119 protein-coding genes and 1 tRNA gene (1 of these 120 running past the window's edge) are annotated in these 115,343 nt (G+C 43.7%); 54 read left to right on the forward strand and 66 right to left on the reverse strand.

From position 1 onward, the window contains the following. Positions 1-33 precede the first annotated feature (33 nt). From ACMXYT_RS12010 to ACMXYT_RS12020, 3 genes are read left to right on the forward strand one after another with little or no spacing between them, the layout of a single operon-like run. The gene (locus ACMXYT_RS12010; protein WP_415911484.1) at positions 34-1,443 is read left to right on the forward strand and encodes a sensor histidine kinase; all 1,410 of its coding nucleotides are present in this window, start codon (positions 34-36) and stop codon (positions 1,441-1,443) included. Then, the gene (locus ACMXYT_RS12015; RefSeq protein WP_415898869.1) at positions 1,436-1,927 is read left to right on the forward strand and encodes a hypothetical protein; all 492 of its coding nucleotides are present in this window, start codon (positions 1,436-1,438) and stop codon (positions 1,925-1,927) included. The genes ACMXYT_RS12010 and ACMXYT_RS12015 overlap by 8 nt, the downstream gene beginning before the upstream one ends. Further along, positions 1,924-3,243, forward strand: coding sequence for a sigma 54-interacting transcriptional regulator (locus ACMXYT_RS12020; RefSeq protein ID WP_415898870.1), 1,320 nt, complete (start codon positions 1,924-1,926; stop codon positions 3,241-3,243). Before ACMXYT_RS12015 ends, ACMXYT_RS12020 begins: the two co-directional genes overlap by 4 nt. Positions 3,244-3,273: 30 nt before the next feature. On the opposite strand, the gene ACMXYT_RS12025 is transcribed toward ACMXYT_RS12020, so the two are convergent. Beyond that, positions 3,274-3,924, reverse strand: a complete 651-nt coding sequence (locus ACMXYT_RS12025) for a class I SAM-dependent methyltransferase (RefSeq protein WP_415898871.1) — start codon at positions 3,922-3,924, stop codon at positions 3,274-3,276. A gap of 249 nt (positions 3,925-4,173) precedes the next feature. Here ACMXYT_RS12025 and ACMXYT_RS12030 point away from each other — a divergent pair, with 249 nt between their 5' ends. Then, positions 4,174-4,953: a substrate-binding periplasmic protein gene (locus ACMXYT_RS12030; RefSeq protein WP_415898872.1), complete on the forward strand. Its 780-nt coding sequence runs from the start codon at positions 4,174-4,176 to the stop codon at positions 4,951-4,953. Between the two features lie 101 nt (positions 4,954-5,054). Here ACMXYT_RS12030 and ACMXYT_RS12035 read toward each other — a convergent pair whose 3' ends face one another. From ACMXYT_RS12035 to ACMXYT_RS12065, 7 genes are all read right to left on the reverse strand, one after another. Further along, the gene (locus ACMXYT_RS12035) at positions 5,055-5,591 is read right to left on the reverse strand and encodes a DUF3833 domain-containing protein (protein ID WP_415911485.1); all 537 of its coding nucleotides are present in this window, start codon (positions 5,589-5,591) and stop codon (positions 5,055-5,057) included. A 126-nt stretch (positions 5,592-5,717) separates the two neighbouring features. Then, on the reverse strand, positions 5,718-6,122 hold the full coding sequence (locus ACMXYT_RS12040; RefSeq protein WP_415898874.1) for a GNAT family N-acetyltransferase: 405 nt from the start codon (positions 6,120-6,122) through the stop codon (positions 5,718-5,720). Positions 6,123-6,204: 82 nt separating this feature from the next. Continuing rightward, on the reverse strand, positions 6,205-7,005 hold the full coding sequence (locus ACMXYT_RS12045; protein WP_415898875.1) for a replication protein P: 801 nt from the start codon (positions 7,003-7,005) through the stop codon (positions 6,205-6,207). After that, positions 6,923-7,960 (reverse strand): DnaT-like ssDNA-binding domain-containing protein, encoded by a 1,038-nt coding sequence (locus tag ACMXYT_RS12050; protein WP_415898876.1) that lies wholly within the window; start codon positions 7,958-7,960, stop codon positions 6,923-6,925. Before ACMXYT_RS12050 ends, ACMXYT_RS12045 begins: the two co-directional genes overlap by 83 nt. A gap of 102 nt (positions 7,961-8,062) precedes the next feature. Then, the gene (locus ACMXYT_RS12055) at positions 8,063-8,470 is read right to left on the reverse strand and encodes a CBS domain-containing protein (protein ID WP_415881960.1); all 408 of its coding nucleotides are present in this window, start codon (positions 8,468-8,470) and stop codon (positions 8,063-8,065) included. Between the two features lie 257 nt (positions 8,471-8,727). Beyond that, positions 8,728-9,582: a formyltetrahydrofolate deformylase gene (gene purU, locus ACMXYT_RS12060; protein WP_415898877.1), complete on the reverse strand. Its 855-nt coding sequence runs from the start codon at positions 9,580-9,582 to the stop codon at positions 8,728-8,730. 110 nt (positions 9,583-9,692) lie between these two features. Then, a complete protein-coding gene (locus tag ACMXYT_RS12065) occupies positions 9,693-10,031 on the reverse strand; it encodes a 4a-hydroxytetrahydrobiopterin dehydratase (RefSeq protein WP_415898878.1) in 339 nt (112 codons plus the stop codon). Positions 10,032-10,141: 110 nt separating this feature from the next. Here ACMXYT_RS12065 and ACMXYT_RS12070 point away from each other — a divergent pair, with 110 nt between their 5' ends. The 4 genes from ACMXYT_RS12070 (at position 10,142) to ACMXYT_RS12085 (ending at position 16,096) form a co-directional block, all read left to right on the forward strand. Then, the gene (locus tag ACMXYT_RS12070; protein WP_415898879.1) at positions 10,142-11,662 is read left to right on the forward strand and encodes a thymidine phosphorylase family protein; all 1,521 of its coding nucleotides are present in this window, start codon (positions 10,142-10,144) and stop codon (positions 11,660-11,662) included. Position 11,663: 1 nt separating this feature from the next. Then, positions 11,664-12,542, forward strand: coding sequence for a ribose-phosphate pyrophosphokinase (locus tag ACMXYT_RS12075; protein ID WP_415911486.1), 879 nt, complete (start codon positions 11,664-11,666; stop codon positions 12,540-12,542). A 2-nt stretch (positions 12,543-12,544) separates the two neighbouring features. After that, complete coding sequence (locus ACMXYT_RS12080) at positions 12,545-13,120, forward strand: alpha-ketoglutarate-dependent dioxygenase AlkB family protein (protein WP_415898881.1); 576 nt, start codon at positions 12,545-12,547, stop codon at positions 13,118-13,120. A gap of 324 nt (positions 13,121-13,444) precedes the next feature. Further along, complete coding sequence (locus ACMXYT_RS12085; protein WP_415911487.1) at positions 13,445-16,096, forward strand: EAL domain-containing protein; 2,652 nt, start codon at positions 13,445-13,447, stop codon at positions 16,094-16,096. Here the strand turns inward: ACMXYT_RS12085 and ACMXYT_RS12090 are convergent. After that, entirely contained in the window at positions 16,093-16,539 is a 447-nt protein-coding gene (locus tag ACMXYT_RS12090) for a flavodoxin (RefSeq protein ID WP_415898883.1), read from the reverse strand. The genes ACMXYT_RS12085 and ACMXYT_RS12090 overlap by 4 nt on opposite strands. 150 nt (positions 16,540-16,689) lie before the next feature. Here ACMXYT_RS12090 and ACMXYT_RS12095 point away from each other — a divergent pair, with 150 nt between their 5' ends. Continuing rightward, the gene (locus ACMXYT_RS12095) at positions 16,690-17,010 is read left to right on the forward strand and encodes a hypothetical protein (protein ID WP_415881968.1); all 321 of its coding nucleotides are present in this window, start codon (positions 16,690-16,692) and stop codon (positions 17,008-17,010) included. Between the two features lie 90 nt (positions 17,011-17,100). Here the strand turns inward: ACMXYT_RS12095 and ACMXYT_RS12100 are convergent, their stop codons facing one another. The 9 genes from ACMXYT_RS12100 to ACMXYT_RS12140 all read right to left on the reverse strand — a co-directional run bounded on the left by ACMXYT_RS12100 (position 17,101) and on the right by ACMXYT_RS12140 (position 26,011). After that, positions 17,101-17,481, reverse strand: coding sequence for a c-type cytochrome (locus tag ACMXYT_RS12100; protein WP_415898884.1), 381 nt, complete (start codon positions 17,479-17,481; stop codon positions 17,101-17,103). 241 nt (positions 17,482-17,722) lie between these two features. Next, the gene (locus ACMXYT_RS12105) at positions 17,723-19,228 is read right to left on the reverse strand and encodes a fumarate hydratase (protein ID WP_007022383.1); all 1,506 of its coding nucleotides are present in this window, start codon (positions 19,226-19,228) and stop codon (positions 17,723-17,725) included. Between the two features lie 236 nt (positions 19,229-19,464). After that, positions 19,465-20,313: a prenyltransferase gene (locus ACMXYT_RS12110; RefSeq protein ID WP_415911488.1), complete on the reverse strand. Its 849-nt coding sequence runs from the start codon at positions 20,311-20,313 to the stop codon at positions 19,465-19,467. Positions 20,314-20,318: 5 nt separating this feature from the next. Next, on the reverse strand, positions 20,319-21,677 hold the full coding sequence (gene yegQ / locus ACMXYT_RS12115; protein ID WP_415898886.1) for a tRNA 5-hydroxyuridine modification protein YegQ: 1,359 nt from the start codon (positions 21,675-21,677) through the stop codon (positions 20,319-20,321). Positions 21,678-21,728: 51 nt separating this feature from the next. Further along, positions 21,729-22,289, reverse strand: coding sequence for an RNA 2',3'-cyclic phosphodiesterase (thpR, locus tag ACMXYT_RS12120; RefSeq protein ID WP_415898887.1), 561 nt, complete (start codon positions 22,287-22,289; stop codon positions 21,729-21,731). A gap of 104 nt (positions 22,290-22,393) precedes the next feature. Next, positions 22,394-23,254, reverse strand: a complete 861-nt coding sequence (locus tag ACMXYT_RS12125) for a hypothetical protein (protein ID WP_415898888.1) — start codon at positions 23,252-23,254, stop codon at positions 22,394-22,396. 107 nt (positions 23,255-23,361) lie between these two features. Beyond that, positions 23,362-25,005: a chaperonin GroEL gene (gene groL, locus ACMXYT_RS12130; protein WP_415898889.1), complete on the reverse strand. Its 1,644-nt coding sequence runs from the start codon at positions 25,003-25,005 to the stop codon at positions 23,362-23,364. A 64-nt stretch (positions 25,006-25,069) separates the two neighbouring features. After that, entirely contained in the window at positions 25,070-25,357 is a 288-nt protein-coding gene (locus ACMXYT_RS12135) for a co-chaperone GroES (RefSeq protein ID WP_415881976.1), read from the reverse strand. 150 nt (positions 25,358-25,507) lie between these two features. Then, the gene (locus ACMXYT_RS12140; RefSeq protein WP_415881977.1) at positions 25,508-26,011 is read right to left on the reverse strand and encodes an FxsA family protein; all 504 of its coding nucleotides are present in this window, start codon (positions 26,009-26,011) and stop codon (positions 25,508-25,510) included. 449 nt (positions 26,012-26,460) lie between these two features. Between ACMXYT_RS12140 and ACMXYT_RS12145 the strand changes: the two genes are divergently transcribed. Next, positions 26,461-27,228, forward strand: coding sequence for an SDR family oxidoreductase (locus ACMXYT_RS12145; RefSeq protein ID WP_415881978.1), 768 nt, complete (start codon positions 26,461-26,463; stop codon positions 27,226-27,228). Positions 27,229-27,302: 74 nt separating this feature from the next. Here ACMXYT_RS12145 and ACMXYT_RS12150 read toward each other — a convergent pair whose 3' ends face one another. Further along, complete coding sequence (locus ACMXYT_RS12150; protein WP_415898890.1) at positions 27,303-29,225, reverse strand: PhoX family protein; 1,923 nt, start codon at positions 29,223-29,225, stop codon at positions 27,303-27,305. Positions 29,226-29,581: 356 nt separating this feature from the next. Between ACMXYT_RS12150 and ACMXYT_RS12155 the strand changes: the two genes are divergently transcribed. From ACMXYT_RS12155 to ACMXYT_RS12170, 4 genes are all read left to right on the forward strand, one after another. After that, positions 29,582-30,238 carry a DUF2057 family protein gene (locus ACMXYT_RS12155; protein ID WP_415898891.1) on the forward strand — a complete coding sequence of 219 codons (657 nt, stop codon included), beginning with the start codon at positions 29,582-29,584 and terminating at the stop codon, positions 30,236-30,238. A gap of 48 nt (positions 30,239-30,286) precedes the next feature. Then, a complete protein-coding gene (locus tag ACMXYT_RS12160; RefSeq protein WP_415898892.1) occupies positions 30,287-31,243 on the forward strand; it encodes a porin in 957 nt (318 codons plus the stop codon). Positions 31,244-31,384: 141 nt separating this feature from the next. Continuing rightward, the gene (locus ACMXYT_RS12165) at positions 31,385-32,752 is read left to right on the forward strand and encodes an AmpG family muropeptide MFS transporter (RefSeq protein WP_415898893.1); all 1,368 of its coding nucleotides are present in this window, start codon (positions 31,385-31,387) and stop codon (positions 32,750-32,752) included. A 75-nt stretch (positions 32,753-32,827) separates the two neighbouring features. Beyond that, complete coding sequence (locus tag ACMXYT_RS12170) at positions 32,828-33,040, forward strand: hypothetical protein (RefSeq protein WP_415881983.1); 213 nt, start codon at positions 32,828-32,830, stop codon at positions 33,038-33,040. A gap of 50 nt (positions 33,041-33,090) precedes the next feature. Here ACMXYT_RS12170 and ACMXYT_RS12175 read toward each other — a convergent pair whose 3' ends face one another. After that, positions 33,091-33,573, reverse strand: a complete 483-nt coding sequence (locus ACMXYT_RS12175) for a YajQ family cyclic di-GMP-binding protein (RefSeq protein WP_415881985.1) — start codon at positions 33,571-33,573, stop codon at positions 33,091-33,093. 108 nt (positions 33,574-33,681) lie between these two features. On the opposite strand from ACMXYT_RS12175, the gene ACMXYT_RS12180 reads away from it, so the two are divergent. From ACMXYT_RS12180 to ACMXYT_RS12190, 3 genes are read left to right on the forward strand one after another with little or no spacing between them, the layout of a single operon-like run. Further along, a complete protein-coding gene (locus ACMXYT_RS12180) occupies positions 33,682-34,581 on the forward strand; it encodes a 2-dehydropantoate 2-reductase (RefSeq protein ID WP_415911489.1) in 900 nt (299 codons plus the stop codon). Positions 34,582-34,610: 29 nt separating this feature from the next. After that, positions 34,611-35,177, forward strand: coding sequence for a cob(I)yrinic acid a,c-diamide adenosyltransferase (locus ACMXYT_RS12185; RefSeq protein ID WP_415911490.1), 567 nt, complete (start codon positions 34,611-34,613; stop codon positions 35,175-35,177). Between the two features lie 28 nt (positions 35,178-35,205). After that, the gene (locus tag ACMXYT_RS12190; protein WP_415898896.1) at positions 35,206-35,529 is read left to right on the forward strand and encodes a hypothetical protein; all 324 of its coding nucleotides are present in this window, start codon (positions 35,206-35,208) and stop codon (positions 35,527-35,529) included. Here ACMXYT_RS12190 and ACMXYT_RS12195 read toward each other — a convergent pair whose 3' ends face one another. The 4 genes from ACMXYT_RS12195 to cobU are packed head-to-tail and all read right to left on the reverse strand — an operon-like array spanning position 35,530 to position 39,304. Beyond that, positions 35,530-37,089 carry an HDOD domain-containing protein gene (locus ACMXYT_RS12195; protein ID WP_415898897.1) on the reverse strand — a complete coding sequence of 520 codons (1,560 nt, stop codon included), beginning with the start codon at positions 37,087-37,089 and terminating at the stop codon, positions 35,530-35,532. Positions 37,090-37,097: 8 nt separating this feature from the next. Next, positions 37,098-37,712, reverse strand: coding sequence for a histidine phosphatase family protein (locus tag ACMXYT_RS12200; RefSeq protein ID WP_415898898.1), 615 nt, complete (start codon positions 37,710-37,712; stop codon positions 37,098-37,100). A gap of 21 nt (positions 37,713-37,733) precedes the next feature. After that, positions 37,734-38,789, reverse strand: coding sequence for a nicotinate-nucleotide--dimethylbenzimidazole phosphoribosyltransferase (gene cobT / locus ACMXYT_RS12205; RefSeq protein ID WP_415898899.1), 1,056 nt, complete (start codon positions 38,787-38,789; stop codon positions 37,734-37,736). Next, a complete protein-coding gene (gene cobU / locus ACMXYT_RS12210; RefSeq protein ID WP_415898900.1) occupies positions 38,786-39,304 on the reverse strand; it encodes a bifunctional adenosylcobinamide kinase/adenosylcobinamide-phosphate guanylyltransferase in 519 nt (172 codons plus the stop codon). Before cobU ends, cobT begins: the two co-directional genes overlap by 4 nt. A gap of 137 nt (positions 39,305-39,441) precedes the next feature. Between cobU and ACMXYT_RS12215 the strand changes: the two genes are divergently transcribed. Beyond that, positions 39,442-40,620: an NnrS family protein gene (locus ACMXYT_RS12215; protein ID WP_415911491.1), complete on the forward strand. Its 1,179-nt coding sequence runs from the start codon at positions 39,442-39,444 to the stop codon at positions 40,618-40,620. A gap of 79 nt (positions 40,621-40,699) precedes the next feature. Here the strand turns inward: ACMXYT_RS12215 and ACMXYT_RS12220 are convergent, their stop codons facing one another. Then, on the reverse strand, positions 40,700-41,683 hold the full coding sequence (locus ACMXYT_RS12220; RefSeq protein ID WP_415898902.1) for an MDR family oxidoreductase: 984 nt from the start codon (positions 41,681-41,683) through the stop codon (positions 40,700-40,702). Positions 41,684-41,819: 136 nt separating this feature from the next. Here ACMXYT_RS12220 and ACMXYT_RS12225 point away from each other — a divergent pair, with 136 nt between their 5' ends. Both ACMXYT_RS12225 and ACMXYT_RS12230 read left to right on the forward strand, forming a co-directional pair. After that, entirely contained in the window at positions 41,820-42,575 is a 756-nt protein-coding gene (locus ACMXYT_RS12225; RefSeq protein ID WP_415881995.1) for a FadR/GntR family transcriptional regulator, read from the forward strand. Between the two features lie 204 nt (positions 42,576-42,779). Further along, positions 42,780-43,331: a YhcB family protein gene (locus ACMXYT_RS12230; RefSeq protein WP_415911492.1), complete on the forward strand. Its 552-nt coding sequence runs from the start codon at positions 42,780-42,782 to the stop codon at positions 43,329-43,331. Here the strand turns inward: ACMXYT_RS12230 and ACMXYT_RS12235 are convergent. After that, entirely contained in the window at positions 43,328-44,089 is a 762-nt protein-coding gene (locus ACMXYT_RS12235) for a Nif3-like dinuclear metal center hexameric protein (protein WP_415898904.1), read from the reverse strand. The genes ACMXYT_RS12230 and ACMXYT_RS12235 overlap by 4 nt on opposite strands. 77 nt (positions 44,090-44,166) lie before the next feature. Between ACMXYT_RS12235 and ACMXYT_RS12240 the strand changes: the two genes are divergently transcribed. Next, positions 44,167-45,312: a S1C family serine protease gene (locus tag ACMXYT_RS12240; RefSeq protein ID WP_415898905.1), complete on the forward strand. Its 1,146-nt coding sequence runs from the start codon at positions 44,167-44,169 to the stop codon at positions 45,310-45,312. 93 nt (positions 45,313-45,405) lie between these two features. On the opposite strand, the gene hisD is transcribed toward ACMXYT_RS12240, so the two are convergent. The 9 genes from hisD to ACMXYT_RS12285 all read right to left on the reverse strand — a co-directional run bounded on the left by hisD (position 45,406) and on the right by ACMXYT_RS12285 (position 52,007). Continuing rightward, positions 45,406-46,713, reverse strand: a complete 1,308-nt coding sequence (gene hisD, locus ACMXYT_RS12245; protein WP_415898906.1) for a histidinol dehydrogenase — start codon at positions 46,711-46,713, stop codon at positions 45,406-45,408. Between the two features lie 2 nt (positions 46,714-46,715). Beyond that, positions 46,716-47,363: an ATP phosphoribosyltransferase gene (gene hisG, locus ACMXYT_RS12250; protein ID WP_415898907.1), complete on the reverse strand. Its 648-nt coding sequence runs from the start codon at positions 47,361-47,363 to the stop codon at positions 46,716-46,718. An 18-nt stretch (positions 47,364-47,381) separates the two neighbouring features. Continuing rightward, positions 47,382-48,644 (reverse strand): UDP-N-acetylglucosamine 1-carboxyvinyltransferase, encoded by a 1,263-nt coding sequence (murA, locus tag ACMXYT_RS12255; protein WP_415882001.1) that lies wholly within the window; start codon positions 48,642-48,644, stop codon positions 47,382-47,384. A gap of 21 nt (positions 48,645-48,665) precedes the next feature. Further along, positions 48,666-48,908 (reverse strand): BolA family protein, encoded by a 243-nt coding sequence (locus ACMXYT_RS12260; RefSeq protein WP_415882002.1) that lies wholly within the window; start codon positions 48,906-48,908, stop codon positions 48,666-48,668. 113 nt (positions 48,909-49,021) lie between these two features. Beyond that, positions 49,022-49,312 carry an STAS domain-containing protein gene (locus ACMXYT_RS12265; RefSeq protein WP_415898908.1) on the reverse strand — a complete coding sequence of 97 codons (291 nt, stop codon included), beginning with the start codon at positions 49,310-49,312 and terminating at the stop codon, positions 49,022-49,024. Beyond that, positions 49,312-49,953: an MlaC/ttg2D family ABC transporter substrate-binding protein gene (locus tag ACMXYT_RS12270; protein ID WP_415898909.1), complete on the reverse strand. Its 642-nt coding sequence runs from the start codon at positions 49,951-49,953 to the stop codon at positions 49,312-49,314. The genes ACMXYT_RS12265 and ACMXYT_RS12270 overlap by 1 nt, the downstream gene beginning before the upstream one ends. A gap of 2 nt (positions 49,954-49,955) precedes the next feature. Next, entirely contained in the window at positions 49,956-50,414 is a 459-nt protein-coding gene (mlaD, locus tag ACMXYT_RS12275) for an outer membrane lipid asymmetry maintenance protein MlaD (RefSeq protein ID WP_415898910.1), read from the reverse strand. Position 50,415: 1 nt separating this feature from the next. Continuing rightward, positions 50,416-51,195, reverse strand: coding sequence for a lipid asymmetry maintenance ABC transporter permease subunit MlaE (gene mlaE, locus ACMXYT_RS12280; protein ID WP_415882006.1), 780 nt, complete (start codon positions 51,193-51,195; stop codon positions 50,416-50,418). Next, a complete protein-coding gene (locus ACMXYT_RS12285; protein ID WP_415898911.1) occupies positions 51,192-52,007 on the reverse strand; it encodes an ATP-binding cassette domain-containing protein in 816 nt (271 codons plus the stop codon). Before ACMXYT_RS12285 ends, mlaE begins: the two co-directional genes overlap by 4 nt. Positions 52,008-52,216: 209 nt before the next feature. On the opposite strand from ACMXYT_RS12285, the gene ACMXYT_RS12290 reads away from it, so the two are divergent. The 13 genes from ACMXYT_RS12290 (at position 52,217) to yjgA (ending at position 62,037) form a co-directional block, all read left to right on the forward strand. Continuing rightward, positions 52,217-53,173: a calcium/sodium antiporter gene (locus ACMXYT_RS12290; protein WP_415898912.1), complete on the forward strand. Its 957-nt coding sequence runs from the start codon at positions 52,217-52,219 to the stop codon at positions 53,171-53,173. A gap of 19 nt (positions 53,174-53,192) precedes the next feature. After that, the gene (locus ACMXYT_RS12295) at positions 53,193-54,164 is read left to right on the forward strand and encodes a KpsF/GutQ family sugar-phosphate isomerase (RefSeq protein WP_415911493.1); all 972 of its coding nucleotides are present in this window, start codon (positions 53,193-53,195) and stop codon (positions 54,162-54,164) included. Further along, a complete protein-coding gene (locus tag ACMXYT_RS12300) occupies positions 54,164-54,682 on the forward strand; it encodes a KdsC family phosphatase (protein WP_415898914.1) in 519 nt (172 codons plus the stop codon). Before ACMXYT_RS12295 ends, ACMXYT_RS12300 begins: the two co-directional genes overlap by 1 nt. 12 nt (positions 54,683-54,694) lie before the next feature. Next, positions 54,695-55,267: an LPS export ABC transporter periplasmic protein LptC gene (gene lptC / locus ACMXYT_RS12305; protein WP_415898915.1), complete on the forward strand. Its 573-nt coding sequence runs from the start codon at positions 54,695-54,697 to the stop codon at positions 55,265-55,267. After that, a complete protein-coding gene (gene lptA / locus ACMXYT_RS12310) occupies positions 55,257-55,769 on the forward strand; it encodes a lipopolysaccharide transport periplasmic protein LptA (RefSeq protein WP_415911494.1) in 513 nt (170 codons plus the stop codon). Before lptC ends, lptA begins: the two co-directional genes overlap by 11 nt. Before the next feature lie 11 nt (positions 55,770-55,780). Beyond that, positions 55,781-56,506, forward strand: a complete 726-nt coding sequence (lptB, locus tag ACMXYT_RS12315; protein ID WP_415898917.1) for an LPS export ABC transporter ATP-binding protein — start codon at positions 55,781-55,783, stop codon at positions 56,504-56,506. A 54-nt stretch (positions 56,507-56,560) separates the two neighbouring features. Next, on the forward strand, positions 56,561-58,075 hold the full coding sequence (locus ACMXYT_RS12320; protein ID WP_415911495.1) for an RNA polymerase factor sigma-54: 1,515 nt from the start codon (positions 56,561-56,563) through the stop codon (positions 58,073-58,075). Between the two features lie 58 nt (positions 58,076-58,133). Then, positions 58,134-58,424 carry a ribosome hibernation-promoting factor, HPF/YfiA family gene (gene hpf / locus ACMXYT_RS12325; RefSeq protein ID WP_415882015.1) on the forward strand — a complete coding sequence of 97 codons (291 nt, stop codon included), beginning with the start codon at positions 58,134-58,136 and terminating at the stop codon, positions 58,422-58,424. Between the two features lie 16 nt (positions 58,425-58,440). Continuing rightward, a complete protein-coding gene (gene ptsN / locus ACMXYT_RS12330; protein ID WP_415905888.1) occupies positions 58,441-58,899 on the forward strand; it encodes a PTS IIA-like nitrogen regulatory protein PtsN in 459 nt (152 codons plus the stop codon). A gap of 8 nt (positions 58,900-58,907) precedes the next feature. Next, entirely contained in the window at positions 58,908-59,765 is an 858-nt protein-coding gene (gene rapZ / locus ACMXYT_RS12335) for an RNase adapter RapZ (protein ID WP_415898919.1), read from the forward strand. A gap of 5 nt (positions 59,766-59,770) precedes the next feature. Beyond that, positions 59,771-60,040 (forward strand): HPr family phosphocarrier protein, encoded by a 270-nt coding sequence (locus ACMXYT_RS12340; protein WP_415898920.1) that lies wholly within the window; start codon positions 59,771-59,773, stop codon positions 60,038-60,040. 114 nt (positions 60,041-60,154) lie between these two features. Continuing rightward, positions 60,155-61,504: a magnesium transporter gene (gene mgtE, locus ACMXYT_RS12345; RefSeq protein WP_415898921.1), complete on the forward strand. Its 1,350-nt coding sequence runs from the start codon at positions 60,155-60,157 to the stop codon at positions 61,502-61,504. Between the two features lie 8 nt (positions 61,505-61,512). Continuing rightward, complete coding sequence (gene yjgA / locus ACMXYT_RS12350) at positions 61,513-62,037, forward strand: ribosome biogenesis factor YjgA (RefSeq protein ID WP_415898922.1); 525 nt, start codon at positions 61,513-61,515, stop codon at positions 62,035-62,037. Here the strand turns inward: yjgA and ACMXYT_RS12355 are convergent. The 7 genes from ACMXYT_RS12355 to ACMXYT_RS12385 form a co-directional block, all read right to left on the reverse strand. After that, positions 62,034-62,864 carry a carbon-nitrogen hydrolase family protein gene (locus ACMXYT_RS12355; protein WP_415898923.1) on the reverse strand — a complete coding sequence of 277 codons (831 nt, stop codon included), beginning with the start codon at positions 62,862-62,864 and terminating at the stop codon, positions 62,034-62,036. The genes yjgA and ACMXYT_RS12355 overlap by 4 nt on opposite strands. Continuing rightward, the gene (locus ACMXYT_RS12360; RefSeq protein ID WP_415898924.1) at positions 62,857-66,723 is read right to left on the reverse strand and encodes a YhdP family protein; all 3,867 of its coding nucleotides are present in this window, start codon (positions 66,721-66,723) and stop codon (positions 62,857-62,859) included. The genes ACMXYT_RS12355 and ACMXYT_RS12360 overlap by 8 nt, the downstream gene beginning before the upstream one ends. An 18-nt stretch (positions 66,724-66,741) precedes the next feature. Beyond that, complete coding sequence (gene rng / locus ACMXYT_RS12365; protein WP_415898925.1) at positions 66,742-68,208, reverse strand: ribonuclease G; 1,467 nt, start codon at positions 68,206-68,208, stop codon at positions 66,742-66,744. A 9-nt stretch (positions 68,209-68,217) separates the two neighbouring features. Further along, a complete protein-coding gene (locus ACMXYT_RS12370) occupies positions 68,218-68,802 on the reverse strand; it encodes a Maf family protein (RefSeq protein ID WP_415898926.1) in 585 nt (194 codons plus the stop codon). 14 nt (positions 68,803-68,816) lie between these two features. Then, positions 68,817-69,314, reverse strand: a complete 498-nt coding sequence (gene mreD / locus ACMXYT_RS12375; RefSeq protein WP_415896745.1) for a rod shape-determining protein MreD — start codon at positions 69,312-69,314, stop codon at positions 68,817-68,819. Beyond that, on the reverse strand, positions 69,311-70,117 hold the full coding sequence (gene mreC, locus ACMXYT_RS12380; RefSeq protein WP_415898927.1) for a rod shape-determining protein MreC: 807 nt from the start codon (positions 70,115-70,117) through the stop codon (positions 69,311-69,313). Before mreC ends, mreD begins: the two co-directional genes overlap by 4 nt. Positions 70,118-70,265: 148 nt before the next feature. Then, entirely contained in the window at positions 70,266-71,303 is a 1,038-nt protein-coding gene (locus tag ACMXYT_RS12385; RefSeq protein ID WP_007022323.1) for a rod shape-determining protein, read from the reverse strand. A 223-nt stretch (positions 71,304-71,526) separates the two neighbouring features. On the opposite strand from ACMXYT_RS12385, the gene gatC reads away from it, so the two are divergent. From gatC to gatB, 3 genes are read left to right on the forward strand one after another with little or no spacing between them, the layout of a single operon-like run. Then, positions 71,527-71,814 (forward strand): Asp-tRNA(Asn)/Glu-tRNA(Gln) amidotransferase subunit GatC, encoded by a 288-nt coding sequence (gene gatC, locus ACMXYT_RS12390; RefSeq protein ID WP_415885458.1) that lies wholly within the window; start codon positions 71,527-71,529, stop codon positions 71,812-71,814. A 40-nt stretch (positions 71,815-71,854) separates the two neighbouring features. Continuing rightward, positions 71,855-73,306: an Asp-tRNA(Asn)/Glu-tRNA(Gln) amidotransferase subunit GatA gene (gene gatA / locus ACMXYT_RS12395; RefSeq protein WP_415898928.1), complete on the forward strand. Its 1,452-nt coding sequence runs from the start codon at positions 71,855-71,857 to the stop codon at positions 73,304-73,306. Positions 73,307-73,320: 14 nt separating this feature from the next. Then, complete coding sequence (gatB, locus tag ACMXYT_RS12400; protein WP_415898929.1) at positions 73,321-74,775, forward strand: Asp-tRNA(Asn)/Glu-tRNA(Gln) amidotransferase subunit GatB; 1,455 nt, start codon at positions 73,321-73,323, stop codon at positions 74,773-74,775. Positions 74,776-74,907: 132 nt separating this feature from the next. On the opposite strand, the gene ACMXYT_RS12405 is transcribed toward gatB, so the two are convergent. Further along, positions 74,908-75,540: a TorF family putative porin gene (locus tag ACMXYT_RS12405; protein WP_415885461.1), complete on the reverse strand. Its 633-nt coding sequence runs from the start codon at positions 75,538-75,540 to the stop codon at positions 74,908-74,910. Positions 75,541-75,864: 324 nt separating this feature from the next. On the opposite strand from ACMXYT_RS12405, the gene ACMXYT_RS12410 reads away from it, so the two are divergent. From ACMXYT_RS12410 to ACMXYT_RS12420, 3 genes are all read left to right on the forward strand, one after another. Next, positions 75,865-76,326, forward strand: a complete 462-nt coding sequence (locus tag ACMXYT_RS12410; protein ID WP_415898930.1) for a GNAT family N-acetyltransferase — start codon at positions 75,865-75,867, stop codon at positions 76,324-76,326. Between the two features lie 374 nt (positions 76,327-76,700). After that, the gene (locus ACMXYT_RS12415) at positions 76,701-77,750 is read left to right on the forward strand and encodes a Glu/Leu/Phe/Val family dehydrogenase (protein WP_415898931.1); all 1,050 of its coding nucleotides are present in this window, start codon (positions 76,701-76,703) and stop codon (positions 77,748-77,750) included. A 171-nt stretch (positions 77,751-77,921) separates the two neighbouring features. Beyond that, entirely contained in the window at positions 77,922-78,155 is a 234-nt protein-coding gene (locus ACMXYT_RS12420; protein WP_415898932.1) for a DUF2789 family protein, read from the forward strand. Positions 78,156-78,194: 39 nt separating this feature from the next. Here the strand turns inward: ACMXYT_RS12420 and ACMXYT_RS12425 are convergent, their stop codons facing one another. The 4 genes from ACMXYT_RS12425 to ACMXYT_RS12440 all read right to left on the reverse strand — a co-directional run bounded on the left by ACMXYT_RS12425 (position 78,195) and on the right by ACMXYT_RS12440 (position 81,014). Next, the gene (locus ACMXYT_RS12425) at positions 78,195-79,079 is read right to left on the reverse strand and encodes a LysR family transcriptional regulator (protein ID WP_415911496.1); all 885 of its coding nucleotides are present in this window, start codon (positions 79,077-79,079) and stop codon (positions 78,195-78,197) included. 101 nt (positions 79,080-79,180) lie between these two features. Continuing rightward, positions 79,181-79,528, reverse strand: coding sequence for a hypothetical protein (locus tag ACMXYT_RS12430; protein ID WP_415898933.1), 348 nt, complete (start codon positions 79,526-79,528; stop codon positions 79,181-79,183). Positions 79,529-79,634: 106 nt separating this feature from the next. Continuing rightward, positions 79,635-80,075 (reverse strand): phosphate-starvation-inducible PsiE family protein, encoded by a 441-nt coding sequence (locus ACMXYT_RS12435; RefSeq protein WP_415898934.1) that lies wholly within the window; start codon positions 80,073-80,075, stop codon positions 79,635-79,637. Positions 80,076-80,093: 18 nt separating this feature from the next. Next, a complete protein-coding gene (locus ACMXYT_RS12440; protein WP_415898935.1) occupies positions 80,094-81,014 on the reverse strand; it encodes a universal stress protein in 921 nt (306 codons plus the stop codon). A 147-nt stretch (positions 81,015-81,161) separates the two neighbouring features. Between ACMXYT_RS12440 and ACMXYT_RS12445 the strand changes: the two genes are divergently transcribed. The 4 genes from ACMXYT_RS12445 to folM all read left to right on the forward strand — a co-directional run bounded on the left by ACMXYT_RS12445 (position 81,162) and on the right by folM (position 83,540). Continuing rightward, a complete protein-coding gene (locus ACMXYT_RS12445; RefSeq protein WP_415898936.1) occupies positions 81,162-81,770 on the forward strand; it encodes a MarC family protein in 609 nt (202 codons plus the stop codon). A 72-nt stretch (positions 81,771-81,842) separates the two neighbouring features. Next, on the forward strand, positions 81,843-82,481 hold the full coding sequence (folE, locus tag ACMXYT_RS12450; protein WP_415898937.1) for a GTP cyclohydrolase I FolE: 639 nt from the start codon (positions 81,843-81,845) through the stop codon (positions 82,479-82,481). 13 nt (positions 82,482-82,494) lie between these two features. Next, the gene (locus tag ACMXYT_RS12455; RefSeq protein ID WP_415898938.1) at positions 82,495-82,812 is read left to right on the forward strand and encodes a DUF6482 family protein; all 318 of its coding nucleotides are present in this window, start codon (positions 82,495-82,497) and stop codon (positions 82,810-82,812) included. Positions 82,813-82,829: 17 nt separating this feature from the next. Beyond that, positions 82,830-83,540, forward strand: a complete 711-nt coding sequence (folM, locus tag ACMXYT_RS12460) for a dihydromonapterin reductase (RefSeq protein ID WP_415898939.1) — start codon at positions 82,830-82,832, stop codon at positions 83,538-83,540. 11 nt (positions 83,541-83,551) lie between these two features. Here folM and ACMXYT_RS12465 read toward each other — a convergent pair whose 3' ends face one another. Then, complete coding sequence (locus tag ACMXYT_RS12465) at positions 83,552-84,379, reverse strand: SDR family NAD(P)-dependent oxidoreductase (RefSeq protein ID WP_415898940.1); 828 nt, start codon at positions 84,377-84,379, stop codon at positions 83,552-83,554. Position 84,380: 1 nt separating this feature from the next. On the opposite strand from ACMXYT_RS12465, the gene ACMXYT_RS12470 reads away from it, so the two are divergent. Continuing rightward, a complete protein-coding gene (locus ACMXYT_RS12470) occupies positions 84,381-84,773 on the forward strand; it encodes a thiol-disulfide oxidoreductase DCC family protein (protein ID WP_415911497.1) in 393 nt (130 codons plus the stop codon). Here ACMXYT_RS12470 and ACMXYT_RS12475 read toward each other — a convergent pair. The 6 genes from ACMXYT_RS12475 to ACMXYT_RS12500 form a co-directional block, all read right to left on the reverse strand. Continuing rightward, positions 84,753-86,081 carry an ABC1 kinase family protein gene (locus ACMXYT_RS12475; RefSeq protein WP_415898942.1) on the reverse strand — a complete coding sequence of 443 codons (1,329 nt, stop codon included), beginning with the start codon at positions 86,079-86,081 and terminating at the stop codon, positions 84,753-84,755. The genes ACMXYT_RS12470 and ACMXYT_RS12475 overlap by 21 nt on opposite strands. After that, the gene (locus tag ACMXYT_RS12480) at positions 86,074-86,664 is read right to left on the reverse strand and encodes a glutathione peroxidase (RefSeq protein WP_415898943.1); all 591 of its coding nucleotides are present in this window, start codon (positions 86,662-86,664) and stop codon (positions 86,074-86,076) included. Before ACMXYT_RS12480 ends, ACMXYT_RS12475 begins: the two co-directional genes overlap by 8 nt. Positions 86,665-86,871: 207 nt before the next feature. After that, positions 86,872-86,948: transfer RNA gene (locus tag ACMXYT_RS12485), tRNA-Met, on the reverse strand. 84 nt (positions 86,949-87,032) lie between these two features. Beyond that, the gene (locus ACMXYT_RS12490) at positions 87,033-87,419 is read right to left on the reverse strand and encodes a PilZ domain-containing protein (protein ID WP_415898944.1); all 387 of its coding nucleotides are present in this window, start codon (positions 87,417-87,419) and stop codon (positions 87,033-87,035) included. Further along, entirely contained in the window at positions 87,416-88,213 is a 798-nt protein-coding gene (locus ACMXYT_RS12495; RefSeq protein WP_415898945.1) for a flagellar motor protein MotB, read from the reverse strand. The genes ACMXYT_RS12490 and ACMXYT_RS12495 overlap by 4 nt, the downstream gene beginning before the upstream one ends. Positions 88,214-88,226: 13 nt before the next feature. Beyond that, positions 88,227-88,997 (reverse strand): motility protein A, encoded by a 771-nt coding sequence (locus ACMXYT_RS12500; RefSeq protein WP_415885474.1) that lies wholly within the window; start codon positions 88,995-88,997, stop codon positions 88,227-88,229. A 93-nt stretch (positions 88,998-89,090) separates the two neighbouring features. Between ACMXYT_RS12500 and ACMXYT_RS12505 the strand changes: the two genes are divergently transcribed. Next, positions 89,091-89,978, forward strand: a complete 888-nt coding sequence (locus ACMXYT_RS12505) for a DUF72 domain-containing protein (RefSeq protein ID WP_415911498.1) — start codon at positions 89,091-89,093, stop codon at positions 89,976-89,978. A gap of 57 nt (positions 89,979-90,035) precedes the next feature. On the opposite strand, the gene ACMXYT_RS12510 is transcribed toward ACMXYT_RS12505, so the two are convergent. Together ACMXYT_RS12510 and ACMXYT_RS12515 are read right to left on the reverse strand one after the other, a co-directional pair. After that, positions 90,036-90,641, reverse strand: coding sequence for a DUF924 family protein (locus ACMXYT_RS12510; protein ID WP_415911499.1), 606 nt, complete (start codon positions 90,639-90,641; stop codon positions 90,036-90,038). Positions 90,642-90,696: 55 nt separating this feature from the next. Next, a complete protein-coding gene (locus ACMXYT_RS12515; RefSeq protein ID WP_415911500.1) occupies positions 90,697-91,452 on the reverse strand; it encodes an EAL domain-containing protein in 756 nt (251 codons plus the stop codon). A 230-nt stretch (positions 91,453-91,682) separates the two neighbouring features. On the opposite strand from ACMXYT_RS12515, the gene ACMXYT_RS12520 reads away from it, so the two are divergent. The 3 genes from ACMXYT_RS12520 to ACMXYT_RS12530 are packed head-to-tail and all read left to right on the forward strand — an operon-like array spanning position 91,683 to position 93,883. Further along, complete coding sequence (locus ACMXYT_RS12520; RefSeq protein ID WP_415911501.1) at positions 91,683-92,498, forward strand: hypothetical protein; 816 nt, start codon at positions 91,683-91,685, stop codon at positions 92,496-92,498. Positions 92,499-92,507: 9 nt separating this feature from the next. After that, complete coding sequence (locus ACMXYT_RS12525) at positions 92,508-93,125, forward strand: glutathione S-transferase family protein (RefSeq protein WP_415882047.1); 618 nt, start codon at positions 92,508-92,510, stop codon at positions 93,123-93,125. After that, complete coding sequence (locus ACMXYT_RS12530) at positions 93,122-93,883, forward strand: glycerophosphoryl diester phosphodiesterase (protein WP_415911502.1); 762 nt, start codon at positions 93,122-93,124, stop codon at positions 93,881-93,883. The genes ACMXYT_RS12525 and ACMXYT_RS12530 overlap by 4 nt, the downstream gene beginning before the upstream one ends. Here ACMXYT_RS12530 and ACMXYT_RS12535 read toward each other — a convergent pair. Genes ACMXYT_RS12535 through ACMXYT_RS12545 form a run of 3 tightly spaced genes read right to left on the reverse strand, consistent with a single transcriptional unit; the run spans position 93,880 to position 96,324 of the window. Continuing rightward, a complete protein-coding gene (locus tag ACMXYT_RS12535; protein ID WP_415911503.1) occupies positions 93,880-94,734 on the reverse strand; it encodes a pirin family protein in 855 nt (284 codons plus the stop codon). The two genes, ACMXYT_RS12530 and ACMXYT_RS12535, sit on opposite strands and share 4 nt — an antisense overlap. Further along, positions 94,731-95,711, reverse strand: coding sequence for a glutathione S-transferase family protein (locus tag ACMXYT_RS12540; protein WP_415911504.1), 981 nt, complete (start codon positions 95,709-95,711; stop codon positions 94,731-94,733). Before ACMXYT_RS12540 ends, ACMXYT_RS12535 begins: the two co-directional genes overlap by 4 nt. Positions 95,712-95,727: 16 nt before the next feature. Continuing rightward, positions 95,728-96,324 carry an FMN-dependent NADH-azoreductase gene (locus tag ACMXYT_RS12545; RefSeq protein ID WP_415911505.1) on the reverse strand — a complete coding sequence of 199 codons (597 nt, stop codon included), beginning with the start codon at positions 96,322-96,324 and terminating at the stop codon, positions 95,728-95,730. A gap of 134 nt (positions 96,325-96,458) precedes the next feature. Here ACMXYT_RS12545 and ACMXYT_RS12550 point away from each other — a divergent pair, with 134 nt between their 5' ends. Further along, positions 96,459-97,340 (forward strand): LysR family transcriptional regulator, encoded by an 882-nt coding sequence (locus tag ACMXYT_RS12550; RefSeq protein ID WP_415911506.1) that lies wholly within the window; start codon positions 96,459-96,461, stop codon positions 97,338-97,340. A 31-nt stretch (positions 97,341-97,371) separates the two neighbouring features. Here the strand turns inward: ACMXYT_RS12550 and ACMXYT_RS12555 are convergent, their stop codons facing one another. Beyond that, positions 97,372-98,304, reverse strand: coding sequence for a GGDEF domain-containing protein (locus tag ACMXYT_RS12555; RefSeq protein ID WP_415898956.1), 933 nt, complete (start codon positions 98,302-98,304; stop codon positions 97,372-97,374). Between the two features lie 211 nt (positions 98,305-98,515). Between ACMXYT_RS12555 and ACMXYT_RS12560 the strand changes: the two genes are divergently transcribed. Continuing rightward, the gene (locus tag ACMXYT_RS12560) at positions 98,516-100,537 is read left to right on the forward strand and encodes a diguanylate cyclase domain-containing protein (RefSeq protein ID WP_415911507.1); all 2,022 of its coding nucleotides are present in this window, start codon (positions 98,516-98,518) and stop codon (positions 100,535-100,537) included. Between the two features lie 245 nt (positions 100,538-100,782). Further along, complete coding sequence (locus tag ACMXYT_RS12565) at positions 100,783-101,085, forward strand: STAS domain-containing protein (protein ID WP_415898958.1); 303 nt, start codon at positions 100,783-100,785, stop codon at positions 101,083-101,085. Positions 101,086-101,180: 95 nt separating this feature from the next. Here ACMXYT_RS12565 and ACMXYT_RS12570 read toward each other — a convergent pair whose 3' ends face one another. The 6 genes from ACMXYT_RS12570 to ACMXYT_RS12595 all read right to left on the reverse strand — a co-directional run bounded on the left by ACMXYT_RS12570 (position 101,181) and on the right by ACMXYT_RS12595 (position 111,201). Next, on the reverse strand, positions 101,181-104,294 hold the full coding sequence (locus tag ACMXYT_RS12570; protein WP_415911508.1) for an efflux RND transporter permease subunit: 3,114 nt from the start codon (positions 104,292-104,294) through the stop codon (positions 101,181-101,183). Continuing rightward, positions 104,291-105,772 carry an efflux RND transporter periplasmic adaptor subunit gene (locus tag ACMXYT_RS12575; RefSeq protein ID WP_415898960.1) on the reverse strand — a complete coding sequence of 494 codons (1,482 nt, stop codon included), beginning with the start codon at positions 105,770-105,772 and terminating at the stop codon, positions 104,291-104,293. The genes ACMXYT_RS12570 and ACMXYT_RS12575 overlap by 4 nt, the downstream gene beginning before the upstream one ends. Next, a complete protein-coding gene (locus ACMXYT_RS12580) occupies positions 105,765-107,069 on the reverse strand; it encodes a TolC family protein (RefSeq protein WP_415898961.1) in 1,305 nt (434 codons plus the stop codon). The genes ACMXYT_RS12575 and ACMXYT_RS12580 overlap by 8 nt, the downstream gene beginning before the upstream one ends. A 71-nt stretch (positions 107,070-107,140) precedes the next feature. Then, positions 107,141-107,623 carry a hypothetical protein gene (locus tag ACMXYT_RS12585; protein WP_415888976.1) on the reverse strand — a complete coding sequence of 161 codons (483 nt, stop codon included), beginning with the start codon at positions 107,621-107,623 and terminating at the stop codon, positions 107,141-107,143. 82 nt (positions 107,624-107,705) lie between these two features. Then, positions 107,706-110,168, reverse strand: coding sequence for a putative bifunctional diguanylate cyclase/phosphodiesterase (locus ACMXYT_RS12590; RefSeq protein ID WP_415898962.1), 2,463 nt, complete (start codon positions 110,166-110,168; stop codon positions 107,706-107,708). Between the two features lie 202 nt (positions 110,169-110,370). Beyond that, on the reverse strand, positions 110,371-111,201 hold the full coding sequence (locus tag ACMXYT_RS12595) for a hypothetical protein (protein WP_415898963.1): 831 nt from the start codon (positions 111,199-111,201) through the stop codon (positions 110,371-110,373). 194 nt (positions 111,202-111,395) lie between these two features. Here ACMXYT_RS12595 and ACMXYT_RS12600 point away from each other — a divergent pair, with 194 nt between their 5' ends. Beyond that, positions 111,396-113,039 carry a FecR domain-containing protein gene (locus ACMXYT_RS12600; protein ID WP_415911509.1) on the forward strand — a complete coding sequence of 548 codons (1,644 nt, stop codon included), beginning with the start codon at positions 111,396-111,398 and terminating at the stop codon, positions 113,037-113,039. After that, positions 113,036-115,343, forward strand: partial view of an EAL domain-containing protein gene (locus ACMXYT_RS12605; RefSeq protein WP_415911510.1) — the 5' portion only. Its footprint extends 161 nt past the window's final position; the window shows 2,308 of its 2,469 coding nt (coding positions 1-2,308); it begins with the start codon at positions 113,036-113,038; its stop codon lies off the right edge, out of view. Before ACMXYT_RS12600 ends, ACMXYT_RS12605 begins: the two co-directional genes overlap by 4 nt.

Consider the following 115,343-nt stretch of genomic DNA (forward strand, 5'->3'; position numbering starts at 1 on the left):
ATACTCATACACTTGTTTAACTATGATTGTTTAATGGCCAAATCGACTCGCCAACCTTGGCGACTCAGCTCATTGAAGCAGCTGGTACTTCTATCCTTTTTGGTTGTCGTAACACCTTTCGGCATCCTCATTTTTTACGCTACTGATGCTCTTGTAGAACAGTCGGCGCAAGGCCGTGTGCTCGCGCAACAAGCTTTAGAGGTTACGCGTAGAGGCCAACAACTCGAACGATTAGCCGAAGATATTACCCGTTCGGCAAGGCAATACCAGATTCTAGCTAAGCCTGAAATTCAAGAACGTTTTAATCAGTATTTGTCGGAATACAGACAAGCGCTGGTCATCCATAGCTTCCTGCTGAATGAACAGAATAAAGCTAACGAGATCACTGAATTACTCGAAGGTATCGAACGCGCTCACCCTATTGAGGCTAATTCACTACTCAGCCTCACCCGTGTGGTAAATGAACAGATCGACTTAGTCTTAGATCAACGCTTACAAGCGCTTAATGAAACCGCGCAAACAACACAGACTAAATTAAGTACCTTAGCGATTATTCTTCTCGGCTTAGAAGCCCTGTTAATCCTATTTTTCAGTTTTAAAATTATCCGCCCAGTTAACCGGATAGCCGCGCGTTTACAAGCATTAGGAACCGGCGAAGAATATTTCGGTGCCAAAGTCGGCGGACCGGATGAGTTAGTTGAGTTAGATAGGCAGCTTGATTGGCTAACAGAACAGTTAGCTGAAGTAGAGAACGAGAAACAACGTTTTTTACGCCATATGTCTCACGAATTAAAAACCCCGTTGACCACGCTGCGTGAAGGATCTGATCTTCTAGCAGAACAGGTTATTGGCGATCTTAATACCAGCCAGCTTGAAGTGGCTAATCTGCTGCAGACAAACTCACGTCAATTACAGTCTTTGATTGAGCAACTCTTGGACTACAGCCGATTAAATCAGAATGAACCGGTTAACTTCCATCAAGTACATATACTGCCGGTTATTAACGAAGCGATTGAGCCTTTTAAGCTATTGCTCGAACAAAAGAAGATGCTGGTGCAGCTGCCACAAGAAGATATCGAATGGTTTACTGACCGGGCAATGCTTATCCGTATTATCGGCAACCTGATATCAAACGCGGCCCTCTATGGAAGCTCCAGTGGCCGCTTACTGGTTAGCACCAACGTACAAGCAGACTATCTAGTTATAGAAGTGGGTAACGACGGCCCAATCATTCCAGATGAAGATATTCCACACCTATTTACACCGTTCTACCAAGGCCAAAATCGACGCATTGGACCTGTTAAAGGCTCCGGTATCGGATTGAGTATTGTTAGAGATGCCGCTGACTCATTAGGTGCCCACGTCACTTTACATCGCAATCAGGATAGCTTTGTCAGCTTCCGCGTCAGCCTGCCAGTTAAAGAGCTTAATACCCATGATTAAATACGCTCCACTCATCTTGTTACTGTTTCTACAAGGGTGTGAATTTGTACCGACAAAGTCACCTATGCCTGAACCAGAAGTAACAGAGAAACCAATCTGTCGTATCAACGAAACACGACTTGATCAGTTACAAGGCATTGAAAGCCGCTTTCTACAAAAGCCTGATCAGCGCAGCAACATCATGCAGCGAGCTATTCGCAGTAAAGACAGCGCCCTATTAGCTCTACTTCTATCAACACCGCTTTCTTCAACAGAGCAATTACAGCAAGCCAAACGTAATTTTTCTAAAATTGTGCTCTACCCTCACTCATCCTGCCCTGGGGATCGTTACTTAGATATTCGTAACCAGTTCGCAACCGCGTTGCTATGGATGCGAGCGGAGCAAGATAATTTGTTAGAAGAGAATCGAAACCTGCAGGTTAAAATCGATGCGCTCACCCAGATTGAAACCGATCTAAACAATGAGCGTGAGGTACAGGAATGACCCCTCACGTTTTATTGGTAGATGATGATGCATCTCTACTAAAACTACTTTCAATGCGCTTAGAAGCCAGCGGATTTAAAATCAGTTGTGCGGAGAGCGCTGAACAAGCTCTCGAGATCCTCGATGATCAGATCGACCTGGTCATCACTGACCTTCGTATGGAAGGTATGGACGGCCTTGCCCTTTTCCAACAACTGCAACAACGCTATCCGCAGCTGCCAGTCATCATCATTACGGCTCATGGCTCAATCCCAGAAGCAGTAACGGCAACTCAACAAGGCGTTTTTGGCTTTCTCACCAAACCTATCGACAGAGACCAGCTGTTAGAAACAATTAATGCAGCCCTTGCGGGTACAAGTCGATCCGATAGTACATGGCGCAAAAACATTATCTGTCGCAGCCCGATTATGGAGAGCTTACTTCAAGAAGCAGAACAGATCGCAGGCTCCGATGTCAGTGTGCTCGTTACAGGCCCAAGCGGAAGTGGTAAAGAACTATTAGCCAACGCGATCCATCAAGCAAGCCCACGCCATAAAAAACCGTTTATTGCGATTAACTGTGGTGCGCTACCAGAGCAACTTTTGGAGTCCGAACTGTTCGGTCACGCCAAAGGCGCATTCACTGGAGCTGTCAGCAAGCACGAAGGTCTTTTCCAAGCAGCCAACGGCGGAACTTTGTTTCTGGATGAGATTGGCGATATGCCGCTATCCCTTCAAGTTAAGCTCTTGCGCGTTCTACAGGAAAGACAAATTCGACCTGTGGGTTCTACCGACACTATTCCTGTTGATGTACGCGTAATCTCTGCCACTCACCGCGACCTGGAAGTAGCGATGCAAGAGCAACAGTTCCGTGAGGATCTGTTCTACCGTCTTAACGTGGTGAATCTTCACTTACCTCCGCTTGCAGAACGACCTGAAGATATTCCACCTCTGGCACGCCACTTTGTTGAGCAAGCAGCAGCGAAGCATAACCCCAAGGTTAAGAATATCTCCTCAGATGCACTTCAGGTTTTAGCCCAATCGGCGTGGCCGGGTAATGTCCGCCAATTAGAGAATGTGATCGAGAAGGTAACGGCATTAAGCACAACACCGGTCATCTCTGATAGCGCCATTAATCGAGCCTTGGTCAATCAGGATCAGGTTATCCAGAACTTTAACGACGCTCGTGCTGATTTTGAAAAGCGCTATCTCAGAAAGGTATTACAGATTACCGAAGGCAATGTTTCTCAAGCAGCAAAAATAGCGGGAAGAAATCGTACCGACCTATACAAGCTCTTAAAAAAGCATGGTTTAGAAGCTGCCGATTACAAAGCCTAATTAGACAAAGAATGCTCTTTGATTTGGTAATTAAAGGGCATTCTTTCGCGCGATAATAAACACTTCCATACCCTTATGGCCGTAATGCCATTGGCTCTCAATGCTAAAGCCAGCGGCTTTAATCTCATCGGCCAATTCATCTTCCGTGATCACGAATAGATCAGGCATTAATCCGAAGCACTTACCCACTGGTACAACCAATTTAAGAAAGCGCATATAAGAACCGCCCAAACAACCGGTACTACTCACAAAAACGCCACCGGGTTTTAAGATTCTAGCGACTTCAGCTATCACCGCTTGCCAGTTGGGAATCAAATGAATCACATTTAAGCCCAAAACCGCATCAACGCTTTCAGTCTCAGCATTGAAATCATTCAATGTCCCTAGATGAAAATCGACATTCCCTACACCTGCTTCTTGCGCTCTTTCTCGCCCAATTTCCAACATATTTTCGGAGATATCTATGGCATCAATATGACCAACAAATGGCGCATGATGGATAGCAGTCGTACCTGTACCGCAGCCAAACTCAACCACACGCATATCAGAAGAAAAGTAACTTTGCGTTTCCTTTAATTTCTTTTGATACATCGCTTCATTGGGAACTGCTTTTTGCGAATACTTTGCAGCAACGCCATCCCAAAACTTGTCCGACTCTATTTTATTCACAGGCTTGTTCATCTATCCCTTTCCTTTGGGCTATTTTAAAAAGCGGCCTTAAAATAACGTAGATGCCTGACCATGTAAAAGTCAGTAATTTCTGGTTTAACCCTCAAAGGTTTGATTGCGCCGAAGAAGTCCTCCAATTCCTACAAACCTAAAAATTCTCAACTATATTTTATTACTGAATCCACATAGAGGCAGTTAGCGACTTAATTCAGTTTCGGCCTTTATCTGATCAGTAGTCATATCGAATAGATAGGTGTGTATATGCGAGTTAAAACGTGTTTATTAATCTGCACATTAAGCCTTCCGGCCTTAGCACAAGATGATGTGAACATGGACGCAATTGAGGGTGAGCAATTCGATTCCGATTCAGTACATCTACTCACAATGCCTTACCCGCCTTACACGGAAGTTATTGACGGTAAGATTACCGGAACATCAGTAGAAAATATCCGTTGTGCTTTTGAAGCGATGCCCGAAAAGGTTGCAATACACGCAAGGCCTTTCAATCGAGCAAAACTGCTTACAAAACAAGGTAAAGCTGACGGTTTCTTTTCAGCATCCCATAAAAAAAGTCGTGATAGTTATGCAACACATTCAGGTGCCATAGAAACCCAGAACTGGACGTTCTTCCAACTGAAGGATTCCCCTTTTGACCCTGAATCTGAAGAGTTTAAACAGAAAGCTGTAACCACCAGCTTTTTGGGATCAAACATGCACAGCTGGCTGCAGAGCAATGGTTATAAAGTTACCGGAAACCCGCCGACGAACAGTGAACAACTGCTCTCCATGCTTATACATAAACGGATAGATGCGTTTTTGATGAATGAGCAAGCGATGGATCATGCGATGACTGACAAACAGAGAGCGATGACTAAAAGGAAAGTAATTCACAGCCACAATTTAGGTGTCTATTTTGGCCATCATTTTCTAAGACACAACCCGGGCTTTTTAGAACGATTTAATAGTGCTTTAGCTGTGTGTACAGAAGGGAAATTTACTCACCGTTCAGAAGAAATTTCACCTGCGTACCTTAAAAAGTAGAACTGTATTCGTAACTGAATTATTGCAATAAAGTCGATAAGTATCGGGGCAAGCATTATTTAATCGCCCCGATCTTTTCAACGAAAAAAAACAAAACACGACTATTTTTTCACAATCGTTAACAACACCTGCCCAACCGAAATACCAAATTTCTTCATCTTTGACTCGTTCACAATCACGGAAGGTGAAACCAGATACATCTTATCATCGATAGTCAGATCGATAGTGCCATCTTTATAAGGTGCTCTAAGAACATATTGCATAAACAATGCATTGCCACTGACCAGAGCATTTGCTGGCCCAACCACATCATTAGCCGCAGCAATGTATTTTCCCGAACCATCAGGTGTCAGCGTCCAAACCCGGCGTTGTTTTTCACCATCATCAAAAACAAAATCTTCTTCTAATACTCCAACACCCTCACGCCAATAAGCTTTGATGTCGGCATTGAAATGACGAATCACTTTTCCTGACCAATCCTTTACTACACCATGGGCAGTAAGATCACCATCAAAAAACTCCTCTAAAACTAACTCAGGATCCTTATCCTTGTACGCCTCAATATTGATAGAGGAACACCCCGTTAAAAATAGAGGGCCAATAAGAAATAAGCGGAAAAGAAAGTTTTGAACAGTCAACTTGATACTCCATATACATAAGCGATTACTAGTTATGTATACGGGTAAGCTGTTTTTTGGATTGTTGAGTAGGACTATAAATCGTCCAAGAAGACTGACGATTTATTCAGATTAAGATGAATTCTTTTAAACTTTCGTGCTCATCAACTTTTCACTACTGCTAAATCCTAGGCGGGTATACAAACTATGGGCATCATCAGTTACAAGAAACTTAAATTTATCTTTCCAACGCGGATCGTTAACCATAATTTCAGTTAACCATTTCCCCAGCCCCTGACTTCGGTATTGCTCATCAATAATGACATCAGCCAGATAAGCGACTGAAGCGAAGTCGGTGACCACTCTGGCAAAGCCAATCTGTTTTTCACCTTTAAAGAGTGAAAAACAAACACTGTTCTCTATCGATGTTTGTATTACATCAATAGCTCTCTCATTTGCCCAGTAAGATTGTTTTAGCAGGGCTTGAACGCTTTCGAGCTGAACCTTTTCCCGTTCATCGTAGATCTGAAAACCACCTTTTTCATACTTCATAAGAAACCCCATTTAAAAATCATAAAAAAACAGCCATGAAGGCTGTTTTGATAAGTTACTCTCTTAGACGTTCAACTCACGCTTACTGATAATCATCCGGTAGCGTAATACCCATCGCATTGGCTTCAACCTGGGCTTGTTGCTGAAAGCGCTTACGCACCATCGTACCTTTAGGTTTAGTCAGGTAGAACAGCCATTTGCTCGCGATTTCAGGTTTCAGGTTATGCTCTTCACCCCAGCTTTGGATAAATGCGAACAACGTGTTATCGCTTTTATCAGGTAAGGCTACTGCAACAGGTAGATCGAGTTGCTCTCCTGCTCGTACTCTCCGACTGATTACATCATAGTTGTAGCGAAAGTCTGGAAAAACATCGACTTCATCTTCAGTACGTAAACGAAACCACCCCGTTGCTTTACCGGCATGGTAGATCGCAGGGTGGGTCCATTTATGCGTAGAAGCTTTATCAGCATTAAGACAGGCTTCTTCGTAAGCGTGCTTAGTTGCAGGCAAACCATGATCCCCAGTTTGAGTGCGCAGTACATCTAAAAATTCAGAGATCGTCGGCATCCACGCGCTATGCTCTTTGCAATAATCAATTGCAGCCACCAGCTCGTGTTCGGTATAGCCACCAAGACTAAGCGCCCATTCGCGTTTTGCGATACGGATTTCGTCTTGGGTCTCAAAACAGCTCTTAAATTTATGGCCATAGATCGCCATAAAACGCGCAAAGATCATATTTACCAGTGTTTTGACTTCGACTGTTAGCTCTCGCTGAGCAGTTTTTGTTCCCTGCTCTTGGTTACCAGTCGGTGTCCTTGATGTCCATGATTGCTGCGGTAACCCTTTGTCGTTTTTCGCGAGTATCTCTGCGGGGGTTTTCATGGCTGAAACCTTTGCCTTGTTGTTCGTTATTTATACGTTGTTGACGTCCATCCCTAGTTTGCTTGTTAATCCACTCCCTTTTTACCCAAGCTAGGAATTTCTGATCCCAGTTGGTTTCTTTACGGTCTTTATCTAACCAGTAAAGCACAAATTCATCCAAACATGTTTGTGCAAATTGTGGCGATATATTATGCCGCGGAAGCAACGCATAAAAATTGTCGGACGGTTGCCAATTCAGCTCCATTCCTTGAAGCTGTTTTTTACGCTGCTCTTGTTTATTAAAGCACACTTGTAACTCATCAGAGCGGCCGTTATTAACCTGCTGTGCTTTTCTCGCCCAACCTATGCTGCCACCAAAGGTCGGAGCAGGACCAGGGTTAGGGATATTCTGTGGCTGCACTGCTGGCGCTTGATCAGGATAGTACGGCGTATCCTTCATCTCTGGATACTGATCCTGTGGATAGCCTGCATGTTCAGGTTGAGTTTGTGGGTGATTTTGCTGGTTATAATTAGATTGTGCATACCTCGGTTCTAGTTGCTCAACCTCGACAGGCAGTACTTCAACCTGTGTCGGAATCGTTTCCATAACCGGTAACCGGCTTACAATCTCAACATCACCTTCAGGCACTTCATCAAACGATGCTTCAGAGACTTGCTCTTCAACAACAAAACGGATTCTTACACGGCCATCATTAGCGAATGCGGCATCAATGATGTTTGCACTGACTAATTCGCTGGTTAATTGAGCCAATCGCTCTTCGTCCCAAAACTCACCTAACGCAAGCCATTGTTCACGAGAAAATATAAGTTCTGGCGCTTGGTCTGTATCCGTTACATTTTGGAGACGTTCTACCCTTTGATGATAGAGCGTCAACAATACAGCCGCTTCAACACCTACCTCCTTGACTAAGGATGGGTATAGCAAGATAGGTGTTTCAGAAAAAACATAACTCATGAATATGTAATCTTACCTAAACAGATTTGGCATTTCGTTAACCGAATACCATAAACAAAAAAGCCGCAGTGATGAGCCGCGGCTTGTGACCATCAAACGTGATTAGCCATCCTGTGCAAAACGTTCTACTGCGCGTAGAACATCTCGACGACTAATCTGGCCGATCAGTTTACCATCTTTTACTACCGGTAAACGACGGCGTTTGTTATTAATAAATTCTTCCGCCACTTTTATGATGTCGGCATCATGATTAATGGTGTAAACCTCTTCCGACATGTAAGTACCAACAAGACCACCCATCTCTTCTTCGTGGTAGGTTAAAGTCAGGATCGCTTTTAGACAGTCAACTTCTGACATTAAGCCAATGAGTTTGCCATTTTTATCGACTACAGGCGCGCCTGTGATTCGGTATTCGAGTAGCTGATTTATCGCATCAAAAAGATCGGTTTCAGGGGTAAAGGTGATTAAGTCTTCACACATGTAATCCTGAGCTTTTACGGATCTTAGCATTACCATTCCTCCATGGCCGGCAGCTTTAACAGGTCTGGAAACATCGACCTGCCAAACCACCCAAACAAGGTAAACCGGTAGAATTTTCAACCGGGCTACCTCTATGTGTACACCTAACAGTGACAACTCGCAAGCGATCAGATCAAGGTTAAGCCCGACAAGAATAAGTTAATGCTCAACGGGCTAATTCCTTGTAGGGAGAAGAGCCAACTTATGGCCCCTAAGCAGCTTTTGTGATTTTTGCTCAATTAAAATAATTAATTGAAAACAACCGTTTTATTACCCTGCACTAAGATCTTATCTTCCAAGTGCCAACGCAAACCACGGGAAAGAACTGTCTTTTCTACATCACGTCCTAAACGCACCATATCTTCTGGCAGATCGCGGTGGCTGATGCGTACTACATCCTGATCAATGATCGGACCTGCATCTAGCTCTTCAGTCACATAGTGACAGGTTGCACCAATCAGTTTTACACCACGCTCATGGGCTTGATGGTATGGCTTAGCACCGGCAAAAGACGGTAAGAAGCTGTGGTGGATATTAATGATGCGATGAGCATATTCAGCACAGATGTCCGACGGTAAGATCTGCATGTAACGCGCAAGCACGACCGTTTCCGCAGAGTGTTCGCGGATTAAACGGCTCACTTCCTCAAAGTGAGGCTGTTTATTCTCTTTATCCACAGGCACATGATAGAAAGGAATATTATGCCATTCGACCATGCTGCGTAGATCGTCGTGGTTGGAGATGACACAAGGGATCTCACAGTCTAATTCACCTTCATGATAACGATAGAGTAAATCAGCAAGACAATGTGCTTCTCGGCTTGCCATCAAAATCACACGCTTAGGGGTAGCGGAGTCAGTGATATCCCAATCCATATTGAAGGATTGCGCTATCGGTGCAAAAGCAGACTTTAACTCTTCGAGGGAGAAAGGTAGCGTTGTCGCACTAATCTCTACACGCATAAAGAACCAGCCGGTTGTACTATCAGAATGTTGGTTAGCGTCAGAGATCGAGCCACCATGGCTAGAGATAAAGTTACTTACCATCGCCACAATGCCCACTCTATCGGGACACGCCAAAACCAGCCTGAATCTACGTTCCATTTACGTAAAGCTCCGCAAGAAAAAGTGAAGCTTCATTCTAACAGTAGTTATTTCTCTGGTGGAATTATCTAATTAAGTAATCTTGCCCTAAAACAATAAATTTTTATCTCTCAGTTAAATAACTGATCAGAAGCAGCTGCGCAGCGGAAATCATTTCGGTGTAAACCTGATATAGCATGGGTATACCAGGTGAGATGGACTCGCCCCCAGGCCGTTAATATATCTGGGTGGTGATCTCGAGCTTCTGCTAACTCCCCTACCTTGTTTGTAAACGCTAAGGCCTCGACAAAATTTTTGAATTTAAAATTACGTTGCAGCGTAGGAACACCGTCCATGTGAACAACGTCCCAATCTTGCAGCGACTTCAGTAACATCGCTATTTCTGACTCATTTAAAGCTTGGCTATCTTTATGGCAGCTTTCACAAGCTTCTGTGGCTAAATCCATCATGTCATGTCACCTCATCCAGTTGCTATTACATAGTTCTATATCAACAAGGTTTTCCATCCGCTTAATCACTCATATACTGTAATTGATACAGGGAAAAGGGAATATCAAAGATGTCAGAACCTATGGCCCCTTTAAGCGCTTGTCGACTTGGGTTAGATACACATCAAGAACCCACGATTTACCTTCGTCAGGATAGTCCAGTTTGCCGCTCTGAGGGTTTTTCTGCCCTCTCTCGGGTGATGGTTCGGACGGAACGAAAACACCTGATCGCTACCCTCAATATGGTAACAAGCAACCTTTTAATGCCCGGTGAGATCGGCTTTTCCGAATCTGCTTGGAAAAGAATGGAGCTGAGAGAGGGGAATTCTGTTTGGTTATCTCACCCTAAACCCGTGCAATCCCTCTCCTATCTGCGCGCTAAAGTATTTGGTAGCGAACTCAGCCAAGAACAACTGCGTGAAATCATCGATGATATTGTCGCAGGGCGCTATGCCGATGTGCACCTAGCTGCGTTTATTACGGCCTGTGGATCAGACAAACTAAGTATCCGAGAGATCACCGATCTAACCCGCGCAATGGTCGATTCTGGCAGCCAAATCGAATGGGGCTTGCCACAAGTTGTGGATAAACATTGTGTGGGCGGGTTACCCGGCAATCGTACAACCCCCATTATTGTTTCAATTCTAGCAGCTGCTGGATTGACTATGCCTAAAACATCTTCACGGGCCATTACCTCTCCTGCCGGGACTGCCGATACCATGGAGACTTTAACTAATGTCAGCTTGAGCTTAGAGCAGATGCGTTCTGTAGTTGAACAAGAAGGTGGCTGCCTAGCTTGGGGAGGATCAGTGCGACTCTCCCCTTCTGATGATCTACTAATCCAAGTAGAGCGTGCTTTAGATATCGACAGTGAAGGCCAACTGATTGCATCAGTGCTCTCAAAAAAAATAGCCGCGGGTGCTACTCACGTTGTGATTGATATTCCGGTCGGCGAAACCGCAAAAGTAAGAAGCCAAGAGTCTGCACAAGCACTTGCAGATAGCTTTAAAGCAGTAGCTAGTACTCTAGGGCTGACTGTGCATACGCTACTGACCGATGGATCTCAACCTATAGGTAGAGGCATAGGGCCTGCACTTGAAGCACGGGATATTTTATTGGTACTGCAAAATCAAAAAGATATGCCCACAGACTTACGGCAGCGTGCCGCAGAAGTTGCAGGCGCCATGTTAGATCTGATCAATGATTTGCCAGAGGGCGAAGGCTATACACAAGCCCTTAGGATTTTGGAGTCTGGGGCGGCTTGGGAGAAGTTTCAGGCGATCTGTAAAGCTCAGGGGGGTCTTAAAACACCACCAATTGCGCCCTACCGTTATGAATTAATTGCCCAGACAACAGGCATCGTTGATCAAATTAATAATCGTAAGCTCGCTAAAGTGGCCAAATTAGCCGGTGCTCCAGCCGACTTAGCAGCAGGAGTAGATATGCATTGTAAGCTAGGTGATAAAATCGATCTTAATCAACCTCTGCTAACCATCCATGCGGAAAGCTCGGGTGAGCTAAGTTACGCCGTCGATTATTTAGAAGATCATTCGGATATTGTCCACATTATTGCTGGTAAGGAGTCGTCATAAAATGCTGCCAATTCTATTCAATTTAGAAAGTGACCACGACCTTGCACAAGCCCTTGCGATTGAGGTCAATGCAGAAGTCGGAAAGTTGGATCTTCGAAATTTCCCTGACGGCGAAAGCTATCTACGCGTATTAAGCGAGTGCCAACATCGTTCCGTTATTGTGCTTTGTAACTTGCATCATCCCGATGACAAAATTCTCAAACTCATTTTTCTAACCCATACACTGAAATCCCTAGGAGCTGCTCGCATCGGGTTAGTAACTCCTTACCTCGCTTATATGCGCCAAGATAAAGCCTTTCATCCGGGGGAAGCAGTGTCATCACGTCCTTTTGCCCAACTTCTCTCAGAACATTTCGACTGGCTAGTCACACTGGATCCCCATCTACACCGATACAACTCCCTAGATGAGATCTACAGTTTAAAAAGCTCCGTAGTTCATGCAGCCCCCATGATTGCCGAGTGGATAAATCAACATATTGCAAAGCCTCTACTTATTGGCCCTGATAGTGAAAGCGAACAATGGGTGAGCGAAGTTGCACATTTAGCCGAAGCACCTTTCCAAGTATTAGAGAAAGTACGTCATGGGGATTACTCTGTCGAAGTGTCAGCGCCTGAAATCGAACATTGGAAAGATCATACCCCCGTGCTGGTAGATGATATTATTTCGAGCGGTAAAACCATGTTAGAAACCCTTACCCACCTGCATCAGCTTGGGTTAAAGTCCCCCACTTGTATCGGAGTGCATGGACTGTTTTCTGATGAAGACTTTAATGCACTCGCTATAAAAGCCAATATCGTTACCTGCAACAGTGTGCCTCACAAAAGTAATGATATTGATATTAGTCATACGTTAAGCGAAGCCGTGCTGAAGTGGATCTAAATGTGAAAAACTATGTTGCCGATGATCTGGACTGCTGGCTTGATCCTACATTTATAAATCCAGACGAAGCCGAGTATTTTTACACCTCATTATACGAAGAGGTATCTTGGCAACAAGACAAGATCCGAATGTTTGGTAAATGGGTTTCTATTCCGCGCTTACAAGCCTTTATGGCTGATTCTGGCATAACCTATACCTATTCCGGTTTAACCTTAGCCGATAACCCTTGGCATCCTGTTGTTGCGGAGATAAAGAAGCGTGTCGAAGAATACACAGATACCTCTTTCAACGCCGTGCTCATAAACCTGTATCGCGACGGTAATGATAGTATGGGCTGGCATAGGGATAATGAACCAGAATTAGGTGACAACCCGAAGATAGCCAGTGTCTCGCTAGGCAGTAGTCGACGTTTCCTATTAAAATCGACAACCGATCAACGCCATGAACTTAACTTACCCTCCGGCTCACTATTATGGATGGGAGATCAAGTACAAAAGCACTGGCAACACAGCATCCCAAAAACCAGAAAAGTAATACCACCTCGCATAAACCTCACCTTCCGTGACATGAAAATTTAATATAAATCAAAAGATTAGCAGTAGAACATTCTGGTATAACTAATATATTCACTAATATTCTATATAAAGACTAACTCATTTAACTACAGTAAGTTATACTGCCGCGCACTTGAGTAGAGCCGGGCAAATTACCTGATTTTTATATGGATTTGCCTCAGTAATAAAAATAAGTTAGCTGGACGAAACTTAAGAACTACTTTTTGATAAGTTTCTATTCCATTGTCATCGCAGTCGGGTGAGGCTGTTCTGCATAAAAATGACAAGAAATCGTACTATTCAGCTCGTGCAGTTAACAAAAAATATAAGAATAATTAAGACATACAAATGCACACCGATGCACCCGAAAAAGACACTGTAAACCAGGGTCAAACTAGCGCAGAAGAGCTAAATACTATTCTGCATTTGCAGAACCAAGTTCTTGAAGAGATCGTTTTAGACGCACAACCCGACTCCATCTTTACGTCGGTTTGTCAGTTTATTGAAAACTGCGTCGCGGATAGTATCGCTTCTATAATGCTACTGAATAGCAGTAATCGACACCTGTCCGTTGTCTGCGCCCCCAGTATTCCTAAAGCATCGCTCGCACTTCTAAATGGTCTAGTACCGAGCCCAGAGGCAGGATCTTGCGGCACTGCTGTGTATACGGGTAACCCTGTTTATGTTTCTGATATAGAACAGGCCGACTGCTGGGAAAGTTTCCGGGATGTTGGCAAAGAATTAGGAATCAAAGCCTGTTGGTCCTATCCAATTCGTATCGATTCTGAACATGTTGCAGGCAGTATTGCAATCTCTAGCCCCAAAACCAGAACACCAACTGCATTCCATCATCAACTTTTAGAAGCAGCTGCCAATATAATTGGTATTGTCCTAAAGAGACAGAAAGCCCAACAGTTCCTAGAACATTCCGAGAACCTTTTACAAAACATCACCAATGCAATGCCGGGTGTTGTTTACCAATATCGATTAACGCCCGATCTCAAGCAGGAATTTATCTATATAGGCCAAGGGATAGAACAAATTTCAGGCGTCTCTGCAGAAGAAGCAACAGAAGACTTTCGCCAATTCTGGAAACAGGTACACCCAGAAGATCAACCAAGCCTGTGGGCAAGTATTATTCATACGAGTCAGCACAAGCTACCTTGGTCACATGAGTTTCGTGTATTCCACCGAAATGGTGATCTACGTTGGATTCGCGGCTCATCTTTACCGGATACTTCCAATAAACTCGACCCTTCGCTTTGGAACGGGGTTTTACTCGATATAACCCCAGAGAAAGCATCTATCGAACAGTTACGCTTAGCGGGTATCGCCTTTTCGAGCACCAATGAAGGGATCATGATTGCCGATTGCAATAATAAGATTATTGATGTCAATCGCGCCTATTCTGATCTCAGCGGTTACAGTCGTGAAGAGTTGATTGGTAAAAGCCCCTCTCTGCTTAAATCACCAAGACATGATAAAGATTTCTTCCAAAACATGTGGGCAGCGCTTGCTGAAGAGGGTCACTGGCAAGGTGAAATATGGAACCGCCGCAAAAATGGTGAGGTAGCGCCTCATTGGGTGAGCATTAATGCCGTTCACGATCCAGAGACGCATAAACTCACTCACTTTGTAAGTGTGAATGCTGATATTAGTAATATCAAAGCCTCTGAAGAAAAGCTCTCTCATCTAGCACACCACGATCCGCTAACGAATCTACCTAACCGCTTGTTGTTTGGCGCTCGACTAGAACATGCCCTGACCCACAGGGAATCTAACGAAAAGATTGCCATGCTTCAGTTAGATCTAGACCGCTTTAAGCACATTAATGACAGCTTAGGTCATAAATATGGTGATCAACTGCTGTTGCAAGTAACAGAGCGTTTAAATAAAACATTAAGTACTCGTGATACCCTTGCACGGATAGGCGGAGATGAATTCGCCATATTACTTGAAGAGTTAGAACACGCAGCTGATGCAGCAACTATTGCCGATGCAATCGTCGAAGCAATGGAACAGCCTTTCCAATTAGATGGTAAAGACTATTTCACCACAGCAAGTATAGGTGTCGCGCTCTCCCCTGATCATGGTGATGATTCAGATACGGTCACTAAAAATGCTGATATCGCACTGAATCAAGCTAAAGATTCAGGTCGTAATAACTACGCATTCTTCCAGCCAGAACTATCGGAAACTGTTGAAGAGTGGATTAGGTTAGAGCCTGAATTGCGAAAAGCTGTGGCAGACAAACAATTTGTACTTTTTTACCAGCCGCAGATGGATGCGACCGGAGAAAAAGTCATTGGTGCTGAAGTACTTATCCGTTGGGAACACCCTGAGATGGGGCTTATTCCTCCTGGACAGTTCCTATCCATTGCCGAAGAAATTGGCTTACTAACAAAGATGGGTAACTGGGTTTTAGAAGAAGCCTGTGCACAACTTTCTCGCTGGAGAAAAGCTGGACTGAATAACTTCCGTTTAGCAGTCAATCTGGCAAGTGACCAGATCACCAAACAAGATCTTCCATCAGAAGTTCAAACGCTGCTGTACAAATACGAAATACCGGCAGATATGTTAGAGCTGGAAATACTAGAGACCTTTCTACTTGAACATGAAAAGGAAGCAACGGCGACTTTCCAAGCGTTGAGGCAACAAGGTGTTCATCTCGCTTTGGATGACTTCGGAACAGGCTACTCTTCGCTACGTTACCTAAAGCAACTGCCCATAACTAAAGTCAAAATTGATCAATCCTTGGTGAGGGATATCCCAAGTGATCCGGACGATGAAGCCATTGCCAAAGCAGTAATTCTACTGGGTCATACCCTAGATCTGAAAGTCTGTGCAGAGGGTGTTGAAACACCTGCTCAACGGGCCTTTTTGGAACAAGAGGGCTGCGATCAGCTCCAAGGCTTCTTATTCAGCAAACCGATCCGACAGGAACAGTTTACTGAATTATTACTCGCCCAAGAGCGGATTCAAGAAGTCGAATACAGTTAAAGCCCTTTAACCCACTCTATTAACCATGGTTCTGCTTCTTCAAGTGGAGCCATGGTTTCACAAGCATCAATCACTAAGTTATCCCCAATTTTTTGTGCCTGCAGCTGCTGCATTAAACTATCCATCAAATAGCCAGCTTCAGCAAAGGTATCGTAGGAACTGTCACCTAAAGCGATTACCCCGTATTTAACCGTCGGCATCTGCGGTAATTGATCTTGTAACTGGTCATAGAAAGACAGTAGGTTATGCGGAATTTCACCCTGCCCTGTTGTTGAGGTACAGATTAAAATCACTTCTGTTTCCGGTATGACAACCTGAGCAATTTCCGGCTTACGTAATAGTTCTACTGAGTGTTGCAGCTCAGTTAACTTTTGTGAGCACATCTCCGCGACATCAAGCGCATTACCGTATACCGAACCTACTACAACCTTAATTACTGCCATTTATAAACCTGCTTTGCATACTGATTGATGCAATAAAATCATTTTGATGTGGAAAGATAATTATATTCGCCATTCTCACCGATTTTCTGGCAATAACCAAGCAGGCTCCTACACTGAAAGAGTAGATCTGTTTATCGGAGGGGATAAGCTATGGGTAACGAAAGTCTTTCTAAACTACTTGATGAATGGGAAGGACGCGCGCGCAAAGTTAACGGTCGCAAGGAAGAGCAGCTTTCCATCTATAAGAGCGATTCGGTCAAGCTCGAAGCCTTAGCCAGCATGTATAAACTTTCCAAGGACGATGTTGTCGCCACCTTAATACATGAGGCGTTAAATGAGTTAGAAGCTAAAATGCCCTACATTCAAGGAAGTAAGGTGATCAGAATTGAAGATGGCGAAGAGATATATGAGGACGCAGGCCCTATGCCTCGCTACCTAGCAGAGCAGAAGAAAGTGCTTGAGGCGTCTTAGCAGCAAAGCCGCCTTACCAACAAAAAATGCCGCAAGGAGTGGTGGCTTGCGGCATTCTCGATTAACTGTAGCAGGTATTAAAACAACTAATTAAAGCGTTTTAAGGTAAGCGATCAGGTAATCCTGCTCAGCTTTATCTGTAATCTCAACGTGACGCATACGAGTGCCTGGTACGAATTGATCGTTACCCGCTACCCACTTACGCAAGTTTTCTTCGTCCCAAGTAATATCTGAGTTACGTAGAGCATCAGAGTAAGCAAAGCGCGGAAGTGCTGCTGCTTTACGGCCAAAAACACCGATCAAACTAGGACCGAAAGCATTTTTGCTTGTATCTAGAGAGTGACAAGATGTGCACTTGTTAAAAATTTCTTTACCCGCAGCCTGCATCATCGCTTCGTCATCAGCGATAGCAACAGAAGATAGAGATACAGAAAGGCTCACAGCAAGTGCAGAAATCATTTTAGTTTTCATAATTCATTTTCCCCTAAATGAATACTTCTTTTACAAACACTCTACTCCTGCTGCAGCGCACAAAAATTGATCTTGCTCAGTTTTTTCTTCGCATATTTATAAAACAGATAGAACATACGAACACAGATCAACAAAACTTAATATAGTGAAATCTTATTTAGCAAAAAGCAGTTTATTCCCAATATTTCAGACACAAAAAACGCAGCCGTAGCTGCGTTTTTATCACTATGCTAAATGCTGATTAAGCTTGTTTAGCAATAATCTCTTTCCACTTAGCTGGGCCTGTAGTGTGAACAGACTCACCAGAGGTATCTACAGCAACAGTTACAGGCATATCCTTAACTTCAAACTCGTAGATCGCTTCCATGCCCATTTCTGGGAATGCAAGCACCTCTGCGTTAGTGATCGCTTTAGATACTAGGTAAGCAGCACCACCCACAGCCATTAGGTAAACAGCTTCGTTGTCTTTAATTGCGTCAATTGCAACAGGACCACGCTCAGACTTACCAATCATGCCCAGAAGGCCTGTGCTTTCGATAACCTGACGAGTGAATTTATCCATACGTGTAGACGTTGTTGGGCCAGCAGGGCCTACAACTTCATCACGAACTGGATCAACTGGGCCTACGTAGTAGATAAAGCGACCTTTAAGATCAACTGGTAGCTCTTCGCCATTGTTTAGCATCTCTACCATTTTCTTGTGCGCTGCATCACGACCTGTCAACATTTTACCGTTCAACAGAATCGTTTCGCCTACTTTCCACTCTTTAACTGCTTCTGGAGTGATCTCATCAAGATTTACACGACGTGTGTTGGAACCCACTTCGAAAGTAACATCTGGCCAATCATCCAAGCTTGGTGGTGTAAGAACCGCTGGGCCACTACCGTTCAATGTAAAGTGAGTGTGGCGAGTCGCTGCACAGTTAGGGATCATGCAAACAGGCAGTGAAGCTGCGTGTGTTGGGTAATCCTTGATTTTGATATCAAGAACAGTGGTCAAACCACCTAGACCCTGAGCACCTATACCTAGTTCGTTAACTGCATCCATGATTTCTAGGCGTAGTTCTTCAACACGGTTCTGTGGACCACGCTCACGTAGCTCGTGAATATCGATTGGATCCATTAGGGATTCTTTCGCCATTACAGCCGCTTTCTCAGCAGTACCACCAATACCTATACCTAGCATGCCAGGTGGACACCAGCCCGCACCCATTGTTGGTACTGTTTTAACAATCCAATCAACGATGCTGTCAGATGGGTTAAGCATAACCATCTTAGATTTGTTTTCAGAACCGCCGCCTTTCGCTGCAACGTGAACTTCTACTTCGTCACCATCAACAATTTCGTAATGAATTACAGCTGGCGTATTATCTTTAGTGTTCTGGCGCTTACCTGCTGGGTCAGCAAGAATAGAAGCACGTAGAACGTTATCAGGATGCATGTATGCACGACGAACACCTTCGTTCACCATGTCAGTTACATTCATTTCAGCATCCCAAGTTACGTTCATGCCTACTTTCAGGAATACAGTAACGATACCTGTGTCCTGACATAGAGGTCGCTTACCTTCAGCACACATACGGGAGTTGATAAGGATCTGCGCCATTGCGTCTTTAGCCGCTGGGTTTTCTTCCTTCAGGTAGGCTTCGTGTACGCCTTGAACAAAATCAAGCGGATGGTAGTAAGAGATAAACTGCAATGCATCAGCAACGCTGCTGATGAAATCGTCTTGGCGGATTACGCTCATTCGGAGACTCCAGTAAAGCTTCTTGTCATAAAGGATCAGGGAGTTAAAACTCAACCATGCTTAGTGCAAACACGCCTGACTCATACCCATTTACTCTCTCTTAAAGGAGAGTTTTTTACTGGAAAGGGAGTATACACCAAAAGTACCGCAATAAGGTGTCGGGCATTGGTAGTACTCACACAATCTTTTTTACTACTTAATGTAGAAACGAGGTATGAGAGCGTATTTATTTGATCTCAAATAAGAAGCGCAGAGCAGTAACAAATGCCAAAGATCAAAAAGGAGCGCCCAGTCGCTTTAGTTATTGGCTGGCGTGACTCTGGATCTAAAGCTAATAGCTTTAATGGTTTGATCACAAAGGGGATGGATAAAAATATCACCAACGCGAAAGGTACAGATCCGTTGATACTCAAAGCCAAGCAACCTAGATATATACAGGTCAGTAGAGCTTTATAAAGTTGAGAGGCTCGAGCATAGCCAATCTTCACCGTTAACGTTTTGATCCCCGCCGCTGTATCTTCTTCGAAATCACGCAGTTCATTACTCAGCAGAAGTAGCGATACAAACAGAGACACAGGGATAGAGATCAAAAAGACCGAATGCGATAGCTCTTTGGCCAGCACATAGTAAGCACCGCTTACCATCAGAACACCCATCAACCAAAACACCAAAAACACCGCTAAACCGCGACGCTTGTAGTTTATCGGCTCAAGCGTATATCCAAGCGCGCCAATGATTCCAATTACTGAGATCAGCAGAAGCAACATCCCAGATACAGCAATGAGGTAACAACCAATGACGGCAGCAAAGAAAATACAGCCTAAACCCAGATTAAAATTAAAACGGATCTGCTGTTGTGAAGCTGAAGAGAGTTGAAGATTGGGCTGGGAAAGGTCGGCGTAGTCATTAATTAGATTAACCCCAGCTTGCAAAAGCAAACCCGCCACTAGGATTAAGCTCGCGAGAAAAGGATCGCCAAAGCCTTCGCGATAGGCACTCAAAATACCTGTTAGACAAACAATCAAAGCAACGCTGAATGAAAACGGCCTCAACGCATGCCTAAACAGGTACTTCTCGGCGATCATCTCATCTACTTCTGACTACTGTACTCAGGTGCGTTTGGTAGATCACGCATCAACAACGCGTATTCTGGATCGGCATTCAGATTCATAGGAATCTTCATAACATGTCCAGAGCCTGGCGCAACATCAGCAGACTTTCCTTTCTTATCGATCATCTCATCAAGTTTAAACTTGTGATTACCTTGAGGCGTCATTAGCTCAAGTGTATCGCCTTTAAGGAAGCGGTTTCGTACATCAATCTCAAGCATGCCATCTGCATAACCAAGCACTTCACCCACAAACTGCTGGTGTACGCCTACAGAGTTACCTGTTTCGTAGTTCTGATACTCATCATGAACATGACGACGGTAGAAGCCTTCTGTGTAACCACGGCTTGCTAGGTTTTCTAGCTCATCCATCAAACTCATGTCAAATGGGCGACCTGCGACTGCATCATCGATCGCTTTACGATAAGTCTGAGCAGTACGTGCCACATAGTAGTGGGACTTAGTACGACCTTCGATCTTCAAAGAATCTACGCCCATTTCAGCAAGACGGTGTACGTGCTGAATTGCTCGAAGATCTTTAGAGTTCATGATGTATGTACCATGCTCATCTTCGAAAGCAGGCATATATTCACCCGGGCGCGTCTCTTCCTGAAGCAGGAAGATCTGATCCGTTGGTTTACCTTCACCCAATGCTGGGTTTACTTCTTCCGCTTTTGGATCAAACTGCTCCACGGGCACTACGTCACCCGATTCATCGACTTTCGCTTCGTGAGCATCGTATTTCCAACGGCAACTATTGGTACAAGTGCCTTGGTTTGGATCACGTTTGTTGATGTAGCCAGATAGCAGGCAACGACCCGAATAAGCGATACAAAGCGCACCGTGAACAAAAACTTCTATCTCCATCTCTGGGCAACGCTGTTTGATCTCTTCTACTTCATCCAGGGACAACTCACGAGATAGGATTACACGCTCAACACCCATGGAGTGCCAGAACTTAACCGCAGCCCAGTTCATGGTATTTGCCTGAACAGACAGGTGAATCGGCACATCAGGGAAATGCTCTTTCACTAAGTAGATCAAGCCTGGATCAGACATAATCAATGCATCCGGCCCCATCGCAATCACTGGGCGCAAGTCATCGATGTATGTTTTTAGCTTACTGTTATGAGGCAGAATGTTACTTGCTAGGAAGAACTTCTTGCCCAACTGGTGAGCCAGATCGATCCCTTCTGCTAGGTTATCCATATTAAAGTCATTGTTACGCACACGTAGACTGTAACGAGGCTGACCGGCATAAACAGCATCTGCACCGTAAGCAAATGCATATTTCATATTTTTCAAAGTCCCTGCAGGGGACAATAATTCTGGATTTAGCATAGTTATGAAGGGACTAGTTAATAAGGTATGAATTAAAAGTTAAAAGATCTGTTAAGCCAGATCTTTTAAAGGAATCTCAAACAGCGGCGTGTAGATAGAGCCATCTTCACCCGGCTTACTTTGAAATAGCACCACCGAATCAGCCAAACTGTACATATCCAGCGCAGGCCACTCTTTTGGTGCTTTAAACGTATTTTTTCCTGGCAAACGGCCTAAGGTCACATGAGGTTTAAAATCATCTTCCTCATAGTTAAGGCCAGCCTCAGTTGCCACATTGATCATCAACTCATGCAGCACCTGCAATTCCTCATGCAGATCAGGTAAAGCAGCAACTAAAGCTAACTTTTTGTTAACTTTGTAATATTCCGCTTTGTTAATATGTACCTGAAAAGAGCTAAAGTCAGCCAATTTTTCGCGGGCACACTTTTCCAACTCTTCAACCTGATTAAGATTGATATCACCTAAGAAACACAAGGTAAGATGATAGCGATCGGAATCCACCCAATTGATTTCTGTTTTGCGGTCAAACTCGCATAATGTATCAGCGTGATCAGCCAACCAACGTACAACAGAATCAGGTAGCGTCAGTGCAAAAAAAGCACGGATGTTCATAGAGGCTTACTATATCCCTATTTTTTTGAGGAATAGCGTATTCTGCCTTCAAGATGACCTGTTGGCAAACCCTGAAAGCAGAATCTCAAATCATTTATGCCGCTCTAACGTTGTTCAAGCAGCAATTGCATATTGTTTAGCTTCTGACGCACCTGCAAGAGATCCTGATTTAACTGACGACGCGTACCGTCAAAGGCACGAATAGCCTGCTCGTTCACTTTCACTTTACGTTCTAGATCAGCATTGCTTTTGCCTTCTAACTTAGCAAGACGATCAGTTAAAGTACGCTGCGCTTTCAAAAGATCTTCCATCTGTTCTTTTGCCAGCTCATTTGTGGTGCGCATCTCAGATTCAACACGCGAAGTAAGTTTAGTCAGTTTAGCCACTTCTGCATTCACAGTTTTCTTTAAACCAGAAACACTCGCCAATTCTTTTTTCTGCTGAGCAATCTGAGATTTTAGAGACTTAACCGTTTTTTCTTGCGCCTGAAGGGTTTTCTTTAAAGCTGCGAGTTCTTTTGCATGCTTCTCAATCAGTGGCTTATTCTTTTTGTGGGCAATATCCCACAACTTAGCAATTTCAGAATCTAACTGTTTGTCTTTCTGCTTTAAAACAGACTCTAACGAGGACACATTGCCTTGAAGCTGCTCACCAGACTCAGCTGCACCCTGCTCTGCTTCTTTCAACAAAGCTTCTAATTGAACAATCTGATCCTGTGCTTTTTCAAACGTTGCCTGTTGAGATTGATACATTTCAAAACCAAAGTAGCCAAGCACAGACACCGCAACGACTAAAATAACCATCACGATGGATTGAACCACACCACCTGATGAGGCTGGCGCTGACGCAGGGGCTGGTGCATCACCAGATCGAGGTCGCATAGCTGAAGACGTTGAGCGGTTTTCACCAGCAGGATCGGCAGGCCCAAAATTCGGTACTTCAATATTATCGTCGTCGCGGTTCATGGCTATCCATATACTAACTAAATTGAAATTCCCGCTATTTTACGCGGAAAAAAAAAGCCCCGCAAAAATGCAGGGCTCTTTAAAGCTTAAATAAGCGAGGGGGATGATTACATCATGCCGCCCATACCGCCCATGCCGCCCATGCCGCCCATATCAGGCATGCCTGCACCACCTTCAGAAGGCTTATCAGCAACCATTGCTTCAGTTGTGATCATAAGACCTGCAACAGATGCAGCCGCTTGTAGTGCTGAACGAGTAACTTTAGCTGGGTCTAGGATACCCATCTCGATCATGTCGCCGTATTCGCCGTTTGCAGCGTTGAAACCGAAGTTACCTTCGCCTTCACGTACTTTAGATACGATTACAGAACCTTCTTCACCCGCGTTACCAACGATCTGACGTAGAGGCGCTTCCATAGCGCGGAATGCCAGCTCAACACCTACAGACTGGTCATGGTTGTCACCTTTCAGTTCACCAACAGACGCTAGTGCACGGATAAGTGCAACACCACCACCAGGTACTACACCTTCTTCTACTGCAGCACGAGTTGCGTGAAGTGCGTCTTCTACACGAGCTTTCTTCTCTTTCATTTCTACTTCAGTTGCTGCACCAACTTTGATTACAGCAACACCGCCTGCAAGCTTAGCTACACGCTCTTGCAGCTTTTCACGGTCGTAGTCAGAAGATGTCTCTTCCATCTGCGCACGGATCTGGTTAACACGTGCTTCAATGTTGTCAGCAGCACCGATACCGTCAACGATTGTTGTGTTTTCTTTAGTGATAGAAACGCGCTTAGCTTGACCCAGCTGTTCAAGTGTCGCTTCTTCTAGCGTTAGACCTACTTCTTCAGAGATCACAGTACCGCCAGTAAGGATAGCGATATCTTCTAGCATCGCTTTACGACGATCACCGAAACCAGGCGCTTTAACTGCAGCAACTTTAACGATACCACGCATGTTGTTAACTACTAGCGTTGCTAGCGCTTCGCCTTCTACATCTTCAGCGATGATTAGAAGAGGACGAGATGCTTTAGCTACGTGCTCAAGAATTGGTAGTAGTTCGCGGATGTTTGTAATTTTCTTATCAGCAAGCAGGATGAATGGCTGCTCAACTTCAGCAGACATATTGTCTTGGTTGTTGATGAAGTAAGGAGATAGGTAACCACGGTCAAACTGCATACCTTCAACTACGTCTAGTTCGTTCTCAAGTGCAGAACCTTCTTCTACAGTAATAACGCCTTCTTTACCTACTTTAGCCATCGCTTCAGCGATGATCTCACCAACCTGAGTATCAGCGTTAGCAGAGATAGTACCAACCTGTGCAATTGCTTTATTGTCCGCACATGGAACAGCCATATCCTGAATCTGAGCAACAACAGCTGCTGCTGCTTTGTCGATACCGCGCTTCAGATCCATAGGGTTCATGCCTGCAGCAACAGACTTAAGACCTTCGTTAACGATTGCTTGTGCCAGTACAGTTGCAGTCGTAGTACCATCACCTGCAACATCGTTTGCTTGAGACGCTACTTCTTTAACCATCTGTGCGCCCATGTTTTCGAACTTGTCTTCAAGCTCGATCTCTTTAGCTACAGATACACCGTCTTTTGTTACAGTTGGAGCACCGAAGGCTTTGTCCAGTACAACGTTACGACCTTTAGGGCCCAAAGTAGTTTTAACTGCATCAGCTAGGATGTTTACACCGTCTAGCATGCGTTGACGAGCATCGTTACCAAATAGTACGTCTTTAGCCATTTTCTAAAATCCTGTAATCAAATTCTTTAAACAATTAGGTAAAGCGAAAAGTTCAACCAGAAGATTAGTCTTCCAATACACCGTAAATTTCGCCTTCGCTAAGAATTAGTAGCTCTTCACCGTCAACTTTCACAGTGTTAGCGTAGCCACCAAACAATACTGTATCCCCAACCTGAACAGTCAGCGCTTGACGCTCACCATTTTCCAGAAGACGACCTTCACCCACAGCAATAACTTTACCTTGGTTTGGTTTTTCCTGTGCAGAACCCGGCAGTACGATGCCGCTTGCAGTTGTAGCTTCTTCTTCGTTACGACGAACAACTACACGGTCGTGAAGTGGACGAATTTTCATCTGTTCTTTCTCCTGATCTTTATCTGACCAAAATAAACATATTTGTTTGGAATCGGGACAAACAAACTTAAGTTGTTTACCCCTTTGAAATTCTAGGTTGGGGCATAAAAAATGAATTCAACACTACCCAACAACTTTTTTGCCTAGAAATTAATCCTTGCGCTCAAACTCACCGTCAATCACATCATTTGAACGAATATTACGGTCTTGTTGCTCATGAGTTTGATGCGTCTGCGATTGATGTTGGAAAGGGTCATTCGCATAGAATTGAGCTGAACTTTGATGTTGCTGCTGCATAGCTATCACACTAAAGCGGCTAAACAATGCTTTCGCAAACGCTTTACGAGTAAATGGCAGTAAACAGCTAAAACCAATCACGTCTGTGACAAAGCCTGGAGTAACTAAAAGAGCACCACCGACAGCAAGCACGATACCTTCTACCATCTCTTGGCCTGGAATCTCACCATTCTGGGCACGCTGCTGCGCTCGTGCCAATGTAGATAAGCCTTGGTAGCGCAACATATTTACGCCTATAAATGCAGACAACAGCACTAAACCAACTGTGTTCCACGCCCCAATTGCTTCACCTACATTGATAAGTACTGTGATTTCAATAATGGGGATGATGATGAACAGCAGAAAAAGAAACTTCATTTATTGCCTCAAAAATAATCGATCGCTCTATAAGAATAGGAGTCATTATAGAGCTTCTAAACAGGTCCTACCTGCCTAAATTTAAACTGGTATTGATCCAGATTTTTTTACTAAACATACCCTTTTCTTTTTATGGTCAGACCAAAAAATTTCAACCCTAAACCACCATTTCCAGTCTAAATTTCACGTTTTAAGTGCTAAAAAATCGTCTAAAAAAAAAACAATACCAAAGTACCTATACTTTTTGCACTGCGAAATTATCATTTAAAAACATACAGTTAGCATCTGCAAAAAATCAAAAAAATACCGGTCATGAGTATATTAAACTTATTGATAAATGAATCTATGGAGCAACAAGTAGACTTTTTTGCGAAAGCGGGATAAGTTTAAATTCTGCACAATGACGCAACGCACAAAAAAGAGTCAAACCGAAGTAAGGTAATCCTAAAATGGAACTCAAAGATAAAGTAATTGTTGTAACTGGTGGTGGCCGTGGTCTTGGTCGTTCAATGGCACTTGAACTAGCTGAACAGGGCGCAAAACTTGCTCTAGCTGACCTAAGCCAAGAAGATCTAGATACGACTGTTGGCCTTTGCATGGAAAAAGGCGTCGAAGCACGCGCTTACATCTGCAACGTAGCTAAAGAAGACGAAGTAGAAAAACTATTCAATGACGTTGTAGCTGATTTCGGCACGCTACACGGTCTAGTTAACAATGCTGGTATCACTCGCGACGGTCTATTCATGAAAGTTGATCGCGAAACTGGCAAAGTTGTTAAGAAGATGTCTATGGACCAGTGGAACCTGGTTATGGATGTTAACCTAACTGGTACTTTCCTATGTGCTCGTGAAGCTGCTGCTCACATGATCGACCTAGGCGTTCCTGGTTGCATCGTAAACATCTCTTCTATCTCTCGTTCAGGTAACATGGGCCAGACTAACTACACAGCAACTAAAGCTGGCGTAGAAGCAATGGCAGTTACTTGGTCTAAAGAGCTAGCTCGCTACGGCATCCGTGCTGCTTCCATCGCTCCAGGTTACATCGGTACTGAGATGGTTATGAGCATGAAACCAGAAGCTCTGGATAAAATTGCTGCAGGCATCCCAGCTAAGCGTCTTGGTAAGCCAGAAGAAATTGCTAAGACTGTTACGTTCATTCTTGAGAATGACTACGTTAGCGGTCGTTGCTTCGAAGTTGACGGCGGCCTACGCGTTTAATCTTCCAAGCTCCATAAAAAAACCGGCTTTCGCCGGTTTTTTTGTGCCTGTTAATTGCTTTTAGATTACTGCTCTTAAGCCCCAATCACTCCGCCATCGTCGCGTGTTATCACTACAATGGTTGAACGCGGCTTACTGTCGCCACCAGCAGGGAAATGCGAAGGCTTACCGTTCTCTCCTGGGTGCTGAATCCCTACGAACATGGTTTTCTGATCTGGAGAGAACGTTAATCCTGTCACTTCACAGGCAACAGGCCCCGTTAAGAAACGATGAATTTCGCCCGTTTCTGGATCTGCACACAACATCTGGTTGTTACCCATACCAGCAAAATCATCGGCATTAGAGTATTTACCATCGGTCATGACCCATAGACGGCCACCTTTGTCGAAACCTAACCCATCCGGGCTATTGAACATATTTTCGGTGCTAATGTTACTACTACCTGCTAACAGCCCTTCTTGATGAATGCTTGGATTGCCCGCGATCAGGAACAGATCCCAACTGAATTCAGTAGCCGTATGGTCACCATCAATTGGTGTCCAACGTACGATCTGTCCGTACTTATTCTCCGCTCGTGGATTTGGCCCACCAACAGGCTGGCCCTCTTTCTTGCCACGATGCTTATTATTCGTCAGTGTGCAGCAAGCACTTGATTTATTAGGGTGCACGGCAACCCATTCAGGTCGATCCATGGTCGTTCCACCCACTTGCGTTGCTGCTAAACGTGTGTGGATAAGTACTTCTGCTTGGCTGTTAAACCCATTCTCTGGTGTTAATCCATTCTTACCGAAAGTGAGTTCCAGCCATTCGCCTTTGCCTTTTAGTTCGTCGTGATCAGCACTGAACTTAGCTACATATAGGGTACCATCAACTAGAAGATCACGATTTCTACTCTGATCATTGGCATCATATTTACCTTTTGATACAAATTTATACAGATGCTCACCGCGCTCATCATCTCCCAGATAGACCACAACATGACCTGAGTCATCAACCATGAGAGCTGCATTCTCATGTTTAAAGCGACCAAGCGCTGTACGCTTAAGCGGCTTAGACTCAGGATCCATCGGATCGATCTCTACCACCCAACCATGACGATTCGGCTCATTTGGGTTTTTAGCCAGATCAAAACGCTGATCAAACTTACTCCACCGATAACGCTTATCTTCCGCCTTTAAACCATAGCGTTGTTGTTCAGCCGGGATGCTATGGGCTTTATCCTCAGTACCAAAATACTTATGGAAGTTTTCTTCACAAGTTAGATATGTGCCCCAAGGCGTTTCACCATTGGCACAGTTATTAAAGGTACCTAATACTTCACGACCCGTTGGATCGGCAGATGTTTTAAGCAGATCATGCCCTGCCGCTGGCCCTGTCAACTGCATTGGGGTATTTGCAGTAATCCTACGATTCAATTTACCACTACGATCAACGATCCAGCCCTTAGCGGTTTGTTGAATTTCAAAAACAGACACGCCGTGTGCATTTTGTGCTTTCAACACATCATCGGCGGTCATCATGTCGCCCTTGTGGTCATACAGAAGATCAGTGTTGGTGTATTCGTTGTTAACAGCTAGTACTGCACGATCGCTAGATAAAGGAAACAATGACATGCCATCGGTATTATCACCAAACTGCAGTGCCTGAGCAGACGCCGGCGCTCGTCCTGTTGGATCAAATTCTGGTGCACCCTCAAAGATAGGGTCCCCCCAAGAGATAAGGTTACTCACCTTATAGCCCTTTGGCACAACCACTGTATCTGCTGTGCTACTGGCAATAGGCTCAAACCCGATAAGCTTACTCTTAACTTTTGTTCGGATTGCTGCCTGTACAGACTGTGCAATAGGTGACATACCGATAAAAGTACCTAAGCCTAGCGCGCCAGCCCCAGCCAAAAAGCTACGACGGCTAACCGCTTTATCTGCTAGCTGAGTAAACTCTGAATCTTGTTCCTGATTTAAATTACTGCATAGATCATGTGAATTGTTATAGCTCATAGTGATTCCACTAAAAAAAATCAAAGTGCATCTTTCCGTATAGCCCTACGCTTGGGCACCAGAAATCAAAGCTAGTCCTAGTTAATGACATATCAATTAACATTAAATGAAGTTATTGCTAAGAAAAATTAATTCAACAACACCTATAAAGAGAAACAGGTTAACTTCAGGGTAAAAACAAAGCAATCGATCAAAAATAAACCACACATTAAAAAGGCGTTTCAAAACAGCAACATCTACGTAACAAAAACTTAAAGAAAATAATTACCAGCACAATAAAAAAGAAACATTTCTGAAATAAAACCTACCTATTATTGCGCCGCAACAACGAATTAATTTTTTTCAAGGCAATAATTTTGAAAGTTTTAAAATCCATTTTATTACCAACTTTAACTGCAGTTTCATTAATTGCTACAAATCACTCTTACGCTAATAACTCTCTTTTATTGGGCGAAGGGGTTAATCTAATTGCAGTTAATGGCGAAGAAATTAATTCAGACAGTTTATTCAGCAGTAGTACAAAGCATAATCTGCCAAATGGTTTAAATCAGATCCTCGTTGATTACACTGCTGAAATAAAAAAAGGCGATGACTTTGAACTAGAGAAAACTAAAGCCTTTGTCTTACTTTTCGAAAGCAGTGATACAAAAATCACTTTATCAGCACCGCTGTTCGAAAGAATCAAAGATTTAAAAGAGTTCGAAAAGAATAAGAATTGGACATTAAAAAATAGCGCCAATCAAAACATCAGCTATAAGGTCGACACTATTGAGAATAGTGGATTCCAATTAAGCCGTGATTTCGAAGAAGAATTAGCAAAATTCAACAGAGGCAACTCTGTTGCTGCTTTACCCAAAAGCAAAATAAATATCCCAAATAACATCAATAACAAAGAAACAAAAAACGATGTTATTAAAAAAGAAAATATGGCAATGGAAATGCTTATTTACTGGTACAACCAGGCAGACCTTAACACTAGAAAATCATTCAAAGAACTTATTAAAAACAAATAAGTTTCTACAAGTTTATAACCCTATACTAAAACTCCTTGGAGAGAAGACATGAAAAAGCTGATCCTGGCTTCTGCTATTGCTGCTATTGCTGCTAACACTGCTACTGCAGCGACTGTTTATGAAAATAAAGGCCTGACGTATAAAATCAAAGGTGACTGGCAGGTTCAGTTGCGTGACAACGCTAGCAAAACTAAAGATACTGAAGTGGAATTTGATGATTTAGAAATCAAAAACACTATCACTTATGATCTAGGTAACGACCTACAAGCATTTGGTCAGGTAGATTTCGGTTTCAAAAACGAAGCTGAAGGCAAAAATACAGAAAACCTAGAAGAAGCTTACCTAGGCCTAAAAGCTCACAACGTATCTGTTGCTGTGGGTAAGATGGATAAAGCGATTGATGATTTCGCTATCGAAGGCATGATCGAAGAATACACTGGTGAATCTATCTTTGATGCAACGGGTAGCACTGATGGCGATGACGTAATTCGCGTTGATGCGGAATTCGACAATGTAACACTAGCGGTATCCCACGAACTAGAAGCAGATGGCGAAGGCAGCGATGACGGCGAGTCTACAGAACTATTCGTATCTGCTGATCTAGGTGTTGTTACGCTAGGTGCTGGTTACCAGACTCTAGAAAACACCAACACAGGTGACGAAGAAGACAAAGATCTTTGGGGCGTGAGCGCTCAGTTCGATGCAGGTTTCGCTGAGTTTGTAGTTGACTACGGTGAAGCAGAAAATAATCTTTCTGCTAACAGCGATGAAGAGTTTTTCCACATTGGTGCTTCTTTCAAAGCTTCAGCTACAACTAAAATCACAATTGGTCATTCTGAACTAGAACGAGATGGCGCATCTGACAAAGAACAAACTTACGCTAATGTTGTGTACAAGTTCCCAGCTCAGAAAAATGTTCGTCTATTCGCTGAGATCAGTGACGTTGATGAAGATGGTCAAGATCTAGATATGGATATTCTTGCTGGTATCCGCATCAAGTTCTAAGAAGTTTAAGCATCAACTTGTCCCCCCCTTCAGACAAGTTGATGCTAAAAACTTTGGGCCCAGTTTTTACTGGGCCTTTTTAGTTGCTATAGATCTATTCGAAAGAGACAATAAACGCCTACTACACGGAAGGCGTCATATATGTCATCAGTTGATTCCAAAACTGAATCTTGGCTCGATACAGCTAAAATCTATCTTCACCCTAGAGCAATCACACTCCTGTTTTTTGGTTTCTCTTCTGGCCTTCCTATTTTGCTCGTCTTTGGCACATTATCTTTTTGGCTTCGTGAAGCTGGCGTTGAACGGAGTTTAATCACCTATTTTTCCTGGGTTGGTTTAGCCTATGGTTTCAAATGGCTTTGGGCCCCCTTAGTTGATCGCTTAAGCCTCCCTTTCTTATCAACTTGGCTTGGTAGGCGCAGAAGCTGGTTATTACTTTCGCAGATCCTGCTAGTCATCGGTTTAACAGGGCTTGCCTTCTCCAATCCCCATGAAAACCTTCAATATATGGCCCTGTTAGCTCTGGTGGTTGCTTTTAGTTCCGCTACCCAAGATATTGTGATTGATGCCTATCGCATAGAATCGGCAGGCGAACGTTTACAAGCCGCCATGGCCGCTACTTATATGGCCGGCTATCGTATTGCGATGATTGTGGCGGGTGCTGGTGCACTTGCTATTGCGGCGTGGACCTCAATTTCACCTGCAAGCTATGACATCAATTCATGGAAGTATGCCTACTTAATCATGGCGGCTTTAATGTCTGTGGGAATGATGACTACGTTTTTAGTAAAAGAACCAGCTTCTGTTGAGATGGACACTGAAACGCTTGAACAACAACAAAAAATTATTGAATTTACTCAACGTAATGCGCACCTTCCCAATTTTCTATCTCGCTTCTTAGGCTGGGCTTATATAGCGATTGCTTGCCCATTTATCGACTTTATACGTCGTTACGGTATGCAGGCCCTTATTATTCTTGCGTTAATTGGTACTTACCGAATTTCTGACGTTATCCTTGGAATTATCGCTAATGTTTTCTATGTCGATATGGGCTTTACTAAGGAAGAGATAGCGCAAATCATCAAAATTTATGGCGTAGTTATGACCATCGTCGGCGCAGGGCTAGGCGGTATTCTGGTGAATCGCTTTGGCGTGAGAAAGATCCTGTTCTTAGGCGCGCTGTTAGTTTCCCTCACCAATCTTCTATTTGCTTGGCTAGCAACCCTCGGTAATGACACCACAGCACTTACAATCGTTATCTCTCTGGATAACTTGAGTGGCGGTATCGCTACCGCGGCCTTTGTCGCCTACCTATCTAGCCTGACAAATATTCAATACTCAGCTACACAATATGCTCTTTTCAGTTCGATGATGCTGCTATTCCCTAAATTTCTTGGCGGCTTCTCTGGTGGCTTTGTCGATAGCTTTGGCTACCCCTGGTTCTTCACTGCCGTTGCGATCATAGGTCTACCCGTATTGATATTGATCTGGATCAGCCCAAGAAATTAAATGTAAATCATTATCATTTACATACATATAAATCTAGGTTACTCTTCTTAGCACTTAACAAGGAGGGATATACCGATGACTTATATGATTGATGCTTGGTTTGAACGTAACAACCCTTACCTGAGAGTCATTCACCGCTCTACGGGAATTTCAGTCGTTAATTGGCAAGGCGATACGCTAACCAGCAAATTACAAAGCGGGGCTATCTGCGTAGATGACTTTGAAGCTACACCTTCGCAGGATCTGGTCAAAGAGATCTTTCTTCTGGATTGCTTAGAACAAGATTAGTCAGGTGAAAACTCGTTCACCTGACTTTGTTGAGGCAGTAACAGGTAGGTTTAGTCGCGGAAGTTATTAAACTGCAGAGGTAATTCCAGATCTGCTTCGCGCAGCATCGCCATTACACTTTGCAAGTCATCGCGTTTCTTGCCTGTTACTCGCACCTGCTCACCCTGCACCTGCGCCTGCACCTTTAGCTTGGCATCTTTAATTAATTTTACAATTTTTTTAGCCAATGGCTGATCTAGGCCTTGCTTAAGAATCACTTCCTGACGTGCACGCATATTAGCTTTTTCTGGATCTTTAATTTCTAAGCAACGAATATCAATTTTGCGGCCGGTCATCTTCGTTTTAAGCACATCCATCATCTGCTGCAGCTGAAAATCAACTTCTGCCTGCAAAGTCACGGTAGATTCAGTTTGCTCAAACCTCGCATCAACACCTTTAAAATCGTAACGCATCTGCAGTTCACGGTTAGACTGGTCAACAGCGTTGGTAACTTCGTGTAAGTCTAGTTCAGAGACAATATCGAATGATGGCATGAGGCTTCTCCCTATTTTTTTGCCGATTCTAGCTGACCTTCACCTCCATTTCACGTCACAATAGAGCGATAATAGGATCCACAATACTGAAGATTAAGAGAATTAAGTATGAAAGAGAGATGGCACATACTTGGCGCTGGCGCAATTGGTAATTTATGGGCCTGTAATCTCATTTCTGCGGGTTTCCCCGTCACTCTTATTTTGCGTAATTCGGCTAAGCTTTCTCGATTTAAAGCAAACAATGGCATTCAATTAGCAGATCAAAGGCATAGTTGCGAAGCTGAGCTACCCAATGATTCGTCGTTAATCCAACAACTGTTTATCACGACCAAATCCACTGATACTCAAACTGCTTTCAACTCGATCAAACATCGACTGGCAGATGACGCACATGTTGTTGTGCTGCAAAATGGTATGGGCAGCCAACAATGGATAACAGGCCAATTACCAAATGCTGAAGTTGCCTGGGCATCAACAACAGATGGGGCATGGTTAAAATCTGAGTTCACCGTTGTACATGCCGGTAAAGGAACCACTCGAATCGGATCACCCGATAAAAAGCTAAATTGGTTCGAGCACTTGAACAGTGGTTTCTTAGATGTACAACCTGATACAGAAATAGCTACAACCTTGTGGCGCAAGCTAACGATTAACTGCGCTATAAACCCTTTAACCGCGATCTTCGACTGTAAAAATGGCGAGTTAGTTAGCAACCCTAACTATTTAAATGAGATGGTATTAATCTGCAATGAGGTAGAAAAGGTCGCAACTGCACTTAATCTCGAGCTATTTGATGGCCCTTTAATTGACCATGCTTGTCAGGTAGCAGAATTAACCGCAAATAATTTTTCCTCGATGAACCAAGATGTGAAACATGGCCGTATAAGTGAGATTAATCAGATCACCGGCTATCTATGTGAGCAAGCAGACAAACTAGATCTCACGGTGGATATCAACAAGTACTACCTGGAAAAAATTAGGGAATTACATCCTCATAGTGATGCCTAATCCAGTGGTTGCCTTCTCTAGGAGCAGTAATGAGTAACAGGCTTAGTAAGATCTATACGCGTTCTGGCGATCAAGGCCAAACCGGATTAGCAAATGGCGAACGTGTATCTAAGACCGATCTCAGAATAGAAGTGATCGGCACGGTTGATGAACTTAATAGTGCAATAGGCATAGTGATCGCAAGCCTGCCTTCAGATGAATCAATTACGAAACTGCTGCGAACCATACAGCACCAGCTATTTGATCTTGGCGGCGAGTTAGCAATTGCAGACCCTAGCTATGTCGTTATTACTCCGACAGAGATAGAATACCTAGAGGAACAACTGGACTTACTGAACTCAGAGGTGCCGCCTTTGAAGGAGTTTATTCTCCCAGGAGGAACACTTTCAGCCAGTTATACCCATTTAGCGCGTAGTATTTGCCGACGCGCTGAAAGACGAATCATAGCACTACTTCAAGATGAGTCAGCTCAGGTAAATCCTAACTCTGGTATTTATCTAAATAGGCTGTCCGATCTGCTTTTTGTGGCAAGCAGAATAATAGTGTTAAGGCAGGGCGGTGAAGAGATTCTTTGGCGATCCAAAGAAGTTAGATAATACAACTCACCTAATGGGAGTAATAAAAATGAGAGCGCTGTTTTTTTCTGCGTTAATGCTACTAACACCTACAGTTTTTGCTGACTGCTCAACAGATCAAACCATCTGTGAAGCTAAATGTTCAGTGAAACACTTTACCGACGACGCTGCAGAACTAGGCTGTAAATCAAAATGTGTAGCGCAACGTGCAATGTGCTCCACCGAATCTGGTGCTAAAACCGTTGTAGAGAAAGGTGGTGAGGTTATCGAAGATGGCGTTGAAGTGAGTAAAGACGTTATCGATGATGGCGTAGAGATCAGCAAAGAAGCTTGGGAAGATACTAAATCATTTGTAAAAGGCATGACTGAATAGTCATGCCGTTTGTCTAGCTTTACTGTCAGCGTACATTAAAGCTAGACGCGTTTGGGTAGAGAACTGGTTAAACGTATTAAAATCCTCTTCTGATACTGGACCACGCCCTTTTAAGCGATCCGCATATAGCATACCAATTACCCGTTTTCCCATAGTTAACGGTATCAATACAAACCCTTGGCAACCTACCTGCTTAACAAAGTTTGGTGGTAATCGCTTATCCCAGCCATCTTCATCCAGATCATTGACAAGTAAAGTCACTTGTTTAGCTAGAACCTTAAAGAAAAGATCATCTGCCTTGCCCGATTTATCCCTTTCAAAATAAGTTTGCAGTGGATCTAGCTCATCACCTTCAATAATTTTTACCGAAAGGTGTGTGTTAGATTTGCTGAGCAGACAAAGCATACTGCGATCAAACTGCCCGCATTCACCAATAGCTTCAACGACTAATTTGAAGACTTCGTGAATTTTTCCATCAGCAGCGATCAATTCAGTTAGCTGATTGAGGTAACTTAGTTGCTTAGAGTTTCGCTTCGATTCAGCAGCAGTCGGCGATGATTTATCTTCAATACTTTCAGTTTGCTCGACCTCTTCCAGCTCCACTTCATTATGAGCCAAGAAAGATAGCTGACGCACCATATCATCTTTAGCAACATTACCTGTCTCTGAATAATCAGGAATAAGAGAGCGAGCTTTTAACCCATAATTACGGCTGACTTTAGCTACTCGCTGAAAGCACTGTAGAGTGATTTCTCCAACATCATCAAACGGAATATCACCAACAAGAGATACAGCATCTACAACCTTATCGTAGGGCTGCTCATTATTTTGATCTTGCCCATAAAGCTGCTGGACTAAACCATGACTCAGCGTAGGTAAGGTCGCCAACAAATTACTTTTCTCATCAATATGAGCTAAATCAACAGGCGCCATTGTATTCAATATTTGCTTTGGATATCCCCAACCTGCAGCCAACTCTCTACCTAATTCGCTAAAGCTCATACCCAGCACTTCAGCTTGAATGCGTGGCCACTTTTTATCTCCCCTTTCCTTCAACCTAAGCATTTTTCGATATTGCTCCGGTAAGGTACAAGCCACCATGATTTCCCCTAATCCAAATAATAATGAAGCCATATAAGCTTCTTCTGGATCGACTGTCTTTCGACTTTTAAGCGCAAGTTCTTTAGCCATATTGGCACTCAAGAACTGCCGCATCATCATCCCAGGCACATCCAGATCGGGATTTTCATCATGAAAGCTTTCAATCAGTTTAAGGGTCAAACTGATATTTTTAATTTGATTAAAACCGAGTAATACCACTGCACGTGATACCACCGTGATATCTCCTTGGCCTCGTTTGTAAACAGGTGAATTCGCGAGTTTAATCAGTTTGGCAGATAAGCCTGTATCTTTCATGATGGCCATAGCTAAAGCCATAGCATCACTTTCCTCAGAAGCGCTGATCTGCTGTATACGATTGACCGTTGCACTAAACACTGGCAGATCGCCTAGACGATCAAGGCTCCGGTGAATATTTTTAAGCGTTTCGGTGTATTTCATTCGTTATCCTATACGACAGAATCAGGTAGCGGCCGGATATTACTACTTAATAACTGTGGCCAACATTGTTTTGCGTCATGATCAAACCTCAGTTTCGCAAAATGTGCATAATCAATCGCAATTCGGCTCCAACGATCGGCATTAATGCCCAACATATCCCCGATCAGGCACCGAATCACCCCACCATGAGTAACAACTAATACCTTTTTTTCAGATAATTGCAGCAACCGCTCTTTAACCATAGCTATTCGTTGCTTAAATTGCTGAATAGTTTCACCATTTGGTGCAGGATAATCCTGCGGAGCTTGCCAAAACTTATCTGCTGCGACGGGGTTCTCACTATAAACCTGCTCAAAACTGACGCCATCCCAGTCACCAAAGTCCAACTCTTGTAATTCATCCCAGACTTGTAACTCGATTTGCCGTGAATTGGCTAACCAGCTCGCACTCTCCAAAGCCCTCTTTAACGGCGAACTCACAACTAAGTCCCACTCACCATTAGCTAAAACAGATTCACAAGTAGATCTACCTTTTTCAGACAAAGGACTATCGGTACGGCCTAAATAGACGCCTTTAAGTGCAGGCTCACCATGTCGGAACAGATCAACGAACAGAGTATTCAAAAAAGATCCTTACTATAGGTTTTAGTCCGACTTTTCACTCACACCAGCACTAGAGAATGTCGCCATCTGTTTATGCAACAAACATGCTGTTTGAATAACATTTACCGCCGTTGCAGCGCCGCTGCCCTCACCAAGGCGCATATCCAACGCTAACAAAGGCTCAGCAGACATGGCAACAAGTACTTTATGATGAAATTTTTCCGCAGATTGATGACCAAAGATCATCCAGTCTTTAGCTAAGGGGCAAATGATACTGGCCATATATGCAGCCGCAGTGCTGATAAACCCATCCACCACAACCGTAATACCTTCCCTTGCTGCCGTCAGATAAGCGCCAACCATCGCGACAATTTCAAAACCGGCTAATGATTGAAGCAACTCAAAGGGAGAATCGCCTGTGCACAGGTGTAACTTAAGCGCCTGATCGATCACAGCCGTTTTATGTTCGAGCGCGTCACCTGATACGCCTGTCCCTGCTCCAACTACTTCTTGAGCTGTTAGGTTCATTGCCGCGGCCAAAACTGTAGCAGCAACCGTTGTATTCCCTATACCCATCTCACCAGCGATAAAGAGTTGAGCTCCCGACGATTTAGCTCTTAAAACCGCCTCCCGTCCCACATTAAGCGCAGTAACCAATTGCTCACTGCTCATCGCTTGGCTCTTGGAAATATCAGAACTTTGCGAAGCGATTACTCGATTAAGCACATTGTGATGTTCAACAGGCACCACCGTCCCTAAATTAATCACCTCAAACTGTGCTTGCAGTTGCTTAGCTAAAACAGCGATTGCCGCGCCGCCTTCTGCGAAATTCAGAATCATTTGCGATGTAACTTCTTGTGGAAACGCGGATACATTCTGAGCAGCCACACCATGATCTGCAGCAAAAATAGAGATGCTTACACGATCTGCCGAAGGTAATGGCTGCGCCTGCATAGCAGCCATTTGCACAGCTATTTTTTCCAGTACACCTAAAGAGCCGGGGGGTTTAGTTAGGTTTGCTTGATGAGATAAAGCAGCTTGTTCAGTTTCAACGTTTAAAGGTTTAGCTTTAATCTGCGACCATTCCTGCAAATTCACTTAACATCTCCTTTAACAGCCATTGGGATACCCGCCACCGTTAACGTCACCACTTCCACTACGGCAGCCAAATCTTGATGCAATCGACCGGTATTATCTTGAAATTGACGACTCAATTCGCCCATAGGGACAATGCCCCAACCGACTTCATTTGAAACCAGTATTAAGTCCCCTTCAAAATCATCAACAGCAGCAGATAGCGCCTTCATGCCTTCCTGCATAGCTTCCAAACCTTTTAATAACAGATTGGTTAACCACAGAGTCAAACAATCAACTAAGACCGTTTTTCCCTTACCACTCAAACTATCGAGTGCATCCGGTAAGTCAAAAGGGATCTCTAGTATCTCCCATTCGCTCGGTCGATTCTGACGATGGAGTTCAATACGCTGCTCCATCTCCGAGTCTTGTGCTTGAGCGGTAGCGATATACACAACAGGCTGGCCCGTAGCGGTAGCTCTTTCTTGCGCCACCTGACTTTTACCGGACCTGGCACCACCTAAAATTAACTGTCGCACTGAAATTCCTCGTCAAAAACTCGTTGTCAGATCAATAAAATGAACGTTAACACTTCTTTAAAATGTATCTTTAATACACATTTAATAATTCTTAGTGTAGATTATAACACTGCTGATATAAGCGGCGGAGAGATCCCATGATCCAACTACAAGAAAGGCGCACCCCGTCTCCCTTTTCACTTTTTAATTTGGCATTTCGCCCATTTTTCTTAGGTGGCGCACTCTCAGCCATACTTTTAATGGCTGCATGGCTAGTTATCTATAGTGGCGGCATTCAGCCTCACCACTATAACTATGGGGTATTCTGGCATGCCCACGAAATGCTATTTGGTTTCTCTCTAGCAATCATCGCCGGCTTTTTAATGACCGCTGTTAAGACATGGACTAACGTGCAAACCCTTTACAGCTGGCCTCTCGCGGCACTTTTTTTACTCTGGTTTAGTGCGCGTTTAATGCCCTTATTCACAGTGATCGAACCTTGGTTGATCGCTGTCACTGATTTAGCCTTCGCGCCTATGGTGGCCGCTTGCGTGGCTTGGCCAGTTATTAAGTCTAGAAACTATCGTAATTTGATGTTTGTGCCACTCCTGCTTGGCTTCTTTGTAGCCAATCTACTCATGCACCTGCAACTACTTGGCTACACTGAGACAACAGCATCTAAAGGTATTCAACTAGGCCTGTTTTTAGTCATCATGGTCATAAGTATCTTAGGTGGACGCGTTATTCCATTTTTTACCGAACGCGGAGTTGAAGGCGTAAAAGTCACAAAACATGCTTGGCTGGAGAAAGCGATTATTCCCCTAACTGCGATTTGGGTTCTTTTAAGCCTGACAGAGATTAAGCCTCTAATTATTGGCATCAGCCTATTAGTGGGATTCGCTAACCTTATTCGGGTTGCAGGCTGGTTCGATAAACGGATTTTTGCGGTACCCTTGGTGTGGATTCTTCAGTTTGGCTACCTGTTTGTAGCGTTGGGTTTTATCCTTTATAGCCTAAGTTTACTGGATCTAATTAGCACTTCGATTGCTTACCACGCCTTTGCTGCTGGAAGTATTGGGGGGTTAACACTGGGAATGATGGCGCGTGTTTCTTTGGGACACACAGGTCGACCTCTTAAAGTCGGACCGCTCATCATTACTGCCTTTATATTGATGCTATTAGCCGCAGCTGTGCGATTAAGCGTGGGGCTATTACCTCTTTCTTACCTCACAACGCTGCACTTATCTGGCACGCTATGGATGCTCTCTTGGGTACTATTCCTAATTATTTACACCCCAATTCTGATAAAACCTCGATTAGATGGCTTATACGGATAGTTCAGCCTTCGATCTAATCAGCCCATAAAAAAACGGCTCTAACATAGAGCCGTTTTTTTTCAATTAAACTGTAGATTACTTAGCTATTTAGATCTACAACCACTCGACCTTTAACTTGGCCATTGGTGATACGTTCAGCATAGTCAGGTAATTCATTTAGCGCGATGATTTGAGCAATATCACCCACAGCATTATCAGGTAATTGTGCTTGTAGCCTTTTCCAAGCTTCTTGACGACGCTCATAAGGGCACATCACCGAATCAACCCCTTGTAAACGAACATTGCGAAGAATAAAAGGCATAACCGTTGTTGGTAGTTTAAAGCTTGCAGCAAGACCACATGCTGTTACAACACCGCCATAATCGGTTTCAGATAGAATTCTACCTAAGATATTATCACCCACAGTATCAACCGCACCGGCCCAGCGCTGTTTCTCTAGAGGCCTTGCTGGCTCTGCCATCTCCTCTCGACTTACAATCTCTGAAGCACCTAAGCCTTTAAGATAGCCCTCTGTTTCAGGGCGCCCCGTAATCGCTGTCACTTGATAACCAAGCCCAGCCAAGATTGCTACTGCAACACTACCTACACCACCAGCGGCCCCACTAACAATGACTGGACCTTTATCAGGTGTAACACCGCCCTCTTCCAAAGCCATGATGCATAACATTGCAGTTAAACCTGCTGTACCAATCTGCATAGTACGAACAGGATCCATGCCTTCAGGCAGAGGCACTAACCAATCTGCATTTAGGCGAGCATACTCGGAAAATCCACCCCAATGGTTTTCTCCTACCCCCCAACCTGTCAGTACAACTTTATCGCCTTTTTGATAACGATCATCAGCACTCTCTTCTATTGTGCCAACTAAATCGATGCCCGGTACCATAGGAAAGTTGCGAATAATTTTGCCCTTGCCTGTAATGGCTAAACCATCTTTGTAGTTTAACGAGGAGTAATCGACTTTAACCAAAACATTCTGATCTGGTAATTGATCCAAACTCAATTCCGTCACTTCTGCTACAGTCTTACCGTCGTTTTGATTTAACACGAGCGCTTTGAACATGCCGATCTCCCAACTTATTTATCTATTTGTCATACAAATATAAAATAGATTTTTATATGATACAAGCTATGATGTTATTGTTTCAGTTTATGTAGAATAGCTTATTCGTAGTATTAGCAATCCTATGGAGTAATACGTGAGCCTAGAAGTAGCCCCGATCAATAAGTCCAGCTTGTCTAAACAAGTCGCTGACCAATTACAGGAAGCGATTTTAGATGGCTCTCTAAAAGCAGACGATCGCCTTCCTACAGAAGGTGAACTAGCTGAACGCTTTCACGTATCGCGCCCTACGGTTCGAGAAGCACTCAAGCGCTTAGCTGCTAAGAACTTAATTCGTTCACGCCGAGGGCCTACTGGCGGCACGTTCGTAAACCACTTAGGTGCTGAAGAGCTCAGTGACCAGATGACTACCGCTGCAACCCTGTTTGTCAGCATGAATCAGATATCTTTAACTGAGGTGAGTAGCACTCGATTAGAGTTAGAAAGCTTATGCTGCCAACACGCCTGCGCAAATAGGTCCGAACAAGACCTAGAAAAACTGCGAGCTGAATTAAATTATCAATCCAATACCAATATCAGCCCTGAAGATTTCTGTGCCGCTGATGTTCGCTTTCATCGCGCTATAGCCGATGCAAGTGGTAACCGTATGCTAAGTTTTGTGATGTATTCGTTGATCGAGGCTCTGCAACCGGTTGCTAACATGATTGCTTACCGTTTCCGCGAAAGAGAAATTATCTTAGGGCAACATCGTAGACTACTAGGTGCGATTGAAGATCGAGATATCAATTTAGCTAAAGCTATCATCAAGGAACAGATTGAGTATCTCGATCAGTTACATTGCGAGGCCCAGTCCTCTCATCAAAAAGCGGCAGAACAAAGCGCCTTAAAGTGATGATACGGATAAATTCGACCAATCTATAGTTCATTTATCTGCCGATAAAGTCGAAAATTATTTATTATAGGCAGGAATAGATAATTGATTTATCCTTGCACAAAGCTCGCAAAGATCCCTTGATGCTGTACCTTATAAAATAATTCAGGCTCTCTTTGTCAGCACCTAATTCAAATTAAAATGCCAAGTTTATAAGGAGTTTTTGTGGAAAACGTTTGGCTTATTAGTATTGCAGCCCTTGTTGTTGGCGCCGTAATTGGTTTTTTGATGGGACGTTCTGGCGGAGGCGCACAACGTCAAGCAGAACTTGCTGAAAAACTTGAAAGCACCCAAAAAGAACTAGACAGCTACAAGAACGAAGTAACTGAACACTTTGAAAAAACAGCAGCGCTAGTTAACAACCTGACTAACAGCTACAAAGATGTTCACGAACATCTTGCTACTGGCGCGCAAGGCTTATGTCAGCCAGGAAGCGTTGATCTAGCCATTGAACCCTCTTTGACTCCGAAACTAGAAAGCGAAGCAGAAGAACCTTCAGCTGAAGCTGAAGCAAAACCAGCTACCGACACAGAACAAGCAGAAAGCTCTTCAGAACCACCTAGAGATTACGCACCTAAATCACCTGAAGATGAAGGTACGTTATCTGAAACTTTTGGTTTGAAAGAGGAACAGGAAACTAAAGAGGAAGAGCAGGTTCCTGCTGATGCGCCTAGCAATGTAGACGCAGAAACAGCAGAGCCTAAAGCAAAAGCTTAAACTGGATTGTCTATATCGATAAACTGGTGCTGAAGCCCAAATTTCAGCGCCAGCTCTTCACCTAATGCCTTAGCACCATAACGCTCCGTTGCATGATGACCTGCAGCAAAGTAGTGAATACCATTCTCTATCGCACTGTGGAAGGTTGGTTCTGAGACCTCACCAGAGATAAAAGCATCCAAGCCCTGCTCTATCGCCTTCTCGATATAACCTTGGGCACCGCCCGTACACCACCCAATCTTTTTAATAGGATGGTCTCCGCCTTTAAGAAGTAGAGGCTTACGTTTTAAAATCGCCTCTATATGATCAGCAAACCCTTCTGCAGAAATAGCCTCAGCTAATTCACCCGTGTTTCCAATACTACGAGGATTACCAAGTTCTAAAGCCCCAAAACCCTCGATTCCTAAAAGCTTAGCCAGTTGAGCATTGTTGCCGATCTCAGGGTGCGCATCTAATGGCAGATGATAAGCAAGCAAGCTTATATCATTATCTAGCAAGGCTTTGATGCGACGTTTTTTAATCCCTGTAATACAGCTATTCTCTCCTTTCCAAAAAAAGCCATGATGCACTAACAATACATCAGCCTTTTCATCGACAGCTCTATCTATCAAAGCTTGAGAAGCCGTTACACCAGATATAACTTTACTAATATCGCTACGCCCTTCCACTTGCAATCCATTCGGACAGTAATCTTTAAATTGGTTTGGCTCTAAGCGCTGATCTATATATGCAATTAGATCTGATAGTTTTACCGACATTCTTCTGTTATCCATTCACAAAGGGAATATTAATCGTATAATTCTAAGCTTGTTTATGGCGTTTCGACTATACACTCATGCGTAAATTTAACTTTCTTTTCTGGCCTATTCTCTCAGGCGTGCTTGTCGCCATTCTTCTTTTACAAGTCTTTCCAGATCTATTAGATAGCTCAAACTCTACCATTGAGTTCCGTGAAGCCCGTAACAACACGGTTCTGCAAGGAAATATTGGTCCTGTATCTTACGCAGATGCTGTAGAAGTCGCTGCCCCTGCAGTTGTTAATATCTACACCCAAACAGTTGTTAGACAGAATGTACACCCTCTCTTCAATGATCCTTTTTTCCGCAACTTCTTTGATTCCGACAGCATTCCACAACGAGAACGGGTTCAGTCCAGCCTAGGCTCTGGTGTAATTCTTAGCTCTCAAGGTTATATAGTTACAAACAATCATGTAATTTCGGGTGCCGATAGCATTATCGTTGCTTTAAAAGATGGGAGAGAAGCTGCCGCAGAAGTCATCGGTACAGACCCGGAAACAGACTTAGCCGTTTTAAAGGTTACATTGGATAACTTACCAAGTATTACTCTCGGCCAAACTGAAAATTATCGCGTTGGGGATGTAGTCCTAGCCATCGGCAACCCATTTGGTGTTGGGCAAACCGTAACTATGGGCATAATCAGTGCCACGGGCCGAAACAGTGTCGGCCTGAATACATATGAAGACTTTATACAAACAGATGCGGCCATCAATCCGGGTAACTCTGGCGGTGCTTTGATTGATGCCTTTGGCAATCTGATTGGTATTAATACCGCAATTTTCTCTAAATCAGGTGGCTCTCAAGGCATAGGCTTTGCAATTCCATCAGACCTAACCAAGCAAGTGATGCTGGACTTAATACAGCACGGTCGCGTTGTTCGCGGTTGGTTGGGCATTGAGATACAAGAGCTTACGCCTAGCCTAGCTGAATCATTTGGCCTTAAAAAACTTCAAGGACTTATCATTGCAGGCGTGTTCCGCAACGGCCCAGCCCATATAGCGGGCCTACAACCCGGTGACGTGATGCTGACCATCAATGACAATCCTATTTTGGATGGCCGTAAATCGATGACTCAAATCGCCCGTCTTCGACCAGGTCAGGTAGTCACAGTTAAAGTTCTTAGGGAAGGTAAAGAGCTCTCCTTTGATGCTGAAATTGGCGAACGCCCTAAAAGCCGTAACTAATTTTGCATTACTCAGCAAATAGCTTTTACCCTACAAACAAAAAGGGCCGCCATTTCTGGCAGCCCTTTATCAAAAGTTGTCTAAGTTTTTCAATTAAGACTTAATGCGGTATTCGGCTGAACGAGCATGCGCTGTAAGACTTTCACCGCGCGCAAGTACTGATGCAACTTTACCCATTTCAGAAGCACCATCTTCAGAGAACATGATCAAAGAAGAACGTTTCTGGAAGTCATATACACCTAGAGGAGAAGAGAACCTAGCAGTGCCAGACGTCGGTAAAACGTGGTTAGGACCTGCACAGTAGTCACCTAGTGCCTCAGCTGTATAACGTCCCATAAAGATCGCACCTGCATGACGAATCTTAGGCAATAACGCTTCAGGATCTTCTACAGACAATTCCAAGTGCTCTGGAGCGATACGGTTTGAAACTTCGATCGCTTCATCCATATCTGCAACCTTAATCAGCGCTGCACGAAGACGTAGAGAGGTTTCGATAATCTCTTTACGCTCCATAGTTGGCAACAATTTATTGATGCTGGCTTCTACCGCATCAATGAAGTGTGCATCAGGTGTAACAAGAATTGGCTGCGCATCTTCATCGTGTTCAGCTTGGGAGAAAAGATCCATCGCAACCCAATCAGGGTCAGTCTGGCCGTCGCAAACCACAAGAATTTCTGACGGCCCAGCAATCATATCGATACCAACAGCGCCAAATACCGCACGTTTCGCTGTTGCCACAAAGATGTTACCTGGACCTACAATCTTATCTACTTTAGGTACAGTTGCTGTACCATAAGCTAAGGCTGCAACCGCTTGTGCACCACCAATACAGAAAACGCGATCAACGCCTGATAAACATGCTGCTGCAAGTACCAGCTCGTTAACTTCACCACCTGGTGTTGGCACAACCATAATGATCTCTTCAACACCCGCAACTTTTGCTGGCATTGCGTTCATCAATACTGAAGATGGGTACGCAGCTTTTCCGCCTGGTACATACAGACCAACACGATCCATTGGCGTTACTTTCTGACCTAGCATAGTGCCGTCGGCTTCAGTGTACTGCCACGAATCAACAAGTTGACGCTCGTGGTAGCTACGAACACGCTCAGCAGCAATTTCTAGGGCTTTACGCTGATCTTCAGGAAGATTGTCCAAAGCAGCTTGCAGACGCTCTTTGCTCATCTCAAGCTCAGACATCTCTGAAACAGACGTATTATCAAAACGGTTAGTGTACTCAACAACCGCAGAATCGCCTTCTTGCTCAACACGCTGAAGGATCTCATTGACGATCTGATTTACTTTTTCATCAGATACTGCTTCCCACGCAAGCAGTTTATCCATCTGCTGACGGAAATCAGCCTGAGTAGAATCTAGACGTTTAATATTCAAATCAGTCATGATTACGCTTCTCCATCACGGCGAGCAATTGCATCAGCTAATTTATCTAAGATCGGTTGGATCTGACGGTGCTTCATCTTCATTGAAGGCTGACCAACAACCAAACGTGAGCTGATATCCGCAATCTCTTCCATCGGCTCTAGACCGTTAGCTCGCAAAGTATTACCTGTATCTACGATATCAACGATGCGATCAGCTAAGCCCATTAGGGGTGCTAATTCCATAGCTCCATAAAGCTTGATGATATCGACCTGACAACCCTGTTTGGCAAAGTAGTCACGGGTCACATTGACAAACTTACTAGCAACTTTCATTCGACCTTCAACTGGCTTAGCCCCTTTCATACCTGCAACCATAAGCTTGCACTTAGAGATTTTCAGATCCAAAGGCTCATACAAACCAACAGCACCATGCTCAAGCAGAACATCTTTACCTGCGATACCCATATCCGCGCCACCGTACTCAACATAAGTCGGTACGTCTGTAGCACGAATGACAACCAATTTGATGTTGTCATGGTTTGTATCAAAAATCAGTTTACGGCTGCTATGAATATCCTCTGCCGGCACAATGTCAGCTTCCGCCAATAAAGGCAGAGTTTCTTTGAGGATACGTCCCTTGGACAGTGCAATCGTTAGTTGCTGCTTCATAGCGTTCTATATACCTGTTTAACCTGGAACACGCTTAATACGTGCGCCTAATAACTGTAATTTTTCTTCAATACACTCGTAACCACGATCGATGTGGTAGATACGATCAATTACGGTGTCACCGTCTGCAACCAATGCAGCAATAACCAAACTTGCAGAAGCACGCAGATCGGTTGCCATAACAGGTGCTGCCTGTAAACGTTCGACCCCTTCTACAACTGCTGTATTGCCATCAATATTGATTTTAGCGCCCATGCGAATCATCTCTTGCATGTGCATAAAGCGGTTTTCAAATATTGTTTCTTTTAGAATACTGACACCTTCAGATACCGCATTCATCGCAGAGAATTGCGCTTGCATATCTGTTGGGAATGCAGGATAAGGCGCAGTAGTTACATTAACTGCTTTTGGACGCTGGCCTTTCATATCCAGTTCGATCCAGTCATCGCCCGTAGTTATGTGTGCTCCCGCTTCTTCAAGCTTTTGCAGAACAGCATCAAGAATGGCTGGCGATGTGTTTTTGATCTTTACCTTACCGCGCGTTGCCGCTACAGCTGCTAGGTACGTACCCGTTTCAATTCGGTCAGCAACCACAGGGAATTTACAACCGTGTAGTTTTTCAACGCCATTCACAACAATGGTATCTGTTCCGTGACCAGTAATGTCTGCACCCATGGCGATCAAGCATTCTGCAAGGTCTACCACTTCGGGTTCACGAGCAGCATTTTCAAGAATACTTTGGCCTTCGGCCAGCGTAGCAGCCATCAGAATATTCTCAGTACCTGTAACCGTTACAGTATCAAAGAATACTCGGGCACCTTTTAAGCGACCATTAGTTTTAGCACGGATATAACCACCTTCAACAACAACGTCTGCGCCCATTGCGCGTAGACCTTGAATATGAAGATCGACTGGGCGTGAACCGATCGCACAACCACCAGGAAGTGATACTTCAGCTTCGCCAAAGTGCGCCACCATAGGGCCCAGTACCAAGATTGATGCACGCATCGTTTTTACTAGTTCATAAGGTGCAACTAGTTTATCGATTGTGCTGGCATCAATTTCTACATTTAATTTTTCATCAATAACTAGCTCAACACCCATACGACGCAAAAGTTCAAGCATCGTCGTAATGTCATGTAAGTGTGGCAAGTTACAAATTGTAACTGGCTCAGACGCTAGCAAAGCGGAAGCAAGAATAGGTAACGCCGAGTTTTTAGCACCGGAGATGCGAACTTCACCTGTGAGCTGCTCGCCACCTGTAATAATAAGTTTATCCATGGTCAATCCAGTAAAAGGCGTTTAGTTCTGGGAAGCTTCCCACTGCGCTGGGGTGTATGTCTTAATCGTTAGAGCGTGAATCGTTCCATTTGCGATATGCTCATTCAAGCAAGCATAGACAAGCTGCTGACATTTAACCGGACGCAGCCCTTCAAACAGTTCACCTACAACGGTTACCTGAAAATCACACCCTTCACCTGCGGTTGTAACTACACAGTTCTCAAGTTGAGATTCCAGAATCTGCTTAACCTGTTCAGCCTGCATGCAAAGCTCCCGATAGAATACTTCTAGATAAAAATAAGGCGGAAATAATACCGGATCATGACAAAAAAGGCGATGCTAAGCATCGCCTTAAATCCAATATCACTGAATACTAATCAATTTGTTAGATCTTCTAGCCCAACCAATTTTGCAATACCCTGCATTTCTACAGGTAAGTTGATCGGCTCAAGCTCCAATTTATTGCGTTTTGCAAAACGTAAACAACACAGCCAAAAAGACAACGCAGAACTATCTACTGAAGTAACCTCGGCAAAATCTACTTGTGCCTTACCATTCAGTCCAGACAATAACGATTCGACCTGCTTACGAAGTTGCATTATCGCAGGGAATTTAAGCTCCCCTTCAATCGCAATTAACTGCGCTGACTTAATGCTAGCGTTTGTCATTAAGCACTTTCCTTGTCTGGGTCTACCTTATCTTTCCAGCTCGTAATAACTTTATCGACATTATTACGATTACGCTGCATCAGATCTGCAAACTGGTTTTTAAAGCTAAGTTTGATATTTACGCTGCCATCCAAAACAGCGTTCACTAATTTCCACTCATCTGCACTCTTTTTCATATAGTAGATCAGCGCAAACTTAGTACCATCTGCAGCAAAAACGTTTACAGTCACAATCTGCTTTTTCTCATCAGGGCTTTCTTTACGAGGTGGCACCATCTCGTAACGTTCAATCTTGAACCCGACAAGCGCTTTAGCGTAAGTTTTCAACAAAGTTGTTTTAAAAACACCACTAAACTGTTCACGCTGTTCCTTTGAAGCTCTACGATAGTACTTACCCATTACACCTTTTGCGATGTAATCGAAATCCACTACAGGAGAAAGGATAGTGTCAATTTCTGCAACTAATTGATCTTTCTGCTCTTCCTTTAGAAGCTCTTCATTTTCTAATAACTGAAGAACGTCTGAAGTAGCACCTTCAATCACTTTACCCGCCTCTTCCCATGATGCATAAGCATTGAAAGAAAACATGAAAGCAACGATCGCAGCCAAATGACCTAATCGATTAAAAACCTGCTGTAACATAATTACTCACTCGCTTCATTGAAGAGGAATTTACCGATTAACTCCTCCAGCACTAACGCTGATTGAGTATCTTCGATAAATCCACCATCACTAAGGTATTCCTCTTCGGCTCCAACGGTAACACCGATATACTGCTCACCCAGCAAACCTGCAGTTAGAATCGCTGCAGAACTATCGATGGAAAGAAAATCTACATCGCCATTAATTTCCATAGAAACTTTAGCGACCAACTGTTCCGTGTCTAGTTCAATGCTTGTAACTTTACCAATAGTGACACCAGACATTGTTACTTTTGCTCGAGGTGTCAGGCCACCAATATTTTCAAAGCGGGCATAAACAGTATAAGTATTGTCACTTGTAGACATACTTAAACCACTTACGTTCAACGCCAATCCTACCAACGCTAAAATACCTGCCAAAACAAAGGCACCTACGCTGATCTCCAAGACCCGCATACGCATATCAAAGTTCTCCAAACATTACTGCTGTAAGAATAAAATCTAGGCCTAACACCGCAAGGGATGAATAAACCACTGTTTTCGTTGTAGCCTGACTAATACCCTCCGAGGTTGGTATACAGTCATAGCCTTGGAATACAGCAATCCAAGTTACAACGAAGCCGAAGGCAACCGCTTTAATTAAGCCGTTAACAACATCTTCATAAAAGTCTACTGAGTTCTGCATATTGGCCCAAAAAGAGCCATCGTAGATACCCAGCCAATCAATACTCACCAAAGCGCCACCATAGATCCCTACGATTGCGAATATCGCCGCCAGAATAGGTAAGCAGATAAAGCCAGCCCAAAAACGTGGCGCAATAATGCGACGCAATGGGTCAACACCAATCATTTCTAAGCTAGAAAGCTGCTCTGTCGCTTTCATCAAGCCAATTTCCGCCGTTAAAGCAGAGCCAGCTCGCCCGGCGAAAAGCAAGGCAGTCACAACTGGGGCTAATTCTCTAACCAAACTCAACGCAACCATTTGCCCTACGGCTTGTTCAGATCCGTAATCGACAAGAATGGTGTAGCCTTGCAGACCTAGCACCATACCGATAAACAGACCCGATACGACAATAATAATCATCGACAGCACGCCAACGAAATAGATCTGTTTTACCAATAAAGGAAACATCATTAGCGGCTGCGGCTTGGCAATCAATGATTGAAATAGAATCATTGTTGCTCGCCCGAACGCCGCAAGCTTACTTAATGTCACATGCCCTAAGGAGGCTAATTTGTTCATTTCAAACCACCTTGTAGCAAATCATCAGCATAATCACCTGCAGGAAAATGAAACGGCACAGGGCCATCTGGCAAGCCGTGCATAAACTGTTTCACCTGTGGAGACTCTACTTCCAACAACTCTTCTGGCGTGCCCTGAGCAACGACTTTTGCATCAGCAAGAATAAATACGTAATCAGCTATACCTAAAGTTTCCTGAATGTCATGTGAAACAATGATGCTGGTATGGCCTAAAGAGTTATTTAGATGCCTGATGAGATTAACTAGCACACCCATTGCAATAGGGTCTTGACCAGTGAATGGTTCATCATACATTAAAATATCTGGATCTAATGCAATCGCTCGTGCAAGCGCAACACGTCGTGCCATACCACCCGATAGTTCGCTTGGCATTAGTTCATTAGCACCGCGCAAACCGACTGCATGAAGTTTCATCAATACGATATCGCGAATCATATCTTCAGATAGATTCGTGTGGACACGAAGAGGGAAAGCCACATTTTCAAATACGCTCATATCGGTAAAAAGAGCGCCGCTCTGAAAAAGCATACCCATACGTTCACGAACCGAAAACAGTTCGCTACGACTTAATTCTGGGATATTTTGACCATCAATCGAGATAGAGCCTGTATCGGGTTTCAACTGACCGCCAATCAATTTTAGCAGTGTTGTTTTACCGGTACCTGAAGGGCCCATGATTGCAGTAATTTTTCCGCGAGGTATTTTAAGATCGACATTACTATATATCGGCCTTTCACCTCGAGCGAAGCTCAACTGCTGAATATCGATGACTACATCATCAAACTGACTCATAAGATTCCATTTATAAAACGTGCAAAACAGCTTAAGTCCGTTCCACTGTTCAGGCTTTATTCAATAACCCCTACTTTGTGGGGCCGCAACTATACCATTTCGATATAAAAACGGGAATATTTACCTATAGTTACTTCGTGCCGATTTAAACAATAACTGCATTCTGTTTTAATAGCGTCCTTCATCTAATACTGGAACATATTTTCTTTATGCTTTACCCAATTTTGGCACTATTGGCCGGCTTAGTTTTATTAGTCTGGAGTGCAGATAAGTTTGTAGAAGGGGCTGCGGCGACAGCTAAAAATTTTGGTATGTCACCGATGCTTATCGGCCTGACAATTGTTTCATTTGGTACTTCAGCACCCGAAATTCTAGTTTCGATCATGGCTTCCACATCCGGAGCTGGAGACCTTGCAATTGGTAACGCACTTGGTTCTAACATTGCTAACATCGCACTGGTGCTTGGTATTACCGCACTTATTGCGCCTTTACCCGTAAAATCAGGCGTTCTTCGAAAAGAGCTGCCTCTCCTATTAGGCGTCACCCTACTTGCCGGTGTAATTCTTTTCGACCTGAATCTAAGCCGCATGGATGGCGTTATTCTGCTAATTGCCCTAGCAGTATGCCTTTATCTGTTTAATCGTTTTCAAAAAAATGCGCCTCAAGATGAATTGGCAAATGATCAAGAAGAGCTACCCGAACTGGAAACTAAAAAGGCAATTTTTTGGTTGATCGCAGGATTGGCTGTTCTAGCTGCAAGCTCTAGGTTACTTGTTTGGGGCGCAAGTGAAATCGCATTTGCAATGGGCGTTAGCAAACTCGTTGTAGGCCTTACAATCGTTGCCATAGGCACAAGCCTTCCCGAATTAGCTGCATCTGTAGCAAGCGCATTAAAGAACCATCACGACATCGCTATTGGCAACGTAGTGGGCTCTAACATTTTCAACCTTGTCGCAGTGATGGCAGTTCCAGGCCTTATTGCTCCAATTGGCATGGATGCAATCGTTCTACAACGAGACTATGTTGCTATGCTAGGCCTAACTTTTGCGCTGATGGCGTTCGCCCTTTGGCAAAAGCCCCCTTCTATCAGTCGATTTGAAGGCAGCCTTTTAACTGCTGCCTATGCAGGCTATCTGGTCCTGCTATACACTATGACCGTCTCTTAATTAACATAATAGGTTTCTGATGTCGCAACCTGATTTTCTCAGTTCAGCAAGACGTACGATTCAACTCGAAGCGGAAGCAGTTTCTGATTTAGTTAGCCATCTGGATGAGAATTTTATTCGTGCCTGCGAACTGATGTTTCAATGTACCGGCAGAATCATTGTTACAGGCATGGGGAAATCAGGTCACATCGGTAAAAAAATTGCTGCAACTCTAGCAAGCACTGGCTCCCCCTCCTTCTTTGTTCACCCTGGCGAAGCAAGTCATGGTGACCTAGGAATGATCACTTCAAACGATGTGGTTATCGCCCTATCTAATTCAGGAGAAACAGCCGAAGTCGTTACCATCATTCCTCTATTAAAAAGAATGAAGGCACCGCTTATAAGTATTACGGCAAATGCAGATTCAACCTTATCCACAGCTTCTGATGCAAACCTCCATATTGGCGTTGAAAAAGAAGCCTGCCCTCTTGGTTTAGCCCCAACTTCAAGTACTACAACTCAATTAGTGCTAGGAGATGCATTAGCTATAGCTCTTTTAGAAGCACGCGGGTTTAGCGCTGAAGATTTTGCTTTTTCCCACCCAGGCGGCAGTTTAGGACGAAAGCTACTCCTAAAAGTAAGCGATATTATGCATGCTGATCAGGACGTGCCGGAGGTTGAATCAGGAACCCTTTTACAAGAAGCACTTTTAGAAGTGACTCGTAAACGCCTAGGTATGACTACAATCGTAGATAAAGACGGCAAGTTACTCGGCATATTCACCGATGGAGATTTACGCCGGGCGCTAGATCAGAACGTAGATCTTAAAACCACAGCTATAGATAATGTCATGACTCGTAAAGGCACCACAGTCAGTAGCGAAGCCTTAGCTGCTGAGTGCCTACAAATAATGGAAGCCAAGAAGATAAACGCACTTATTGTGACGGATGAATCAAATAGACCAATTGGCGCTCTAAACATGCACGACCTACTTAAAGCAGGCGTAATTTAATGACAGTAACAACTTCTCTAAAGAACATTACACTTGCTGTTTTTGATGTAGATGGCATTTTAACCAACGGCCAGCTTCTTTTTCTCCCCAATGGTCAAGAGGTCAAGCAGTTCAATACACTGGACGGCCTTGGTCTAAAACTATTGATGGAAGCAGGAATCGAGACTGCAATCATTACAGGGCGTAGTTCCCCACAAGTAGAACTTCGCAGTAAATCACTGGGTATCCATTACCTATTTCAAGGCCGCGAAGATAAGCTTATCGCTTTAGAAGAGCTTTGGTCTAACACCTCACATAGTGCAGCTACAACTGCTTATATAGGTGACGATTTGCCGGACCTATCCGCTATTCGTCACTGCGCATTCGGCGCCTCTGTTCCAAACGGGCACGAATTGGTTAAGCAACATGCCGATTGGTGTAGCTTACGCAGAGGTGGTGAAGGGGCTGCAAGAGAATTTTGCGAGCATATCCTTGAAGCTCAAGGTAAACTTGAACAATTACATGCTAAGTACCTTTAAAAGTTCCTGCAAATGCCTGATCTAAGTAGTAAATTACGCATAATTATCGCTGCTGCCATTTTAATCCCAATACTACTGTATTGGGGATTTTCAGGCTCACCTCAAGAACACGGTACAACCAATACCCCCCTATCTGAAAAGATGGATTATTTTGTCGACCAAGCAGCGGTTAAAGAATGGGACATTAAGGGCAATCTAAAGCAAGAATTAACGACGCCGCGGCTAGAACATAGTCCGTCAGACAAACAAAATTTACTGATTGAACCTAAAAGCAATCTTTATCGATCCGACAACTCCGTTGTCAACATTTCTTCAGATACAGGCACAGCACAAGACGATAACAGCCGAATAGATCTTGCAGGTAATGTCATTGTTATTGATAATTCAAATGCGCGCTCGAGCAAAAAGCTAACCACCGAAGCGCTGACGATTTATCCCAAAAAAGATATCGCCGAAACAGACCTGCCAGTGAATTTAGAAACTGAACACACTCTAATGCAAGGCACTGGAATGGATATTAATTTCAACACCCGTGTTTTAAATTTGCATTCAAGGGTAGAAGGAACACATCAAAATGTTGATTAGGTTATCACAAACGCTTGTTGCACTATGTTTGCTTGCGTCGAATACCAGTTTCGCCCTGCCTGATGATCAGGATAAGCCGATCTACATCACAGCAGATTCCGCTAGCATTAATGACACGACTGGTATCACCACCTATAAGGGCAATGTCATTATCAAGCAAGGTTCACTGCTGATCGAAGCAGCCCATGTAGATATGCACCGCGCCAACGAAGGTGTGGATAAATTAGTCGCTAAAGGCGCACCCGCTCACTTCCGCCAACAACAAGAAGTGAATGGTGACTTCAGTGATGCTTGGGGTAAACACATGGTGTATATGGTTAACAAAAAGAAATTAACCATTACGCAAAGTGCCAAAGTAGTACAAGGCAAAGACACCTTTACTGGCAATAAAATTGTTTATGACCTAGACAAATCAATTGTGGATGCTTTTGGTGCAACATCAAAAGACGCTAAAGAAAAAGGCCGTGTAAACATGGTCATTCAGCCCACTAAGAAGAAATAAGGCCTGCTGTAATGAGCTTATTGGAAGCGCGAAATTTAGCTAAGCGCTACAAAGGAAGAGAAGTAGTAAAAGACGTCTCACTTAAAATTAATAGCGGTGAGATTGTTGGGCTTCTCGGCCCCAATGGTGCAGGCAAAACCACCTGTTTTTATATGATAGTCGGTCTTGTACAAGCAGACCGTGGCCAAGTTAAAATTAAAGATCAAGATATCACAGCCCTTCCTATGCACGGGCGTGCTCGTGAAGGCATTGGTTACCTGCCTCAAGAAGCCTCAATTTTTCGCAAACTATCTGTACAAGACAACTTGCTCGCGATACTAGAAACACGAAAAGATTTAGATAAACAAGCTATCAAGTCCAAAATGAATGAGCTTCTGGAAGAATTTCACATCACTCATATTCGCGATAGCCTTGGCATGAGCCTATCTGGCGGTGAACGACGTAGGGTTGAAATTGCCAGAGCCTTAGCAACCGAACCTGAATTTGTGCTTTTAGATGAACCTTTTGCTGGTGTTGACCCTATTTCAGTCAATGACATCAAACAAACGATTCGTCACCTTCAGTCCAAAGGTATCGGCATTTTGATTACTGATCACAATGTCAGAGAAACACTGGATATCTGCGAAAGTGCCTATATTGTCAGTGAAGGCACTATACTTGCCAATGGTAAGCCTGATGACATTATGAATAATGAAGCAGTGCGCGATGCGTATCTCGGTGATCAATTCACCTTATAAACCCATAGATAATAACTAGATGATTGTAGCCTCTGGAGTTAGTGCCGCCGTATTATGAAACAAGCGCTTCATTTAAAAATTGGGCAACAGCTCACAATGACACCACAATTGCAGCAAGCGATTCGCCTGCTGCAATTATCTACACTGGATCTTCAACAAGAGATTCAGGAGGCACTTGAAAGCAATCCTATGCTGGATGTATCTGAGGATGACAACACTACTGATGTACCATCTAATGAACAGGATAACAACCTAGAAACACATCAAAGCGCTGCTGCCGAAGAATTAGAGAATAACACTTCAGCAGAACAGGACTTCGACGACACACCTGCGGCTGAAGATAATTGGAATGAGAGCATTCCTGAAGAGCTATCTACTGACAGTAACTGGGAAGACACCTATCAATCTTCCACACCAACGTTAAGTAAAGAAGATCTTGATTCGTTTGAATCAAATGACACGGCAGAAGAAACCTTACAAGATCACCTTCACTGGCAACTAAACTTGACGCCTATGAGCGATCTGGATCGACTCATTGCGACCAACATTATTGATGGCATTAATCCGGATGGTTATTTAACTGTTCCTCTTGAAGAGATTCATGAGCACTTTTTGGAACAAAATTCCGATGAGAGTGACGAAGTTGAACTTGATGAAATAGAAGCCGTACTGCATCGTATTCAACAATTTGATCCGGCCGGTATTGCTTGTCGAGACCTTAGTGAATGCTTAGCTATACAGCTTCGCCAACTTCCATCTGATACACCGTGGCGTAATGAGGCCATTAAAGTGGTCAATCAATACATCAAGCTTCTAGGCACCCACGACTATCGTCAATTAATGCGCAAGACGCGCCTAAAAGAGCCACAGCTACAACAAGTTATTCAGCTCATTCAAAGCCTCAACCCTAAACCTGGCGCTAGCATAAGCCAGACCGCTGCAGAATATGTCATCCCAGATGTCATCGTAACAAAACAACGCGGTGTTTGGACTGTTAACCTAAATCCAGAAGTTTCGCCTAAACTTAGAATAAACTCCGGTTATGCAGGTTTAGTAAAGCGTGCAGATAACAGTTTGGATAACACCTATCTGAAAAACCATCTTCAAGAAGCACGTTGGTTTATTAAAAGCCTACAAAGCCGTAATGAAACCCTATTAAAAGTGTCGAATGAGATCGTTAAACGACAATCTGGTTTTCTAGATCATGGCGAAGAAGGCATGAAACCTATGGTATTACACGATATTGCTGAAGCAGTAGAGATGCATGAATCAACTATCTCTCGTGTAACAACGCAAAAGTTTATGCACACACCACGCGGTATTTTTGAATTGAAATACTTCTTCTCCAGCCATGTCAGTACAGCTACAGGCGGAGCAGCATCTTCAACAGCAATCCGCGCCCTAATTAAAAAGATGGTTGCAGCAGAGAACACAGCTAAACCTTTGAGCGATAACAAAATCGCGCAGTTCCTCGATGAACAAGGATTCAAAGTTGCTAGGCGCACCATTGCAAAATATCGTGAAGCAATGGGAATTCCACCTTCTAATGAGAGAAAGCGTCTGGTTTAATAAAGAGATAATAAATAAGGACGGCGGCAAAACGCCTCCACTCAAGTAGGAGAGACCTATGCAGATTAATATTACTGGACATCATGTTGAACTGACTGATTCAATGCAAAACTACGTCCTAGAAAAAATGCAGAAAATTGAGCGTCACTTCGATAACATCACCAATGTTCAAGTAACACTAAGCATCGAAAAACAGCGCCAGAAAGCAGATGCAGAGATGCATGTCTCCGGCGCCCAACTGTTCGCAACTCACGAACACGATGATATGTATGCTGCAATTGACGGCCTGACTGACAAGCTAGACCGCCAAGTTATAAAACATAAAGAAAAACTCAAAAACCACAAATAGGCCTCCGCTACAACGTATTATGCTGGTCCATGAACTATTAACCCCCTCAAGCACCCTATGTGGTCTTGAGGGGAGCAGTAAAAAACGAATTCTGGAAAAAGCATCTGAAATTATTTCAGAGCAAAACCCTAACCTAGAAGCATCTTGTATCTTCAACGGCTTACACGGCCGCGAGAAATTAGGTAGTACTGGCATAGGCGATGGCATAGCTATACCCCATTGCAGACTAGCTGACTGCAGCGATGCCAAAGGCTACTTAATCAAATTAGCTCAACCAATTGATTTCGACGCTATAGATAGCAAACCGGTAGATCTTTTGTTTGTTCTTTTGGTACCAGAAGATGCTACATCTGAACACTTACAAACTCTTGCCGCGATTGCTGAGTTATTCAGCCAAGAAAGCGTGCGAGAACAGCTGAGAAGTGTTGCAGATAACGAAGCGCTCTATCAGGCAATTTGCCAACTTAGTTCATAGGATGTGAAATGAAGCTTGTAGTGATAAGCGGTCGATCCGGTTCCGGCAAAAGTACGGCTCTACAAGCTCTAGAAGATATAGGCTTCTATTGCATAGACAACCTCCCAGCATTATTGCTACCTGATTTAGTCCAGCAAATGAGTAGTGAACCTAGTCACCCGGATCGCATAGCGGTCAGCATTGATGCACGCAATCTACTCAGCAACCTTTCCAAATTCCCTCAAATTTTGCTTAACCTTCGCCAAGAACGATGGGCAGAATATGAAGTAATTTTTCTCGATTCATCTGAAGCTACGCTATTAAAAAGATACAGTTCAACCCGAAGAAAACACCCGCTTTCAGATGAACATAAGAATCTACAGCAGTCGATCCAATCCGAATCAGAGCTACTTGAACCCATTGCTAGCCTTGCGGATATCAGGATAGACACGACACGCCTCTCCCTTTATGACCTAAGGGATACAGTTAAACTCCGCGTAGCTAAACGAAAAGAGCAGACGCTTTCAGTTCAATTTGAGTCCTTCGGCTTTAAACATGGGGTACCTCTAGATGTCGATTTCGTATACGACGTCCGTGCGCTACCTAATCCCCATTGGATACCTGAACTAAGAAGATTTACGGGACAAGAGCAACCAGTCGAAGAGTTTCTGAACAATTCTCCTGAAGTTAACGAGATGATCAGCGACATTACAGAATTTCTATCTCGCTGGCTGCCCCGCTTTGCCGAAAACAATCGCAGCTATATAACAATTGGAATTGGATGCACTGGAGGTCAACATCGCTCTGTGTATATAAGCGAACGTCTGGCTTCCCATTTTTCACAGCGCATGGATAATGTTCATGTTCGCCATAGAGAATTGAGTTAACACTGATGCAAGAAAAAGAACTAGAAATCATAAATAAACTAGGTCTCCATGCTCGCGCCGCTGCAAAGCTAATCGGTGTTACTTCACGCTTCTCTGCTGATATCACTTTAGTAAAGGATGGTCGAGAAGTTGATGGAAAAAGCATAATGTCCGTTATGATGCTAGCTGCTAGCCAGGGCACTACTCTATGCGTAAAAACTCAGGGAGCAGATGAAGAAAGCGCTCTCATTGCCATCGAAGAACTAATCAATAATCGCTTCGACGAAGACGAGTAATAATTTTATACATATCATTGGGTTATCCCTGCCTTTACAATCCGCTATAATCAACGCGTTAGTAGACTTCCTATTTTTCACAGCATCGTGACGAATCATTAGCGACGGCATCTTATGGCGCAGACAGAAACCAAGTCTAATCTGGACAAGCTCAATGAAGCACTCGATTGCGGTGAATTTCGCCAGATTCGATTTACGCTAAACCGTGCACTTCGCCCGACCGAAGTAGCTCGCCTTATTGAGAAATCCCCACCAAAAGAACGTCAAATTCTATGGAACTTGATCTCTCAAGATTTAGAAGCCGAAGTTTTACAGCACCTTGGTGATGACATTCAGGCTGATATCTTAAGCCGAATGAATTCTGAAGAGGTTTTAGCGCTTACTGAATCATTAGATTCAGACGATATGGTTGATGTCCTTCAGCAGCTTCCAAACCGTGTCATGAAGGAAACCCTTCAGATCATGGATAAGCAAAACCGCCGCAGGGTTGAGCAACTTCTATCTTACCCAGAAGATACAGCTGGCGGCCTGATGAATACGGATACAACTACGATCCGTCCTGACATCAGTGTGGAAGCCACTTTACGTTATATCCGTCGTCACGATGAAATCCCTGAGATGACAGATAGTTTGATCGTTGTAAGCCGAAAGGATTCATATATTGGGCTGCTACCCTTAACTAAATTATTGGTGTCAGATCCATCCATCACGATCCGTGAAATAATGAATACGGATATTGAACCGATCAATGCTAGCATGCCAGATGATCAAGTAGCCTCTCTATTCGAAGAGCATGACTTAGTATCAGCACCTGTTGTTGACGATGATGGTAAACTTCTAGGCCGTATCACGATAGATGACGTTGTCGATGTCATCCGAGAGGATGCAGACCATTCTCTAATGAGCATGGCTGGTCTGGATGAAGATGAAGATACCTTTGCGCCAGTTCTGAAAACAACCAGACGCCGAGCCGTTTGGTTAGGCATCAATCTACTTACCGCTTTTATTGCCTCAGCCGTAATCGGTATTTTTGAAGATACGATTGAAAAAGTTGTAGCTTTAGCGGTCTTAATGCCGATTGTAGCCTCCATGGGTGGTATAGCCGGCTCACAGACCCTAACACTTGTGATACGTGGACAAGCATTAGGTCATGTAGAGCGATCAAACGCAGGCTGGCTATTGAACAGAGAGATTATCGTAGGTGCCCTCAATGGTATTTTATGGGCTCTGGTTATTGCAGTAGTCGCCACGCTCTGGTTCCAAGATATAAATATAGGCATAGTTATCGCCTTAGCCATAGTGATTAACCTCATAGCCGGCGCTATAGCAGGCACCCTACTGCCTATATGTCTAAAATCATTGGGTATAGATCCTGCGTTAGCAGGCAGTGTACTCTTAACAACTATTACTGATGTGGTAGGATTCTTTGCCTTTTTAGGTCTAGCCACAGTTTTCTACGCCTGAGAAATCACATGAGCGAAAACGACAATTTTGATCACCTACAGCCAGAATCTGAAGAGGAATGGCTGAGTAAAACTGATGTTAAAAAGCAGATGCATGCGCTGCAGGATTTGGGTGCAAAGCTAACGAAGCTCAATAAAGAGCAACTCGATAAGCTTTCATTAGATGACCGCTTACGCAGTGCAATCGATGAGTTTCACCGCATTAAATCTAATGGCGCTCAAAAAAGGCATCTGCAGTTTATCGGCAAACTGCTACGCACTGAAGATAGCGAAGAGATTGAACAAGCTATAGGACTATTCGAAGCAGGTCATCAGGCACATACCCAAGCGTTCCATAAATTAGAACGCTGGCGAGACCGACTGATAGGTGAAGGCAACAGCGCACTTCAAGCCTATGTTGCCGAACATGAAAATGCCGATATCCAGCATTTGCGTCAATTAATTCGTAATGCCCAAAAAGAACAGAAGCTGGAAAAGCCTCCTACTGCAGCCAGAAAACTGTTTAAATATTTACGTGAAGTAGACGGTGTTTAAAAGCCCGCTTTAGCTCTATGCTGCATGACAGGCATGGCATCTCGCCTGTCTTGCACGCCTTTTAAATCAATATCGGCTAACACTAAGCCCTCACCTGCAACCTCTTTAACCGCAAGTATCTCCCCCCAAGGATCAACAATCATCGAGTGCCCCCAACTTTTTCGGCTTGGACTGTGCTCTCCTCCCTGATTAGCAGCTAAGACATAGCATTGGTTCTCTATTGCCCGTGCGCGCAATAAGACCTCCCAATGCGCTTCCCCAGTAACATAGGTAAAAGCTGAAGGAACCGTAATTATCTCAGCACCCATTTGGCGCAATCTCTGAAACTGCTCTGGAAACCTGAGATCGTAACATATGGCTAGGCCAATACAGCCAAACGGAGTATCAACAGTAACGAGATCACTTCCCGCTTGAATAAAATCTGATTCCCTATAAGCTGCATGCGCATCAGCCACATCAACGTCAAAGAGGTGAATCTTATTATAAGAGGCTTTCAGCGCTCCTTGGCTATCAAAGACTAAGCAGCTAGCCCAAACTTTATCCTTTGTTTCACCACTTCCTTGGGTCAATACAGGTACACTGCCAGCCACAATCCAAAGGCTATATTTCTTTGCTAGCAAAGATAATAGATTGTGTATTCTTCGAGTTTTGACTTCATCCCTAGCTAAATCAATCAGAGCACGAGAATCTAGCAGCGCAAAATTCTCAGGCAAAAGCAATAAATGCGCCCCCGAGTTAGCAGCTTCTTCTACTAAGCATTCAACAGTCTCTAGATTAGTATCAACACTTTCCCCTGAAACCATTTGCGCAACTGCTAACTTAGCCATCATGAAGCTCCGAATCTGCCTTAGGCTGCTCTTTCTTTTGATTTAAATCTATATCAATTTCCGGATTACCCCAATCACCGCTCATACGATATTTCACCGTAGAGAACTTAGCCAAAGGATCACCAATCAACTTATCAAAAAGGAAAACCGCGCCTGCTACCTGCGGGGCGCCGAGCAATACACTTACTAGAGGAATGTTATCTGTAACAGGTAATGCGACTTCAATCTCTTTATCAACTGTTTCATTGATTAGATTCAAGCTACCACTCATAGCCATATTGGCGGAAGGCCCGGTCATCATGAAAGGTGCGGATGTATGCGCTATACCATTTTTAATAGAGTAATCTGCTTTCATCTCATCAAAAGCAACACCGGTTTTAACAAGATCGGTAAAGTCTAATCTAAGCCTGCGTCCTAATGATTGCAGATTTAAAATACCGAAGATACGAAGAATATTACCTGAATTACCGACATCCAGCAGACGCCCATTCTTGGCCGTAAACTGCATTTCACCATTCGACTTACCTATTTCAAACTTCCAAGGAGCTCCACTCCATGAAAGCTGTAAATAGGCATTTAGGCTTTTGGTTTCTAGGGTATCTGAGATACCCCATGCGTCGAGAACTTTACCAAAATCCTGACTATCTAGTTTTACTGTAAGGTCGGAGAGTTCTTTACCATTTTTATCCCAACGCAATTCGCCCCTAACCGAAGAACCATGCATATTGCCTGAAATATCTTTCACTACAGCCCCTGAAGGGGTTGGCCTTAAGATAAATCGCCAACTTCCCAAAGGAAGCTTATTGAGTTCGAAGTTGTCGACGCTAAAATCGAGCTTAGGTAAAACTGTAGGATCTACAGGCGGCGTGATCGCAGTACCACTCTGCTCACTATCACTTTCATCTTTCTCAATCCGGAGATGGCCTAGTTTTACCTTATAAGGCTTGTCAGAATCCTCTGGCATCCAGAGCTTACCACCTACTTGAGGACTATTAGCCGTTAACATCCAACCACCAACATCAGGTGTAAGAATTACTTTAAGCTTATCCAGCACAATATCTTCAAAACTAAACTGGCCAATCTGTAAATCGACTTCTTTTAATAAATTATCTGATTGCACTGCCTCAGATTTAACAGCCGTATTTCCGGTAAAACCAGCTGTTTGGAAAAACTGCTCCAACTGATCGTAATCGAGCATCGAAACTCGACCGTTTACCCAAATCCCTTGCGCTGTTGGCAAAGCAGGTCTCTCCCCACCTAAAGTAAAACGCCCTCTTGAGACCTTCTTATTGCTATTCAGCATTACGCCACGAAGTTGATTGCCTAAATTAAAACGCACAACACTTCGATCATCTTTAAATTGGCGGCCTAAATCACTGATGATGGTTAACTGACTGGACTGAGCAGCTGTTTTCGCAAGTGGCGACGGTGCTGATAAGGCAATACCTTTCAAATCACTCTTGATAACCAACTGATTACAGCTTTTACCCGGACACATATCCAATCGAGCACTATAAGAGAGTTTCCCTTGAGCAACCCTTAAAAGATCTAAGTCTAACCATTTTCGTAAATAGTCAGCTTTCACCGCACCACGAATATCTATGGCAGTTTTACGTTTCTGAGTACTAATAGCAGCAGTGATAGGTTGTTCAAACAATCTCGCATCAAGCTTCTTAGAGGAAAGGCCATTGGAGGAACTGTATCTCACAGATCCAGTGATATTAGAAAAATCAATTCCCTCTTGTTTGGAATGGAAACGCCCCTTTGCAATTGAGGAATTCACAACAACTTTTGGCGTTTTATTGCCCTTGAGAGGTAAATCAATCTCAATACGGGTCGCGGCATCACCTTCCATTTCCCAAGCCGCTAACTCATCACCGACCTCTTTTCGTAGCGGGCTTTGAGTCAATAAGCGTTCTATATCTTTTGTTGAGCCATTAACACTACCTGCTATAAGTAGTTTATCAGTAGAAACTGGTAGATGAACCCAAGCGAAATCAATATCAGAACTATAGATTTTCCCGCCTTTGGCCTCAGCAGTTAATTCTCCATTTCGAAAGAAAACGAAACTATCCGCCTTGTTAATTTCAGGCCAACCCGGCTGATATTCAAAAGACGCCTCACTCAGATCAAAGAACATCTGCACACTAGGTAACTGGTAATCACCCAATCGTGAGCGAGTAACACCATTTAGTACAAACCCCGCCTGATTGATATGCCCTTGCTTAATAGCTGCTACTAGCCAATCGTAAGTCTTTATACCCACTTCCTTTGGAGGAATGTAATATTTAGCATGCAAACCATCGCTGTTTTGCATACCGATTTGTAGGTTTAAAAGAGGCTGTTCGTCACGTGAAAAAGGCAGATAAATACTAAAGCGTCCAGACGCAGAAACACCTTCGTTTTTTAAACGAAGTAACTGGGAAGCAACCACCACGCCTTTGTCTTCAAAACGCCAACCTATTACACCTTCAGCATGTTGATACTGCCAGCGGTAATCAAACAACGTAGGGTATTGCATGATGAAATCATCGCTTTGTAGATGAATTTCTCCTCCAGCAATATCGGCTTTTAATAATCCGTTAATTCCTTTTAACTCAGGCACATCCCCCCAAGCATCAATACCTACATTGTTAAGGTCCGCAAGTAACTTAAAATCTGATAATTCAGCATCTTTGCCCCAAGACACCAATAAGTTTTCCAAAATCCCTTCCGCCGATAGCGTATCTACTACCTGAATAGCAGATTTCGATAAGAAAGGTTGTTTGATGATCAGATCCGATAAGCGCTGCAGATCAATACGGTCAACCATCAACTTTTGAGGCTTGATCGCAATCCCATTTCGAACAAGATCCAAGCTCATTCGGGGCAAGGTAAATTGCTCTTCAGCAGCGCCTATTATCAGATCGGTAATCTGCAACTGAAAGCTATGATCCCTTCGCACCAGCGCACTTTGAACGGCAAATTGCTCAAATACGTAGTCCTGATAAGCAAAGTTCTCTATGGAAGTTTTACCCGTTAGGTAAGCTAATTTTCCTTTATAGCTTTGTCCCCAAAATTCCTGTTCAGCCTGCAAACCATCTAATTGAACATCCAATAGGTTTAACCAAGGATTGAGCAACTGCTGATCAAGTCCAGATAGCTTTAGATAAAAATTCGCTGCCTTTTCTGTAGGATCACCTTCAACCTCAGCTACGAACTTCAGATCTGCTTTGCCCGACGCAGTCACTAGATCCGCGTCAACTTTAAGCTGATGCAATACACCATCATGTTGGAGATGTAATTGTATCGGCTCGATGATTATTTCATCGCCGCTTTTAGGAATAACAACAATACGCGTATCTTCAATATTGATCGCGCGCTGCATTAATAGAAAAGATAAAAGGTCGGAGCTTTTATGGGGTTTAGCGCCCCGCTCCGTTTTTGTTTCCGACGCAGGAATTTCTTGAGTTGATGTTGAATGATTTTTAGAAGCAACTGTGTGATCGTACTTAAGCGTCAGGCCTTGCAAGTCAAACTGGGAAAAGACAGGTGTAAGTGCCTTTAACGAAGCCCCTGTATCTAAAGCAACAACCCCCTCCAGCATACCAAAGGAAGCACCGGCTTCTGCTTCTATTTGATCTACCGATAGACCACGAACAGAAATAACTGGCTGCCAGCCTCGCCACTCACCTGCGATGCTTGAAATATGAACTTGCGCAGAAAGTTGTTCAGATAAACTTTGCTGGATATCTAGTCGATACTGATCAACATCTTCTACCAAGATTTTGATGCAGAACAGCAAGAGCGCCACAATTGCTGCAAGCGCAGCAAGTCCCCAATATAGGAACCAAAAGACAGAATGAGCGTGGCGTTTCACTAGCAATCCTTTTTAGCTTTAGCGCAAAACAACATCAAAGTTTTCAGCGTTATACATAGGCTCCACCTGGAAGCGAATCGTCTTGCCTATGAAAGCTTCTAACTCTGCAACGTGGTTGGAAGCATCATCAAGCAGATAATCAACTACAGGCTGCGCTGCTAACACTAAATAACTATCTGTGTCATAGGCCCTATGCTGGCGAAGAATTTCACGGAAAATCTCATAACAAACCGTTTCAGGCGTTTTAATTGATCCTCGCCCCTGACATTCGCTACAAACATCACAGAGCACCTGCTCCAAACTTTCACGGGTGCGCTTACGGGTCATCTCAACCAAACCAAGATCGGATACACCTGTAACTTTACATTTCGCATGGTCGCGCTCTAGTACCCGTTCTAGTGTTCTTAGTACCTGACGCTGATGATCGGCATCTTCCATATCGATAAAGTCGATAATGATAATACCGCCAAGGTTACGTAAGCGAAGCTGACGACCGATCGCCGTTGCAGCCTCAAGGTTCGTTTTAAAGATCGTTTCTTCAAGATTGCGATGACCAACAAACGCACCGGTATTCACATCAACCGTCGTCATCGCTTCTGTTTGGTCAAAAATAAGGTAACCACCGGACTTTAGCTCTACCTTGCGTCCTAAGGCTCTTTGAATTTCCTCTTCAACATTAAAGAGGTCAAAAATAGGCCGTTCACCCGGATAATACTCAAGCGTATCAGCAACTTCAGGCACCAACGTTTTTACAAAGTCTTCCGCTTTTTGGAACGTCTCTTTAGAATCAATTCTGATTTTCTCTAAGCCTGAGTGCGCCATATCTCGCAGCGCCCGCATATTCAGTGGAAGATCCTCATAGATGACACTTGGCGCTTTAGCGGTTGCGATTTTCGCTTTAATCGAAGCCCACAAACGTCTTAAAAACTGAGTATCTGCTTCCAACTCTGCTTCTGCAGCGCCCTCAGCCACCGTACGTAAGATAAACCCAGCAGGCTCGCCATCATCGGTGGATACAAGTTTTTTCATGATCCCACGTAATCGATCACGCTCTTCCATATCTTCTATTCGTTGGGAAACACCAACATGACTGTTACCGGGCATACACACCAAATAACGAGAAGGAAGTGAAAGGTGGGTCGTCAAGCGAGCGCCTTTAGTACCAATAGGATCTTTAGTCACTTGAACAAGCAAAGATTGACCTTGACGAAGCACTTGAGCAATAGAGGTATTGGCTTTTTCTTCATGCGTGGCACTTTGAGAAAGCACCTCTTCAACGTGAATAAATGCAGCACGCTCCAAACCAATATCTACAAATGCAGCCTGCATACCTGGTAAAACGCGTACAACTTTACCTTGGTAAATATTGCCGACAATACCTCTACGGTGAACACGCTCTACATATACTTCTTGCGGCATCCCATTTTCGATAACCGCAACCCGAGTTTCCATCGGTGTAAAGTTGATCAGTATCTCTTCGCCCATGCCCTATCCTTAATTCTCTAGCGAATGCCAGATGCGAATACCCGCCTGCACTAACATTTCAGCTGTTTCTGTCAGAGGTAAACCCACTACTGCAGAATAGCTACCCTTAATCTCTTCAACAAATACAGCGCCAAATCCTTGAATACCATAAGATCCAGCTTTATCTTGCGGTTCTCCGGAACGCCAATAAGCTTCACATTCAGCTAGCGAAATCTCCCGAAAACGAACGTTGGTTGTGACTACAACAGATCGCGTTTGTTCCGATGTCACCACCGCAACTGCCGTGAGTACTTGGTGAGTATTACCAGAAAGCCTTTGAAGCGTTTCTATTGCTTCATTTTGATCAGTTGGTTTGCCCATAATCCTACCATCAAGCACAACGGTAGTATCAGAACCTAACACTGCTTTAGAGCCATCAGTTAAAGCAAAGCAAACTTGCGCTTTTTCAATTGCCAATCGCTCAACATAGTCCACTGCTAGTTCAGCATCTCTAACATCTTCACAGATATCAACAGGCTTTACAGAACATTGCACTCCAATCTGATCGAGTAACGCTTTTCGTCTTGGGGAAGCTGAGGCAAGAATCAATTCCATTTAAAGGCCTTCCTTTAGCGTATTCGGAATAAGCGGCGAATACCGCGTAAAAAAACAAACAACCAAGGCCATAGGAGCCCACTGATTAAGCAAGGCAGAAGGAATATCAAGCTCTCACCCGTATAACCTGTGAACGCTTGCATCCAATGAAACAGTAACTGATTGATTCCCACAAGCACCATCACCATCATGGCCTGCTGTACCACGGGAAACATTCTAAGTCTTTGATGTAAAAGTAATGTTAAAAAGGCAATTATCGTCAGTGATAGTGCATTTAGACCTAATACACTGCCCTTAATAACATCTAGAAACAAACCCAAGAAAAAAGCCATACCCATGCCAACCCGATGGGGTAACGCCATGACCCAATAGATAAGGATCATCGCTATCCACTCGGGGCGCGCCCACTCAAGGTAGTAAGGCAGAGGCATCTGGCTCAGCATTAGGCCGATCAGAAAAGTGGCAAGGATAATTAGTCCGCCACCCGAAGCAGCAGGCGACCCAGGCGTCACTCACTCACCTCTTGCGGTTGGGATAGAGGTTTAGTTTCAATGTCAGGCTCAACTTGAGGTTCTGGCATTTTCACTAACAACAGATGACGGGATTTATCCAATAACGCCGTCGGTTTAATGGTCACTTTGGTGAACTGCTGCCCAGGATCTCGAATCACTTCAGATACAATTGCCACAGGGTAGCCACGGGGGAATCGCTGAGCCAAACCTGAAGTGATAACCAAGTCGCCTTTTTCAATATCTGCCGTATCTGGTACATGATTGAGCTCTAACTCATCTAACTGCCCCTTACCCAGTGCTATAGAACGAAAACCATTGCGATTAATTTCTACAGGTAAGGCGTGTCGAGCATCAGTAATCAGCATAACGCGACTCGTGTAATGAGAGATCTCTGTCACTTGCCCCATCACACCACCAGCATCCAAGATAGGCTGACCAACAGTGACCCCATTTTCACTGCCTTGGTTAATAATCACCTGGTGCTGGAAAGGATCGGGGTTTACTCCGATCAACTCAACCAATTCAACTTCTTCATCAACCCGTTTACTACCACGAAGTAGTGCTCGCAAGCGGTTATTTTCTTGACGAAGTGCTGCGTTTTGCTGGACTTTACGCTCCAACTGTAACGCCTCGGATTTTAGCTTTGCGTTTTCTTTTATAAGAAGGCTGCGGTCAACCACAACATCCGAGACTTCACCCGCAACACGGCTTGGAATATCAACAATCCACTGCAACGGCGTTAAAAGTAGGGATAGATAGGCGCGACCTTCTCTGACTTTAGCTGAATAGAGATCAGCAGCCATCAGCGCAAAGGCAAAAATAACCAGGAAAAAGAAAAAACGGCCAGAAGATCGGCCGAGGAATATAGTCTTAATAACTCACCCCCTGACATATGTGGATATGTCGGAGGCAAGTATCAAAGATCAGGCTGGAATCAATATCACACATGGGTTAATCATGGCTAACTAGCTCGAAGCCATGCTTATCCAATAGCTCCAGAGCACGACCACCACCACGCGCTACGCATGTAAGCGGGTCTTCAGCAACGATTACAGGCAGACCTGTTTCTTCGCTAATCAAACGATCGATATTACGCAATAGTGCGCCACCACCGGTCAATACAATACCTCGCTCAGCGATATCAGAAGCCAATTCTGGTGGGCATTGTTCCAATGCACTTTTAACAGCTTGAACGATCGCAGATAGCGGCTCTTGCAGCGCTTCCAAGATCTCGTTGCTGTTAAGCGTAAAGCTACGCGGAATACCTTCAGCTAGGTTACGACCACGCACATCAATTTCGTGCATTTCGGAAGACGGGTAAGCCGTGCCGATCTCTTGCTTGATACGCTCAGCAGTTGAGTCACCAATCAAGCTACCGTAGTTACGACGAACGTAAGTCACGATGTACTCATCAAAACGGTCACCACCTAGGCGAACGGAGTCCGCATAAACGATACCATTCAAAGAGATAACAGCGATTTCGGTCGTACCACCACCGATATCAACAACCATTGAACCGCTTGCTTCATCAACAGGCAAGCCGGCACCGATTGCAGCAGCCATAGGCTCATCGATTAGATAAACTTCACGTGCACCTGCACCCATCGCCGATTCTTTGATCGCACGACGTTCTACTTGGGTAGATTTGCAAGGCACACACACCAATACACGAGGGCTTGGTGTTAGGAAATTAGTGTCATGAACTTTACTGATGAAGTACTGCAGCATTTTTTCTGTCACGTGGAAGTCGGCAATAACGCCGTCTTTCATTGGACGAATAGCTGTGATGGAACCGGGTGTACGACCCAGCATACGTTTTGCGTCAGCACCTACTGCAGCGACAGATTTTTGATTACCAGTCTGGCGAATCGCGACAACAGACGGTTCATCAAGAACAATATCCTTATCGCGGACATAAATCAGTGTATTTGCAGTGCCCAGGTCAATGGACAGATCGCTGGAAAAAAGACCACGAATTTTCTTGAGCATGTACAGGGAGTCCTAAGAAATTCTGCAGGTATAGCCGCTATATCCTGAAAACACGTAACTCTAACAACGGCAGGCGCTTTGAGCAAGGCGAAAATCAGTAAAACTACTTAAAAACACTGGCTAAATTATCTTCATGAAGCTTTGACGATATGGTAACGTACATCTTTAAGTTTTTTCCCTTTATGCATTCTCATAAAGCCACCCCTATAAGCGAGAGTAAATTATGTCTCTGGATCGCTCTGATGTGGACAAAATCGCCCATCTGGCGCGCCTTCAAATTGAAGAACAGGACACTCCTGAATACGCGCAAAATCTGACAAATATTCTGGATCTGGTTGATCAGATGCAGGCCATTGATACCACTGATGTATCCCCGATGGCACACCCTCTGGATGCTGTACAACGCTTACGCAGCGATGACGTTACTGAAGAAAACAACCGAGAGCAGCTGCAATCTGTAGCACCTGCTGTAGAGAACGGCTTGTTCTTAGTACCTAAAGTTATTGAGTGATACCCATTCAGCCAGAATATTGATTAAGGATAAGTATTCCATGTTTGAAAAAACACTTGCCGAATTAGCTCAAGGGCTGAAAACGGGTGATTTTAGTAGTGTTGAATTAACCCAAGCCTACCTAGAACGCATCAAGGCTGAAGACGGTAAATACAACAGCTACATTACAGTGACTGAAGAGCAAGCTTTAGCTCAAGCTAAAGCAGCAGACGAAGCCATTGCCGCAGGTACAGCAGGCACATTTACCGGCTTGCCGATTGCGCACAAAGACATCTTCTGTACACAAGGCGTTCGTACGAGTTGTGCATCAAAAATGCTTGATAACTTTGTTGCGCCTTACAACGCGACTGTTATTAACAAATTCAATCAAGCTGGTGCGGTCATGTTGGGTAAAACCAACATGGACGAATTTGCCATGGGCTCTTCCAACGAGAGCAGCTTCTACGGTGCAGCTAAAAACCCTTGGAACACTGACTGTGTCCCAGGTGGCTCATCTGGCGGCTCGGCAGCTGCGGTATCAGCGCAACTAGCTCCTGCTGCAACAGGCACAGATACAGGTGGCTCTATTCGTCAGCCTGCTGCACTTTGCGGCATTACCGGCCTCAAACCAACTTATGGCCGTGTTTCTCGTTTCGGCATGATCGCATTTGCGTCCTCCCTAGATCAGGGTGGCCCAATGACTAAAACCGCTGAAGATGCAGCGCTGATGCTAAACGTAATGGCTGGTTTTGATCAGCACGATTCCACTTCTGTGGATCGTGAAGTTCCAGATTACACAGCTGACCTTGAAAAACCTTTAGATGGCCTACGCATTGGCCTACCAAAAGAGTTTTTCATGGATGATATGGATTCAGATATAGCTGCACACACTCAAGCTGCCATCAAAGAGTTTGAAAAGCTTGGCGCTACAGTGAAAGAAGTTAGCCTGCCAAATACAGCGCTATCTATTCCTGCTTATTACATTATCGCGCCCGCTGAAGCTTCTTCTAACCTATCTCGTTTCGATGGCGTACGTTACGGCTATCGCTGTGAAGATCCGGTTGATCTAGAAGATCTATACAAACGCAGCCGTGGTGAAGGTTTCGGACCTGAAGTTAAGCGCCGCATTATGGTTGGTGCTTATGCTCTGTCTGAAGGTTTCTACGATGCTTACTACAACAAAGCTCAGCAGATCCGCCGTTTGATCCGTGACGACTTCGCTAAAGTACTTACCGAAGTTGATGTCATCATGGGCCCAACAACACCTCACCCTGCTTTTAAACTGGGTGAAAAAACATCTGATCCAGTAGCGATGTACATGGAAGATATCTTCACCATCTCCCTAAACCTTGCAGGCCTTCCAGGCATGTCTGTTCCTTGCGGCAGTGTTAATGGTCTACCAACAGGTCTTCAGATCATTGGCGACTATTTTGCTGAACAGAAACTGCTAAATGTTGCACATCAGTTCCAGTTGGCGACTGATTGGCATAAACAGACACCACAAGGCATCTAAGAGGTTTATTTACTATGGAATGGGAAGCGGTAATCGGGCTTGAGATTCACGCCCAGCTAGCGACAAACTCCAAAATCTTTTCCGGTGCCAGCACAGCGTTTGGTGCCGAACCCAATACACAAGCGTGCGCGGTAGACCTAGCACTACCGGGCACACTGCCTGTATTTAACGAAGAAGCACTGCGCATGGCCGTAAAATTCGGCCTAGCTGTAGATGCAGAGATCGGCCGTAGATCTGTTTTTGACCGTAAAAACTACTTCTATCCTGATCTACCAAAAGGCTATCAGACCAGTCAATTGTTCCACCCTATCGTAGGCGTAGGACACATTGACATAACTCTAGAAGATGGTACGGAGAAGCGCATCGGCGTAACACGTGCTCACCTAGAGGAAGATGCAGGCAAGTCGATTCACGATGAATTCCCAGGCATGACAGGTATCGATCTTAACCGTGCCGGCACACCGTTACTTGAGATCGTATCAGAGCCAGATATGCGCAGCCCAGAAGAAGCTGTGGCCTATGTACGTAAGATCCACTCGATTGTAACCAGCCTAGGCATCTGTGATGGCAACATGGCAGAAGGTTCTTTCCGCTGTGACTGTAACGTATCGGTTCGCATCAAAGGCGAAGAAGAGTTTGGTACTCGCACAGAGACTAAAAACATCAACTCTTTCCGCTTTATCGAAAAAGCGATCACAGGTGAGATCGAACGCCAAATTGACCTACTGGAAGATGGCGGCCGTGTAGTCCAAGAAACTCGCTTGTACGATGCAGACAAAGATGAAACACGCTCAATGCGTTCTAAAGAGGAAGCGAACGACTACCGTTACTTCCCTTGTCCAGATCTGCTGCCAATCGAGATCGATGATAGCTACATCGAAGCGGTACGCGATTCTCTACCTGAATTACCGGATGCGCGCAAAGCTCGCTTTATCGAAGAGTACAAACTGAGCGATTACGATGCGATGGTACTTTCAGGCGATCGCACTATGGCTGAGTACTTTGAAACTGTAGCCAAAGCATCTAAGGACGCAAAACTATCTGCAAACTGGGTTATGGGTGAGCTATCTAAAATGCTTAACCAAAATGATACGGTTATCGCTGACAGTCCTGTATCAGCAGATCAACTCGGCGGCCTGCTTGCACGCATTAAAGACAACACGATCTCTGGCAAAATTGCCAAGCAAGTGTTTGAAGTTATGTGGAACGAAGGCGGCAGCGCAGACGAAGTCATCGAAGCTAAAGGCCTTAAGCAAGTAACAGACAGCGGCGCTATCGAGAAGATCGTTGATGATGTGATTGCTAACAGCGGCCCTCAGGTAGAACAGTATGTAAATGCTGAGCCAGAGAAACGCGGCAAGATGATTGGCTTCTTTATGGGCCAAGTAATGAAAGCCTCTCAAGGCAAAGCCAACCCTGGCCAAGTTCAAGGTGTTCTAAAGCAAAAACTAGATGCACTTTGCTCTTAAGCAAAGAATCTAGCAAAACTAAAAAATGCCGTGCTTAGCACGGCATTTTTATTTGCACCTCAGCCAAAAAAAAGCCCATCCGAAGATGGGCAAAAATTCCTAGCATGTGTACATCAATCAAAGGCGCTCAAATTAGAAATCGAACGTTTTGCTGATTGAGAAAGCAACTGTGTTAGAACCACCTAGATCATCGTCTGGATTGATGTAAGCAACGTTCATATCTAGACCTTCGTAAGTTAAGCCATAACCTAGCTCTACGTAATCACCTTCGTAATCTTTACCGAAAGAACCGTAAGTTAGGTAAGCGCCTTCATATTCACCTGTTAGTGCAACAAATGAGTAGTCAGCTTCAGCAGTGCCAGAAGGCTGATCTTCTGTACCTAGCGTAACCTCAAGATTCAAAAAGCTGTAACCAACATTTAGGTTAAGCTCGTGATAATCAGTTTCAGCTTCAGTGTAAAAATAACCTGTATATCCAATGCTGTACGCGAAATCCCCAGCTTCGCCCGCGTAACCGCCGTAGATATCGTACTCAATATCTTCGTCAGCCAAGTTAGTTTCACCTACAGCCCAGATACCAGCATATAGACCATTATCTGCTTCGTAGTCGATACCGCCCATCATAGTTGGGCCATCAGAGTAATCCACACCACGGAAGTAATATTCGCTCATCGCGCCAATATTCGCAGACAGACCTGCTTCAGCCATAACAGAAGCAGATAATAAACCCGCAGCAATCAAAGATTTAGTGGTAGATTTAACCATGATGTTGTCCCCTCAAAATAATATTACATAATTACCACCTATAAAGCACAGCACGTGCCAACTCAAAATAACACTTTAAAAACAAGTGCTTAGAAAAAAACCGCTGAGTATTGAGCAACCACAATCAAACCTATGCACCAAATTCGAACTCTATTTTTGTGCACATGCACCAAATATAAGCACATCTCAATATGTATGCTTTCGATATAATCAAACGAGCTTCAAAAAATGATCGCATCATGCAAGAGCAATCTATTCTGTAGAATCCGAGAACAAATAAAGATAACTATTAGAAAGACTTTCTAAAGTGAGAATTAAGTAACAATGAAATCTAACATCAGTTTTCATTCCGCTGTCGGTAAAGAACTTCAATCACCAGATCTTGGGCGTTTCTATAAACGAAATGGCCATAAGGGGCGCATACAACCCAATGATCATTGTATTTGGTTAACCTTGGAAAAGGAGATAGTCGCAGCAACTAGGCTTTCAACTATCGCAGAGCAGAACATTACAGAACTAAGTGAATTAATAATTCTGAGAGGCTTATGGGTAGGAAAACAACATAGGGGGCTAGGACTAGGCAGCTTATTATTAAATAAGATCCTTACTCAGCAGATAACGCCAGAGGTAACTCTTTATTGCTTTGCTTATGAGAGCGCAATTCCCTTCTACAAAAAACATGGTTTTAAAACCGCCACTGAATCAACCCCCTCTTTTCTACTGCAAAAACAAAAAGCCTATTACAGTAGAGGTAGTAAAACTCAGGTTATGGCTTACAACAGATAAGATACATCTGTAAGCTCACATTCAATAAACACACTGTGTTCTTGGCATTAGATCACTGGTAGTATTCCGCTAATTGCAGCCTCACAAGGGCCTGCTGATATCACACATTGTGTATTTAATTATCTGGTTGCGATCCAACCGGGAGGTAAATCCTTATGACTGCTTTTGTTAAAAAGTCACTACTCTCTTCTTTGATAGCCAGCCAAGTCGAAACGCTTCAATTGTTGGATTGCTAAACCTTAAAGCAGTCGTTGGTAACCCTTTCTGCTTTTCTCAGCCGAACACCACCGAATCTGCTTATTATCTTTTACCAGTAACACCAATACTCTTTCGAACTCCATTCATTGGACGATAGAGAAGTTTCAGGAATTGTAATGACTATTTTCAACCACCCTGAATTCGATCAACACCAACAGATCGTCTTCTGTAACGACTCAGAAACAGGCTTAAAAGCCATAATCGCAATTCACAACACCCATCGCGGCCCTGCTTTAGGTGGATGCCGAATGTGGAATTACGCTAATGACGAAGAAGCCCTAACTGATGTACTGCGTTTATCCAAAGGAATGACTTACAAATCAGCTTTGGCCAACCTTGCCTTAGGTGGCGGAAAATCCGTTATCATTGGCGATCCGCGTAAACACAAAAATGAAGAACTCTTGGCCGCAATGGGGCGTTTTTTAGAGCAAACCGGCCACCAATATATAGCCGCAGAAGATTCAGGAACATCCGTGCCAGACCTGAAAATAATGGGGCAATATACCGCCAATGTTGCAGGGGTGACAGAACATCCTGGAATCGATGGTCATCCCTCTAACGGCGACCCATCACCGGCAACGGCATACGGAACATTTATAGGTTTAAAAGCAGCCGTAAAGCATCGACTAAACATCACTGATCTCAAAGGACTTAAAGTCGCGATACAAGGCGTTGGGAACGTGGGCTACCGTCTAGCTGAATACCTCCATAAAGAAGGCGTCGAGCTATTTGTAAGTGATATCAATCCAGAGCAGTTAGAAAAAGCAGTTTTAGAGTTGGGAGCTAAGGCTGTCCCACTAGACCAAATACTGCTACAGGAGGTTGATGTAGTCGCACCTTGCGCATTAGGTGCTAGCTTGAATGATGAAACCATCCCACAGATCAAAGCAAAAGTTATTGCCGGCGCAGCTAATAACCAATTAGCACGGCCCCATCACGATCATGAATTACATAAGCGTGGCATTCTCTATGCGCCAGATTACGCCATCAACGCAGGCGGGATTATTGATATATCCTATGAGCGCAGTGGGTATGATGCGGAAAAAGCCAAAGCACACATCGAAGGCATAGGAGACACACTGAGCGAGATCTTTAATCGTTCAGTACAAGAAGATCGCCCTACCGGTGAAATCGCAGATGAATTAGCGCAAGAACGCATCGGTTAACTTATAGTCATTGTTTACGAACTAGCTGGCGCGTTAAACGAGCCAGCTATATTACTCCTCCTCGCTTACACCTACTTAATAAAGTTCTATCAGTTTATTTGATTAAGCTTCAGATTTTATCGAAAGGAATTTCTCTCCATATATTCCACAATAATAAAAAAGGAGAGAATCATGAACTACCACAGTAGAGAAATAGAAAATCTATTTAAGAAACTAGGTCTTAATGATGATCCAAACTATATTGAAAACTTTATCGAAAAAAATAAGATCGATTCAATAGAAACTCATTTAGCAGACGCTCCCTGTTGGAATAAGTCACAATCTATATTCCTTCGTAATAAAATATATTCTGATAGCCAGTGGTCGGAAGCTATAGATCAACTCGATATAATTTTAAGGAATTAACTTCCCCCAAAAGCAAGGGACTGCGCCTTAAAACAATCACTACTTTTGATAATTTAATATCGCTTCTAACGCCGGGTTTATTAAACTTCCATCTCTATAAAGCGCAAAAAGATCTTCAGTAATTGTTTCAGTTGTTCCTATAACCTCTAATCCATATTGCTCACAGATTTCTTCTGCAATATATGTTGGAGCTGAAAAAAAACCTTCGCCTGACTGGCCCAGTACTTTTAGTAATGCACTGTCATCAATTTCAGCTTTAATATTTTGCTGAATTTTATTTTCTTTAAACCAATCTTTTAGCTTTTCTAAGTAAGGCGTATTACGACCATAACTTAAGAAAGGAAAACCGTTTAAACTTTCAGGAAAACCTTCTCTTAACTGAGAAGCCCCCTCTTTTTTATAGAAAAAAGACATCGATGTAGATAGAACCTTGTGAGCTTTAATCCCTTCTCTGTCACATTGATGAGGTAGATAATCGGTAATGAGCACATCAATTTTCTTCTGTTTTAACTGTAATAGAAGGTCTGAAGCATTAGCGGTTTTACACACTAAATGAGTTTTAGTCGTTATATCCTGAGAAGGCCTAATAACCTTCCAAGCAAGGATCTTATGCACCGTAGCAGCAATCCCTACAGAAAAGTCGATAGAACGGTTGTCGGGTGTTTGCTGTAGCACATCTTCCAGCTGAGCAGTGATGTCGAAAATTTTGTTAGCGTAAGCAAATACCTCTTTACCCATTGGCGTTAGAACTAGATTACGCCCCTCTCGTTTGAAGAGCATATGGTTGACGTTTTCTTCTAGTGTGGCTATCTGAGAACTTAAGGTTTGAGGAGCTAGATCGATAATTTCACATGCCTGCGTTATGGAGCCCTCTCTAGCCGTTAGCCAGAAATAATAGAGGTGCTTGAGATTAAGCATTTTCATATCGATAACCCCTTTGTTTCCCTTTAAAGAAATACCCTACTAATTTAGTAGGGTATATAACAAAGAAGTTTTGTCAACTTTGAAATCGAGGCTGAATAGATCTAGGCAGCCCAATTGGAGTCAGTGCTGAACTCTTTAGGCTCCAGATTACTCACCTGAGTTGAGTGGCTCACCGAACATACTTCATAGATGTGATAAGACTGAGGCGCTAATAGATCAATAGCAGTACTTACATATTCATACTCATCAGGAACAGTTTCATAGGATTTTTTCACTACAAACTCTTTCCTATCAGAGGGAATATCGGCCTTTACAGGTACTTCTACCCACAAGCAAATGCGCTTCTCTGTAACCAAATACTCCACTCGCACAATTCTATATCCTTTAACCAAAGTTAAGGTTTGCAGCTTGCTATCAGTTGTCATTGTCAGTTTTTGAATTGTTTTCATGCTTCCACCTCTCTGTCTGTTGCCCATCAATATGGCTGATAAAACCGTCCCATAAAACAGAAATATCTGATATTTAATTCAGCTTTTTTCGAATGGATTTCTATCATTATTCTTCATGTAATTTTGTTGGTATTTTATGGATTAACCAGTAACCAATAGCCATACTTAATGCCACGGCTGCTAGGCCATAAATGTAAGGTGGCGTTATGGTTTCGAAGTCCAACACAATGACCTTCCTTGCTATAGCCATCAAAGCAGTTGCCATTACGATTTTTACATGAATCACATCATCACGAAGATAAATAGTGATATTGATAAGAATTTCGATAGCAATCAGCACTGCCATGAATGCGCCAAACGTAGCCAACATATCAGAGATAGTTAGAATATAAATTGGCGGTGTATTAATCTTTTCATAGATTGTCCATGCGACATCGACCACCCCCATCAGGATTACAAAAACCATAAGTACAGACATAACCCTTACGCTAAATCTAACCGCTGAGTAGAGCTTTGTGATCAATTTATCATCGGTATACTCTTTCATAATCGACACTCCTGATAATCAAATGACAGGGGAGCTAAACTCTTCAGGCTTCACAACAAGAACTGAACTATCTATTGAAAGCAGGATATCTTCAGCAGTGTTACCTATTAAGTAGCCCTTAATACCGGATCTAGAAAAGGTCCCCATCACTAACAGCTCCGGTCGCTCTAAGCTAATGTAGTTACATATCGATTTGACTGGCTCACCTCTAATCAACATGTAATCTGAAAGCTCATGTTTCCTAAGAAACTCTTTGATGATGCCGTTGTACCGCGTTTCTTCGAGCTCTAAAATTTCTGAGTAGTCGACCCCCTTAACATCAAAAAACGGATTGTTCTTAAAATATTCTTCGCCACTCACATTCCAACAAGATAAAACTCTTAAGCCAGCACCTATTTCAGCTGCTATTGATTTAGATGCATCAATAATTTTTTTATTTGATGCTTGTCCCTCTTCTGTAGCTTCTTGACTTAAGTCTATAGCAGCGAAAACGCATGGATATTTAGAAGGCGAGGTATGCCTGATGACCCATAGAGGCTTTTCCATCTTCCTCATCAAATGCAAGTCTAGGCTTCGCAAATCTTTATGGCGCATGTCCTGATATTTGATAACCAGATCATAGTCACCTTCAACACTCTCTTTGATAATCTCGATAAATTCGATTCCACATCGAATCTTTGCTGAAAAACCTCTGCCGAAATATTTTTCGAGCTGGTTTTTAAGGAGGTACTTTTGATTTTCTATAATGTCTTTTTTAATAGCGTTAAACTTTTCTTCACTAAATACCCCATAACCAGGCAGATTCCTCTCGTTAATGACAAATAAAACCTCTAAAAAGCATTCATTCTTTTTATGTAAATTTATTGCCACATGAAAAGATGGATCATCGATAACTAGAAGTTCTTTATTAACTACATACAAAATTTTATTTAGTTTCATAAGTTACCTCCAACCAATTCCTATCCATGATATGCAGACTTACTAAAAAAGCATTCGTTTAAATAGAAATAAGTTTCCTAAATAATCGATAGGTACGTTTTCCTATAAAACCTATATTGGTTTTGATTAGACCTATGGGAGGCTACGTTGCAGGATTTAATATCAACATATATTTTCTTTTTTGCTGTTATTGATCCGATTGGTACTGTTCCAGTTTTTATTGCCGCTACGAGACAATACGATCAAATAACCAAACGACTAACAGCAATAAAAGCCACTGTCACAGCAGCTTTTGTCCTTGTATTTTTTGTGATTGCAGGAGAAGTAATTCTGTCCCTACTCGAGATACCCCTACCTGCTTTTCAAGTGTCAGGTGGAATTGTTTTATTCTTATTTGCTTTAACGATGATCTTTGGAGAGGGCAAACCAGAATCTGAGATTAATCTGACTAAGCAGCATACAGAAACGGCTATTTTCCCTTTAGCTATTCCTTCAATAGCTAGCCCCGGCGCTATGCTAGGTGCAGTTATGCTAACGGATAAGAATTACTTCAATATCTACCAACAAATTGAAACTGCATTCGTAATGCTGTTAGTACTTTTGAATGTACTAATATTCCTATTAGCAGCCTCATGGATAGACAAAAGAATTGGTAAATCAGGCGCCAGTATCATAAGCCGAATCATGGGATTTATCCTTGCCGCAGTAGCGGTTACCAGCGTCCTCTCTGGCATAAAAGAGTTCTACAACCTTTAAAACGCTACAATTCAATTGATCTAGATCAATTTTTATTTCGTACATCTGATAAATAAAGTTAGGGGTAACATCATGATTTCTGCAGAAGCCACTGCCGTCCGAGACCAACTTATAGAAAAAGGATTAGAGACTCCGACCATCGAATCCCCTCTAACCCAAGACGAAAAGTACGAACGAATAAAAGGGCTTATGACTGAAGTTGCAAGTACCTTAGGTCTTAACCTAGAAGACGATAGTTTGAGAGAAACCCCTCATCGCGTAGCTAAGATGTATGTGTATGAGATTTTCTCTGGTCTCGATTATGAGAATTTTCCAGCGATAGCTATGATCGAAAACAAAATGGATGTGGACGAGATGGTCAAAGTCCGCGATATCAATCTGGTAAGTTCTTGCGAGCATCATTTCGTTACGATTGATGGCACCGCAAAAGTTGCTTATATCCCCAACAAAAAGATTATTGGTTTATCTAAAATCAATCGATTGGTTCGGTTTTTCAGCCAACGACCTCAAGTTCAGGAACGGCTAACGAAGCAAATCCTAATTGCACTCCAAACTTTATTGGAAACAGACAATGTAGCTGTTTCGATCTCCGCTACACACTATTGCGTTAAATCACGAGGTGTAATGGACGTAAATTCAGCTACTGAAACCACTGCTCTTGGCGGCATATTTAAGACCAATGAACGCACAAGAGCAGAGTTTCTAACTTAGGTAGGAGCTAGCTATGAAGCTGCAAATAGAAGATATACACGACCTAGAGCCGATAGATAAAGTTGTTATTCACTCACTGGATTGGATGCTTTATCAAGTCACAGTAGAAGCGGAAGGACAAGAACGTCTTCTATATCAAGGCAACGATCCCTTTAAAAGTCGCAGTCTCCTTGAGATACAAGAGATCTTTCAATTTGTCGATGTTGAGCACTACACACTTCGCAGACCCAACAGCGCTTATGACGAAATGGTCGGACAGCCTCCAATCGTTTTCCCAGATAGCTTTGAAACCTCTCTACCTTGGAAACAACTTGCTGACACACGTCACTAATACGGATACCAGAAAAGATGGTAAACAACTCAAAACCAATCCTTATCACTGGCGTAGGCAAACGTATCGGGTTTGCATTGTGCAAACATTTTATACAGCACGGCATCCCTGTTATTGGAACGTATAGGACATATTACGATAATTTAGAGGAGATCTCAGATGCCGACCTGATTGAGTGTGACTTTTATAAACAAGAAGACCTCAATCGTCTTATCGACCATGTAAAAAGTAACTACACCAGCCTTAGGGGCATTATTCACAATGCTTCAGACTGGCTACCTGAAACCAGCAAGCATTCCCCTGAAGACATCTTTAACAAAATGATGATGATCCATGCTGGCGTTCCTTACCAACTTAATTTGGCACTAAAACCCCTGCTAGAAAATTGCGAATCTACAACCGACATCATTAATATTACTGACTATGTTGTCGACAAAGGTAGCGATAAACATATCGCTTATGCTGCGAGCAAAGCGGCACTCAGCAATATGACCTTATCCTTTTCATCTCTGCTCGCACCAAAGGTCAAAGTGAATGCTATTGCGCCTTCCTTGATTATGTTTAACCCTGAAGACGACAGTGCCTATAAAGCCAAAGCGTTGGACAAATCTCTTTTAAAAATTGCGCCTGGTACTGAAGAGATAATTAAAGCGGTAGATTATCTGCTGGACAGCAAGTACATGACTGGCAGAACACTGTCTTTAGATGGTGGTAGGCATATCCGTTAGGTAATTCCGCATTAGGGGAGTATCTCTGCACCATCCCATGCAAATACTCTCCCGCTTTGTTCAGGCCGTAGCGTCTCTATGACTCTTAGCAAATAGCTAGCAGATTGCTCAGGAGTAAATAACTTTTCTGCTGGAACCTTACTCTGAAATGGCTGGGACAACACTGTGTTCACTGTACCCGGATGCAAACCAACGGTGATAGATTGAGGAAGTTTTCTCTGCGTTTCTATCGATAAAGTTTTTAGAAGCATATTCAGAGCACTTTTACTGGCTCTGTAACCATACCAACCACCCAAGCGGTTATCGCTTATACTTCCCACCCGTGCAGAAATCACAGCAAATACAGCCTTGCCCTTTTTATTAAGCAAAGGAACAAGCTGCTGCGCAATTAACATAGGCGCTGTGGCATTAATATGGAAAAGCTTCTGGAAATTTTCCATATTAATCTGGCTGAGGCGCTTTTCAGGCTGAGTTTGCTCATCATGGAGAAGTCCAGAACAAACCAAGACCAAATCAAGCTCTATGCTTTCTAGGAGCACGCCCAATTGAGAAATGCTCTTTTCCGAATAGAGATCGACATAACCATAAGTTACCTTGTCGTTGTGTAACTCTATTGGCTTTTCTGCTGACAAGCGTGAAAAAGCAAATATATGCCCAACTTCCGGATCTTGAAGAAGCCGCTTAATCAGTGCTGATCCTATCCCACCTGTAGCGCCTATTAACACTACATTTTTCAGTCTTTTGTTTACACTGTTCATATAAACTAATACGGCGTAAACACCTGAACCGATCAAAGGATTCTGTCGTAACAGATTAATAAACCAGTTGTGAATAAACACTATGTTGCAAGAATCAAAAGCTAAACCGATCGTATTTTTCGACGGTGGTTGCCCTCTATGTAAAAAAGAGATTCATCATTACCAACGAGTAGATACTGATAGTTCTATTGAATGGGTGGATATCTATTTAAATCCAGAGCGCTTATCTGATCACAATATAGAACTAAACGCAGCGATGGAGAGGCTTCATAGTATCAATAGAGATGGTACAACCATCACAGGTGTCGCAAGCTTCCTCTTAATTTGGGAAAACCTTACGCGTTATAAAAGAATTGCTAGTTTAATAAGGGCCCTAAAATTAGAGCCCTTATTAGAGTTTATATACACACGCTTCGCAGCATGGCGTTTTAAAAAACGCTGCAATGATCAATGCTCACCAATATCGAGAAACTAATCGATTCATATCAATTGAAGCATTAAAACGCGTCGCCATGAGATACAACCCAGCTATTTTTCGATGAAGGAAAAGTATATCCGGTGGTGGTGAGTGCCATGCATCAGGATCGCTACTAATCGAGAGACCTTTATCTCTAATTTTTTCCGCCAATTGCGAACCTGAAAAATCATAGTTTCCTTTAAACCTCAAAGGCTCAGTCGCAAGAATAAAGATATCCAAAACGACATCGAGATTTTTTACTTCCTTACCCTGAGCAAAAAAACCTAGCTTATCTAATGCTGAGGCCAATGCTGTTCGATCTTCGACAGTAGCTGCGTGCAATGCTTTTTGATAGTTATCAACAAAAAAAGGTTCAAACTCACGCGTGGCCCCAAAGTCTAAAAGCACTAACTGCTTGCTCTCTAGGTTATAGAGAAAATTAGCTAAATTAGGATCTGTTTGCACACAGCGATAGTCTAGAAATTCAGCAAAAAACAACTCCATCATCAAAGACATCACGCGATTCCGCTCTTCTTGAGAAGCGTAAGCTAATTTATCTATGGACTGTCCCTGCATATAACTCATACATAGGATTTGATCGGTCGAAAGATCCTCATGATATACAGGGAACATCAACTCTTCTCGCCGAGAGAAAGTAGCCATGTTCGCAGCGTAATTTCGTAGTTGCTGGCCTTCATGGCGATAATCCGCTTCAAGCTTTAATTGTCTCCGAGCTTCATCAACCAGTGGGGTTAGATCTAAGTCCTTGGGAATCAAGCCGCTGAAACGTAATAGTCCGAAAACATTATCTAAATCACTATCGATACTCTCTCTGACACCAGGATATTGGATTTTTATCGCGAGCTCCCTGTTATCGAGCGTTAAGCCTTTATGGACTTGTCCGATCGAAGCGGCTGCAATAGGCTTAAAACTAAAACGCTGGAATTGATCCTGCCACTCATCCCCCCAATTTTTTTCCAGTACATCTAATAACTGAACAGCTGGCATAGTGACCGCATCGGCTCTTAATCGCTCTAGCAATACAGCCATATCAGGCGGAACTAAACTTCCTGCATCCATCGAAAGCAATTGCCCAGCCTTCATAGCAGCACCACGCATAGTGGCCAGCTTATCTGCTAGCTGTTTTAAGTTTTTCTCGGAGATAAGGAGATCTCTTATTGCTGGTGATTTGCCTTGCATAAGCTCTTTACCACCATCCACCAGCATATTTCCGGCAACTTTGCTTGCTAGAACCCCTAACTTACTTAGTCGTGAGATCCTTGAGGTAGGAACCGCTTTTGTATTTTGATCAAACAACTCATCCATTAGGTAAATTCGCCTCAATGAGATTAACCAAGCCTTTATCTGAAGGCCTAGTGAAGCTTTTGAAATTAGCGATTAATTCGCCTTCTGGGGAGATAAGGTATTTATGGAAATTCCATCCGGGGTACTGCCCATCTGCCAAACTTGCTAAGTGCTGATAAAAAGGGTGAGCCTTACCCTTAATAGCGTGAACTTTCTCAAACATAGGAAACTCAACGCTGTAGGTTAAGCGGCAAAAATTAAGGATCTGTTTTTCAGTACCAGGCTCTTGACCGGCAAAATCATTAGACGGAAAACCAAGTACGACAAAACCCGAGGAATTATATTTTCGATAGAGTTTCTCAAGACCATCATACTGAGGCGTAAAAGCACATTTACTGGCGGTATTAACGACGAGTATGAGCTTTCCAGAATATGCTTCGCATAGGTTTTCGTATTGATCTTGACCTAGTCGTTTAAAGCGGTAGTTAAGCAGATCGGGACATGCCTGACCTTGTTCAGCTTCAACAACTTCTGCTGAGGCTGGCCTGATAAAAAGCAGCGAGCAAAACAGAAACATGATGATTGAAGATACAGCCCAATTCATAGCTTTCCTCCGGATTCCTTTCCAAATGCATACGAACAAAATAAGCATACGGATTATGCAACCGGGGTAAAGACCACATCTGATATTTGTATCGCTCTACGACAAGAGGGGCCGTGAGAACTGAAACTTTCTGGGTCGACTGAAAATAAGGGAGCTTAGAAACGAAAAAGCCGACTTAGAATTAACTAAATCGGCTTAATCTGAATTTGGTAGCGGGGGCTGGATTTGAACCAACGACCTTCGGGTTATGAGCCCGACGAGCTACCAAGCTGCTCCACCCCGCATCAACGTGGCGCGTATATTATAGATGCTTACCCTAAACCACAAGCCTTTTTTCAGATTATTTTCAAATAGATAGAAAGCCGTACTTAAGCGCCATCTTCAGCTGCTTCTCTCAAAGCCCGTTCTCGGCGTATAAGCTCTTTTTGTAAACTTACGACTAACTCAGATAGAGCCATATGAGCTTTATCTGACAAACCTTCAAATTCAGCGCCACAACGACCTTTGCCACAGAATGAAACCTTTAAGCGCGGTTTTAAGCGGTATTTTTTATGCGTTTTAAAAAGGATAGCGACATCTTCTAAATAACCTGAAAAGGTTTGATCTGTCTTAAAAGCAACGCCCGTTGCAGAAATATCTAAAAGCTCAACCGTCGTCTCGCCAATCGTCATTTTAACCTGACCACTTGAAACAGCTCGAAAAGCTTGGCGGCGATTTTCCTCTTCAGAAAGTTCTATTTCTATATCGATCTTCACTGTGCTGCCCTTTTTTCAAGCACAAATTCTAAACGGCGGTTTTCTGCTCGCCCTCGTAAAGTAGCATTAGACGACACTGGCACCGAGTCACCATATCCCGTTGCCGTAACTCGATCCACCTCTAAACCACCCCGCACCATATACCGGAGCACATTGGTTGCACGTATAGCAGACAGATCCCAGTTTGAAGGGAATCGTGGGGTTTGGATAGGAATATTATCGGTATGACCATTAATGCTCAGCTTCAGATCAGGGTTTTTCTTTAATGTAAGAACCACTGAATCCAAAACCGTCATCATCTCTGTATTAAACTCAGCAGAACCTGACGGAAATAGGACATCCCCTTTAATTTTGATGGTCACTTTACCATCTTTAGGCGTTCCGACTTCAACCGCATCGGTAGCCGCAGCAATTTGAAATTGCTGATTAATTTCGTGAGTTAATTTAGTCAACTCCGAATCAATCGCGACGTTTTGGGATTCAGCTTCATTCTCATTTGGCTTTTCAGCTTCTTTCTCGGCAATGTCTGTCGCAGGGAGGGATTCTTCAATCTCCTCAGGTATCTCAGTTTTAACTGGAGCATTATGAGGCAGATCGATAATGCTATTAGCACCATCATCCCCCTGAAAGGCATCATTCAGCGATCTAATTGTTTTTTCAAAACGCTCAGCTTCGACACTCGATAGAGAAAATAACAACACAAAAAACACCAAGAGCAATGTCATCAGATCAGCAAATGTGTAGATCCAGCTTGCGCCCTCTTCTTCCTCTACCAGTGTTTTCTTAGAGTTCATTTAGATCTCCCGACTACTTTTTCTTGCCAATCGCAACTTTTTTTCGCTTAGCAGCAGGAATATAGGACGAGAGCTGTTCGTATACGTGCATATAATGATCATTAGTTAGTATGCTAATGCACCCTTCTCGTATAATTTCTAAGTTAGTTACTTCAAGCAAAGTTCTAGACTTAAGCTTCCCAGCAATTGGAAGGAAGACCATAGTTGCTAATAGAGAGCCGTAAAAAGTTGTTAATAGTGCTACAGCCATAGAAGGGCCAATCGCTTCAGGATTATCCAAAACGCTCAGCATTTGGATTAAACCAATAAGAGTTCCCAACATACCAAAAGCAGGCGAGTACGCTGCCATTTTTTTAAATACATCTTGTGTAGCATGATGACGAGATACTAGGGAGTCGATTTCGTTTTGAATTGTATTTCGAATAACTTGTTCTGAAGCAGCCTCGGCCAAGAGCATACATGCTCGTTTCAAAACAGGAGACGAGCTCTCGACATCACCCAGCTTTAACAAACCATGGCGGTGGCTAATACGACTTAACTCTAGCATCGTATCAATCATCTCCTGTGGATTTGTTTTATCCTGAGTAAAAACGATAAATGCACCTTTAAAAGAGTTAAGCACATCCTTAAATTGCACCGTCAGCAAAGTAGCAGCGATAGTACCGCCAGCAACAATCATCATGCCTGGGACATTCACAAATACATCTGCACTTCCCCCCATGACGATGGCAGAGATAATTAACGCTAGGCCCGAAATGATTCCCAACAGTGATGCAAAATCCATTAGATCTCTCTCTTTAAACTACGCATTACTAATGATCTGAGAGTACAATCTACACTCTCTTGAAACAAAGTACATTACATACCCATAAAAAACGTGCAGATACCTTCAACCTCATTAATTTCTTCGCCTCGTTGCTATATAGGCTTAACCCAATGGCAACATGCTGCATGGCAAGATAACTGCTTAGAACGAAGCAGCCATGTTCATGTACTACAGGCTTATGCACGCCATTTTAGTAGTGTAGAAGGAAACTCAACGTTTTACGGTTTACCTAAACAAAGTACCGTCGAACAATGGTATAAAGAGTCCTCAGAGCAGTTTCGTTTTTGCTTTAAGTTCCCTCAAGAGATAAGCCATCATAGACAACTCACCCACTGCCAAAAAGAAACACTGCAGTTTTTCGAGCGGCTCACTCCTCTACAAGAGAAACTGGGCTTACTCTATATCCAGCTACCTGCAGCCTTTGGGCCTGATTCTCTAAACAATCTGGAAAACTACCTAAAATCACTACCCACCGATTGGCAGTATTCGGTAGAAATTCGTCATCCCGAGTTTTTCCAAAAAGGAGATGCCGAGCAACAGCTCAACCAGCTGTTGGTTTCTCAAAACTGTAATCGCATTAGTTTTGATACCCGTTCCCTGTTTGCACATCCTGCAGAGGATACGGTTAGCCTCAAAGCTAAAGAGCACAAACCTCAACTCCCTGTGCATGCTATTTCAACTGGGCAATCCCCTATGATTCGCTTTATCACACCTTTAGATTGGCAATGGGGAACCCCTTACCTTGATCCATGGATTAGTAAAGCGATCACTTGGATGAAACAAGGCAAAACACCATATTTCTTTTTCCACACACCAGATAATGCCGAAGCGCCGCAACTTGCCGCTTTCTTTGTGGAGAAGCTTGAAGCAGCCCTTCCCGGCTGTTGTTTATTCACACCATGGCAAGAACAGAATCGCCAACAAGACACACTGTTCTAAAAAGACTCTTCTATTTATCTTTGTAATTAAGGCGTTAGTTCTTTGTTTACTTAAACCTTATTGTCCCCAGCGACTATGGCTTTGTAATAAGTAAGCCAACTCTTCTGGCGTGGAGCTGCGCCCAAGTACTTCATTACGATGAGGAAAGCGGCCAAATCGCTCTATCTGCTCATGATGCTGACAAGCAAAATCCAACCAGTTTTCTACTTGTAGTTTCTTTTCACCTGCCACTTCTAACAACATCTGCTCAAAACTACTGACACACAATTGCTGCATTTGCAGGTTTTCAGCATGCTCTAATGGCATATAGAAAAAGGTGCGTTCGACAAACTCTAATGCTTGATCATGCCCTTGAGTACGTCCACTTAGGCACAGTTGCAGAGCCTGACTATCTCCTGCGAAAGCGTCTGCTGAGCCTCGATAGATTGTACGGGTAAATTGATCTAACAATAGAATCAGAGCTAATCGTCCACGCGGTGTTTCCGCCCAAGCATCCAAATTACCTCGCAAAGCCTGACGAACTTGATGCCCAAACAACTCAGTGATCAAACGATCATTTTCTGGTGATCCTGCCCACCAAAGTTCCGAACGATCACATACCGTAAAGCCATCTTCTATTTGACCGAACCAGAAACCTAAAACTTCATCAATCTTTTCAATCATATAAAAATCAATAAGTTAAAATTACAGTTTTAAGGGTAGCCTATTTTTGGAAAAATTAGTCAAAACATCGCTTTTGAATAAAGAGCTCTTGATAGAAAAAACCTTGTACATAATCAATACCCAGCTTGATTGCTGTTGCCAAATCTTCAGCTGACTCAACCCCTTCCAATACAGTTTTTTTACCACTAACACGTGCAAAACTTATGACACTTTTAATCAACAACTGCATATTTTCAGTCAGATCATCACGCAACCAACTTCGATCAAACTTGATATAATCCACTTCACTCAGGATGTTCATCGCAATCATACTGCCTGGTGCACCAACATCATCTAGTGCAATCGCAATCCCTTGCTTGCGCATCAATTCAGACACATCATTACTGATTTTGGCATCATTGACGTCGGTATTTTCGATCAATTCGATTACTAGATCGCTATTGCCTTTAAGCAAATTCACCATCGCATTTTGACCCGAACCATCCGCATCAGTACATACAGAAAAGGCATGGGGATCAAGATTCAAAAATAGCGCCACACCCTCAGGACGATAACGCATCTGTAGACGCTTTAATTGCAACTCAACTTGCGCCAACATAAGAGGACTGTCGTGCAAAACCTGAAAAACATCTAAAGGCGGAATTGCTCGTCCATCTGCATGATAAAAGCGCGCTAACGCCTCGTACCCCAGAATATCCCCAGTATTTGCATCTATTAAGGGCTGATATTCCACACCAAATCTTTGCTGCTCAACTAAATCCAACAACTCTAAGCTACTACCGCTGACAACATTCAAACTACAATTTAGCAAAGCTCATATTCCAGAAATCTAAACAATAATCAGTATCAATTCTATTAACAAACATAGCAAATATTCAATAATTTCTCTAGCTTCGCTGACAATAAATAGCCGCCAACAACAACGTGCACCTTGGTAAAGTTGATGGATATATAGAATATAAACAAAGGGATTACCCTATTTTCTTATCACGAGCGAACCGCTACATTAGTGGGAGACCCAAAGCTAATTAGGATCAAATTATGCAGCGTCTCATTTTAATATTAGTGATTGTTAGTATTGGCGTAGCTGGATATCTGTTTACGCAGAAGGAACAAACGACTAATGAAGTTCAAACGACCGACCTTCAGCCCTCAGCCTCAACACAACAGGAAGCCCGCCAACATATTGATCGTCTAACTTCGGGGCAAGAAAGCCCGATTAAAATAGAGCAAGCGAGTAATTTTGTAACGGCAGAACAACTTCTTAAACTTCCCCCTGTAAAAACTTCATCACAGGCGGAGATTCTAGAAGAGGCTAGTAGCTCTCAGGGCAGTGACACAACAGCAGAAGCACAAGGTGAAACCTTTGCTGTTAGCAGTCATCTAAGCGTAATAAAAACGGGCAAAAGCGATAAAAAAACTAACGCTACTGTCGCAGATACAGCATTGGTCGCGACTCAACAGATCAAGCTGCTGGAGTTATTAGATGATCCCGATAACTCTGCACAGAAAGTCTACTTTATTCATGCCGTTAATGAGGGGGATGATGAAGGCTTATGGGGGATCATCCAACACGGCCTCATGCGGACCTTTACTGAAGGACTTTCTTTACCGGGACTGGGGGAGAAAGTATCAGTAGATATTCCGAAAGACGCAGATGAAGCTTTAGGTGATAAACGTAGTTCCTTTTTAGGCCAAGTATTAAAAGCCAAAGTAGATCAAACCTATATCTACAACTATCAAAAAGGAATCTTAGGTGAGAACCCCAATTTAATTAAACCAGGTCAGCAGTTAGTCATTGTTACATTTACAGAGCAAGAGCTGATCGGTATTTACCACCACTTTATCAACCTGTAAGGCACTGCGATGATCGATTTATACACTTGGGGAACACCAAACGGGCGAAAGATATCCATCATGTTGGAAGCTCTTCGTCTTCCCTATCGAGTCCATCCAGTTAATATTTTCGAGAAAGAACAATTTGAACCTGCGTTTAAAGCGATTAGTCCAAATAGCAAAATTCCTGCTCTTGTCGATGATGAAGGCCCAAACGGCGAAACCGTCCAACTATTTGAAAGCGGCGCTATTTTAATTTACTTGGCTGAAAAAGCCGGTGAATTTATCCCTTCAGACCCACAAGCCCGCCTAGAGTGCCTACAATGGTTAATGTGGCAAATGGGTGGTTTTGGTCCGTTCTTAGGGCAAGCACATCATTTTAATCGCTTTGCACCTGATGCTTCAGACTATGCCAAACAACGCTACAACAACGAAGCCCAGCGCTTATGGCAAACTCTCGATACGCAGTTAGCAAATAAACAGTTTGTGATTGGGGATGAGCTTTCAATTGCAGATTTCGCCATCTACCCATGGGCTATGCGTTATGAGTGGCAACATGTAGATCCTGACAAGTTCCCATTTGTGAAAGCTTGGATGGAACGGATGGGTCATATTGAATTCGTCCAGAGAGGTATGCAGATTCCATGATCGCCAGCCGTATCATTGGTCATAGGGGAGCTGCTCATTTAGCTCCCGAGAATACTTTAGCAGGTATTCAGATGGCTGCTGAATGCGGTGTTACTTGGGTTGAACTCGACACCACTCTTCTCGGAGATTCAACTCCAGTTTTATTTCATGACGAGCATCTAGATCGCTGTACTAATCAGCAAGGGCCATTAAGCGCTCTAAGCTTCGATGCCCTTCCTTTACTGGATGCTGGCAGTTGGTTCCATCCAGAATGGGTAGATGAACCTATGCCGCACCTTTCGGATGCTCTTAGGCTTTGCCAAGAACTGCAGCTGGGCCTGAACCTAGAGATAAAGCCTTTCGATTTAGAGCCGGATCTAGTTGCAGAAAGAGTCTTTGAGCAGATCAGCGTCTATTGGCAGGCCCCCGAGAAGTTGATTATCAGTTGTTACAACTTTGACCTGCTGAGCGCTTATAAGGCGCTAGACCCTCAAGCCCAGATAGGCCTGCTTTATGACCACCTACCAGAACTATGGCAGCTTAAAGCCGAGATACTAGATGCAGTTAGCCTACATTGCGATGCTAACCTAATCACACAAAGTGATGTGCAAGTGATCAAACAAGCAGGTTACGAGCTCTACTGCTATACCTGTAACGACCCCACTCAAGCTGCGGTGCTTTTTGACTGGGGTGTTGATGGAATATTCACCGATAATCCGCCGTTAATGCGGCCCTACCTCCCCTCGAATAATTTAAGCGATGCCTTTGCCTCCCTTTAACCAACAAGACGGTTTTCGCGGTAATCCGTCAACGCTTGTTCTATCTCAGCCATTGTATTCATTACAAAAGGACCATATTGAACCACGGGTTCACCAATAGGCTTGCCTGCCAAAATCAACATACGGCTATCACTTTGTGCTTTGATAACAACGCCTTTACCTTCAGAAAGCTCAGTTACTTGGTGTTGATCAATTAGCTCCCCAGCAACCTTCGCTTCGCCATCAAAAAGGTAGATCGCAGCGTTATGGAACTCTGGCAGAGCCAACTCGATCTCCCGCCCAGCTTTAATCTGCAGATCACAGTACATCGGTTCTGTAGCGCTATTTTGCACAGGTCCTTTTAAAACTTGGCCTTCCAAATTTATTTCACCTGCAACAACTTTTAATTGATAGCCTTCACCGATTAATTGCGGCACCTCTTCAGGTTCAATATTTTGATAAGAGGCCGGTTGCATCTTTTCTGAGGCGGGCAGGTTTATCCACAGCTGGAAACCGCGCATCAAACCGTCTATACGCTGAGGCCGCTCTTCGTGAATTACCCCCCTGCCAGCTTTCATCCATTGCACACCACCCGCTCGTAGATCCCCTTCATTACCCATATGATCACGATGAATCATGTGCCCATCCAACATATAGGTCACAGTTTCAAAACCACGATGGGGATGAGGTGGGAACCCAGCCAGATAGTCATCTGGATTCTCCGATGAAAACGCATCCAACATCAGAAAAGGATCAATCCGAGTAGCTTCGCTTCTACCTATGCTGCGCTTCAGCTTAACTCCAGCACCATCCATACTGTCTTTTGCTGGGATAATACGTTTGATACTGCGTAGATTGTCTAACTTACTCATAACGCCTCCCGACCATGTGGTGCAGTTAAATCAAATTTTGGACCCACTGAAATCACACCCGTCGGATTAATGGTACGATGGCTGCTGTAGTAGTGGTGCCTGATGTGATCCATATCTACCGTTTCGGCGATATTAGCCATCTGGTAAATCTCGCGCAGATAGCCAGATAACGCTGGATAATCTGCAATTCGACGTAGATCACATTTAAAGTGCGTCACATACACTGGATCAAAGCGAACCAAGGTTGTGAATAAACGCAGATCAGCTTCAGTAAAATGATCCCCAACTAAAAAGCGCTGTTGTGATAGACGCTCTTCCAACTGATCCAAGGCTGTGAATAACTCAACTACGGCAGCATTATAAGCCGTTTGCGAGGTAGCAAAACCTGCTCGGTAAACACCATTATTGACTTTGTCGTAGACCCAGGAATTGACCTCATCAATCTGAGCGCTAAGGACTTCAGGATAAAAATCACCTGCCTTTGCGCCAATATCATCAAAAGCACTGTTAAGCATACGAATAATTTCGGACGACTCGTTATTCACAATGGTATTGGTCTGCTTATCCCATAAAACTGGAACAGTGACTCGCCCGCTATAGTTTGGCTCTGCTTGGGTATACACCTGATGTAAATAATCATGACCGAATAAGCTATCACCCGTGCTCGCCGCAAAATCACTCGCAAACGTCCAACCATGTTCAAACATGAGCGGGTGTACAACATCAACCGAGATAAAATCCGTCAGCCCCTTTAACCCAAGCATAATTAGTGTGCGATGCGCCCATGGACAAGCCAGAGAGACATAAAGATGATAACGACCCGCTTCAGCTTTAAAGCCTGCTTTACCACTAGGCCCAGCGCTACCATCTTTAGTTACCCAGTTACGAAACTGTGATTCGTTACGAACAAATTCACCTTTATTGCTTTTAGTGTCATACCACTGATCATGCCACTGGCCATCAATCAACAAGCCCATTGTGTATCTCCTTACATTAATGGATAGCAGCAATCTGCTGGTTAGCTTTGGCTAAAGAGCTTTCGGCCAAATCACCCATGCTTAGCCCTTCAGCATAAATAACCTCACTCTCACTTAGGCCGATAAAGTTAAGGAACTGCTGCACAAAAGGGATCTGAAAATCATGGCCCTGATCACGATATAAGCCGCCACGTGTGGCCAATAGGTAAACAGGTTTACTTGCGATTAAGCCGACTGGCCCCTGCTCGGTATATTTAAATGTCACACCTGCGCGGGCAATCAAATCGAAATAAGCTTTCATCTGAGTCGGTACGCCAAAGTTATACATTGGCACGCCCATCACAATTTCATCTGCAGCTTTTAATTCAGTAATAAAGAGATCTGAGCGAGCAACAATCGCTTGCTGTTCCGCACTGCGCTCATCAGCCGGTGTCGATAATGCCGTCATAACAGCCGCATCAAAATGCGGAACATCTTCGGCAACCAGATCACGAACAATCACTTGGCCTTGTGGATGCTTCTCTAACCACTGCTCAATAAAGTTATCAGCCAACTGACTTGATTTACCGCCGTTACCAAAAATGCTGGATTTAATATGTAGTAATTTAGCCATCGAATTCACCTTAAAAATCTGTTCTTTCGTTCTTACAGATCTGTCTCTGTAACTGATGGAAACATTCTCTTATTTAATTAAGTGATTAAAAACAGCTATAATTCGTTCAATTTAATCGAAAAATTAGATAAATAATGCCTCAAGTTACTCTGGAACAATGGCAAAGCCTCATCGCGGTGGTCGAAAATGGCGGCTACGCTACTGCTGCTGAAGCGATGAACAAAAGCCAATCCTCCATCAGCTACGCGATTCAAAAGCTAGAGAGCACACTGAACGTGCAAGCTTTCAAGGTTGAAGGTCGCAAAGCAGTTTTAACTGCCGCAGGAAAATCCCTCTATCGCAGAGCTCGGGTTTTAGTAGAAGAAGCGCAGCAGATGGAAAACTTAGCAAAACAGTTTTCAGAAGGCTGGGAGCCGGATATTCGTATCGCGATGGATGCCCTGTTTCCAGAATGGCTCATGCTAGATGTGATTGCTGAATTTACACAACAGAGCCCCCTGACCCGAATCGAGTTTATCGAAACGGTATTAAGTGGCACCGATGAAGCCTTACTCAGAAAAGAAGCTGATATAGTAATTGGATCACGTATACCTCCAGGCTTTATGGGCGATCCTATTTTAGATATCAGCTTTATCGCTGTTGCCACCCCGGCACACCCTCTTCATCAACTTAACCGCTCTTTAGATCACAAAGACTTACGTCTGCATCGTCAGTTAGTGATTAGAGATTCGGGTAGCCGAGATGTAGATTCAGGTTGGCTTGGCGCTGAACAGCGCCTCACCCTAAGCAACTTTACCACCTCAATCGCCGCTGCCTGCCGTGGCTTAGGCTATGCTTGGTACCCAAGCCTTAAAATCGAAAAGGAACTAAAACAAGGGCTACTCAAACCGCTTCCTCTGAATGCCGGTGCTAAGAAAAGTGTTCAGCTAAATATGATCTACGCGGAAGGAGATTATGCAGGGCCAGCAACAAAGTTATTTGGAGATTTATTACAAAAGCGCTTACAACGTTTGTAAGCGCTTATCATCAAAGATAACCATCAAAGAGTTAGGCGATTACCACTCGATTTCGCCCCTGCTCTTTTGCTTGATATAAGGCACTATCAGCCTTCTTCATCCAGCTATCGAGTGAATCTGTAGTGTGCAAAAAACTCACACCAATACTCACAGTACGCGAAACCAGTTCGCCCTGCTCTGTTTTGATATGGATACTGTTTAAACGTTGTCTTAAGCGTTGAGCCGCTTCTAACACTCGATCCTCATCTGCGCCGGTTAGTAGTACGCCAAACTCTTCTCCGCCTAAGCGAAAGCCCGCATCATCATGCCGACAAAATTGGCTGATAGACTTACCAACTGCTGCCAGCAACAGGTCACCTTTATCATGACCAAACTTATCATTTACTGATTTAAAGAAGTCGATATCTAACATCAGCAACGCAGGAACTGGATCACAGTCATTATCCCAAGAAGTATCCATAACCTTAGGCATCATTTCAAAAAAGTAACGCCTGTTTAGAAGACCCGTTAATTGATCATGATTGGCCTTACTGCGCCAGTCATCGCGATCTTTATGAACCTGTTGGAGTAAGTCCCTGTAATCCTGACTTAATTTAAACAAGCCAATTGTCGCAAGCATCATCCCTATAGGGTAAGCCGCATTCTCAATTAACTTTAACGTACCAACATGATCGAAAATAAACTCATCGAGTAAGTCAGCGGTATTGGCCATAGTGATGATGCCGAAACCACACAGTAAATAGATATAAGTCCTAAATCTCAGGCCCGCATAGGCGATCGTGACAATCCAAAATTGAACAAGGACTAATAGTAGAAGCTCCCCAGCAACATCCAAAATTTCTACTTCGGTAATCTTAGGAATTGCGCCTTCATAAGACAACGCAACCACAGCGACCGCCGCAGGGCACAGGAAGATAATACAGATAGAGATCCAAATTAAACGACTGCTTTCCAGTTTAATCAACGGACATTTTCTCTCTCAAAATGAAACAAAACCACACTGTTTGACAGTGCCCATATAAAGTCTAACAACAACCCCAAAAGACGAGCATGATAGGGGTCAAAAGAGGATTCAAAACTACTCATTTAACTGTGTAGTTTTTAATCAGACCTTTTGATAATATCTGCCGTTCTTTTTTGTACAACTTATCCCAAATTTCCGAGAAACCAATACGATGATGCCGGTTATCATTTTATTTTTTGCATTGCTAATAACCGAGAGCATTACATCTAAACTTATCTCGTCATTAAACCTAAATACCGAATATTACTGGTTCGAAGCAGCCGCCAATGCATCTATTCTTGCGCTTGTTTCGTTAATCATTCTTAGATTTATCTTCGCTTATTACCGTCAGATTCAACCTTCTGAAAAAGTTCGAGAGTGGTTGTTTCTTCAAGTAGGCCTCAGCGTTTTTGGAATCGAGCTATCTCTGACCCTACTGCAATCCATTATCAGTCTAGAACATATAAACAACATTCTGCTGTTTGATTTTAAATCCCTAGCTTTCGCATCGATTAGTTCAATAGCGGTCTATATCTACGTGTTCTATCCACACGCAACTGCTTTAACCAGTTTCTTAAATAAAATCGAGATTCGCTATACAACTTCATACCTGTTTGGGGTTTCTCTGCTACTGCTATTTCTAATCAATGTATTTCAAACACAGTCAGAAGACCTAAAAGATAAGATCCTTAAAAACGAAGCCGAGCAACTCATTCTCATCGATAAAGCCCTCAGCTATCGTATCGCAGAGGCAGTGTTAGACACCCGCACCCTAGCTTCACAACCAGACTTTGTGAGACATCTATCTGGGAATGAAAACGCAGTTACTGAAGTCCAGTTAGAGTTTAGAAACATTGTTGATATCAAACATAGCTACGACCAGATTCGTTTTATTGATGAAAAAGGTCGTGAACAAGTTCGGATAAACAAAGGCCAACAGCGTACTGAGATTGTTCCTGAACAAGATCTGCAAAATAAGATAAACCGCTATTACGTCCCAGAAACAGGCAAACTCGATCACGGTAAAGTTTATATTTCACCATTAGATCTAAATATTGAACACGGTGAAATCGAGATACCACACAAACCTATTACGCGTATAGCGACACCAGTCAAAGACCCGCTGCAAAATCTCATGGGGTTAATCGTTATTAACCTCAATGCCAGCCATCTAATCCAGCATCTCGATGATGCTCAAAGCTTGAGTCAAGGAAAGATCATGATGCTCAACCAGGATGGCTACTGGTTACATGGGGAATCAAAAGAAAAGCTGTGGGCATTTATGTACGAAGATAATCAGCCCTCCCCTTTGCCAGTTCTAAATCCTGAACTTTGGCAAGCACTCTCAGATAAGCATATTGGCTCGTTAGAACAGAAGAACGGTTACTATGTTTTCCACCGAGTCTTACTAAGCCAAGATCAACGTATTGAACAGTTCGAGCAGAATGCAGGTGACTGGCCGCAATGGTTACTGATCACTTTTATAGACAAACAACTTGTTGCGCAAAAGAGTTTAGAACGACTTAACTTGATGATCATCATCAGTGCTCTGTTGGCGCTGGTCACAGGCATAGGAACCTACCTTTATACTCGCTCGCAGTTAAAGCGCACCAACGCTGAAAACAAAATCAGGCACATGGCTGAACATGACCCTCTCACCGGTTTATATAATCGCCGTCACTTTATTCAAGAATTGGAACGATCTCTTGTTCAAGCGCGTAAAGAGAAAACCTCACTGGCACTGTTCTATCTCGATCTGGATAACTTTAAACCGATCAATGATGACTTAGGCCATGAAGCCGGCGATGAGGCATTGATGCTTGTGAGTCACCGTCTTAGTCAAATGCTACGCCAAAATGACACCTTAGCAAGAATTGGCGGGGATGAGTTTGTCTTGATGATCCATAACCCGCAAAACCAGAATCAACTGGAAGAGATTGCCAACCGAATAATCGACAATCTGAAACATCCACTATCGTTAAAAGGTACTCAATGCCAGCTAGGTGTAAGCATTGGCATTGCGGTATCGCGCCACAATAATGAAAGCCGGGACGATCTGTTAAAAGCAGCGGATATGTTGATGCTGGAGGCCAAAGCTAAAGGCAAGTCATGCTTCTGTATTGGTGAACTAGATAACCTCCAGAATCATAATCGAGAGGCTCTTCACCAAGCAGGAAGCAAACTCTCTGGTTGATTCCACTCTTCTATTTATCTTAGAAACTCCGAAGCTGGAAGAAGTTTTGGAATAACGAGCTTAAGCTCTTTGACAATCACCTTATTCTCATCTCAAGACGGTAAACCCACCCGAATGACTACATCCTGATCGATTAATGTTGAGTTTATTGACTTGAGTCGGGGCAGAGATTTTTCAATATGATTAAATATTGTACAACCATTCAATAAATCGCTTTCTGTAAAAGCTGAAGTCGGAGCGAGCAGATGATCCAGACCCATTTAAATCAGGATAACCAAGAACTCACTATCTCGATTGGTGAACGGTTCGATTACTCGATTCACAAAGCGTTTAGAGATGCATACAGAGATATCAAAACACCTAGAACCAATATCGCTATCAATTTGTCATCCACCAAATTTATCGATAGCTCAGCTTTAGGTATGCTCCTAATTGCCAAAGAGCATGTGGAAAACATCAACGGAAAAGTGACGTTAGTTCGTCCTTCTGAGACCGCACTGCGGATATTAAAACTGGCAAACTTCGATCAGTTATTCAAAGTTGTCTAAACAGATTTGATAGACCAATCTTTACCCACCCAAAAAAATCGAACACACAATATGGATGTGTGAACGATTTTCTCAAGATTCCTTAACTGCCTTTTCTAGTGTTTTAACCCGTGCTTTCGCCACAGATAATAAACAGCCGGTAACAGAATCAGCGTTAACACTAAAGCGCTGGCCATTCCGCCAACCATCGGCGCCGCGATTCTTTGCATAATTTCAGCACCAGTTCCTTCTCCATACATAATCGGTAACAAGCCTGCGATCACCGTAGCAACCGTCATCAAAATAGGTCTGACTCGCTTACCAGCGCCTTCAATGATAGCTTCCTGCAAAGCTTGAAGGGTAAGGCCTTCTGGCATCTCTCGACACTTTTCTTCATAGGCTTGGTTGAGATAGACCAGCAATATCACACCTATCTCGACCGCTACACCCGCCAAAGCGATAAAGCCTACGCCAACGGCAACAGAGAAGTTGAACTGGTTTAGATAAAGCATCCAAACCCCGCCTATCAGCGCCAATGGTAGTGTCCCTAAAATCATTGCCACTTCCGCAAATCGGCGAAAGCTAAGGTAAAGGAGAACCACAATGATGGCTAAGGTCAGAGGGATCACATAAGTCAGACGCTCTTTCGCACGGAGTAGATATTCATACTGCCCCGACCAGTTAATCGAATAACCAGGTGGCAACTGGACTTGCTCAGCCACGATCTTTTGCGCATCAGCGACATAAGAGCCTAAGTCTCGTCCTTCAATATCGACATAAGTCCAACCATTAGGCCGAGCATTTTCACTTTTAATCCCTGGAGGCCCTGCCTCTATCCAAATATCAGCAACATCCGCCAAAGCGATACGTGCGCCTGTCGGTGTGACCAGTGGTAACAAACGCAGTTGTTCCACCGAATCTCGGTACGCTTGTGGATAACGCACATTGATCGGATAACGCTCTAAACCCTCAACGGTCTCGCCAACATTTTTGCCGCCAATAGCGCTGGTAATCACTAATTGAATATCGGCAATATTGAGACCATAACGCGCTGCTTTTTGACGTCGGATATCAACCTTAACGTAGCGTCCACCCGCAACACGCTCGGAATACACTGATGAGGTACCCTCAACATCCACCAGCACCTGTTCTAGTTGCTTACCGATATCTTCAATTACTTTGAGATCAGGCCCAGCAACCTTTAAACCGACTGGGGTTTTAATACCTGTCGCCAGCATATCGATACGGGTTTTAATCGGCATCACCCAAGCATTGGTCAGTCCCGGCAATTTGACAATCTTATCCAACTCTTTGGTCAGTTTTTTGGTCGTAATTCCTTCACGCCACTGCTCACGCGGTTTCAACATGATAAAGGTTTCGATCATGGTCAACGGCGCGGGGTCTGTCGCGGTTTCCGCACGTCCAATTTTGCCAAATACACGCTCAACTTCAGGCACCGTACGAATCAACTTATCCGTTTGCTGCAGTAGCTCTCGCGCCTTACCAATCGAGATTCCTGGGTAAGTGGTTGGCATGTACATCAGATCACCTTCATCCAGAGGCGGTATAAATTCGCTACCTATTTTATTCACAGGCCAAAAACCAATCACCGTAACCGTTAACGCCAGAACAACGGTGAACTTAGGCCAATTTAGGACTAAACGAATCACCGGCACGTAGATCGCTTGGAGAATACGATTCACTGGGTTCTTACGTTCTGGAAGCACATTACCGCGGATACAGTACCCCATCAGAACCGGTACCAAGGTAATTGCAAACCCCGCTGCTGCGGCCATGGCATAAGTTTTGGTATAAGCCAAAGGCGAGAACATTCGCCCCTCTTGCGCTTCCAAAGCAAACACAGGGATAAAGCTCATGGTAATGATCAACAGGCTAAAAAAGAGCGCTGGTCCAACCTCTGCTGACGCCTCAGCGATAACCTGCCAGCGGTTTTCATCGGTTAGTGGTCGGCGCTCAATGTGTTTATGCACATTCTCGATTAGCACAATGGCACCATCCACCATGGCCCCAATTGCTATGGCGATCCCACCCAAAGACATAATGTTGGCATTAATCCCTTGGTAATACATGACGATAAACGCCGCCAAAATCCCAATAGGCAGACTGATAATCACCACCAACGAGGAGCGGAAATGGAACAGAAACAGTGCACAAACAATGATAACTACGACAAACTCTTCTACGAGTTTCTCAAACAAGTTATCCACTGCTCGATCAATCAGACCTGAGCGATCATATACTGTGACGACCTCTACACCTTCAGGCAGGCTACGTTTGAGCTCTTCTAACTTAGCTTTGACTCCCTCAATCGTTGCCTGCGCGTTTTCGCCAAAGCGCATCACCACCACACCACCGACAACTTCGCCTTCACCATCAAGTTCAGCAATACCGCGGCGCATCTGAGGCCCGATTGTCACATCAGCGAGGTCTTGCAGTAATAGCGGCGTGCCTTGAGGGGTGGCACCCAGTGGAATATTTTTAATTGCTTCCAAGCCATCTAAATAGCCACTCGCTCTGACCATATATTCGGCTTCGGCCATCTCAATGACCGAGGCACCGCTCTCTTGGTTTGCGCGTTTAATCGCCAGATTGATATGCGATAGCGGTACATCGAAAGCGCGTAGTTTTTCCGGATCTACTTTGACTTGATATTGCTTGACCATGCCACCGATAGGAGCGACTTCTGATACCCCGGACACGGTCTGCAACTCATACTTTAAAAACCAATCCTGAATGCTGCGCAACTGGGCTAAATCATGCTGTCCCGTGCGATCGACCAATGCATATAGGTAGACCCACCCCACCCCTGTGGCATCAGGCCCAAGCTGCGGTTTGGCACTATCAGGTAGAGACGAGCTAACTTGGCTGAGATACTCTAATACTCGGCTACGCGCCCAATAGAGATCTGTTCCTTCGTCAAAAATCACATAAACGTATGAATCCCCGAAGAATGAGAAGCCACGTACTGTTTTTGCGCCCGGTACCGACAACATCGCCGTCGTCAGTGGATAAGTGACCTGATCCTCAACCACTTGTGGTGCTTGGCCGGGATAACTAGTTTTAATAATTACCTGAACATCGGAGAGGTCTGGAATCGCATCAATCGGCGTGTTTTTGACTGCATAAGCCCCCCAACCAATTAAGATCACCGTCGTCAGCAGAACAAAAAAACGATTGTGTATCGACCAATAAATTATCCCTTTGATCATAGTTTACCCCCAGGGATACTTTCTGGGGCTTTAGGGCGCGGCAATATAAAATCCGTTAACTGCAAGTCGCTCATATTGGCACCGCGTAAACGGATTTGTAACGAGCCAGCATTACGTAAAGCTTCTAAATCTAAGGATTCATCAGCTTTAACCTGCATCAACATAGCATCCTGCTTCCACTCTCGAATCGCTTCATGTCTGATCGTTAAGAGGCGTGATTCAAGATTGATCTCTTCAACTGTTGCGCCAACCCACACTTCATCAATCAGCCCCATGGCCGGTGGTGTCAGGCGTAAGAAATCAGAACTGATACTGGACTCGGAATCGAGCATAAACTGAGCCGATGTAACGACTTTATCCTCTGGAAATAAACCCTGAATAATTGCGGTGCGTCCAGCCATACTTGGACCGGTTTTAACTTCAACCGATTTATATTTACCCTCTCCCAAAGCCAGAACAATACGATCTTGATCGCCGGTTTTGATGACGGCTGTATCTGACACATTCAGCATAGGTTTGGTCGGTGCCGACTGAATAGTGATCTGAGCAAACATATCCGGTTTAAGTAGCAGGTCAGAGTTATCGAAACGTAAACGGACATTCAACGTTCGTGTTTTTTGATTAACCGTCGGGTAAACATAGTCAACCTGGCCGCGCCAGATTTTCCCTGGCATAAACGCTAAGGTCATTTCGGCCACATCGCCCTTCTGTACGGCGCTGCCTTGACGTTCATATAGTTCTGCGGTCACCCAAACCTGATCTAAAGGCGCGATCGTCAATAAACGGCTATTGGGCTTAATATAGGTACCTCTACGCAACGAGATCTGATCGATATACCCTGATACGGGCGCATAAACAGGTAACTTTTGGAGAGGCTGCCGCTGTTTATTTAAAGTTGAGAGCACAGTCTTAGATACGCCCAGCGCGACCAATTTACTTTCACTGGCATTACGTAAAAAACGATTACCGCTGCGTAAGGCTGCTAAATACTCTTCCTGAGCATTCACCAATTCAGGGGAATACACCTCATACAATAGCGATCCTTTTTCAACATATTCACCTTTGACGCTGACCTTAACTTGCTCAACCCAACCAGAAATACGTGAATGGATATCGGTCACTCTCTCCTGATCAACCCCGACATAACCCACGGTTTTTAATTGCGCTTGCAACGGACTAAACAAAACCGCTTCTGTGCGTACAGAAAGATTGTTTTCAACCTCCGGGGAGATTGAGATTGTCCCCGGAGAATCACCACCCGCTAGATCCTCTTCATAAACAGGTACTAAATCCATCCCCATAGGAGAGAGACCTGGTTTATCGCGTTTATAGTTTGGATCCATCGGTGCAACCCAATACAGAGGCTGATCATTTGCGGCGGTTGAGGAGCCAGCGTTATCGGCTTTTTTCTGAGACAGAAAGTAGCCGGCCGAAGTCCCAATTAATAAAGCTCCTATTGTTAGCACAGCCTTATTCATTGTTCATACCTCCTTGAGCTGGATGAGCGTTGTTAATCACTATTGGGTCTTCACCTGCAAAGTAGAAATTCACCTTCGCTGTCGCCATTGCTACCTGATGTTGCAGAAGGATCTGTTGCTGTTGAGCTTCGAGTTCTTCCATAGCTGCAATAGATACAACTTTAAAACCAGACTCCGCTGATGCGTATGCACGCAATGCCGATTTTCGTTTGGCTGATAACTGCTTTAAGTAGGCTTGGTTGTAGATGGCTAAGCGCTGTTCATAGCCTTGTAGATTAGCTTTAGCTATGGCTAATTCGGCTCTTAACTCACGCGCTTTAAGTAGGTAAATCGCTTTACTGGCTTCCCGCTGCTGTACTGCAGCACGATGATGCTGATCTTGACGCTTTTCAGGGAACAGCGGCAGATCCATGGTCACAGCGACACTAAACAGATCCGCTCGGTCACGACCATTTTCATGATCAGCGCGATAACCATAATTTGCATCGAGTTTGAATGCAGGTTTATAAGCCTGGTCCGCTATCTCAACCGCTTTATCCTCAATCGCAATGTTCTTTTTCAGAATCTGAATCTGAGGATGTTGTAAGATCGATCGATCTTGCTCTGCCTGTGTAATCTTGCCTGAAAAAAGTAAGTCTAGATCAAACCCCGTAGCGATAGATTGATCAAAAGATTCAACCGTCAACCACTGCTGTAATGAACCTTTTTGGACTTGAATCATCTGCTCTAACTGCAGCATGCGGTCTTTCAGTTGCGTAAGTTTTACTTCAGCATCCAAAACCTCATGACGTAAGGCTTTACCCGAGCGGTAATTAGCCCGACTCACTGCTACCAGTTCATTAAAAATATGCTGTTTAGCTTTGAAATGTGTCAACTGCGCTTTTGATTGATGCAGTTTTAGCCACGCCTGAGAGACATTAAGTTTCACACTAGCAGCACGCAGTTGACGTTGTAGCGGGCTTTTTGCCGCTTTTTGCTGCCACTGCTGTTGTGACAACGCCAAGCTGTTACCCCTAGGAAATTGTTGTGAGACACCTAGCTGTAACTGAGTCATGTTCTCTTGTTGGAAATCAAAACTATCTGTTGGCAAATTTGCCAACCCAAGCCTTAATTTCGGATCAGGCAATTGAGCACTCGCGATCGCTTTAGCACGTAGTGCCTGCTCCTGATGCACACTGCTTTGATTCCAATGATCAGAACTAAGAGCATTCTGAATAGCAGAATCCAAACTCAGTTCTGCTTGAGTAATGCTGCTGAAAGTCAGCAGACTAATGATAAATAATGGGGATAAACGCATAGATCCTGTCCCGTTGATACATCAAAACACCACCGAAATAGGCGGTAACCGATATAAAAAGGGTCAGGAAATTAATTTAAGAAAACAGCCTGTTGTAGGTGCAGCCTCGGCACACCGGAGAAACGACATCGTTCCCTAACAAAGGAATAGCCGTAAGAAAGCTTATATGCTGTTACCAGCAAGATACTGAACAGCACAACAACACCTGATAACAGGTATTGCAAGAAAAAGGTCATATCAGGAATGGCATCAGCAACCGGATCGACAACTGGATTGATACTCCAGTCACAACTTTTCGGCTGACCATCACAATGGGCTAAAGATGCATTTTTAGCAGGCTGATCAGACGACATACCCGTATGCATACTGTGATCTGAATGATTAGATCCGACTAAAGCTGCATTCGTCGATAAGCTGACAGAGGGTGTGCTATCCGATGAGGAACTAGCAAATAGATTGGTACAAACGCCAACGGAGCAATACAGCACAAAAAACAGCAAGCTAAACGCTGCTATCAATCTGCTCTTTTTGCTAATGGGGTAAGCCGTTTGCATTTAATATTCCAATCTCAATTTGGGGTCACTTTAACCTAAACAGGAGGATCATTCTATAGAGAGCAATTTAACTAAAAAGTTCCTAACCAAAATACTTACTCTCAATGGAGTCTTTCAGATAAGAGCTACGCAGACTTTTCGGTGGCTGAGGCCTTTCAATATAGAAACCTTGAAAAACATGACAACCGACTTTATTCGCCATGATTAGCTGCTCTTTAGTTTCTACGCCTTCTGCAATCACGCGAAGGTTATAAGCCTTAGCGATATTGATCACAGCTTCGACAATACATTGGCTTTTGCTGTTTTCACCCAACTCCTGAACAAAGGAGCGATCAATTTTCACTATATCTATAGGCAGATCCTTTAGATAGCTCAATGACGAGTAACCCGTGCCAAAATCATCTAGGGCGATTTTAATACCTAAATCTCGAATCTTTTGTAAGCGGCTAACAGCAAACTCAATATTTTCTACTGCAACTGTCTCAGTTATTTCCAAACAAATATTTTTAACATCAGCTCCAGCTTGGGTAATCGCCTCTTTCAACGCTGGAATCATGTCAGCTTGATAGAATTGCAACGGACTTATATTGATCGACAAGTACCAACCTTCTCGCCAAAAACCACTCTTTTTCCATTCCACTATCTGCCTAGAGCATTCCCCTATCAGCCAATTACTGACAGGAACAATCATGCCACTGACTTCTAGACTCGGAATAAACTCTATTGGTGGCACTAACCCACGCTCAGGATGCTGCCAACGGATCAATGCTTCAAAGCCAAATACTTCACCACTCACATCCACCAAAGGTTGAAAGTGAACACGGAACTCCTCTCTCTCTAACGCACAATGCAGCTGATTTTCCATATTTTGCTGCTTTTCCACAGCTGCCGTCATGGTGTGATGGTAAAAAGCATAACCATTTCGACCACTCTCTTTTGCATGATACATAGCGGTATCTGCAAAGCGCATAAGGTCATCAATTCCTTTGTCAGCAAGTGGATAAAGCACAATACCTATACTCGCGCCGATACGAAGCTGATGTTGTTTAACCTCTATAGGCTCAGCCAGCAGCTCTAACAGTTTTTCACAGACATGCTCGATGTCTTTAGTCACTTCATCTTCGTTGCCATCAAAAGACTGCAGCAGGATGACAAACTCATCTCCGCCTAATCGCGCGACCGTATCACTGGCTCGTACTTGTTTAGTCAAAATATCCGCTACCTTTTTCAGTAGCTGATCCCCGACACTGTGCCCTAAAGAGTCATTAATCGTTTTAAAGTGATCCAAATCGATAAATAACAAACCATTACATTTACCATTACGCTGACTATTCGCCAAAGAGAGCTCTAAACGGTCATTGAGCAGAGTACGATTAGGAAGCCCTGTCAGACTGTCATGGTTTGCCATATGGCTTATATGGTCCTGAACCATCTTCTGTTCAGAAATATCTGTCGCAGCAAACAACACGACAGGTTCGGAAAAATACTCAAACGGAGCGGCCTGCACAGTAAAGTGCATGGTTTTTCCACTTTTATGAGTCCAAGTAAAGTCACTAATTTCTGCTTCAGTTTGATGTACTTCAACACATCTACGAATCGATTCTAGCTCGGCAACCTCTTCGATATAGGGGTGGAGTTTTAATAAAGCATTGCCAGCGATTTCCTCTACAGGCATCTCATAGAATTCGGCAAACTGGCGATTTGCAAACAGAATATCACCACTTTTATTGATCGCCATGATCAACTGCGGCACCTGGTTGATTAGTTGAGCGAGACGAGCTTCACTCTTAGATAAAGCTTGATGACTCTCCTTAAGTTCATGCACTAAGTTGTGAACGGTAGAGATAAACTCATTACCGGCATGATTCAATAAGCCTAACTCAGTATCTTTATGAACCTCAGGGACATGTAGTTTTATCCCCTTCCTGTCGTCATTTAAGTCGACACTCGCGAACTGACTCGCCAACCTGGCCAAAGGTTTAGTTAATACAGCATGGAAAATCGCAATCAGGCAGATGGCAAGCAGTACATTACGCACTAGACCAGCAATAAAAATGGTTAAAGCGCGCTCAAAGAAAGGTTGAAACGCTTGGTCTTTATTGACGACGACCTGTAGCTTGCCAGGTGCAATATCGACAAAGCCAGGGGCTTGAAGATCAAGTGTATAGGTTTTATGGGCACTGGAGATTTTTTCCGTGAGCCACAGCGTAGATGATTTCTTTACAGGATCAGGGACCACCTGTGATGCCAGTACTTCGCCTAATTCATCCGAAATTTTGACCTCAGCAATAAACGAATATTGCATCAAACCAAAAACAACTTCTTTAGCGAGTGTATGGTCTAGAGTATGAACAGCACGGGTAGCAGGAGGTTTGCTGGCATTGAGGATTTTATGGATAGTTTGGTCAAACTGGCTATCTTGCAGATGGAAATCTTCCAACACTTGCGCAGTCGTCAAAACTAAGCCAATGACAAACGCCATAATGACTGAATATTTGGCCAGCCTAAAAGCTAATCTTTGTTTAACTTTGAAAACTTCTGTCATCCAGATTCCACTGTCTTAACTCTTGCCAGTGAACAAACTCCCTTAATTAGCCATTATCAGCTTAAGAGCCCTCACTTCAGCATAGAATAGATATACTGCTTTAACGTCTTTTTTTATGTTTTTGACGCACTTCTAAACAAGACTGTATAAGACTCGGATCGCGCTCAAACATCCATGGATGCGTAAGACTTAGGAACAGACTTCAAATTTCAATGTTGTGATTTAGTAACTTCCTAGTTAATGCTTCATCTAACTGTAATAAATCTTCATCCTGGATTTCAATACAAGCACAATTATTTGCTTTTAGAAGCTCTTTTTTACGCATCTTAGCAGATAGCTCAGTAGCTGTTACCTGATCTCCCCAATATTCGACATAAAGATGATGCTGAGGCAGATAGAAATCAGCATAAAGCGTTTCAGGAAACGGCAGACGGCGCTTATAAGCATGTGCTAATCCAGAGAAATATAGCCAATTATCAATTAAACGCTCAGCTTCATTTGCAACTTGATGACCATCACAACAGCGAAGCTCTATATCATTTAAACCCGTCTGAACTTCTTCGACCCAATCGATCAACACTTCATGATCTAGAGTTGAATCAGACCATAAAACATAAGGTACACCCGTGGATCTGTTTTCCCGTTGATGAGCACCATTTTTTTCACCTAACGAAGTTACTTGCCAACCTTTTTTATTAGCGCGAATCCAAGCCATCTCTTGAAGAACCTGCTCCATGGCAATACGACTCAGTGAAAAGTGCTTACTTAATTGGGAGAGGCTGAGTAAACCAGCATCGGGACTGGATAACGCTTTATGCTCCGCAACCTCCCTTGGCCATATAATGTATCGACCAAATTTCTGACTTTCACGATACTTACCACCTTCAAACTCACCCTTAGTCGTTAGTTTCCACGCCTCATTTTGACGCTCAATCCATCCTAAGGTTTCTAACTCAGCAAACATCTGCTTCGTTGTTTTCTTGAGTGCCTTAGCTAAGGCGGAAGTCGATAAAGTTGCAGGTATTTCAGACATTCGATTATCCAGACCAATTTTAGGCGGCTAACATGTTTAAAACATTATGACAGTAAAAGCACTCTAAAATCGCTTTATAACTTATACTTTTCAATAAGCTAACGGGATGTAACCCAAATTTAATCCCTGACTAAATTAAATTCTGTTCTAATCTAGATCAGAGTTTGAGATGAAATAATCAAAGGAAACTGATTATGGCTACCAATTCCCCTACCCAATTATTCCGTACCTTAGCAATTTCATGCATTCTACTGGTAGCGCCTAATGCTATGGCCCAAGAGTGGGTTTATTCAGTGGTAGAAGGGGACACTCTGTCAGAATTTAGCCAAAAACATCTCTACAAAACCTCCTATTGGAAGCAGCTCCAGAAAATTAACAATATTGCTGACCCTAAACGCATTCCCGAAAACACCAAACTTAGGGTCCCTCTTGCTTGGATTAAGTCTCAACCGGCCTCCGCCGTTGCTACTGCCATTGAAGGAGATGCAAAAATAATCAAGCACGCTGATAACAGCCAAGAAATACTTACGCTCAAATCAAAGTTTAACTTAGGCGATCAGCTTCATACGGGCAACCAAGCAAGTGTTATTGTCCGTTTTGCGGATGGTAGTGAGATGCTGGTGCTACAAAACTCGCGAGTTAGCTTTAATCACCTACGCCAATACGGTGAAACAGGTATGGTCGATTCTCGAGTGCAACTGATCTCGGGGGAAATTGACACCGTGGCACAGCCACAAAGAGGTGATGGTGCTCGTTTAGAGATCCATACCCCTGCAGCCATTTCAGCCGTCAGAGGCACTGAGTTCCGTACAGCCTATTCAGCGGATAACAATACGGCACGTATCGAAGTGCTTGAGGGCGGAGTTGCTGTAAAAGGCGCTAAAAGAACACGTTTAGTCAGATCAGGCTTCGGTACAACCGTTGAAAAGAATAAAGCGCCAATGGTGCCGAAGAAGCTGCAACCAGCACCAACGCTACTAGAGCTCCCCGAGGAAATACAGCAAATTGGTTATGAAGTTCGCTGGAACGAAAATTCAAAAGCAGCCAACTATCGAGCTCAAATCTCAAAATCTGACCAGATGACAACGATTTTATGGGATAGCCACAGTCCTCGTAACCGTATCAATCTGCCAGACCTCGCAGACAATACTTATTACCTGCAAGTTAGAGCCATCGATCATGATGGCATTGAAGGCTTCGCTACCAATCAAGCAATCATTCTGAATGCACGTCCACAACCGCCATTCCCTATGGCGCCAGCGAATAAAGCAACGCTTAGAGGCCAAACGCCTTTATTAGAGTGGACCCGTTCCAGTGATGCCGAAAACTATATAGTAGAGATAGCAACTGACGCTAACTTCCAAAATATTGTTACATCTGATTCAGGCCTAACCACACCCAACCTAAACCTAACAGGCTTGGCCGAATCACAAACCTATTTTTGGCGTTTGGCAAGCGTTGATAGTAAAGGTGAACAAGGCCCGTACAGCGATACCCGGGTATTTGATGTTAAGCCTATACCGGCTACACCCCAGCCAGAGCTAGAACAAGATGAACAAGAAGTAAAACTGTCATGGGCATCCAGCAAATACGAACAAACATATCAGGTGCAAATTGCCCGCGATCGTAAATTTGCAACTATCCTTACAGATACAACCGTGGCAGAACCAGAAATAGCTATTCCTCGGCCCGAAGGTTATCGCTACATCCGAGTAAGGGCATTGGCCGATGATGGCTATGCAGGTGCCTGGGGTGTAACTCAGGAGCTTACCCCTCCTCCGAGTGATAGTTGGGTTTATGTATTTGGATCATTTGTATTGACCATCTTGTTGTTATGATTAAACGCCGATTACAACAATTAATCATTCTGGGATTACTCTTTCTCAGTATTGTGATCGGCTATAATAGCTCCCTACTCCAACGTGTTGACCTTATTGCTTACGACACCCTGATCTCTCAGGAATTAGATAATCCTCCTGAAAATATCGCAATCATTGCAATAGATGACGCGAGCTTATCGCAATTAGGACGCTGGCCTTGGAGTCGCAGTATCCACGCGGATATGCTTTCACAACTTACAGAAGCTAATACCTCAGCCGTTGCCTTTGATATTCTCTTTTCTGAAACAGACAGTCCAGAAGCCGATCAGGACTTTGCCCGAGCAATAGCCCAACATGGCCGCGTAATCTTGGCTATGGCGCCCGAAAAGACAGACAACCCAGAAGGCATCAAAGAGCTACTACCTATCCCAACTTTAGCTGCGCCCAGTGATGGCATTGGTCATGTAGACACCGAAATAGATTTGGATGGAATTAGTCGAAGAGTTTACCTTTACGCGGGTTTAGGTGATCCTCATTGGCCAACGTTGGGTCTAGCGCTCTATCAAAGCTCCCAAGAGGCACAAACCGATCTCCCCTTTAAGAAATCTGCGTCTCCGTCAGGTTCAGGCTGGCTTCGCCAGATCCCCTTTTTAATTCCATTTTATGGCCCCCCTGGAACCATCCAGCGCTATTCATACATCGATGTACTTAATGGCACGGTGGAACTAGATAAATTATCAGGAAAAACCGTGTTAGTGGGCGCCACCGCATCCGGTATGGGAGATGCGATAAGCACACCTGTATCCGGCCAACATCAGCGTATGCCTGGTGTTGAATTAAATGCCAATATTGCTGCGGCATTAATGGATAAACGCTTTTTATTTGAGCTTACGCCGACCGTTCATCTAATCATCACCTTAGGGCTGGCCCTGACCGTTTTACCTTTTATGTATCTGTTACCGCGTCGCTATTATCCGTTAAGCATCCTTTTTGCCATTGCAGTAACCGTTACGCTGACAATCACTTTATTTAATGAACTAAAACTCTGGTTCTCACCAACAGATGCACTAGCGCTACAAGCTCTCTTTTTTATGTTCTTGAGCTGGAAACGCTATAACGCCTCGCAGCGACAGATCACTAAGCTCAATAAAGAAGTTTATCAGCAACTGAATTTTGATCCGATTACTCACCTACCGAATCGAGAGATGATAAAAAGCCAGCTTGATACTGCTATCGGTGAAGCCCAAGTGGGTGAAATCATCGCCTTTCTGGTGGTCCAACTGAGCGGGATTAAAGAGGTTAATAACCGCCTCAGCATCTCGGCAGGTGATAGCGCACTGAATATAGCGGCCCAGCAAATAAAAACCGCCGTGGGTTTCCATTATCCTGTTGCACGTTTAGGTGGGATTGAGTTTGCTGTGATGTTACCTAAGCAGACTGATCACAGTAATGCAGAGCAAATAGGCCGCCGTTTACTACAGTTGCTCCGTCTTCCTTGCCAACTAGAAGACCAGCATTTCTTCTTTAAACCTTCAATCGGCATTAGTTTGTATTCCCAAGACGGCAGCGAATGCGAACCGTTAATCAATAATGCCTACACGGCCATGCAGAAAGCCAAATCAAACCCTAAACGGGAACTCTGCTTTTATTCTACAAGCCTGAAACAACAAATCATCGACGAATCTTCGTTAGTTGCCGATCTCCATCAAGCCTTGAGCCAAGATCAATTTGAAGTTTATTACCAACCTCAAGTGTTGAGCTTGACCGGGCAAGTTATCGGCCTAGAAGCCCTATTACGCTGGAAACACCCAACGCGCGGACCTATTTCCCCAGCAGTATTTATACCAATCGCCGAGAAAAGCGGTTTGATCATCAACATTGGTGAATGGGTTATGGAGACCGCCTGTCGCCAAGCAGCCACATGGAATTGGCAAAATGACAAGCCGATACGCATCGCCGTCAACTTATCGGCTGTGCAGTTCCGTGACGAACAACTTATCGAAAAAATTGAACGTATACTGCAACAGACTCAGTTATCCCCAGATTTGCTAGAAGTAGAGCTAACAGAGTCAGCCTTGATGGATGATCATCAAGAAACCATCACGACTCTAACTCGCCTCAAAGCTATGGGCATACAAATCGCAATCGATGATTTCGGTACGGGCTACTCCTCCTTAAGCTATCTGAAACAGTTCCCGTTAGATCGCATCAAAATCGACCAAAGCTTTGTCCGCGATTTAGATGAAAGCGCTGAAAGCGCAGAGATAACCCAAGCAATTATCACTATGGCACGAAGTCTCAAACTTCAGATCATTGCGGAGG

The organism is Neptuniibacter sp. QD37_11, assembly GCF_047778105.1.
Lineage (GTDB): Bacteria > Pseudomonadota > Gammaproteobacteria > Pseudomonadales > Balneatricaceae > Neptuniibacter.

Coding starts and splice junctions, on each gene's coding strand:
- ACMXYT_RS12010 (WP_415911484.1), top strand. CDS start 34: ATGGCCAAATCGACTCGCCAACCTTGGCGACTCAGCTCATTGAAGCAG.
- ACMXYT_RS12015 (WP_415898869.1), top strand. CDS start 1,436: ATGATTAAATACGCTCCACTCATCTTGTTACTGTTTCTACAAGGGTGT.
- ACMXYT_RS12020 (WP_415898870.1), top strand. CDS start 1,924: ATGACCCCTCACGTTTTATTGGTAGATGATGATGCATCTCTACTAAAA.
- ACMXYT_RS12025 (WP_415898871.1), bottom strand. CDS start 3,924: ATGAACAAGCCTGTGAATAAAATAGAGTCGGACAAGTTTTGGGATGGC.
- ACMXYT_RS12030 (WP_415898872.1), top strand. CDS start 4,174: ATGCGAGTTAAAACGTGTTTATTAATCTGCACATTAAGCCTTCCGGCC.
- ACMXYT_RS12040 (WP_415898874.1), bottom strand. CDS start 6,122: ATGAAGTATGAAAAAGGTGGTTTTCAGATCTACGATGAACGGGAAAAG.
- ACMXYT_RS12045 (WP_415898875.1), bottom strand. CDS start 7,005: ATGAAAACCCCCGCAGAGATACTCGCGAAAAACGACAAAGGGTTACCG.
- ACMXYT_RS12050 (WP_415898876.1), bottom strand. CDS start 7,960: ATGAGTTATGTTTTTTCTGAAACACCTATCTTGCTATACCCATCCTTA.
- ACMXYT_RS12055 (WP_415881960.1), bottom strand. CDS start 8,470: ATGCTAAGATCCGTAAAAGCTCAGGATTACATGTGTGAAGACTTAATC.
- purU (WP_415898877.1), bottom strand. CDS start 9,582: ATGGAACGTAGATTCAGGCTGGTTTTGGCGTGTCCCGATAGAGTGGGC.
- ACMXYT_RS12065 (WP_415898878.1), bottom strand. CDS start 10,031: ATGATGGATTTAGCCACAGAAGCTTGTGAAAGCTGCCATAAAGATAGC.
- ACMXYT_RS12070 (WP_415898879.1), top strand. CDS start 10,142: ATGTCAGAACCTATGGCCCCTTTAAGCGCTTGTCGACTTGGGTTAGAT.
- ACMXYT_RS12075 (WP_415911486.1), top strand. CDS start 11,664: ATGCTGCCAATTCTATTCAATTTAGAAAGTGACCACGACCTTGCACAA.
- ACMXYT_RS12085 (WP_415911487.1), top strand. CDS start 13,445: ATGCACACCGATGCACCCGAAAAAGACACTGTAAACCAGGGTCAAACT.
- ACMXYT_RS12090 (WP_415898883.1), bottom strand. CDS start 16,539: ATGGCAGTAATTAAGGTTGTAGTAGGTTCGGTATACGGTAATGCGCTT.
- ACMXYT_RS12095 (WP_415881968.1), top strand. CDS start 16,690: ATGGGTAACGAAAGTCTTTCTAAACTACTTGATGAATGGGAAGGACGC.
- ACMXYT_RS12100 (WP_415898884.1), bottom strand. CDS start 17,481: ATGAAAACTAAAATGATTTCTGCACTTGCTGTGAGCCTTTCTGTATCT.
- ACMXYT_RS12105 (WP_007022383.1), bottom strand. CDS start 19,228: ATGAGCGTAATCCGCCAAGACGATTTCATCAGCAGCGTTGCTGATGCA.
- ACMXYT_RS12110 (WP_415911488.1), bottom strand. CDS start 20,313: ATGATCGCCGAGAAGTACCTGTTTAGGCATGCGTTGAGGCCGTTTTCA.
- yegQ (WP_415898886.1), bottom strand. CDS start 21,677: ATGCTAAATCCAGAATTATTGTCCCCTGCAGGGACTTTGAAAAATATG.
- thpR (WP_415898887.1), bottom strand. CDS start 22,289: ATGAACATCCGTGCTTTTTTTGCACTGACGCTACCTGATTCTGTTGTA.
- ACMXYT_RS12125 (WP_415898888.1), bottom strand. CDS start 23,254: ATGAACCGCGACGACGATAATATTGAAGTACCGAATTTTGGGCCTGCC.
- groL (WP_415898889.1), bottom strand. CDS start 25,005: ATGGCTAAAGACGTACTATTTGGTAACGATGCTCGTCAACGCATGCTA.
- ACMXYT_RS12135 (WP_415881976.1), bottom strand. CDS start 25,357: ATGAAAATTCGTCCACTTCACGACCGTGTAGTTGTTCGTCGTAACGAA.
- ACMXYT_RS12140 (WP_415881977.1), bottom strand. CDS start 26,011: ATGAAGTTTCTTTTTCTGCTGTTCATCATCATCCCCATTATTGAAATC.
- ACMXYT_RS12145 (WP_415881978.1), top strand. CDS start 26,461: ATGGAACTCAAAGATAAAGTAATTGTTGTAACTGGTGGTGGCCGTGGT.
- ACMXYT_RS12150 (WP_415898890.1), bottom strand. CDS start 29,225: ATGAGCTATAACAATTCACATGATCTATGCAGTAATTTAAATCAGGAA.
- ACMXYT_RS12160 (WP_415898892.1), top strand. CDS start 30,287: ATGAAAAAGCTGATCCTGGCTTCTGCTATTGCTGCTATTGCTGCTAAC.
- ACMXYT_RS12165 (WP_415898893.1), top strand. CDS start 31,385: ATGTCATCAGTTGATTCCAAAACTGAATCTTGGCTCGATACAGCTAAA.
- ACMXYT_RS12170 (WP_415881983.1), top strand. CDS start 32,828: ATGACTTATATGATTGATGCTTGGTTTGAACGTAACAACCCTTACCTG.
- ACMXYT_RS12175 (WP_415881985.1), bottom strand. CDS start 33,573: ATGCCATCATTCGATATTGTCTCTGAACTAGACTTACACGAAGTTACC.
- ACMXYT_RS12180 (WP_415911489.1), top strand. CDS start 33,682: ATGAAAGAGAGATGGCACATACTTGGCGCTGGCGCAATTGGTAATTTA.
- ACMXYT_RS12185 (WP_415911490.1), top strand. CDS start 34,611: ATGAGTAACAGGCTTAGTAAGATCTATACGCGTTCTGGCGATCAAGGC.
- ACMXYT_RS12190 (WP_415898896.1), top strand. CDS start 35,206: ATGAGAGCGCTGTTTTTTTCTGCGTTAATGCTACTAACACCTACAGTT.
- ACMXYT_RS12195 (WP_415898897.1), bottom strand. CDS start 37,089: ATGAAATACACCGAAACGCTTAAAAATATTCACCGGAGCCTTGATCGT.
- ACMXYT_RS12215 (WP_415911491.1), top strand. CDS start 39,442: ATGATCCAACTACAAGAAAGGCGCACCCCGTCTCCCTTTTCACTTTTT.
- ACMXYT_RS12220 (WP_415898902.1), bottom strand. CDS start 41,683: ATGTTCAAAGCGCTCGTGTTAAATCAAAACGACGGTAAGACTGTAGCA.
- ACMXYT_RS12235 (WP_415898904.1), bottom strand. CDS start 44,089: ATGTCGGTAAAACTATCAGATCTAATTGCATATATAGATCAGCGCTTA.
- ACMXYT_RS12240 (WP_415898905.1), top strand. CDS start 44,167: ATGCGTAAATTTAACTTTCTTTTCTGGCCTATTCTCTCAGGCGTGCTT.
- hisD (WP_415898906.1), bottom strand. CDS start 46,713: ATGACTGATTTGAATATTAAACGTCTAGATTCTACTCAGGCTGATTTC.
- hisG (WP_415898907.1), bottom strand. CDS start 47,363: ATGAAGCAGCAACTAACGATTGCACTGTCCAAGGGACGTATCCTCAAA.
- murA (WP_415882001.1), bottom strand. CDS start 48,644: ATGGATAAACTTATTATTACAGGTGGCGAGCAGCTCACAGGTGAAGTT.
- ACMXYT_RS12260 (WP_415882002.1), bottom strand. CDS start 48,908: ATGCAGGCTGAACAGGTTAAGCAGATTCTGGAATCTCAACTTGAGAAC.
- ACMXYT_RS12265 (WP_415898908.1), bottom strand. CDS start 49,312: ATGACAAACGCTAGCATTAAGTCAGCGCAGTTAATTGCGATTGAAGGG.
- ACMXYT_RS12270 (WP_415898909.1), bottom strand. CDS start 49,953: ATGTTACAGCAGGTTTTTAATCGATTAGGTCATTTGGCTGCGATCGTT.
- mlaD (WP_415898910.1), bottom strand. CDS start 50,414: ATGCGTATGCGGGTCTTGGAGATCAGCGTAGGTGCCTTTGTTTTGGCA.
- mlaE (WP_415882006.1), bottom strand. CDS start 51,195: ATGAACAAATTAGCCTCCTTAGGGCATGTGACATTAAGTAAGCTTGCG.
- ACMXYT_RS12285 (WP_415898911.1), bottom strand. CDS start 52,007: ATGAGTCAGTTTGATGATGTAGTCATCGATATTCAGCAGTTGAGCTTC.
- ACMXYT_RS12290 (WP_415898912.1), top strand. CDS start 52,217: ATGCTTTACCCAATTTTGGCACTATTGGCCGGCTTAGTTTTATTAGTC.
- ACMXYT_RS12295 (WP_415911493.1), top strand. CDS start 53,193: ATGTCGCAACCTGATTTTCTCAGTTCAGCAAGACGTACGATTCAACTC.
- ACMXYT_RS12300 (WP_415898914.1), top strand. CDS start 54,164: ATGACAGTAACAACTTCTCTAAAGAACATTACACTTGCTGTTTTTGAT.
- lptC (WP_415898915.1), top strand. CDS start 54,695: ATGCCTGATCTAAGTAGTAAATTACGCATAATTATCGCTGCTGCCATT.
- lptA (WP_415911494.1), top strand. CDS start 55,257: ATGTTGATTAGGTTATCACAAACGCTTGTTGCACTATGTTTGCTTGCG.
- lptB (WP_415898917.1), top strand. CDS start 55,781: ATGAGCTTATTGGAAGCGCGAAATTTAGCTAAGCGCTACAAAGGAAGA.
- ACMXYT_RS12320 (WP_415911495.1), top strand. CDS start 56,561: ATGAAACAAGCGCTTCATTTAAAAATTGGGCAACAGCTCACAATGACA.
- hpf (WP_415882015.1), top strand. CDS start 58,134: ATGCAGATTAATATTACTGGACATCATGTTGAACTGACTGATTCAATG.
- rapZ (WP_415898919.1), top strand. CDS start 58,908: ATGAAGCTTGTAGTGATAAGCGGTCGATCCGGTTCCGGCAAAAGTACG.
- ACMXYT_RS12340 (WP_415898920.1), top strand. CDS start 59,771: ATGCAAGAAAAAGAACTAGAAATCATAAATAAACTAGGTCTCCATGCT.
- mgtE (WP_415898921.1), top strand. CDS start 60,155: ATGGCGCAGACAGAAACCAAGTCTAATCTGGACAAGCTCAATGAAGCA.
- yjgA (WP_415898922.1), top strand. CDS start 61,513: ATGAGCGAAAACGACAATTTTGATCACCTACAGCCAGAATCTGAAGAG.
- ACMXYT_RS12355 (WP_415898923.1), bottom strand. CDS start 62,864: ATGGCTAAGTTAGCAGTTGCGCAAATGGTTTCAGGGGAAAGTGTTGAT.
- rng (WP_415898925.1), bottom strand. CDS start 68,208: ATGGGCGAAGAGATACTGATCAACTTTACACCGATGGAAACTCGGGTT.
- ACMXYT_RS12370 (WP_415898926.1), bottom strand. CDS start 68,802: ATGGAATTGATTCTTGCCTCAGCTTCCCCAAGACGAAAAGCGTTACTC.
- mreC (WP_415898927.1), bottom strand. CDS start 70,117: ATGGCTGCTGATCTCTATTCAGCTAAAGTCAGAGAAGGTCGCGCCTAT.
- ACMXYT_RS12385 (WP_007022323.1), bottom strand. CDS start 71,303: ATGCTCAAGAAAATTCGTGGTCTTTTTTCCAGCGATCTGTCCATTGAC.
- gatC (WP_415885458.1), top strand. CDS start 71,527: ATGTCTCTGGATCGCTCTGATGTGGACAAAATCGCCCATCTGGCGCGC.
- gatA (WP_415898928.1), top strand. CDS start 71,855: ATGTTTGAAAAAACACTTGCCGAATTAGCTCAAGGGCTGAAAACGGGT.
- gatB (WP_415898929.1), top strand. CDS start 73,321: ATGGAATGGGAAGCGGTAATCGGGCTTGAGATTCACGCCCAGCTAGCG.
- ACMXYT_RS12405 (WP_415885461.1), bottom strand. CDS start 75,540: ATGGTTAAATCTACCACTAAATCTTTGATTGCTGCGGGTTTATTATCT.
- ACMXYT_RS12410 (WP_415898930.1), top strand. CDS start 75,865: ATGAAATCTAACATCAGTTTTCATTCCGCTGTCGGTAAAGAACTTCAA.
- ACMXYT_RS12415 (WP_415898931.1), top strand. CDS start 76,701: ATGACTATTTTCAACCACCCTGAATTCGATCAACACCAACAGATCGTC.
- ACMXYT_RS12420 (WP_415898932.1), top strand. CDS start 77,922: ATGAACTACCACAGTAGAGAAATAGAAAATCTATTTAAGAAACTAGGT.
- ACMXYT_RS12425 (WP_415911496.1), bottom strand. CDS start 79,079: ATGAAAATGCTTAATCTCAAGCACCTCTATTATTTCTGGCTAACGGCT.
- ACMXYT_RS12430 (WP_415898933.1), bottom strand. CDS start 79,528: ATGAAAACAATTCAAAAACTGACAATGACAACTGATAGCAAGCTGCAA.
- ACMXYT_RS12435 (WP_415898934.1), bottom strand. CDS start 80,075: ATGAAAGAGTATACCGATGATAAATTGATCACAAAGCTCTACTCAGCG.
- ACMXYT_RS12440 (WP_415898935.1), bottom strand. CDS start 81,014: ATGAAACTAAATAAAATTTTGTATGTAGTTAATAAAGAACTTCTAGTT.
- folE (WP_415898937.1), top strand. CDS start 81,843: ATGATTTCTGCAGAAGCCACTGCCGTCCGAGACCAACTTATAGAAAAA.
- ACMXYT_RS12455 (WP_415898938.1), top strand. CDS start 82,495: ATGAAGCTGCAAATAGAAGATATACACGACCTAGAGCCGATAGATAAA.
- folM (WP_415898939.1), top strand. CDS start 82,830: ATGGTAAACAACTCAAAACCAATCCTTATCACTGGCGTAGGCAAACGT.
- ACMXYT_RS12470 (WP_415911497.1), top strand. CDS start 84,381: ATGTTGCAAGAATCAAAAGCTAAACCGATCGTATTTTTCGACGGTGGT.
- ACMXYT_RS12475 (WP_415898942.1), bottom strand. CDS start 86,081: ATGGATGAGTTGTTTGATCAAAATACAAAAGCGGTTCCTACCTCAAGG.
- ACMXYT_RS12480 (WP_415898943.1), bottom strand. CDS start 86,664: ATGAATTGGGCTGTATCTTCAATCATCATGTTTCTGTTTTGCTCGCTG.
- ACMXYT_RS12495 (WP_415898945.1), bottom strand. CDS start 88,213: ATGAACTCTAAGAAAACACTGGTAGAGGAAGAAGAGGGCGCAAGCTGG.
- ACMXYT_RS12500 (WP_415885474.1), bottom strand. CDS start 88,997: ATGGATTTTGCATCACTGTTGGGAATCATTTCGGGCCTAGCGTTAATT.
- ACMXYT_RS12510 (WP_415911499.1), bottom strand. CDS start 90,641: ATGATTGAAAAGATTGATGAAGTTTTAGGTTTCTGGTTCGGTCAAATA.
- ACMXYT_RS12520 (WP_415911501.1), top strand. CDS start 91,683: ATGCAGCGTCTCATTTTAATATTAGTGATTGTTAGTATTGGCGTAGCT.
- ACMXYT_RS12525 (WP_415882047.1), top strand. CDS start 92,508: ATGATCGATTTATACACTTGGGGAACACCAAACGGGCGAAAGATATCC.
- ACMXYT_RS12530 (WP_415911502.1), top strand. CDS start 93,122: ATGATCGCCAGCCGTATCATTGGTCATAGGGGAGCTGCTCATTTAGCT.
- ACMXYT_RS12535 (WP_415911503.1), bottom strand. CDS start 94,734: ATGAGTAAGTTAGACAATCTACGCAGTATCAAACGTATTATCCCAGCA.
- ACMXYT_RS12540 (WP_415911504.1), bottom strand. CDS start 95,711: ATGGGCTTGTTGATTGATGGCCAGTGGCATGATCAGTGGTATGACACT.
- ACMXYT_RS12545 (WP_415911505.1), bottom strand. CDS start 96,324: ATGGCTAAATTACTACATATTAAATCCAGCATTTTTGGTAACGGCGGT.
- ACMXYT_RS12550 (WP_415911506.1), top strand. CDS start 96,459: ATGCCTCAAGTTACTCTGGAACAATGGCAAAGCCTCATCGCGGTGGTC.
- ACMXYT_RS12560 (WP_415911507.1), top strand. CDS start 98,516: ATGATGCCGGTTATCATTTTATTTTTTGCATTGCTAATAACCGAGAGC.
- ACMXYT_RS12565 (WP_415898958.1), top strand. CDS start 100,783: ATGATCCAGACCCATTTAAATCAGGATAACCAAGAACTCACTATCTCG.
- ACMXYT_RS12570 (WP_415911508.1), bottom strand. CDS start 104,294: ATGATCAAAGGGATAATTTATTGGTCGATACACAATCGTTTTTTTGTT.
- ACMXYT_RS12575 (WP_415898960.1), bottom strand. CDS start 105,772: ATGAATAAGGCTGTGCTAACAATAGGAGCTTTATTAATTGGGACTTCG.
- ACMXYT_RS12580 (WP_415898961.1), bottom strand. CDS start 107,069: ATGCGTTTATCCCCATTATTTATCATTAGTCTGCTGACTTTCAGCAGC.
- ACMXYT_RS12585 (WP_415888976.1), bottom strand. CDS start 107,623: ATGCAAACGGCTTACCCCATTAGCAAAAAGAGCAGATTGATAGCAGCG.
- ACMXYT_RS12590 (WP_415898962.1), bottom strand. CDS start 110,168: ATGACAGAAGTTTTCAAAGTTAAACAAAGATTAGCTTTTAGGCTGGCC.
- ACMXYT_RS12595 (WP_415898963.1), bottom strand. CDS start 111,201: ATGTCTGAAATACCTGCAACTTTATCGACTTCCGCCTTAGCTAAGGCA.
- ACMXYT_RS12600 (WP_415911509.1), top strand. CDS start 111,396: ATGGCTACCAATTCCCCTACCCAATTATTCCGTACCTTAGCAATTTCA.